This is a genomic window from Comamonas kerstersii (genome assembly GCF_008801935.1).
In the GTDB taxonomy this organism is placed as follows: domain Bacteria; phylum Pseudomonadota; class Gammaproteobacteria; order Burkholderiales; family Burkholderiaceae_C; genus Comamonas; species Comamonas kerstersii.
The window spans coordinates 227438-312400 of sequence record NZ_VZOT01000005.1 but is presented as its reverse complement, the minus strand read 5'-3'; the positions used below and the strand labels follow the sequence as shown (position 1 = coordinate 312400).

General features: G+C 61.6%; 81 protein-coding genes, 1 pseudogene and 1 riboswitch (1 of these 83 running past the window's edge). Of the genes and pseudogenes, 39 read left to right on the top strand and 43 right to left on the bottom strand.

Annotated elements, in window-relative coordinates; genetic code table 11:
- The 5 genes from F7P80_RS10260 to pdxY all read left to right on the top strand — a co-directional run.
- On the top strand, positions 1–758 hold a 758-nt coding region (locus F7P80_RS10260), incomplete at its 5' end, for an Asp-tRNA(Asn)/Glu-tRNA(Gln) amidotransferase subunit GatB (protein WP_487246628.1).
- A gap of 174 nt (positions 759–932) precedes the next feature.
- Positions 933–1670, top strand: a complete 738-nt coding sequence (locus tag F7P80_RS10255; RefSeq protein ID WP_151044524.1) for an excinuclease ABC subunit A — start codon at positions 933–935, stop codon at positions 1668–1670.
- 1630 nt (positions 1671–3300) lie between these two features.
- A complete protein-coding gene (locus tag F7P80_RS10250) occupies positions 3301–4338 on the top strand; it encodes a metal-dependent hydrolase (protein ID WP_151044522.1) in 1038 nt (345 codons plus the stop codon).
- 717 nt (positions 4339–5055) lie between these two features.
- On the top strand, positions 5056–5946 hold the full coding sequence (locus tag F7P80_RS10245) for a putative phage abortive infection protein (protein ID WP_151044520.1): 891 nt from the start codon (positions 5056–5058) through the stop codon (positions 5944–5946).
- 451 nt (positions 5947–6397) lie between these two features.
- Positions 6398–7261: a pyridoxal kinase PdxY gene (gene pdxY / locus F7P80_RS10240; protein WP_151044518.1), complete on the top strand. Its 864-nt coding sequence runs from the start codon at positions 6398–6400 to the stop codon at positions 7259–7261.
- 80 nt (positions 7262–7341) lie between these two features.
- Here pdxY and F7P80_RS10235 read toward each other — a convergent pair whose 3' ends face one another.
- A complete protein-coding gene (locus F7P80_RS10235; protein WP_151044516.1) occupies positions 7342–8262 on the bottom strand; it encodes an FtsZ/tubulin family protein in 921 nt (306 codons plus the stop codon).
- Between the two features lie 256 nt (positions 8263–8518).
- Here F7P80_RS10235 and F7P80_RS10230 point away from each other — a divergent pair, with 256 nt between their 5' ends.
- Positions 8519–9058 carry a GNAT family N-acetyltransferase gene (locus F7P80_RS10230; RefSeq protein WP_151044514.1) on the top strand — a complete coding sequence of 180 codons (540 nt, stop codon included), beginning with the start codon at positions 8519–8521 and terminating at the stop codon, positions 9056–9058.
- Between the two features lie 69 nt (positions 9059–9127).
- Here the strand turns inward: F7P80_RS10230 and F7P80_RS17465 are convergent.
- Positions 9128–9708: pseudogene (locus F7P80_RS17465) on the bottom strand (OPT/YSL family transporter).
- Positions 9709–9936: 228 nt separating this feature from the next.
- Here F7P80_RS17465 and F7P80_RS10220 point away from each other — a divergent pair.
- Positions 9937–10176: a hypothetical protein gene (locus F7P80_RS10220; RefSeq protein WP_054067973.1), complete on the top strand. Its 240-nt coding sequence runs from the start codon at positions 9937–9939 to the stop codon at positions 10174–10176.
- 87 nt (positions 10177–10263) lie between these two features.
- Here the strand turns inward: F7P80_RS10220 and F7P80_RS10215 are convergent, their stop codons facing one another.
- A complete protein-coding gene (locus F7P80_RS10215; protein ID WP_151044512.1) occupies positions 10264–10905 on the bottom strand; it encodes a DUF4124 domain-containing protein in 642 nt (213 codons plus the stop codon).
- Positions 10906–11025: 120 nt separating this feature from the next.
- Positions 11026–11724 carry an orotate phosphoribosyltransferase gene (gene pyrE / locus F7P80_RS10210; protein WP_054067971.1) on the bottom strand — a complete coding sequence of 233 codons (699 nt, stop codon included), beginning with the start codon at positions 11722–11724 and terminating at the stop codon, positions 11026–11028.
- Here pyrE and F7P80_RS10205 point away from each other — a divergent pair.
- On the top strand, positions 11723–12535 hold the full coding sequence (locus F7P80_RS10205; RefSeq protein ID WP_151044510.1) for an exodeoxyribonuclease III: 813 nt from the start codon (positions 11723–11725) through the stop codon (positions 12533–12535). The two genes, pyrE and F7P80_RS10205, sit on opposite strands and share 2 nt — an antisense overlap.
- Before the next feature lie 38 nt (positions 12536–12573).
- On the opposite strand, the gene F7P80_RS10200 is transcribed toward F7P80_RS10205, so the two are convergent.
- The 7 genes from F7P80_RS10200 to alr all read right to left on the bottom strand — a co-directional run bounded on the left by F7P80_RS10200 (position 12574) and on the right by alr (position 19153).
- Entirely contained in the window at positions 12574–13758 is a 1185-nt protein-coding gene (locus F7P80_RS10200) for an O-antigen ligase family protein (RefSeq protein WP_211372010.1), read from the bottom strand.
- Positions 13759–13826: 68 nt separating this feature from the next.
- A complete protein-coding gene (locus F7P80_RS10195; RefSeq protein WP_151044506.1) occupies positions 13827–14600 on the bottom strand; it encodes a glycosyltransferase family 2 protein in 774 nt (257 codons plus the stop codon).
- A 15-nt stretch (positions 14601–14615) separates the two neighbouring features.
- Positions 14616–15530: a glycosyltransferase family 2 protein gene (locus tag F7P80_RS10190; protein ID WP_054067967.1), complete on the bottom strand. Its 915-nt coding sequence runs from the start codon at positions 15528–15530 to the stop codon at positions 14616–14618.
- A 9-nt stretch (positions 15531–15539) separates the two neighbouring features.
- A complete protein-coding gene (locus tag F7P80_RS10185) occupies positions 15540–15749 on the bottom strand; it encodes a zinc-finger domain-containing protein (RefSeq protein WP_151044504.1) in 210 nt (69 codons plus the stop codon).
- Between the two features lie 116 nt (positions 15750–15865).
- A complete protein-coding gene (locus F7P80_RS10180) occupies positions 15866–16297 on the bottom strand; it encodes a glycerate kinase (protein WP_151044502.1) in 432 nt (143 codons plus the stop codon).
- 191 nt (positions 16298–16488) lie between these two features.
- Positions 16489–17874, bottom strand: coding sequence for a DNA repair protein RadA (radA, locus tag F7P80_RS10175; RefSeq protein ID WP_151044500.1), 1386 nt, complete (start codon positions 17872–17874; stop codon positions 16489–16491).
- A gap of 160 nt (positions 17875–18034) precedes the next feature.
- Positions 18035–19153 (bottom strand): alanine racemase, encoded by a 1119-nt coding sequence (gene alr / locus F7P80_RS10170; protein WP_151044498.1) that lies wholly within the window; start codon positions 19151–19153, stop codon positions 18035–18037.
- 238 nt (positions 19154–19391) lie between these two features.
- On the opposite strand from alr, the gene lplT reads away from it, so the two are divergent.
- Together lplT and F7P80_RS10160 are read left to right on the top strand one after the other, a co-directional pair.
- The gene (gene lplT / locus F7P80_RS10165) at positions 19392–20681 is read left to right on the top strand and encodes a lysophospholipid transporter LplT (RefSeq protein ID WP_077345374.1); all 1290 of its coding nucleotides are present in this window, start codon (positions 19392–19394) and stop codon (positions 20679–20681) included.
- A gap of 83 nt (positions 20682–20764) precedes the next feature.
- Complete coding sequence (locus tag F7P80_RS10160; protein WP_151044496.1) at positions 20765–21643, top strand: DMT family transporter; 879 nt, start codon at positions 20765–20767, stop codon at positions 21641–21643.
- 68 nt (positions 21644–21711) lie between these two features.
- Here F7P80_RS10160 and F7P80_RS16760 read toward each other — a convergent pair whose 3' ends face one another.
- Positions 21712–21873 carry a hypothetical protein gene (locus F7P80_RS16760; protein ID WP_170265360.1) on the bottom strand — a complete coding sequence of 54 codons (162 nt, stop codon included), beginning with the start codon at positions 21871–21873 and terminating at the stop codon, positions 21712–21714.
- Positions 21874–21954: 81 nt separating this feature from the next.
- The gene (locus F7P80_RS10155) at positions 21955–22845 is read right to left on the bottom strand and encodes a methyl-accepting chemotaxis protein (protein ID WP_151044494.1); all 891 of its coding nucleotides are present in this window, start codon (positions 22843–22845) and stop codon (positions 21955–21957) included.
- Positions 22846–23172: 327 nt separating this feature from the next.
- Between F7P80_RS10155 and F7P80_RS10150 the strand changes: the two genes are divergently transcribed.
- A complete protein-coding gene (locus F7P80_RS10150) occupies positions 23173–23664 on the top strand; it encodes a glutathione peroxidase (RefSeq protein ID WP_151044492.1) in 492 nt (163 codons plus the stop codon).
- 40 nt (positions 23665–23704) lie between these two features.
- Here F7P80_RS10150 and F7P80_RS10145 read toward each other — a convergent pair whose 3' ends face one another.
- The 6 genes from F7P80_RS10145 to F7P80_RS10120 all read right to left on the bottom strand — a co-directional run bounded on the left by F7P80_RS10145 (position 23705) and on the right by F7P80_RS10120 (position 29632).
- Positions 23705–24424 carry a ProQ/FinO family protein gene (locus F7P80_RS10145; RefSeq protein ID WP_054067960.1) on the bottom strand — a complete coding sequence of 240 codons (720 nt, stop codon included), beginning with the start codon at positions 24422–24424 and terminating at the stop codon, positions 23705–23707.
- Positions 24425–24555: 131 nt separating this feature from the next.
- A complete protein-coding gene (gene glcF, locus F7P80_RS10140; protein ID WP_054067959.1) occupies positions 24556–25806 on the bottom strand; it encodes a glycolate oxidase subunit GlcF in 1251 nt (416 codons plus the stop codon).
- Positions 25807–25826: 20 nt separating this feature from the next.
- Positions 25827–26591 (bottom strand): YoaK family protein, encoded by a 765-nt coding sequence (locus F7P80_RS10135; RefSeq protein ID WP_054067958.1) that lies wholly within the window; start codon positions 26589–26591, stop codon positions 25827–25829.
- 11 nt (positions 26592–26602) lie between these two features.
- Entirely contained in the window at positions 26603–27730 is a 1128-nt protein-coding gene (gene glcE / locus F7P80_RS10130; RefSeq protein WP_151044490.1) for a glycolate oxidase subunit GlcE, read from the bottom strand.
- A 184-nt stretch (positions 27731–27914) separates the two neighbouring features.
- Complete coding sequence (locus tag F7P80_RS10125) at positions 27915–29267, bottom strand: ammonium transporter (protein ID WP_151044488.1); 1353 nt, start codon at positions 29265–29267, stop codon at positions 27915–27917.
- A gap of 26 nt (positions 29268–29293) precedes the next feature.
- Positions 29294–29632 carry a P-II family nitrogen regulator gene (locus tag F7P80_RS10120; RefSeq protein ID WP_077345382.1) on the bottom strand — a complete coding sequence of 113 codons (339 nt, stop codon included), beginning with the start codon at positions 29630–29632 and terminating at the stop codon, positions 29294–29296.
- 209 nt (positions 29633–29841) lie between these two features.
- Here F7P80_RS10120 and F7P80_RS10115 point away from each other — a divergent pair, with 209 nt between their 5' ends.
- A complete protein-coding gene (locus F7P80_RS10115) occupies positions 29842–31326 on the top strand; it encodes a YifB family Mg chelatase-like AAA ATPase (protein ID WP_151044486.1) in 1485 nt (494 codons plus the stop codon).
- Here F7P80_RS10115 and F7P80_RS10110 read toward each other — a convergent pair.
- Positions 31314–32204 (bottom strand): LysR family transcriptional regulator, encoded by an 891-nt coding sequence (locus F7P80_RS10110; protein ID WP_151044484.1) that lies wholly within the window; start codon positions 32202–32204, stop codon positions 31314–31316. The two genes, F7P80_RS10115 and F7P80_RS10110, sit on opposite strands and share 13 nt — an antisense overlap.
- A 96-nt stretch (positions 32205–32300) precedes the next feature.
- Between F7P80_RS10110 and F7P80_RS10105 the strand changes: the two genes are divergently transcribed.
- A complete protein-coding gene (locus F7P80_RS10105; RefSeq protein ID WP_151044482.1) occupies positions 32301–33488 on the top strand; it encodes a YbfB/YjiJ family MFS transporter in 1188 nt (395 codons plus the stop codon).
- A 41-nt stretch (positions 33489–33529) separates the two neighbouring features.
- On the top strand, positions 33530–34129 hold the full coding sequence (locus tag F7P80_RS10100; RefSeq protein WP_054067984.1) for a glutathione S-transferase N-terminal domain-containing protein: 600 nt from the start codon (positions 33530–33532) through the stop codon (positions 34127–34129).
- 132 nt (positions 34130–34261) lie between these two features.
- On the opposite strand, the gene F7P80_RS10095 is transcribed toward F7P80_RS10100, so the two are convergent.
- The 4 genes from F7P80_RS10095 to F7P80_RS10080 all read right to left on the bottom strand — a co-directional run bounded on the left by F7P80_RS10095 (position 34262) and on the right by F7P80_RS10080 (position 38989).
- Complete coding sequence (locus F7P80_RS10095; protein WP_151044480.1) at positions 34262–34996, bottom strand: ABC transporter ATP-binding protein; 735 nt, start codon at positions 34994–34996, stop codon at positions 34262–34264.
- The gene (locus F7P80_RS10090; protein ID WP_151044478.1) at positions 34993–35757 is read right to left on the bottom strand and encodes an ABC transporter ATP-binding protein; all 765 of its coding nucleotides are present in this window, start codon (positions 35755–35757) and stop codon (positions 34993–34995) included. Before F7P80_RS10090 ends, F7P80_RS10095 begins: the two co-directional genes overlap by 4 nt.
- Positions 35754–37658, bottom strand: coding sequence for an ABC transporter permease (locus F7P80_RS10085; protein WP_151044476.1), 1905 nt, complete (start codon positions 37656–37658; stop codon positions 35754–35756). Before F7P80_RS10085 ends, F7P80_RS10090 begins: the two co-directional genes overlap by 4 nt.
- A 125-nt stretch (positions 37659–37783) precedes the next feature.
- Entirely contained in the window at positions 37784–38989 is a 1206-nt protein-coding gene (locus F7P80_RS10080) for an ABC transporter substrate-binding protein (protein ID WP_077345386.1), read from the bottom strand.
- A gap of 374 nt (positions 38990–39363) precedes the next feature.
- On the opposite strand from F7P80_RS10080, the gene F7P80_RS10075 reads away from it, so the two are divergent.
- Positions 39364–40137: a ferredoxin--NADP reductase gene (locus F7P80_RS10075; protein WP_054067949.1), complete on the top strand. Its 774-nt coding sequence runs from the start codon at positions 39364–39366 to the stop codon at positions 40135–40137.
- Positions 40138–40253: 116 nt separating this feature from the next.
- Positions 40254–40589: a YqcC family protein gene (locus tag F7P80_RS10070; RefSeq protein WP_054067983.1), complete on the top strand. Its 336-nt coding sequence runs from the start codon at positions 40254–40256 to the stop codon at positions 40587–40589.
- On the opposite strand, the gene F7P80_RS10065 is transcribed toward F7P80_RS10070, so the two are convergent.
- Positions 40586–41593 carry a YihY/virulence factor BrkB family protein gene (locus tag F7P80_RS10065; RefSeq protein ID WP_210606985.1) on the bottom strand — a complete coding sequence of 336 codons (1008 nt, stop codon included), beginning with the start codon at positions 41591–41593 and terminating at the stop codon, positions 40586–40588. The genes F7P80_RS10070 and F7P80_RS10065 overlap by 4 nt on opposite strands.
- 208 nt (positions 41594–41801) lie before the next feature.
- Between F7P80_RS10065 and F7P80_RS10060 the strand changes: the two genes are divergently transcribed.
- The 3 genes from F7P80_RS10060 to F7P80_RS10050 all read left to right on the top strand — a co-directional run bounded on the left by F7P80_RS10060 (position 41802) and on the right by F7P80_RS10050 (position 44864).
- Positions 41802–42713, top strand: a complete 912-nt coding sequence (locus F7P80_RS10060) for a DMT family transporter (protein ID WP_249041432.1) — start codon at positions 41802–41804, stop codon at positions 42711–42713.
- Between the two features lie 298 nt (positions 42714–43011).
- Complete coding sequence (locus F7P80_RS10055; RefSeq protein WP_151044472.1) at positions 43012–43992, top strand: Bug family tripartite tricarboxylate transporter substrate binding protein; 981 nt, start codon at positions 43012–43014, stop codon at positions 43990–43992.
- A 116-nt stretch (positions 43993–44108) separates the two neighbouring features.
- Positions 44109–44864: an SDR family NAD(P)-dependent oxidoreductase gene (locus F7P80_RS10050; protein ID WP_151044469.1), complete on the top strand. Its 756-nt coding sequence runs from the start codon at positions 44109–44111 to the stop codon at positions 44862–44864.
- A 184-nt stretch (positions 44865–45048) separates the two neighbouring features.
- On the opposite strand, the gene F7P80_RS10045 is transcribed toward F7P80_RS10050, so the two are convergent.
- Both F7P80_RS10045 and F7P80_RS10040 read right to left on the bottom strand, forming a co-directional pair.
- Entirely contained in the window at positions 45049–45744 is a 696-nt protein-coding gene (locus F7P80_RS10045; RefSeq protein ID WP_151044467.1) for an LrgB family protein, read from the bottom strand.
- 4 nt (positions 45745–45748) lie between these two features.
- A complete protein-coding gene (locus F7P80_RS10040) occupies positions 45749–46198 on the bottom strand; it encodes a CidA/LrgA family protein (protein ID WP_054067946.1) in 450 nt (149 codons plus the stop codon).
- Between the two features lie 77 nt (positions 46199–46275).
- Here F7P80_RS10040 and F7P80_RS10035 point away from each other — a divergent pair, with 77 nt between their 5' ends.
- A complete protein-coding gene (locus tag F7P80_RS10035) occupies positions 46276–47220 on the top strand; it encodes a LysR family transcriptional regulator (RefSeq protein WP_151044465.1) in 945 nt (314 codons plus the stop codon).
- Between the two features lie 396 nt (positions 47221–47616).
- Positions 47617–47796, top strand: a complete 180-nt coding sequence (locus tag F7P80_RS10030) for a hypothetical protein (RefSeq protein WP_151044463.1) — start codon at positions 47617–47619, stop codon at positions 47794–47796.
- Between the two features lie 107 nt (positions 47797–47903).
- Here F7P80_RS10030 and argE read toward each other — a convergent pair whose 3' ends face one another.
- Positions 47904–49064: an acetylornithine deacetylase gene (gene argE / locus F7P80_RS10025; protein ID WP_151044461.1), complete on the bottom strand. Its 1161-nt coding sequence runs from the start codon at positions 49062–49064 to the stop codon at positions 47904–47906.
- Positions 49065–49410: 346 nt separating this feature from the next.
- Here argE and F7P80_RS10020 point away from each other — a divergent pair, with 346 nt between their 5' ends.
- From F7P80_RS10020 to F7P80_RS10010, 3 genes are all read left to right on the top strand, one after another.
- Complete coding sequence (locus F7P80_RS10020; protein ID WP_151044459.1) at positions 49411–49902, top strand: copper resistance protein NlpE; 492 nt, start codon at positions 49411–49413, stop codon at positions 49900–49902.
- A gap of 155 nt (positions 49903–50057) precedes the next feature.
- Entirely contained in the window at positions 50058–50459 is a 402-nt protein-coding gene (locus F7P80_RS10015; RefSeq protein ID WP_151044457.1) for a hypothetical protein, read from the top strand.
- Between the two features lie 192 nt (positions 50460–50651).
- Positions 50652–51317 carry a HEPN domain-containing protein gene (locus tag F7P80_RS10010; RefSeq protein WP_170265359.1) on the top strand — a complete coding sequence of 222 codons (666 nt, stop codon included), beginning with the start codon at positions 50652–50654 and terminating at the stop codon, positions 51315–51317.
- Between the two features lie 9 nt (positions 51318–51326).
- Here F7P80_RS10010 and F7P80_RS10005 read toward each other — a convergent pair whose 3' ends face one another.
- The 5 genes from F7P80_RS10005 to F7P80_RS09985 form a co-directional block, all read right to left on the bottom strand.
- On the bottom strand, positions 51327–52676 hold the full coding sequence (locus tag F7P80_RS10005) for a type II toxin-antitoxin system HipA family toxin (protein WP_249041430.1): 1350 nt from the start codon (positions 52674–52676) through the stop codon (positions 51327–51329).
- A gap of 5 nt (positions 52677–52681) precedes the next feature.
- Positions 52682–52951, bottom strand: coding sequence for a helix-turn-helix domain-containing protein (locus tag F7P80_RS10000; RefSeq protein WP_151044455.1), 270 nt, complete (start codon positions 52949–52951; stop codon positions 52682–52684).
- A gap of 135 nt (positions 52952–53086) precedes the next feature.
- The gene (gene metH / locus F7P80_RS09995) at positions 53087–55819 is read right to left on the bottom strand and encodes a methionine synthase (protein WP_151044453.1); all 2733 of its coding nucleotides are present in this window, start codon (positions 55817–55819) and stop codon (positions 53087–53089) included.
- Between the two features lie 36 nt (positions 55820–55855).
- Positions 55856–55962, bottom strand: a riboswitch (S-adenosyl-L-homocysteine riboswitch).
- Positions 55963–56058: 96 nt separating this feature from the next.
- Entirely contained in the window at positions 56059–57468 is a 1410-nt protein-coding gene (locus F7P80_RS09990) for an FAD-binding oxidoreductase (protein ID WP_151044451.1), read from the bottom strand.
- A gap of 154 nt (positions 57469–57622) precedes the next feature.
- Positions 57623–57970: an EF-hand domain-containing protein gene (locus F7P80_RS09985; RefSeq protein ID WP_151044449.1), complete on the bottom strand. Its 348-nt coding sequence runs from the start codon at positions 57968–57970 to the stop codon at positions 57623–57625.
- Positions 57971–58136: 166 nt separating this feature from the next.
- On the opposite strand from F7P80_RS09985, the gene F7P80_RS09980 reads away from it, so the two are divergent.
- A complete protein-coding gene (locus tag F7P80_RS09980) occupies positions 58137–58712 on the top strand; it encodes a cob(I)yrinic acid a,c-diamide adenosyltransferase (RefSeq protein WP_151044447.1) in 576 nt (191 codons plus the stop codon).
- 149 nt (positions 58713–58861) lie between these two features.
- The gene (locus tag F7P80_RS09975) at positions 58862–59764 is read left to right on the top strand and encodes a LysR family transcriptional regulator (protein ID WP_054067931.1); all 903 of its coding nucleotides are present in this window, start codon (positions 58862–58864) and stop codon (positions 59762–59764) included.
- On the opposite strand, the gene F7P80_RS09970 is transcribed toward F7P80_RS09975, so the two are convergent.
- On the bottom strand, positions 59761–60987 hold the full coding sequence (locus tag F7P80_RS09970) for a D-amino acid dehydrogenase (RefSeq protein ID WP_151044445.1): 1227 nt from the start codon (positions 60985–60987) through the stop codon (positions 59761–59763). The two genes, F7P80_RS09975 and F7P80_RS09970, sit on opposite strands and share 4 nt — an antisense overlap.
- Before the next feature lie 271 nt (positions 60988–61258).
- Between F7P80_RS09970 and F7P80_RS09960 the strand changes: the two genes are divergently transcribed.
- Entirely contained in the window at positions 61259–62140 is an 882-nt protein-coding gene (locus F7P80_RS09960) for an amino acid ABC transporter substrate-binding protein (protein ID WP_151044441.1), read from the top strand.
- Positions 62141–62142: 2 nt separating this feature from the next.
- A complete protein-coding gene (locus tag F7P80_RS09955) occupies positions 62143–62904 on the top strand; it encodes an aspartate/glutamate racemase family protein (RefSeq protein ID WP_151044439.1) in 762 nt (253 codons plus the stop codon).
- Here F7P80_RS09955 and F7P80_RS09950 read toward each other — a convergent pair.
- Positions 62886–63332: a hotdog fold thioesterase gene (locus F7P80_RS09950; protein ID WP_151044437.1), complete on the bottom strand. Its 447-nt coding sequence runs from the start codon at positions 63330–63332 to the stop codon at positions 62886–62888. The genes F7P80_RS09955 and F7P80_RS09950 overlap by 19 nt on opposite strands.
- A 189-nt stretch (positions 63333–63521) precedes the next feature.
- Between F7P80_RS09950 and recQ the strand changes: the two genes are divergently transcribed.
- Positions 63522–65387: a DNA helicase RecQ gene (gene recQ / locus F7P80_RS09945; protein WP_151044435.1), complete on the top strand. Its 1866-nt coding sequence runs from the start codon at positions 63522–63524 to the stop codon at positions 65385–65387.
- A 173-nt stretch (positions 65388–65560) separates the two neighbouring features.
- Positions 65561–66760, top strand: coding sequence for a threonine ammonia-lyase (locus tag F7P80_RS09940; RefSeq protein WP_151044433.1), 1200 nt, complete (start codon positions 65561–65563; stop codon positions 66758–66760).
- 99 nt (positions 66761–66859) lie between these two features.
- Here F7P80_RS09940 and scpC read toward each other — a convergent pair whose 3' ends face one another.
- From scpC to ubiM, 3 genes are all read right to left on the bottom strand, one after another.
- A complete protein-coding gene (gene scpC / locus F7P80_RS09935; RefSeq protein ID WP_151044431.1) occupies positions 66860–68374 on the bottom strand; it encodes a succinyl-CoA:acetate CoA-transferase ScpC in 1515 nt (504 codons plus the stop codon).
- A gap of 370 nt (positions 68375–68744) precedes the next feature.
- Positions 68745–70040: a solute carrier family 23 protein gene (locus F7P80_RS09930; RefSeq protein ID WP_054067925.1), complete on the bottom strand. Its 1296-nt coding sequence runs from the start codon at positions 70038–70040 to the stop codon at positions 68745–68747.
- Between the two features lie 235 nt (positions 70041–70275).
- Positions 70276–71562, bottom strand: coding sequence for a 5-demethoxyubiquinol-8 5-hydroxylase UbiM (gene ubiM / locus F7P80_RS09925; protein ID WP_151044429.1), 1287 nt, complete (start codon positions 71560–71562; stop codon positions 70276–70278).
- Positions 71563–71794: 232 nt separating this feature from the next.
- Here ubiM and F7P80_RS09920 point away from each other — a divergent pair, with 232 nt between their 5' ends.
- The 4 genes from F7P80_RS09920 to minE all read left to right on the top strand — a co-directional run bounded on the left by F7P80_RS09920 (position 71795) and on the right by minE (position 75904).
- Positions 71795–73876 carry an acetoacetate--CoA ligase gene (locus F7P80_RS09920; protein ID WP_151044427.1) on the top strand — a complete coding sequence of 694 codons (2082 nt, stop codon included), beginning with the start codon at positions 71795–71797 and terminating at the stop codon, positions 73874–73876.
- 128 nt (positions 73877–74004) lie between these two features.
- Positions 74005–74763, top strand: a complete 759-nt coding sequence (gene minC / locus F7P80_RS09915) for a septum site-determining protein MinC (protein WP_054067922.1) — start codon at positions 74005–74007, stop codon at positions 74761–74763.
- A 58-nt stretch (positions 74764–74821) separates the two neighbouring features.
- Positions 74822–75634, top strand: a complete 813-nt coding sequence (gene minD / locus F7P80_RS09910; protein WP_077345397.1) for a septum site-determining protein MinD — start codon at positions 74822–74824, stop codon at positions 75632–75634.
- Positions 75635–75640: 6 nt separating this feature from the next.
- Entirely contained in the window at positions 75641–75904 is a 264-nt protein-coding gene (gene minE, locus F7P80_RS09905) for a cell division topological specificity factor MinE (protein WP_054067920.1), read from the top strand.
- Between the two features lie 87 nt (positions 75905–75991).
- On the opposite strand, the gene F7P80_RS09900 is transcribed toward minE, so the two are convergent.
- A complete protein-coding gene (locus F7P80_RS09900) occupies positions 75992–76498 on the bottom strand; it encodes a flavin reductase family protein (protein WP_114070970.1) in 507 nt (168 codons plus the stop codon).
- Between the two features lie 505 nt (positions 76499–77003).
- Here F7P80_RS09900 and F7P80_RS09895 point away from each other — a divergent pair.
- On the top strand, positions 77004–77300 hold the full coding sequence (locus F7P80_RS09895) for a plastocyanin/azurin family copper-binding protein (RefSeq protein WP_151044425.1): 297 nt from the start codon (positions 77004–77006) through the stop codon (positions 77298–77300).
- Positions 77301–77331: 31 nt separating this feature from the next.
- Positions 77332–77970: an MBL fold metallo-hydrolase gene (locus F7P80_RS09890; protein ID WP_054067918.1), complete on the top strand. Its 639-nt coding sequence runs from the start codon at positions 77332–77334 to the stop codon at positions 77968–77970.
- Between the two features lie 96 nt (positions 77971–78066).
- Here F7P80_RS09890 and F7P80_RS09885 read toward each other — a convergent pair whose 3' ends face one another.
- Positions 78067–78975 carry a DMT family transporter gene (locus F7P80_RS09885; protein WP_151044423.1) on the bottom strand — a complete coding sequence of 303 codons (909 nt, stop codon included), beginning with the start codon at positions 78973–78975 and terminating at the stop codon, positions 78067–78069.
- Positions 78976–79121: 146 nt separating this feature from the next.
- On the opposite strand from F7P80_RS09885, the gene F7P80_RS09880 reads away from it, so the two are divergent.
- The 3 genes from F7P80_RS09880 (at position 79122) to F7P80_RS09870 (ending at position 82589) form a co-directional block, all read left to right on the top strand.
- Positions 79122–80462: an AmpG family muropeptide MFS transporter gene (locus F7P80_RS09880; protein ID WP_151044421.1), complete on the top strand. Its 1341-nt coding sequence runs from the start codon at positions 79122–79124 to the stop codon at positions 80460–80462.
- Positions 80463–80616: 154 nt separating this feature from the next.
- On the top strand, positions 80617–81342 hold the full coding sequence (locus tag F7P80_RS09875) for a response regulator (RefSeq protein WP_151044419.1): 726 nt from the start codon (positions 80617–80619) through the stop codon (positions 81340–81342).
- A gap of 8 nt (positions 81343–81350) precedes the next feature.
- Positions 81351–82589 (top strand): ATP-binding protein, encoded by a 1239-nt coding sequence (locus F7P80_RS09870; RefSeq protein WP_054067914.1) that lies wholly within the window; start codon positions 81351–81353, stop codon positions 82587–82589.
- A gap of 76 nt (positions 82590–82665) precedes the next feature.
- On the opposite strand, the gene F7P80_RS09865 is transcribed toward F7P80_RS09870, so the two are convergent.
- The 3 genes from F7P80_RS09865 to F7P80_RS09855 form a co-directional block, all read right to left on the bottom strand.
- Positions 82666–83091, bottom strand: coding sequence for a universal stress protein (locus F7P80_RS09865; RefSeq protein WP_151044417.1), 426 nt, complete (start codon positions 83089–83091; stop codon positions 82666–82668).
- A gap of 210 nt (positions 83092–83301) precedes the next feature.
- Positions 83302–84138 carry a metallophosphoesterase gene (locus F7P80_RS09860; RefSeq protein ID WP_151044415.1) on the bottom strand — a complete coding sequence of 279 codons (837 nt, stop codon included), beginning with the start codon at positions 84136–84138 and terminating at the stop codon, positions 83302–83304.
- A gap of 38 nt (positions 84139–84176) precedes the next feature.
- On the bottom strand, positions 84177–84963 hold the 3' portion of the coding sequence (locus F7P80_RS09855; protein WP_151044413.1) for a LysR family transcriptional regulator. 179 nt of this gene lie beyond the right edge of the window; only the last 787 of its 966 coding nucleotides appear in the window; the start codon falls outside the window, past its right edge; its stop codon occupies positions 84177–84179.

The window sequence follows — 84963 nt, the reverse complement described above, 5'->3', positions numbered from 1 at the left end:
TCGAGCAGATCGAAGACGGCTACGAGATTCAGCAGGCCACCGTGCTGTTCAACCCCGACACGGGCGAAACCCGCGCCATGCGCACCAAGGAAGACGCGGCCGACTACCGCTACTTCCCCGACCCCGACCTGCCACCGCTGGTCGTGGCCGACAGCTGGGTGGAGCAGGTCAAGGCCGAAATGCCCGAGCTGCCCCGCCACATGGCGGCCCGCTTTGTGGAGCAGTACAGCCTGCCTGAGTACGATGCCACCACCCTGACCCAGTCGCAGGAAATGGCCGCCTACTTTGAGCGCACGGCCAAGGCCTGCGGTCAGGCCAAGCTGGCCTCCAACTGGGTGATGGGTGAAATCTCACGCCGCCTGAACACCGAAGAAATCGGTATGGACGCCGTGAAGGTCTCCAGCGACCAGCTGGCTGCTTTGATCCGCCGCATCTCGGACGGCACCATCTCCAACAACGCTGCCAAGCAGGTGTTTGAGGCGCTGTGGACGGGTGAAGGCAAGAACGCTGAAGCTGCGGATGCAGCCGCAGCGGTGGACGCCGTGATTGAAGCCAAGGGCCTCAAGCAGATGAACGACACCGGCGCGCTGGAGAAGATCATTGACGAAGTGATCGCCGCCAACCCCGGCAACGTCGAGCAGTACAAGGCTGGCAAGGACAAAGCCTTCAACGCCCTGGTCGGCCAGGTGATGAAGGCCTCCAAGGGCAAGGCCAACCCTGCCCAGGTGAACGAGCTGCTCAAGGCCAAGCTGGCCTGACACCCGCCTTCAAAGTCTTGTTACACGCGCGTTCCCCGGAACGCGTGTGCAGCACCAGATAATGCGCCAGGCCGCAGGTACACCCTACCTGCGGCCTTGTTGATTGCAGCGGGCTACCCGCCGGCTGCCTGCTTTCTGTTTCCTGGCCTGCGCCGCGCGCAGCAAAGTTTTTCTGTGATTTTTGCGAACGCTTCCCTCATCGAATCCGAAAAAGAACGCAACCTCTGCTCCAAGTTCTTTGCAGGCTACTTTTTCAACGAATTCACGGCCGGCTACTCCAAGCGCATCGCCCTGTTTAACCGCTACATCCAGGAAGCCTCGGGCCGCGACGATCTGCGCATTGAAGCGCCCAACGTCTCCTTCGACACGCACGCCTACCTGATGCACGAGCGCCTGCGCAGCAAGCTCTCGGACGTGCTGGTGTCTGACGCCGCACGCCAGGTGTTCCTGTTCATCGAAACCAAGTACCTGACGAACTGGACCTACGCCGCCGATGTGGCCAAGGGCCTGGAGCGCCTGCAGAAGGTGTTTGATGCCGAGAAAAAGCCCCACCTGGCAGATGCACACCACCACTACTTCATCCTCACCTCACGCCGCAAGGAAGAAGCCGCTGGCCGCCCCGTGCAGCACTACACGCCCGTGAACTCTCCGCTGTTTGCCTATGCGCCCGTGGCTCCGGCAACCCCTGCGACCACCGCCGCACCGGAAGCCGTGGAAGCCACCGAAGCCCCCGAAGGCGAAGCCAGCGCCGCACCTGCCAAGCCTGCGTTCACCAGCCTGCTGTACTGGGAAGACCTGGCGCAGATGTGCGACCGCTCCGAAGTGCGCCAGTACATGGAAGCGCGGCTGAAGCTGTGCATCAGCAGCAGCCGCAATCCGCACAAGTCTTCGTACTTCCTGCCCACGGCCTGAGGGGGCAGTGGATAAGTGGGCTGTCTGCGCACGGGCGGCCTGCTCGTGAAGAGTTCTTTTCTATTTTTATAGCTGGTAGCGCTTGCTGGATGGGCGCTAGTGGCTGATTTGGTTCTTGTTTTTGTATGTATCGCTGATGGCCGTTGATATCTGCTGCTGAGGGTGAAAAGTCCTTTTCGATGCGCGAGCCGGTTCCCTCCCCTGCTTGCGGGAGAGGGAGTTCAAGGCGCAGCGCTTGTGCTACCCCGCACGCCAGCTGCAAGACTGGCGTGCTTCCATATAAAAATTCAAATTTCCGGCGGCTGTTTGAACGGAGCGACGAAGGAGCGAAGTGAGTTTCGCCGGACAGGCCGCCTGCAAGGCTCGCCTTTTCTTTCCCCCATTTCTTTTGGCGACGCAAAAGAAATGGGGTCGGCTGTCGGGCCGAGACCCGACTCCCTCCCTGAAAGCAAGCACACCGCTTCAACAAGGAGCAGGCTGGCCCCCATCCCCGCCTTCCCCCAGTGGGGGAAGGAGATATATGCCCCCTCACCCCCACCCTCTCCCGCAAGCGGGAGAGGGAGTTCAAGGCGCAGCGCTTGTGCTACCCCGCACGCCAGCCGCAGGACTGGCGTGCTTCCATATAAAATTCAAATTTCCGGCGGCTGTTTGAACGGAGCGACGAAGGAGCGCAGTGAGTTTCGCCGGACAGGCCGCCTGCAGGCTCGCCTTTTCTTTCCCCCATTTCTTTTGGCGACGCAAAAGAAATGGGGTCGGCTGTCGGGCCGAGACCCGACCCCCTCCCTGAAAGCAAGCACACCGCTTCAACAAGGAGCAGGCTGGCCCCCATCCCCGCCTTCCCCCAGTGGGGGAAGGAGATATATGCCCCCTCACCCCCACCCTCTCCCGCAAGCGGGAGAGGGAGTTCAAGGCGCAGCGCTTGTGCTACCCCGCACGCCAGCCGCAGGACTGGCGTGCTTCCATATAAAAATTCAAATTTCCGGCGGCTGTTTGAACGGAGCGACGAAGGAGCGCAGTGAGTTTCGCAGGACAGGCCGCCTGCAGGCTCGCCTTTTCTTTCCCCCATTTCTTTTGGCGAGGCAAAAGAAATGGAGTCGGCTGTCGGGTCGAGACCCGACTCCCTCCCTCAAACCAAGCACACCGCACCAACAAGAAGCAAAGGCCCCCATCCCCTCCTTCCCCCAGCAGGGGAAGGAGACGCATGCCCCCTCACCCTCACCCTCTCCCGCAAGCGGGAGAGGGAGTTCAAGGCGCAGCGCTTGTGCTACCCCGCACGCCAGCCGCAGGACTGGCGTGCCTCCATATAAAAATTCAAATTTCCGGCGGCTGTCTGAACGGAGCGACGCAGGAGCGCAGTGAGTTTCGCCGGACAAGCCGCCTGCAGGCTCGCCTTTTCTTTCCCCCATTTCTTTTAGCGACGCAAAAGAAATGGGGTCGGCTGTCGGGCCGAGACCCGACTCCCTCCCTCAAACCAAGCACACCGCCAAACCAGCACACCAAGCCACAGCAAAGAAAAGAACTTTTCAAACAGCAGAGCAACTAACGCAGAATTGACGGGCGCAACCGGCCAAATTCGCCTCAAACACACCGCCTCCCGCAAAACCCTTTTCACTCCACCATCTCACAACACATGGACTCCCTCACCCAAGCCGTGCTCGGCGCCAGCGTGACCGTGGCCGTCATGGGCCGCCGTACCTCCTTTGGCAAAGCAGCCCTGATCGGCGCCATTGCAGGCACGCTGCCTGATCTGGACGTGGTGATCGACCATGGCGACGACTTGCTCAACATGGTGCGCCACCGGGCGGAGTCGCATTCGCTGTTCTTTCTAGCCCTGCTCTCCCCGCTGTTGGGCTGGCTCACCAACTGGTGGCTGCAACGCAAGGCTCCGCCGGGCACACCCGGGCATGCGGGGCGGTGGACGCTGGCGTGGCTGCTGGTGCTGATCACCCACGTGGGCATTGACGCCATGACCAGCTACGGCACGCAGTTCTTCCAGCCGTTTACCGACCATGCCTATGCCGTGGGCAGCATGTTCATCATTGACCCGCTCTACACCGTGCCGCTGATCGTGGGGCTGGTGTGGTCTGGCCTGCGGGCACGCAAGGGCAAGGCTTGGGGAGCGCCCAATGCCTGGGCACTGGTCTTGAGCTGTGTGTATCTGCTGTGGAGCGTGGCTGCGCAGCAGCATGTGCGCACGGTGGCGCACAAGTCGCTGGAGGCACAGGACATCCACAACGCGCAGCTGTGGGTGTATGCATCGCCCTTTAACACCGTGCTGTGGCGGGTGCTGGCGGTTACGCCCACGCACAGCCATGAAGGTTTCTACAGCCTGCTCGATCAAGACCCGCACATCCCCTTAACGGCCACCGAGCGCGGGCAGGCATACCTGGAGCGCTGGGCCGATGTGCCCCATGTACAGCGCATGCTGCGCTTTACGCAAGGCCCGGTGCGCATGGAGGTGGTGGACGGCCGCGTGCTGCTCACCGATCTGCGCATGGGGCAGGAGCCGCATTACAGCTTTGTGTTTGACCTGGGCACGCCCGAGGAGCTGGATGCAGGCAAGGTGGCGCAGGTGCGCCGCCTCAAAGCTACGCTGCGCGCAGACTTTGAAGGGCAAAGCCTGTGGCAGCGCCTGAAAGGCAAACCTGCACCTGCGGGCGGTGAGTGAGGCGGCCAGTGCCTGCGCCTCAGCGCCAAGCAGCACCTGCCACCCTCACCCTGCCCTCTCCCGCCAGAGGGAGAGGGAGAAACAACAAAATCCATAGCTACCAGCGCTTGCTGCATAAGCGCTAGAGGCATATTTCATTCAGAAAACCAGCGGCTGTAGCACAGCGCCTTTGCGGCCATTTTCCAACCAGGTTGGCCCCCATCCCCGCCTTCCCCCAGCGGGGGAAGGAGATACATGTCCCCTCACCCCCACCCTCTCCCGCAAGCGGGAGAGGGAGTTCAAGGCGCAGCGCTTGTGCTACCCCGCACGCCAGCGGCAAGACTGGCGTGCCCCCATATAAAAATTCAAATTTCCGGCGGCTGTTTGAACGGAGCGACGAAGGAGCGCAGTGAGTTTCGCCGGACAGCGTCGCAGACGCGCTTTTTGGTCTCCACCCACATTGCTTCGCAATATGAGTTTCGCCCCACGCAAGCGTGAAGGTTCCTTTTTGTCGCGCACAAAAAGGAACTCGGCTGTCGGGCCGAGACCCGACTCCCTCCCTCAAACCAAGCACACCGCTCAAACAAAAAGCAGGAAAGAGAGAGAATACAAAACTCATAGCTGCCAGCGCTCGCGGGCATAGATAAAAAGCAGGCCCACCAGACCTGCAGCATCGCTGTTCTCCTATAGCCATTCCATGCTGCAAGCCTTACAAACTGGAGCTTCGGGAGATACCACATGCGCTTGAACGCTTGGAAAGAAATTCACCTGCTGGAACTGATGGCCGTTTTTCTGCTGGCGTGTACGGTCTGGTTCTACCTCAAGACCTACTGGGATTTTGAGTCCAACTACCAGACCTGGCTGGAGACCGCCAACAACGGCGAGGGCATGAGCCGTGCCGAGGCGCTGGGTCTGTCGGGCGACTTTCTCGGCGGTGTGCTCAACCCGATTCTGAGTTTTTTCTCCTTCATTGCCCTGCTGTTCACCTTGCGGCTGCAGCGCCGTGAGCTGGCGGCCACCATGGAGGAGCTGAAAAAGTCCACCCTGGCGGCCGAGGCCAATGTGCGCCTGTTCACCGAGCAGATTGCGGCGCAGCGGCTCGACGCGTTTGAGAACACGTTCTTTTCGCTGCTCAAGCTGTTCAACTCCACGTTTGAAAAAATCAACGCGCCGCTGCTTGCCCAGCACGGGACGGCAGCTTCCACCCCTTTGCAGGCACTGATGGAGCAGGCCCACGCCCAACCCAGTCTGGAAGATGCGCGCAAGCTGCTGATGGCCGACCACAGCGAGATTGACCACTTCATCTCCGTGCTGTTTGAGATGCTGAAGTTCATCGACCAGAAGTTTCCCAAGGCGGGCCTGCACAAGGAGGACGCTGCGCAGGATGGCCACAGCGACCGCATGTTCTACGCCAACATCCTCAAGGCCATCATGAACCAGGATGCGTTTGAGGTGGTGGCCATGTACGCGGCCACGCACCAGACGCAAAGCCCGTACTACGCCTTCCGGCAGCTGATTGAAAAGTACGAACTGCTCGAGGAGCTGGACCTGCGTGCCGTGCACCGGCAGAAGTTTCTGGCCGGGTATGCGCATTACTTTGCGCAGCTCAAGCCGCCTGTGCCGCTGTAAACATCTTTTCAACGCGATCCCAGCCCTTGCGCCTGCACACAGCGACTGCACAGGCAAAGTGCTGCGCTGCATCTGCAGGCACGCTGGTGAGCGCACCATGGCATGAAAAGGACTTTTCAGACGCGGCTGCTGGCCGAGAGCGGCCAGACACGTCCTATTCATAAATCAGATATGTCTGCGCCTGGCTGTGGCTGCTGTACATGGTGTATCAGGACAGAAAGCAGATGCAGGCAAGCTGAGCACCTCTGCGACTGCTGCTCACAGGCCGAGCTCTTGCACGGCCTTTTGCTTTACGCTTTTGCTTTGGGGGAAGGCCGGATGCCTTGTTTTGTCTCACTACCGCCCGTCGCTTTTCAGTCCGGCCATGCGTTGCACGAATCGCAGCGCTACCATGCTCTCCCATTGCATTGAACAGCCCGGCCATGTGCCGGGCGACCTTCTTCCCTGAGCCATGAACATTCTTTCCATCCAGTCCCATGTTTCCTACGGCCACGTTGGCAATTCGGCAGCCGTGTTCCCGCTGCAGCGCCTCGGGCATGAGGTGTGGCCGGTGTACACCGTGAACTTCTCCAACCACACGGGCTATGGTCAGTGGGGGGGCTCACCCATTCCTGCCAGCGAGGTGACAGCCATCATCAGCGCCATGGAGCAGCGCGGCGCACTGGCGCAGGTGGATGTGGTGCTCAGCGGCTACCAGGGCGGCACCGACATTGCCGACGCCATTCTGGATGCCGTCGCACGCGTGAAGGCCGCCAACCCCAACGCCACCTACACCTGCGACCCGGTGATGGGCAATGCCAAGTCGGGCTGCTTTGTGAACCCTGCAATCCCCGAACTGCTGCGCGAGCGCGTGGTGCCCAAGGCCGATCTGGTGACACCCAACCAGTTCGAGCTGGGCTATCTGGCAGGCATGCAAGTGCAGACGCTGGAAGAAACACTCAAGGCCGTGGACGCCGTCATGGCCATGGGCCCCCGCGCCGTACTGGTGACCAGTGTGTTCCGCTCCGATGCAGCGCCCGGCACCATTGAGATGCTGGCAGCAGACGCCAATGGCGCATGGCTGGTCACAACCCCGCACCTGCCCTTCAAGGCCAATGGTTCCGGCGATGTGACCGCCGCGCTGTTTACCGCACACTACAGCCAGCACTTTGGCGCAATGGGCTCTGCCAAGCTGGCGCTGGAGCGCACCAAGGCCAGCATGTTTGAGCTGCTGACCCGCACCCACGAAAGCGGCCAGCGCGAGCTGCAGCTGGTGCAGGCCCAGGAGAGCTATGTGAACCCCAAGGTGCAATTTGCTGCACAGCAGGTGCGCTGATTCAGCTTCTGCGCATATAAAAACAATAGCTTCCAGCGCTTGTACACAAAGTGCTGGAAGCTATTTTTTATGGCAGCGTCTCAATACGAAATCAGCAAGGTGATGCCCAGCTCCGCTTCCAGGCGCTGGGAGTAACCGCTGCCATAGATAAAGTGCACATCGGGCAGCATCATGCTGCTGATGGTCTGCATGATTTCCCGCGCGTCGCTGAGCTTGAGCTGGCCATGTGCAGCATCCACCAGCACCAGTGCGGCACGTGCGCAGCGCAGTTCGGCCACGGTCATCAGGCGGCCCTGGGTGAGCTGCTCCAGCAGGTCCTGCGCCAGCCGTGGGCCGCGCTGCACGACGGCGTGGGCCATGTGGGAGTTGCGGCCACAGAGCGCGCTAAAAATGTCCTGCACATCCACATTGATGTGGCCGTATTCGTTGACGGCCTGCAGCAAGGTGTCACACACATGCTGCACATAGGGCGCGGGGTCATCCAGCGGGGCAAAGCGTGCGCCATCAATGAGCATGCTGGCATTGCACAGTTCATGCAGCTGGGCATGGGCATGCCGGGACTGCTGAATGACTTCTGCCCCCTGGTGCAGCCGTGCAGAAAGCACCACGGCCAGCACGTCTATGCCTGCGGCCTGCAGGCGGCGGGCCAGCGTCAGACTGGTAATGCGCGCAGCACGCGTGGAGGTATCCACCACCAGCCCTGTGCATTCGCTGAGGCTGGTGCGCAGCCAGGCCAGCACCTTGTCAGCCACGGCATCCGCACTGTCCTGCAGCGCAGCTGCGCTGTCTTCCACGGCATCCAGCGTCACCCAGCTCTGGCCCTGCTCGGTGGGCTGACCGGGTTCTGTGCTGACAAAGCACTGCGCCACCTGCATCTCGGAGTGCCATGTGCCCATGGCACGGCAGGCCGCCGGCCCCACGGCAATGCAGCGCGCCGCGACCTCCGGCAGTGAAGAAGACAGAGAAGGCATGGATGCCGGAGACAGCTGGATTTCTGCCATGAAACACCTTATGGATGATGCAGTCTGGGCTGCTGGATTAATTCAAAAATCATAGCTAGAAATCACAGTATGGCAAGAATCAACGCCAGATAGCCATCCTCTTCAGACAGGTGCTGCACGCTGCCGCTGCACCCAGTTGCCAGGCCAGTCATGTGCCAGAGGCCTCCCGCTGCACATCGGCCATCTTCCCTACGCCGGGCAGGCGCGCAGGCTGCCACAATGGCGCTTTGTCCGTTGTCTGGAAGAAAGGGCCGCCATGGAGCTGACATTGCTGCAAGCTGCGGATGCCGCCACTTTGCTGGCCTTTGAAACACAGCACCGCGATGCGTTTGAACGCTGGATGGATCCGCGCCCGGAGCCCTTCTACACCCCCGAAGGTTTTGCCCGCACCCTGCAGGCAGCCTTGCAGCAGCAATCCGCCGGGCTGGCATGGCACTACCTGATCTGGTGCAACGGCGTGCTGGCAGGCCGCATCAGCCTGACGCAGGTGCAGCGCAGCCATGTTGCACAGGCCACGCTGAGCTACCGCATTGCCCCTGAGTACGGCGGTCAGGGCCTGGCAACCGATGCCGTGGCAGCAGTCATGCAAAAAGCTTTTCATGTGCACCACCTGCAAAGGCTGACAGCGCCCGTGCGGCCACAGAACAAGGCGGCGGTGCAGGTGCTGCTGAAAAACGGTTTTCACCCCCACGGCCATGCCACCACCCAGCCGCAGCTGCACCGCCAGTGGCTGGACGTGCTGCACTACGAAGCCACGCTGCCAGTGCAGCGCGCTGTGCAGCAGGCGCACGCATAAAAAAGGGCTGCACCATGGTGCAGCCCTCGCATCTGCACGGCGTTATCCAACGCCGTGTGTATGCAAGGTTCAGGAACGCAATACGCGCTTGTAGAAGAAGGCAAAGAGGGCTGCAAATGCCACCAGGCCCAGCCACATGGCAGGCGCAAAGCCATGGCCTACCAGCGCCAGTGGCGCACCGCTGCCGCTAAAGCCAATCACGGCCGCCAGTGCCAGACCCATCAGGCTTTCACCCACGATCATGCCCGAAGCCAGCAGCAGGCCACGCTCTTGTGCCGCAGCCACCCAGTCCTTGCCATTGCGCTCGCCATAGCGGCGGATGGCACGCTGAATCAGCCAGCCCAGCAGAGCACCCAGCACCAGCACCAGCGTCATGCCAATGGTGGGGGCAGGTAGATGCCCAGACCCACGGCCAGTGGAGGCAGAGCACCCGTGCCGCGCTTGCGCAGCAGCACATCGGCCACGATGGCGGCCACGCCGACGGCGACGCCCAGACCCAGCATGTTCCAGTCCAGATTGCTCTTGAAGATGCCGTTGGCAATCTGTGTCATCTGGGTGGCCTGCGGTGCAGCCAACGCCTGCGATGCGTCCATGCCTTCACGGGGCAGTGCACCAGCAAAGCCGTAGGCGTTGTAGAGCAGCTCCAGCACAGGAGGAATCACCACGGCACCGACCACGCAGCCAGTGGTGCGCGAGGCCTGTCAGTGTTGTCACACAATGCAAGGTGCATGATCAGCAGGCCATGTCAGCCCAGACCGCATCCGCGTGTGGCCCGACATGGCAGCCACACGTGCAGCCAGCACCTCTTGTGCTGATGCGGCCATCCATGCCACATTCAGCGCTGTGACCGCCATCTGATGATTTTCAGGAGCCTTGCCATGACTGCTACTTCTGCCCCCATCAATCTCGACAAGTTGCGCAATGCCGTGCAAAAGTTTGGCAGCCACTCTTTCACCACCGTGCAAGTGGCACGCGACTATCAGGGTGACGAGCAACAACTCAGCGCCGCTGACACCCAGCACTTTGAAGCACTGCTGCGCCGCCATGCAGCCCTGCTGGGCATTGCACCGCAGGTATCGGGCACGGGCGGTGCTACGGTGTGGCAGGCACTCTCATAAAAATAGCTGCCAGCGCTTGAAAATGAAACACTTCAAAGATATTTATATTTGAAATCAAGCAAATACAAGCGCTAGCTGCTCACTTTTTTACTCAGACCCCGCACTGGCTGCAGCACGCTGGCGCCAGAGCATTTCCAGCCGCTGCAGCTCTTCGTCAAAACGTGCGTGTATACGGCGCTGGTCTGTTTCATAGGCAGCGATCTGCGCCTGCTGTGCAGCAATATCACGCTGCACATCCTGCAGGCGAGCTGTCAGGCGTGCAGGCGTCTTGGACGCGTCTTTGGCGTAGAACTCCAGTTCCTGCTGCAGTTCGCGCTCCTGCTGCTGCAGCTCCTCCAGCCGCTGGCGTGACATGGCCAGCAATGCCTCCAGCTGCTGCATGCCCTGGCGGCGCTGTGCGTCGTGGGCTGCACGGTCTGGGTAGCGCGCCAGCAGCACCTGATCGCGCCGCTGCTGCTCCTTGCGCTTTTCTTTTTCACGCTGCTGCGCCAACTGCTGCTGGCGGCGTACTTCAAGATGCTGCGCCATTTCGGCTTCCGTCATGGCTGGACCGATGCGCTGGCGCACCACGCCCGAGGGGCCCAGCACGCGCTGTTCGCGGTCCTGGCACTGGGGAATGAGGCGGTCGGACGTAATCCGCACGCCGGATGCATCAATGCAGGTGTAGATATTGCTGTCTGACGGAGGCTGTGCCCACAGCGGAGTACAGCACGCAGCACTCAACACCATTGCGAGCCTCAGATGTGTGGCCAATTTCATGGCTTGTCATAGTTGTGGTGTGCAGAGCCACTGACGGCCATATGGCAAAAGCGCTGCTGCGCCCCTGCCGCCCTCTCCCGTCAGAGACTCTTAATCATTGACTCCATAGCGCTGGCGATAGGCCAGCACGCGCTCATGGTGCTGCGCCATCTCTCCTTCGCCCCCTCGGGCCTCCAGGTAGGCCAGCAAGTCCGACAGATTGGCAATCGCGCAGACTTGCAGACCCAGCTGGTTGCGCACGTACTGCACGGCGCTGTGGTCCACATCCTTGCCATTCTCGGTGGCTTTCTCCTGGCGGTCCAGCGCAATCGCCACGGCGTGTGGCGTAGCCCCCGCAGCCTGGATCAAGGCAATGGATTCACGCGCTGCCGTGCCCGCGCTCATCACATCGTCAATGATGAGTACACGGCCCTGGATGGGCGCGCCGACCAGCGTGCCGCCCTCGCCATGGTCCTTGGCTTCCTTGCGGTTGTAGGCAAAGGGCACGTTCTTGCCCATGCGCGCCAGCTCCACCGCCACGGTAGCGGCCAGAGGGATGCCCTTGTAGGCTGGGCCAAAGACCATATCAAACTCCATGCCACTGGCCACAATGGCTTTTGCATAGAATTCAGCCAAACGTGCCATCTTGGCGCCGTCATCGAACAAGCCGGCATTGAAAAAATAAGGGCTCATACGCCCGGCCTTGGTCTTGAACTCCCCAAAACGCAATACGCCGGATTGCACGGCGAACTGCACAAATTCCTGCGCCAGTTGAGTGTTCTGTTCCTGCTGCGCGCCACTGATAGACATGGATGCTTCCCTTTTCAAATTGACCAGCCTCAACCTCAACGGCATTCGTTCTGCCGCTTCCAAGGGTGTGGAGGACTGGATCGCTGCGACCGGCCCGGATTGTATTTGCGTGCAAGAGGTCAAGGCCCAAGCTGCGGATATCGCCGACAAGTTTGACTCCCTGGCAGGCATGCCAGGCGTCTTCCATTTTGCGCAAAAGCGCGGCTACTCGGGCGTGGGCATCTACAGCCGCCACGAGCCCAGCGATGTGATTGCAGGCTTTGACCCTGAAGAGTTCGATGCCGAAGGACGATACGTGGAGGCGCGCTTTGATACGCCCACCCGCAAGTTCTCCATCATCAGCAGCTACTTTCCCAGCGGCTCCTCCGGCGAAGACCGCCAGGCCGCCAAGTTCCGCTTTCTGGCCAAGATGCACGCCCACTTGATGCGCCTGAAAGGCGAACGCGAGTTTGTGCTGTGCGGTGACATCAACATTGCCCACCGCAAGGAAGACCTGAAAAACTGGCGCAGCAACCAGAAGAACAGCGGCTTCACCCCCGAAGAACGCGCCTGGATGGACATGCTGCTGGCCGATAACGAAAACGGAGGCATCAAGGATGTCTACCGCTGCCTCAAGCCCGACACCACGGACGAGTGCTACACATGGTGGAGCAACCGCGGCCAGGCCTATGCAAACAACGTGGGCTGGCGCCTGGACTACCACCTCGCCACCCCAGCCATCGCTGCCCTGGCACGGGAGGAGTCCATCTACAAGGGCGAGAAATTCTCAGACCATGCGCCGATGACGGTGGGGTATGAGATGAAGCTGTAAAAGTAAAAAAGCCAAGTGCATGCACTTGGCTTTTTTATTTATGTGGGCTGCTGGCTGCTGCGGACTGACTGCAGGACAATCCCAGCACACGCCAAGCACGTCATCATCACAAAAAAGTGACTTTCCCGAGCGCTGAACAGCGATGCATTGATCAGACTGTTGACAGCAAACAGCGCCGAGAAGCACCATGCTATCCGACGCGGTGAATCTGGCATTTTGCGTGTCATCCAGATCGGAGACACCACAAAGAGCACGAACAAAGCAAGACCGAGGAGGCCGTGCTCCATCCAGAAAAACAGGTACTGGTTATGGGGGTGCCAGCGACCAAAGCCACACCACCCATCCGCAGTCACGTGCTCGCACCACTGTGAGTGATAGCTGCCGGTTCCCCAACCCTGCAAGGGCTTTTCCAGTGTCATCTGCAGCGTGTATTTCCAGAAGTTATACCGTCCGCCAATGCTGGTAATTTCCATGGAGTCGCTGTTTTCCAGCTCAGTCACAGCCTGCTCCACTCGATGCTGCACGCGCTCAGACGAGGCCAGACTCAGAGCAATCACACAGGCCACTACACCGATCGTCAGCCACTGCTTCCAGCCTCTGGCCCATTTCAAGGCATACATGCCCAATGCAACGATCAGCAGCAAATATCCCGTCCGCCCATTGGACAAATGGGTCACCACCAGCACCGCCAGCACAAAACTGGCGGCAAAAAATGCCTGCTCCATGCGATGGCTACTGGTCACCGCTTTTTCGAGCAGCAAGATGGCAAAAAACACCATCATGATGTTCTGTGTGATGTAGTCACCAATGACCGTATGGTCCTGCCCCCAGCCCAGATTCTGGGTGCTGGACCATGGAAGCTGGAAAAAAATATTGGCGTATGCTGAAACAAGAATAAAGCCCATGGCTGCCATAAAAGCATACACACAGCGCTGACGCCATTTTTCGTTCTGAAGCAACAGGATAAATACAGGCACCAGCAGCAATTTGGCGTATTTGCTGAAGTGCAATCTGACATCGTCCAAGGGGGCTGGTGTATAGGCCCACCCCAATAGCATCAATACATAGAGCCCCAACGCCGCAATCACCAAAGGACTGCGCAGCACATAGGCATATTCACGCAAAGACTTCCACGCGAACAGCCCCAGCACAAATGCCAAGGCCATGGAAACATAACCCAAGGCCATTGCCACTGGGAAGGCGAAATAAGCCAGCACCAGCACACTCAGTGCAGCAATCAAGCATTTGCTGTTGCTTTGCGGCGAAAAATCGTTATTTGAAATATGCATGGTTAACGTTTCTTAGTTTCCTGCAGCTGTGCTTGATCTGTTTCCAGAGCGACATAGCGAAAGAAACATTCCAGACCAACAAACAAGCTGATCAAAAATCCGGCTCTTCCACATAGAAATGCACGCCGGAAAAAATAAACACGAGAGAAATTGGCAATACCGGAAGCTAAACCTCGCAGCACACCACCGCGTTTCCCTTGGGCATGGCGCTTCATGGCTCCGAGCTGCACATACTGAGCCAGCTTGACCAGACTGCCGTAAATCGTTTCACGCGAATAATGGGGCAACCGATGGCTCAGTTGACGCTGTAGCACGCCCTCCCGAATCAGGCGTGCTCCCTCGTGAACCACCCCTTCGAAGCCCAGCAGCAATCTTCGAGGAAACAGGCGCATCACACCGCCACCGCCACTCATGCGCGCCAGTGACTGGCCATAGGCGATCTCTTCCCAGACGACTTCCCATACAGCATCCTGGTCTGCGTCCACCACGCCTCGAATTTCTGCTGCCAGTTCCGGCGTAAGTTGTTCGTCCGCATCCAGAAAGAAAATCCAGTCTCCATTCGCGTGCTGCAGTACACGGTTGCGCTGCACAGCAAAGCCTTGCCAGTCCGCATGAATGTAAACCTCTGCCCCCTTGGCTCTGGCGATATCCACGGTGGCGTCACTGCTGCCACTGTCCACCACAATGATTTGATCTGCGAATGCTGCACTATCAATGCATGCAGCAATACGCCGTTCCTCATTCATGGTGAGGATGCCAATGGTCAGTCTGGCCATCTTGATTCCGTTGAATTAGTACGTGGTGGAGGCGCTGCACAGCCCGCGAATGCGCCCCCACAGCCGCGCCAGGTGCTTGGGTGATGGTGCAAGCAAACGCAGGGCCAGCAGGGCCACGGCTCCACTCAAAGACTTCATGCGGTGCTTGCGCGCCGCCTGCGCCCCAGCATGCTTGGCTGTAAACAGCACTTTGGAGCGTGCATGGTGGTAACCGCGCCCGTATTCCACTCGCCAAGGGCGGGGCCCACGCACCGAACCACGGTTGGAGTGCGCCACATGCACGGCAGGCTGAAGCAGCACAGGCTTGTGCTCCTGCAGCAGGCGCAGGCACATGTCTTCGTCCTCGTAGTAGAGAAAAAATCGCTCATCAAACCAGCCGTCACGTGGCTGATTCGCCAGCCGCAGCAGCATGGCTGCGCCACAGGCATTGCCCACACAGCTCACACCCTCGGCCGCTGGTCCTCGGGATGACCACCAGTGGCGAATCCAGCCGTAGTTCAGCTGTGGGCGACCATCATTGCCGGTCAGCTGAGGCACCACAATCGCCGCATCTGGCCATTGCTGCGCCGTCTCCCACAGTGCCTGTGCATGCTCCGCACGCAGACCACAGTCGGGATTGATCATCAGGCAGAACGGCGTGGATGCAGCCGCAAAACCACGATTGTTGGCAAAACCAAAGCCTTGGTTCTCCGGCAAGGCAATGACCTGTGCCTGCGGCAGCTGACTGTGCACCTGCACCACGGTGTCATCGGCGCTGCCGTTGTCGACCACGATGACATGGGGCCAGCCCCTGAGCTGACGTGACAGATCCGGCACACAGTGCGCACTGTTGTAGGTGACGATCACTGCCGTGATCTGTGCCAAAGCAGGACAGCGCTCCAAAAGAGCGCTGTCCTGCAGTTCGTTCGTCGTCGCAATAGAGCTGGTCATGCAAATTACTCAATGCCCACCGGCAAACACTTCCCCGGCCTTGAGCTTATAGACCGTGCCGCAGTAGGGGCACTTGCCTTCGCCGTGGTGGGCCACATCGATATAGACCTTGGGGTGGCCATTCCACAGCTGCATGTCTGCCTTGGGGCTGGGGCAGTAGACGCCGCCTTGCTGGTTCAGGTCTTTGGCAGTCAGTTCGACGATGGCAGTGGTACTCATGGTGGGTGTCTCTCTCACAGGTGGAAGGCAGCCTGTGCGTGCAGGCTGCTTGCAGTTCAAATCTGAATAAAAAGCTGGCCCGGAGCCAGCCTTCCGTCTGTGAGGGATTCTAAAGCTTAGCTTGCCACCGTCGGTGACTGAGGAGCCTGGGTTTCAGATTTCTGCGGACGCACCAGCGTCCACTTGACCAGCCGACCGTTCACGAACTCGCAGGTCACGTGCGAATCCGTGCCATCGGTCCAGCGGTAGATCTCCGGGTCCTGCCCCTCTTCGGACAGGCGCTCACCCAGCGAGCGGGTCAGGGCCACCACATGCATCAGGTTGACCTTGGGCTTGAGCTTGGCGTTGAGCATCACGGCGCTGCCGACATAGCCGATGGGGCGCTCCGCCGCGCGGCGCATGACGGTCATCAGCCGCGTGAAGTGCAGCAGCAGCCACATGAGAATACCGCCGCCCACGGCGGCGACGCCCTTCCAGCCCAGCGAGTCATAGGCCAGGTACAGCAGGGCCAGCAGGCCCAGGGGGATCATTACGTTGCGCGCATTCATGCTGTCATTCTCTTATGGGAGGAGGCTGCCTGTTTTGTGGGCAGTGCGTATCCCACAGCCAGCCGGACTAAAAGCCGCTCACGCTGCCCAGTCAACCGCAGGTTGACGTTGGAGACGAGGCGCGAAGCCGCAGGCAGTACAACACGTACGACAAGGCTGAGCAACGACGTACCCAGGGTTGCGGAGCGAGTCTAATCCAGCCCACGCGCCACCTGCATGGCCTCATCCACACGCTCGACCGCATGGATGGTCAGCCCCGCAATCGGCTTCTTGGGTGCATTGGCCTTGGGCACGATGGCCACGGTAAAGCCGAGCTTGGCAGCTTCCTTGAGGCGGTCCTGCCCGCGCGGCGCAGGGCGTACTTCGCCTGCCAGACCCACTTCACCAAAGGCCACAAAGCCCCTGGGCAATGCCTTGCCGCGCAGGCTGGAGGTGATGGACAGCATCACCGCCAAGTCGGCCGCAGGCTCGCCAATGCGCACGCCGCCTACGGCGTTGACGAACACATCCTGATCCGCACAGGCCACGCCTGCATGGCGGTTGAGCACGGCCAGCAGCATGGCCAGGCGATCGCGGTCCAGACCCACAGACAGGCGGCGCGGCGCGGGGCCAGCGCTGTCCACCAGTGCCTGGATTTCCACCAGCAGCGGGCGCGTGCCTTCCAGCGTGACCATTACGCAGCTGCCAGGCACGGGCTCGGTGTGCTGACTCAGAAAGATGGCGCTGGGGTTGCTCACGCCTTTGAGGCCCTTTTCGGTCATGGCGAACACGCCGATTTCGTTCACCGCGCCAAAGCGGTTCTTGATGGCGCGGATCAGCCGGTGCGGGCTGTGCGTGTCGCCCTCGAAGTACAGCACGGTGTCCACCATATGCTCCAGCACACGGGGGCCGGCCAGTGCGCCTTCCTTGGTGACGTGGCCGACCAGAATCACCGTAATACCCGTGCTCTTGGCCATGCGCGTCAGATGCGCGGCGCATTCGCGCACCTGGGCCACCGAGCCGGGCGCGCTGCTGAGCTGGTCGGAGTACATGGTCTGGATGGAGTCAATCACCACCACCGCAGGCTGCACGGCGTCCACCGTGGCGAGGATTTTTTCCAGCTGAATTTCTGCCAGCAGGTTGACCAGGCTGCCATCAATGCCCAGCCGACGCGAGCGCAGCGCGACCTGAGAGCCGCTTTCTTCACCGGTCACATACAGCGTGGGCAAGCCTGCGCGCTGCAGCGCATCCATGGCCTGCAGCAGCAGCGTGGATTTGCCGATGCCGGGGTCGCCGCCAATGAGCACCACACCGCCTTCGACCACGCCGCCGCCAAGCACGCGGTCCAGCTCCTCAATACCGCTGGGCGTACGTGCCACATCCTGCGCATCAATGGCGTGCAACGGTGTGACGGGCTGGGCGTTAGCCATGCCCGCATAGCCCTGTGGTGCGCTGAGGCGGTTCTTGCCGCCAGACGCCGCCTCCGGCACGCTTTCGATCAGGCTGTTCCAGGCGCCGCAGCTGGGGCACTTGCCCAGCCAGCGCGGCGAGGTGCCGCCACATTCATTGCAGGTGTAGATGGTTTTCTCTTTGGCCATGGCATGACTATATCGGCGCAGCCTGGCTGGCTGCTGCGAGCACCTGCAATGGCCGTGGAGGCATCTATCAAAAGCAGAGCGCCTAGCGTTTGTATTGACTGGTTTTCAGATACAAAAGTATCTGAAAACCTTATCAATTCAGTGCAAGCAGCTCTCTTTTTTATTTGCGTGGCGTTGCTTCTTCGTCATTCACCATGGGCACGCGTGCTGCCACTGCACACATCAGCTCATAGCCCACAGTGCCTGCGGCGGCAGCCACTTCGTCGATCGACAGCATGGCGCCGGTCCTGGGCGACTTGCCCCACAGCACGACCTCGCTGCCCAGACCCGCGCCGGGCACGGGTGTGAGGTCCACGCACAGCATGTCCATGCTCACACGGCCCAGCAGACGCGTGCGCACACCGTTGACCAGCACCGGCGTGCCCGTGCCGCACAGGCGTGGATAGCCGTCGGCATAGCCGCAGGAGACCACGCCGATATGCATGGGTTCGGTGGCAGTAAAGGTGGAGCCATAGCCCACGGTGTCACCCGCCTGCAGCTGCTGCGTGCCAATCACCTGGGCGCTGAGCGTCATGGCGGGCTGCAGGTTCCATTGCTGCGCGGTGTGTGCAGGATAGTCGGGCGAGCTGCCAAACAGCACGATGCCGGGGCGCACCCAGTCGCCACGCAGGTGTTCGTCCGAGGCTTCCAGCAGCGATGCCGCGCTGTTGCACAGCGTGCGCTCGCCGGGCAGATCGTGCGTAGCACGCTCAAACACCGCACGCTGGTGGGCCGTGCCACGGGGACCATCGGCATCGCTGAAGTGGGTGATGAAGGAGATTTCCTCCACCTGCGTCAGCGCATTGAGGCGCGCATAGGCACTGCGAAAGCGCTCGGGCGTGAAGCCCAGGCGGTTCATGCCACTGTTCATCTTGAGGAACACGCGGTGTGGCACCTGGGTCTTGTGCGCAGCCAGCCAGTCGATCTGGCGGTCGCAGTGCACGGTGTGCCACAGGCCCAGGCGGGAGCACATCTCCAAATCGCGCGGCTCAAACACGCCTTCAATCAGCAGGATGGGGCCACGCCAGTCCATGGCGCGCAGGCGCTGTGCTTCCGCAATTTCCAGCACCGCAAAACCATCGGCGGCGCGCAGCCCGGCAAAGGCATGTTCCAGCCCGTGGCCGTAGGCATTGGCCTTGACCATGCACATCAGCTTGGCGTCCGGGGCCGCCTTGCGCACTTGCTCGAGGTTGTGACGTAACGCTTGAGGGTGGATGGTGGCAAGAATCGGACGGGGCATGTCAAAGCAATCAAAACGGGGCAAATGGCACATTCTGGCACTGCCAGCGCAGGATGTAAGCGAACTCCGCAGGCAATACTGCGTGCAGCATTGGCATACAGCCGCAAATCCGGAAGATGCATTCGGTTTATGAAAGTTCGGTCCGTACACCCCGTGATATAACCGACCGTCATTTTGCCAACAGTCCCATCTTGTCCACGCACTGGCCCTTGCTGCCGTGGACATGCCTCGAATTTTCATGAAGCGCGGTTTCTACACCATCATGTCGGCGCAGTTTTTCAGCTCGCTGGCCGATAACGCACTGTTTGTGACAGCGGTTGAACTGCTGCGCACCGGCGGTGCCCCAGATTGGCAAAGTGCCGCTCTGGTTCCCATGTTCGCGCTGTTTTACGTGCTGCTTGCGCCTTTTGTGGGTGCGTTTGCGGACGCGCTGCCCAAGGGGCGCGTCATGTTCATCAGCAATGCCATCAAGGTCGTGGGCTGTCTGCTCATGCTCTTTGGCCACCACCCGCTGCTGGCCTACGCCGTGGTGGGCCTGGGCGCGGCGGCCTACTCCCCCGCCAAGTACGGCATTCTGACGGAGCTGCTGCCCCCTTCCCAGCTGGTCAAGGCCAATGGCTGGATTGAGGGCCTGACCATCACCTCCATCATCCTGGGCGTGCTGCTCGGCGGTCAGCTGGTGGCACCCGCCATTGCCGGGCCACTGCTGGCTCTGGGCATTCCCGGCGTAGACAACGCCGCCGAAGCAGCCATTGGCGTGCTGATTTTTGTCTATGCACTGGCGGCCGCCTTCAACCTGCACATCCCCCGCACCGAGGCTGCCCTGATGCCGCTGCGCCAGAACCACAGCAAGGGGCTGGTGCGCAGCACCATGGCTTTGCTGCCCGACTTCTGGGACTGCAACCGCCGCCTGTGGAAGGACAAGCTGGGCCAGATCTCACTGTCCACCACCACCCTGTTCTGGGGCGTATCCGGCAATTTGCGCTACATCGTGCTGGCCTGGGCTGCGGTGGCCCTGGGCTACGGCACCACGCAGGCTTCTGCGCTGGTGGGCGTGGTCGCCATTGGCACGGCCGTGGGCGCCGTGCTGGCCTCCATGCGCATGCGCCTGCAGCACGCCACCCGTGTGATTCCCATGGGTATTGCCATGGGCCTGCTGGTGATCTGCATGAACTTCATCGGCCACCTGTGGATTGCCGTGCCATTTCTGATCGTGCTCGGCGGTCTGGGCGGCTATCTGGTCGTACCCATGAACGCACTGCTGCAGCACCGCGGCCACAGCCTCATGGGTGCCGGCCGCTCGATTGCCGTACAGAACTTCAATGAACAGGCCTGCATTCTGGGTCTGGGTCTGCTGTACAGCCTGGCCACCATGTGGGGCATGTCGGCCTATGGTGCCATCACCTGCTTTGGCCTGATGGTTGCAGCTACCATGTGGCTGATTGGCCGCTGGTACCGCTACAACTGCCGCCACCACGGCCATGAGGTACGACAGCTGCTGCAGATTGCGCGCCGCGACCACCACTAAGACTTGCCCATACCAGCCAGAACATCCACCATCTTTTCATAGCATCCGGCGCAGTCAATCTCTGCGCCGGAGCTGTTTTTGACATGCCATCAGCTCTGCCGTATCTCTGTCTGCTTTTCAACGCCATGGTCTGGGGCCTGGCCTGGTGGCCGTTTCAGACCATGCATGGGCAAGGTCTGGTTGCACCCTGGGCCACGAGCATGATTTACGGCCTGCTCTCCCTGGTCACCGTGCTGTGCATTCGCAGCAGCTGGCAGGGCTTTACCGCCCATCGCGTGCTGTGGCTGCTGGCGCTGTCTTCGGGGCTGACCAATGTGTCCTTCAACATGGCGGCCTCCACCGGCGATGTGGTGCGCGTCATTCTGCTGTTCTATCTCATGCCCGCCTGGACGGTCCTGCTGGCCTGGCGTTTTCTGGGCGAGCGCCCCACGGCAGCCGGTCTGCTGCGCCTGGTGCTGGCATTCAGCGGCATGGCACTGGTCATCGTGCCGCAAGGCGCTACCTGGCAAAGCCTGTCCGCAGGCATCGGTCTGCCCGAGTATCTGGCCATCTTTGGCGGCTTTTGCTTTGCCTGCACCAATGTGATCCTGCGCCGCAGCTTTCACACGCCCAGCATGTCGCGCGTGCTGGCCATGTTTGTAGGCTGCATGGTGGTCGGCCTGATCACTGCGGGTACAGGCTATGGCCTGGGCCAGTTTCCAGCCATTCCGGCACCGAATGCGGTGTGGATCAGCTGCCTGCTGGGCATGGCGGTGCTGGTGGCCGTGGGCTCTTGGGCGCTGCAGTTTGGGGCGGCGCGCGTGCCCACCAGCACCACCTCGCTGATCATGCTCTCGGAAGTGCTGTTTGCCAGCTGCTCGGCATGGCTGCTGGGCGCTACACAGCTGACGCCGCGCATGCTGCTGGGCGGCGTCTTCATCATTGGCGGCGCGCTGCTGGCGGTGCTGCAAAAGCAGCGTTAGGCCATCTACAGATACCACAAAGCCCGTGCAGTGGTACTGCACGGGCTTTGCGATGGCTGACTCCGTTTTTACTTGGCTGGTGCGGCTTCCTGCACCACAGGCGCAGCATCTGCTGCCTTGGTCTGATGGTTGGTATACAGGCCATAAGCCACTGCAGCCACCAGCATCACTGCCGACAGCACCAGCGCCAGACTGCCGCTTTCCAGAACCGATAACAATCCTCTGTGCATAAAGAGCTCCTGTATGGGTTGTACGCCGTACAGACAGCAAATCTAGCGCAGAAGCCTTGCCTGCTCAATGCTGGCTTGCCTTTACCGCAAGGCCAGTGTCAGTGTGCTGTTCTGCTCCAGATGGAAAGCCCCCATGAGGTCATGCAGGCGCGTAGCCTCGGCCTCCAGCTGAGCTGCTGCCGCCTCATCCACCAGCGCCATGTTCTGCTGGGTCACCTGCTCCATTTGCGTGGTGGACTGTGTCACGCTGGACAGGCCACGCGCCTGCTCCTGCGAGACGGAGGCGATGGACTGCATCAGGTCAGACACGCGCTGCACGGCCTGCACGATGTCCTGCATGGTGGCACCGGCCTGCTCCACATGCTGTGCGCCGTTGGACACACGGGCGTTGGACTCCTGAATCAGATCGCGAATCTCACGGGCCGCAGCACCGGAGCGCTGCGCGATCGACTGCATATGCTCCACCACCTGCGTCATCAGCTCTCCACCCTGGCGCGCCACATCGGTGGCATTGCTCGACAGGCTGCTGGCCATGTGTGCGGTTTCTGCGTTCTGCTGCACCGAGGTGGCCAGCTCTTCCATGCTGGAGGCCGAGTGCTCCAGCGCTGCCACCTCGGTCTCGGTGCGCTGCGCCAGATCCTGGTTGCCCCGTGCAATCGATCCAGCATTGGCATGAATGGCATTCACAGAGGTGCGTACATCACGGAACGCTGTGCGCAAACGCTCCAGAAAGCGGTTGAGCTGCTCACACATGCGGCCAATTTCTGCCTTGTCCGTCGTCTGCAGGCGCGTGGCCAGGTTCAGCTGTGCCTGCACACGCGCTGCCACGGACTGCAACTGTGCAGGCAGCTCATAGCGCTGCACGCGCTCCTGCTGGTCGGCACTGGTCAGGGCCGACTGCAGCAGCAGCACCACCATCAGCACGGTCACGCACAGCGCAAGAGCCGCCGCCAGAAAGAAGCGGCTGCGCAAAGACCACGACTGCCATACCCCCCCCCCGGCCAGGCACAGGACCTGCCGTCTGCATACTGCTTGTCCACCCCATAACCACCCCTCGTAGAACGTATCAATCTGTATCTACAAGGCATTCTAGGGAGACCCGGCGGCCAGCTGTCGCCTGTGTTTGCGGCATGAAGACTTCGCCAAATACGAGTAAATGCCAGGCCTTTGCAACAGCAAGAGTGAGCACCAACAAGCAGGCATTGACACCGCAATTTCTTGATACACATCAAGAAAGAACAGCCCCATTCCGCCTGTGCGACACTGCGCTTTTGTCGCTTTCCCAGAAAAGACGCCGCCATGCCCAGCTTCTACGATTTCCAGGGCACCTCCATCGACGGACAGACCGTGCCCCTGTCGCAATACCGTGGGCAGGTCGTGCTGGTGGTCAACACCGCCAGTGCCTGTGGCTTCACCCCGCAGCTGCAAGGCCTGCAGGAACTGCACACCCGCTATGCCCGTCAGGGGCTGGTGATTCTGGGCTTTCCCTGCAACCAGTTTGGCCAGCAGGACAAGGGCAGCAACAGCGAAATTGCCAGCTTCTGCCAGCGCAACTATGGTGTGGAGTTTGCAATGATGGCCAAGGTCGATGTCAACGGCAGCAGCGCCCATCCGCTGTTCACCTGGCTCAAGGCGCAAGCGCCGGGTGTGCTGGGCACGCAGATGATCAAGTGGAACTTCACCAAGTTTCTGGTCGGCCGCAGCGGCCAGGTGCTGCACCGCTACGCTCCTACCGACAAACCGCAAAGCATGGCTGCAGACATTGAAGCTGCACTGCAGCAGCAGGCATAAAAAAGGAGCCTTGCAGGCTCCTCTTCAGCATGCTTCTGGCTTATGCCGCACGCAGCTGCTTGGCACGCTGCAGCTGGCGAATCACCAGGCGTGCATCCATGCCATACATGTCGGCAAAGGCACGCACATCGCCCGAGCCGCTGGCCACATAGGCACGCTCCACAGCTTCGGCCTTGGCATCTTGCTCAGCCACTTCGTTCAGCGCTTCTTCCAGCGCCGTCTGGGTGGCCGCATCACGCACCTGCACCACAGCCATATAGGCTTCGCGGCTCAGGCCAGATCGCACAAAGGCCTGACCAATGCGGTGACGCAGCTTGGCCTGCAGATCTTCGCCATCGCGCGGCTTCTTGCGCTTGAACACCCCCACCACGGCGTGAAACACGTGCTCGGGCGCAATGGGCTCGACCTCATTGCCCTGCAGGTCATAACGCGCCGTGCCATTGGCCACGGCCAGCAGGTAGCGCGTAGAGCGTGTGTGGATGGCCAGCGCTTCCTTGAGCCCGGCCTTGTCCAGCACTTCGCCATGTGCGGCCAGCAGGTCCTGGTAGATGCCGCGCTTCAGGGGCAGTGCATTGGCGCCAAACAGCGCTGGATAGAGCTGCGCCAGCTGTGCCAGCACAGGGTGCACTTCACGTACGGGACGCGAAGCCGCAGGCGTTGCAGGCTTGCGAGGATGGCTGCCACGGCGCGGCTGACGACGCGTTGGCTCGGCAGCTGCAGGCGCAGCATGTTCAACGGAAGAGGACACAGTTTCGGTCATGGGCAGGACGCCATTGCAAAAATCAAACCCGCGATGATGCCAGCATTGCGGGCCAAGTGTGAAGCCCGGGCTCGTTCACACCATGCGCGGCATTGGCTCCGCACCCAGGCAAATGCAGGCAAAGCGCCTGTTCATGCGGCTTTGCGCAGCGCGTCATCCAGCACTTCCACCCAGTGGCGTACCGGGATATCCGTGCCACTTTGCAGGTGGACGATGCAGCCAATATTGGCCGAAAGAATCGCTGCAGGCTGTACCGCCACCTCCTGCAGCGCCCGTAGCTTGCGCTCGCGCAGCGTATGGGCTATCTCTGGCTGCAGGACCGAGTATGTGCCTGCCGAGCCACAGCACAGGTGCGACTCGGTGCGTGCAGTGACGAGCTGAAAGCCCAGCTGGCGCAGACCAGCCTCCACCGTGCCCTTGAGCTTTTGCCCATGCTGCAGCGTGCAGGGCGGGTGGTAGGCCATGGGCTGGCTGTCTACCTGCAATTTGCCCTCCAGCTGCTCGACCAGTTCAGGCAGCAGGGCTGGCAGCAGTTCGCTCAAGTCTCTGGTCAGCACGCTGATGCGTGCTGCCTTGTCTGCGTACGCAGGCTCATGGCGCAGGATGTGCGCCCAGTCCTTGATCATCACGCCACAGCCTGAGGCATTGCTCACAATGGCTTCCACCTCGCCCGCCTCCACCGCTGGCCACCAGGCATCGATATGGGCGCGGATCTGCACCTTGGCCCCGTCCTGGTCATTGAGGTGGAACTTCACCGCCCCACAGCACTGGCTGCCTTGCACCACCACGCTCTGGATGCCCACGGCATCAAGCACACGTGCTGTGGCGTAGTTGATATTGGGCAGCATGGCGGGCTGCACGCAACCCAGATGCAGCAGCACCTTGCGGGCGTGCTCGCGCGTGGGCCACACACCATGCTCCGTCTTTGGCGGCACCTTGGCGCGAATGTGCGCGGGCAGCAGGCTGCGCACCTGCTGGCCCAGCTTCATGGCTGGAGCAAACAGGGGCGATGTCAGGCCTTCTTTCAGGGCCCAGCGCTGAAGGCGTTCGCCCATGGGGCGCGGCACCTGTGCCTCCACCACTTTGCGACCAATGTCCACCAGATGCCCGTACTGCACACCGCTGGGGCAAGTGGATTCGCAGTTGCGGCAAGTCAGGCAGCGGTCCAGGTGCTGCTGCGTGGCACGCGTTGGTGCTGCGCCTTCCAGCACCTGCTTGATCAGGTAGATACGGCCACGCGGTCCGTCCAGCTCATCGCCCAGCGTCTGGTAGGTCGGGCAGGTAGCGGTGCAGAAGCCACAGTGCACACATTTGCGCAGAATGGCTTCGGCCTCCTGCCCTTCAGGCGTATCACGGTAAACCGGCGCGAGCTTAGTTTGCATGGGCTTGTCTCGTTATCGTTTTAGGTTGCACGGGAAGCAAAGTAATGCCGCAGCTTGCGGCCATCCGCCCACAGTGGCGGCAGGGAAACCAGCATCAGCAGCAAGGCCAGCGGCACCACACAGACAAAGCCCCATTGCTTGAAGCCCAGCGCCCCGGCAATACCGCCCACAAAAAACATGCCCAGCAGTCCGGAAAAAAGGCGTACTTTGGACCAGTTGGCCCGCACCTTCTGCTGCTGCACGCCTGCCAGCCGGTTCCAGAACAGCATCTTGCCCAGCTCAATGCCCAGATCCGTCACCACGCCCGTCATGTGCGTGGTGCGGATGGTGGCGTTGGACATCTTGGTCAGCGTGGCGTTCTGCACGCCCATCATGAAGGACAGCAGCAGCACCGTCATGGGCACGGCGAACAGCGTCTTCCAGTTCATGGTGACAGAGCCCACCAGACCGAAGAGCAGCATGAGCAAAGCCACCAGCAGCAGCGGCAGGGCATAGGTGCTGCGCAGGCCCAGCAGCCGCGCCCAGTTGACCAGCATGGCCGAGACCGCGGCCCCAGCGGTGAACGCCAGCAGCGCCCCCAGCGCGGCCAGCACCAGCGCGGTATTGCCCAGCACCAGATGGTCCGCCAGCATGGACATGAAACCCGTCATGTGCGAGGTGTACAGCTCCAGCACCGTAAAGCCCCCCGCATTGATGGCTCCGGCGTTGAACGCCATCAGATAGCCCAGCGCCCGGTTGGTGGAGCTGGTACGGTGAAAATCTGCCAGGTGACGCAACCTTCGCATAGCGGTCTATGTCACTCCACCGTTCGGCCGGGGTTGAAGATACCGGCAGGGTCAAATGCCTGTTTGAGCTGCGCATGGATGCGCTGCAGAGCTGCGTTTTGCACGTCAAATAGGGGCTCAGCGCTCATCTGGTCTGCAATTTCTGCTCTGAAAAGCGTTGCGCTCCCACCCACTGACTGCGCCCAAGCCTTGAGCTGCGGCCCCATGCTGCGCGGAGCATGCACCCAGCGCAGCGCCCCATGCCACTCCACCAGCGGCGGTGCAATCCCTGCTGGCAGGGGCTGCACGGGCGCCGTTGGCGGCACAGACAGGCGCCACAGGCAGTCGCCCAGCCGTGGCTGCTGAAACCAGGGCAGCTGCTGTTCGCGGCACGCTATCCAGTCGATAGCTGCCTGCGCAGATTCCATGCGCTCTCCACCCATTTTCTGGCATGCAGCTTCCACGGCTGCAGCAGCACCACGCAAGCGCACATACAGCATGCCTGCAGCGCCCTCTTCCAGCCAGCGGCTGGCGTTCAGTGGCAAGGGCTGGCCACCCCACTGGTTCAGGCGCTGCAGGGCATCGGCCTGGCTGATACCCGCAAAGCGCAGTGTGGCTTCGGCAGGCGCTACGGGCAGCACCTTGAGGCTGACTTCGGTGATCACCCCCAGCGTGCCCCAGCTGCCTGCCATCAGACGCGAGACGTCATAGCCCGCCACATTCTTCATCACGGTGCCGCCAAAGCGCAGCAGCTCTGCCTTGCCGTTGATGATCTCCACACCCAGCACAAAGTCACGCACCGCGCCCACGCTGGCACGTGCCGGGCCACTCCAGCCAGCGGCCACCATGCCGCCCACGGTTGCCACATCGCCTTGCGCCGTCGCAAAGTGTGGTGGCTCAAACGCCAGGCACTGACCACGCTCAGCCAGCGCTGCTTCCAGCGCATGCAAGGGTGTGCCTGCACGCACGGTGACCACCAGCTCACTCGGTTCATAGCTGACGATGCCTTGCAGCGCACGCATATCCAGCACATCGCCTTGCAGGCGCATGCCATGAAAGTCTTTGCTGCCGCCACCGCGAATCCGCAGGGGGGCAGCATCGCCAACAGCAGCGCGTACGCGCTCGAGCATCTGGTGAAGGGAGGAATCCATGGCGCTCAATCCTAGCCTTGTCTCTGGCAATTGGAGGGTGTGTGTCGTTGTGATTTTTTTGAATGGTACTTGTGAAAACCAAGCACGCCCTTCCATGTCGCACTACCTGACAGCAGTGTGCAGGCATAAAAAAAGCCGCCCCGAAGGGCGGCCACACTACACGTAGATGGGAACAGAGATTCCAGACCGTCTTTTAACGGTTGTAGGCAGATTCGCCGTGGGTGGTGATGTCCAGACCTTCGCGCTCTGCATCTTCGGAGACACGCAGACCCACCAGAATGTCGGCCACCTTGTAGCAGATGAAGGAGACCACACCGCACCAGACGATGGTGATGATCACGCTCTTGAACTGCACCCAGACTTGAGAGGCCATGTTGTAGCCCTCGGGCTCGACACCACCCAAGCTGGCAGCGCAGAACACACCGGTCAGGATGGCGCCCAGGATGCCGCCCACACCGTGCACGCCGAACACGTCGCACACGTCGTCCACCTTCAGCATGCGCTTCAGGCCAGACACACCCCACAGGCACAGAGGGCCAGCGATCAAACCCATGACGATGGAACCCATGGGGCCCACAAAGCCAGCTGCGGGAGTGATGGTCACCAGGCCGCCCACGGCACCGGAGACCACGCCCAGCATGGAAGCCTTGCCCTTGTGCAGGGTCTCAGCCACCATCCACGCCACAGCAGCAGCGCCCGTTGCCAGGATGGTGTTGATGAAGGCCAGACCAGCGCCGCCGTTGGCAGCTCCTGCGGAACCGGCGTTAAAGCCGAACCAGCCCACCCACAGCAGGGCACCACCGACCATGGTCAGGGTCAGGCTGTGTGGAGGCAGGGCCTCCTTGCCAAAGCCCAGGCGCTTGCCCACCATGTAGGCACCCACCAGACCGGCCACAGCGGCGTTGATGTGCACCACGGTACCACCGGCAAAGTCCAGCGCACCGTCTTCTGCCATCAGGCCACCGCCCCACACCATGTGGGCCATGGGGATGTAGCTGAAGGTGAACCACAGCACGGAGAAGATCATCACGGCCGAGAACTTGGTACGCTCTGCAAAGGCACCCACGATCAGCGCCACGGTAATGGCAGCAAAAGTGGACTGGAAGGCCACGAAGACGAACTCAGGAATCGTGCTCAGCGCAGACGATACGGTGTCAGGCGTGATGCCAGACAGGAACAGCTTGCTGAAGTCACCGTAGAACTTGCCTTCGCCACCGAAGGTCAGCGAGAAGCCGTAGACGGCCCACAGTACGGTGATCAGCGAGAAGATGGTGAACACCTGTGCCAGCACGGACAGCATGTTCTTGGAGCGCACCAGGCCGCCGTAGAACAGTGCCAGGCCGGGGATGATCATCAGAATCACCAGCATGGTGGAGGTCAGCATCCAGGCGGTGTCGCCGGAATCGATCGTGGCAGCAGCAGTTTCTACCGCCGAAGTCACCTGTGCAGCGGCCTCAACAACCGGTGCAGCTTCTTGGGCCAGAGCACCTGTGGCGGCGCCCAGCAGGCCCAGGCCAACAGACAGTGCAGGAAGCATTTTCTTCATGTCAGTCTCTCGCATAAATGGTTGCTTTACAGGGCGTCCTTGCCGGTTTCACCGGTGCGAATACGCACGACCTGTTCGAGGTCGAAAACAAAAATCTTGCCGTCGCCGATCTTTCCGGTGCGGGCCGCACCTTCGATGGCTTCGATCACCTGCTCCAGAATGGCGTCATCCACGGCGGCTTCCAGCTTCACCTTGGGCAGGAAATCCACCACGTACTCCGCGCCGCGATACAGCTCGGTATGGCCTTTCTGACGACCAAAGCCTTTCACTTCGGTCACTGTGATGCCCTGTACGCCAAGCTGCGAGAGTGCTTCGCGCACCTCGTCGAGCTTGAAGGGCTTGATGATGGCTGACACCATTTTCATGAGACGTTCCTCCGGGAAGCGGGCAGTTGTAAAAAGTGTTGTGACAAGCCCTTTAAGCAGGGAGCGTGCCAACCAGCGGACTTGCCTGTGCAGGCTGCGCCCAACACCATGAGGGCTGCCGTTTATCCCCAGTAACGCACCAAAGCAGTGCACCACGGATGTGCCAGCACGGCACCACCACCGCACCGATTTAGGGAGGAAAAGTCGCTATGTCTCTGGCGTGTGTACAAAGCCGCGCCTTGATGGGTCTGCAGGCCCCGCAGGTCACTGTGGAAGTGCATCTGGCCAATGGATTGCCAGCCCTCAACCTGGTCGGCCTGGCCGATCTGGAAGTGCGCGAAGCCCGAGAGCGCGTGCGCTGTGCGATTGCCAACAGCGGCCTGGAATACCCCGGCAACAAGCGCATCACGGTGAACCTGGCCCCCGCCGACCTACCCAAGGATTCCGGCCGCTTTGACCTGCCGATTGCGCTGGGCATCCTTGCCGCCAGCGGCCAGATTGATGCACGCAAGCTCCAGGGCTGGGAATTTGCCGGAGAGCTGTCGCTGTCCGGCGAGCTGCGCCCGGTGCGCGGCGCGCTGGCTACGGCACTGGCCATGGGCACGCAGGAACCACCGCTGCGCTTTGTGCTGCCCACGGAGAGTGCGCGCGAAGCCGCCTGGGCCACGCAGATCGAGGTCTATGGTGCACAGCATTTGCTCGATGTGGTGCAGCAATTGCTGCCAGACAGCGCAAGGGACGCACCACCGTCCACCGGCTGGCAACGTATGCAGCCGCAGGCTGCCCAGCATGTGCCGGACATGCTGGACATGGCCGATGTCAAAGGCCAGCTGCAGGCCCGACGCGCGCTGGAAATTGCCGCCGCTGGCGCGCACGGCCTGCTGCTGGTGGGCCCGCCGGGCAGTGGCAAATCCATGCTGGCGCAGCGCTTTGCCGGACTGCTGCCGCCCATGACGTCTACCGAAGCACTGGAGAGCGCAGCCATTGCCAGTCTGGGCGGACGCTTTGCCCCTGAGCGCTGGGGCCAGCGCCCCACGGGCAGCCCGCACCATACGGCCAGTGCCGTGGCACTGGTCGGGGGTGGCTCACCGCCCAAGCCTGGCGAGATTTCCTATGCCCACCACGGCGTGCTGTTTCTGGATGAGTTTCCCGAGTTCAGCCGCAGCGCACTCGAAGCCCTGCGCGAGCCGCTGGAGACCGGGCGCATCACCATTGCCCGTGCGGCCCACAGCACCACCTTCCCCGCCCGCTTTCAATTGATTGCGGCCATGAACCCCTGCCCCTGTGGCTTCTGGGGCAGCACGCAGCGCAGCTGCCGCTGCACGCCCGAGCAGGTGGCACGTTATCAGGCCAAGCTCAGCGGCCCATTGCTCGACCGCATTGATCTGCATGTGGAAGTGCCTGCCCTGCCGTCGCAGGAGCTGCTGGCCCAGACTGCGGGTGAACCCAGCGCCGCCATCCGCGCCCGGGTGCTGCAGGGCGAAGCGCTGGACCAGCATGTGCAGCTCGATGCCGCCGCCACCGAGCTGCTGCGCAAGGCGGCGGACAAACTGGGGTGGAGTGCCCGCGCCACCCACCGCGCGCTGCGTGTGGCGCGCACGATTGCGGATCTGGCAGGCAGTGAACGCATTGCCAGCGCCCATGTGGCCGAAGCCATGCAGTACCGCCGGGCACTGCTGCGTCAGACGGGCTGAAGTTCCGTCTGTACCAGCTTGCCCACCAGCGCATGCAGCTGCGGCGACCAGGCCACTTGCTCCGGCGCTACCAGCCAGGTATCAATCACGGCAATCTCGCTGCGCAGCGGCTGCGGAAGCTGCAGGCAATGCACGGCAAAGCGGGGCAGCTGGGTCTGCATCAGCGCATGCGGCATGAGCGCAAAGCCCATGCCTGCGGCCACGCAGCCCAGAATGGCGTCCAGCGAGCCCATCTCCATGATGCGTGCGCCCGTAATGCCCTGGCTGGCCAGCAGCAGCTCAATACGCTGGCGGTAGCTGCAGCTCTGGCGAAAGGCCAGAAACGGGGTGCGCAGCAGCACTTCCGGCGCAGGCAGCTGCTGCAGCGGCGTGCGGCTGACCAAGACCAGCTCCTCCTGAAACACCGCATGCGACCACCAGCGCGGGTGCGGCGGCTGGCCCGCTACAAAAGCGCAATCCAGCTGCCCCTGCTGCAGCTCCTCCAGCAAGGCGCCTGAGGGCCCGGTGCGCAGCTGCAAGTCAATGTCCGGGCAGTCCTGATACAGCTGCGCCAATACGCTGGGCAGGCGCAGGGCGGCCGTGCTTTCCATGGCCCCAATGCGCAGACGGCCCGACGGAGGCGCCTCCCCGGCAAACAGGGCACAGGCCACATCATGGGCTTGCAGCAGGCGTTGGGCATGCGGCAGCAGGGTGTGGCCTGCAGGCGTGAGCCGCACCGGCGTGCTGCTGCGCGCTATCAGCTGCACCTGCAGCTCGTCCTCAAGCTTTTTGATGTGGGCCGTGACATTGGACTGCACCGTGTGCAGGCGCTGGGCCGCCGCACCAAAACTGCCGGTGCTGCTGACGGCTTCAAAGATGCGCAGAGATTTGAGCTGCATGTTGATCACAAAACAAGATGATGAACTTCATTTTGAATCATTAGACATGATGCACACAAGGGCCTAATCTGCCAGCATTCACCATAGACCACCATCGTGATCCAGCGCTCTGAACTCCCTCTTTTTCTGACCGGCTTTCTCGCCACCCTCAGCGGCGTGGGCCTGGCCCGTTTTGCCTATACCGCCCTCATGCCGCAGATGGTGCTGGCGGGCTGGTTCAGCGGTGAGCAGGTGGCCTATCTGGGCGCTGCCAATCTGCTGGGCTATCTGATCGGGGCGCTGGCGGCTGCGCCGCTGGCCGATCGGCTGGGCGGCGTGCGCGCCTTGGTGCTGTGCTGGATCGCCGTGGCACTGAGCTTTGCGGCCTGCTGCATCGCCCAGCCCATGGCCGTGTTTTTTGTGTGGCGGCTGGTGTCCGGCATTGCCGGGGCTGCACTCATGGTGCTGGGGCCATCGATGGCCATGGCCGCCACACCGCAGCCACGCCGCGCAGCACTGGGCCCCATGATGTTTTCCGGCATTGGCGTGGGTGCCCTGCTCTCGGCCACGCTGGTGCCCAGCCTGGCGCAGCACAGCCTGAGCGCTGTATGGCTGGGCTTGGGTGCCATCTGCGTGCTGGCACTGTGGCTGGGCTGGCGCAGCGCCCGCGCACTGCCTGCCCCTGCGCCGATCACGGTAGTCCCCGGTGCTACGCCCAGCCCTGCACCCGTCGCCACGCTCTGGACGCTGCCGGTGGTGCTGGTGTTTCTGGCCTACACCACCGACGCATTTGGCTTTGTGCCCCACACCGTGTTCTGGGTGGACTATCTGGCGCGTGAGCTGCAGCTGGGCACGGCCTATGGCGCCACGCAATGGGCCTTTTTTGGCCTCGGTGCCGTGGTCGGGCCGCTGTGTGTGGGCTTTTGCGCCGCACGCTGGGGCTGGTGGCGCACCACCACCTGCGCTTATGTGCTCAAGATGCTGGCTATTGGCCTGCCGCTGCTGTGGGTCAGCTTTGCAGGCCATGCGCTTTCTGGCTTTGTCGTGGGAGCGCTCTCGCCTGGTATGGCGGCCATTACCTCGGGCTATCTGATGCAGCTGATTGGCCCTGCACAGCACAAGCGCATGTGGGGCTATGCCACGGCAGCGTTTGCACTGCTGCAGGCCACGGCGGGCTATCTGATGGCCTATGTCTATGCCAGCACGGGCAGCTACCGCAGCCTGTTTGTCATGGGCAGTGCGGCCCTGCTGCTGGGCGCGGTGCTGGTGGTTTTTTCCAGGCAAAAACGCCTGCAGCGCCCGTGAAATCTGCGCTGACTGCTTTTATTTTTTCTACGACTTTCACCATGCAACTCTTTCTGAACACCACATCTCCGTTTGCACGCGTTGCGCGTGTGGTCGCCCTGGAAAAAGGTCTGGCCGATCAGCTGGAGCTGGTCTGGTGCGACCCGTGGAACAACGACCCCGCCCTGCTCGCCCAGCACCCGCAGGCCCGCATTCCGGTGCTGGTCACGGACGATGGGCAGGCCATTGCCGAGTCGCTGCTGATTGCGCAGTATCTGGACCACATGGGCCGCGGCCCGCGCCTGATTCCGGCGCAGCACATCAGCCGCGTGCTGGCGCAGACCAGCGTGGCCTATGGCCTGATGGAAGCTGCGTTCAACATCGTGATTGCGCGCAAGTACGAAGGCGCAGCGGCCGACGCCAGCGTCATGGGCCAGCGCCGACTGGCGGCCATCACCCGCGCCCTCGCACAGCTTGAAAAGCAGCTTTCAGCACCTGCGGAGGCGCAGCTGACGCTCGACCAGATTGCCACCGCCGTTGCGCTGGCCTATGTGCAGTTTCGCCTGCCTGCCCTGCTGCCACAGGCCGACTACCCACAGCTGCACGCCTGGCTGCAAAGCGCCGAGCAGCGCGAGGCGCTGGCGCAGACCCGGTTTGCCTGATGGCGGAAAACTGCAAAAGCGTTTTCAATAAAAAGAGCGCTCAGCGCTTGTCTACATTGGTTTTCACATAGAAAACCATCGGAAATGCCGTACTGACAAGCGCTGGCTGCTTTGATTTTTGAAAAAGCGTTTTCACACGCCGAGGTACTGCTGGCGCACGGCCGCATTGCCTGCCAGCTCCTGCATGCTGCCGCTGTGCACAATCTGCCCCTTTTCCAGCACATAGGCGCGGTCAGCCACCACCTGCGCAAACGGCAGGTTTTGCTCACTCAGCAAAATGCCTATGCCCTGTGCCTTGAGCTGCAAAATCGTTTTCGCCATCTGCTCCACGATCAGCGGTGCCACGCCTTCCGAGGGTTCATCGAGCAGCACCACATAGGGCTGGCCCATCAGCGTGCGTGCCACGGTCAGCATCTGTTGCTCGCCGCCACTCATCTGCCCGCCGGGGCGTTGCGGCATTTCACCCAAGTTGGGAAACAACGAAAAAAGCTTTTCAGGTGTCCAGTGCGGCAGCGCTTCGCCGCTGGGCCAGCAGCGTGCTTTCTGGCGGCCGACTTTCAGGTTCTCCAGCACCGTCAACTCGGTGAAGATGCGCCGGTCTTCAGGCACATAGCCCAGCCCCAGACGCGCAATCTGGTACGGTGCTTTGCGGCTGATGTCGGCGCCCATGAAAAGCGCTTTTCCATCGCGGCGCTCGACCAGCCCGGCAATGGCCTTGAGCGTGGTGGATTTGCCTGCGCCATTGCGGCCCATCAGCGCCACAACCTCACCACGGCCCACACTGAGCGACACGCCATGCAGGATGTGCGCCGCCCCATACCAGGCGTTCAGGCCTTCGACCTGCAGCAGTGTTGGCGCGTTGCTCATAGGTTGTTCTCCAGCACCAGTCCAGTGCCCAAATACGCTTGCTGCACGCGTTCGTCATCACGCACCGCTTGCGGCGTGCCTTGTGCCAGCAACTGCCCGCGCACCAGCACGGCCACGCGGTCGGCCTGGCCAAACACCACGTCCATGCTGTGCTCGGTAAACAGCACGCCCATGCGGCGCTGCTGCGCCAGATCGCGCGTGAGCTGCATCAGCGCCACGCGCTCGCCCGGGGCCATGCCGGCCGTGGGCTCATCCATCAACAGCAGCTGCGGGTTGTGTGCCAGTGCCATGGCCAGCTCCACCCGTTTCACATCGCCATAGGCCAATTCGCTACACGCGCGGTCAGCCTGCGCCGCCATGCCCACTTGATCGAGCAACGCCAGCGCATCCGCACGGCGATGGGCACTGGCACGCGGCCACCACGCAAAGATGCGGCGGTCGTGTGAGAGCAGCGCCATCTGCACGTTTTCCACCACGGTGAGCGAGGCAAAGGTCTGCGCAATCTGAAAGGTGCGGCCCACGCCCTTGCGCCAGATGGCGCGCGGTGGCAGACCGGCGATGTTTTCGCCGTGCAGCAGCACCTGTCCGCAATCGGGTGTGAGCTGGCCGCCGACCATATTGAAGGTGGTGGATTTGCCTGCGCCGTTCGGCCCAATCAGGGCCAGCATTTCACCGGCTTGCAGCGTGAACGACACCTCACGCACGGCCTGCACGCCGCCAAAGGATTTGCAGATGTTCTGCACTTGCAGCAAGGCCGTCATGGCGCCACCTGCGCTTTCTTGTTGGAAGCCAGCAGCGCCTGCAACTGCTGCGCAAAGCCCGCAATGCCTTGCGGGAACAGCAGCACCAGCACCAACATAATCCCGCCCATCATGGCGCGCCAGTAATCGGTATTGCGGGCCACGGTGTCATGCAGCCAGGTAAAAGCCGCCGAGCCCACCACGGGGCCTGCCAGCGTCTGAATGCCGCCCAGCAGCACCATGACCAGGCCATCCACACTCTTGGTCACGCTCAACGCATCCGGCGCCACACTGCCTTTGGAAAACGCAAACAGCGCACCCGCCACACCGGCAAAGGCCGCGGCGATCACAAAGGCCGTCCATTGAATGCGGCGCACATCCAGCCCCATGGCATCGGCACGCAGGGCCGAATCACGCGCTGCACGCAGTGCATAACCGAGCGGTGAAAACAGCATGCGGCGCAGCAGGTAAATGCCACCTGCACACAGCGCCAAAGCCAGCCAGTAGAACGTAGAGCCATCCGCTGCCCACTCACTGGGCCATACGCCGGTCAAGCCATTGCTGCCACCCGTAAAACCATCCCACTGGAACACAATGGCCCATGTGATTTGCGCAAAGGCCAGCGTGAGCATGGTCAGATACACCCCACTCAGGCGCACGCAGAACCAGCCGTAGAGCAAGGCCCCTGCGGCGGCCGCCAGGGGGCCAAACAACAGCGCGGCTTCCATCGGCAAATCCAGCGCCCGCACCGCCAGCGCAGCGCCATAGGCACCGAGGCCAAAGTAGGCGGCGTGGCCAAAGGAATGCATGCCGCCGGGGCCGAGGATGAAGTGCAGGCTGGCCGCAAACAGCGCGGCAATCAGCATGTCGGTCAGCAGCACCGTGGCGTAGTTGTCGGCATCCAGCAGCAGTGGCAGCACCGCCATGGCGAGGATCAATACGAGCCACGCCACCCGGCCCTGCCGGGAGCTGCTGCGCAGCGGCTGCTCTGGCGCGCCCGCATGGCGTGCAGCAGCTTGCGGTTTGCCCATCAGACCCCAGGGCCGCCAGACCAGCACGGCGGCCATCACCAGAAACTCCACCACCAGCGTGAGCTTGGAAAAAGAGACTTCCACGCCTGCGATCTCCTGCACGCCCAGCCAGATGCACACGGCCTTGATTTCCGCAATCAAGAGCGCCGCAATAAAGGCACCCGGAATGCTGCCCATACCACCTACCACCACCACGACAAAGGCTGCGCCAATGGTGGTCATGTCCATCTCCAGACTGGCGGGTTCGCGCGGCAGCTGCAAGGCGCCTGCCAGGCCTGCGAGCAGCGCGCCCAGCGCAAACACGGCCGTGAACAGCCAGGCCTGGTTCACACCCAGTGCGCCCACCATTTCGCGGTCCTGCGTGGCGGCGCGCACCAGCGTGCCAAAGCGGGTGCGCGTCAGCAGCAGGTGCAGGCCCAGCAACACGAGTGGCCCCACGGCGATGAGCAGCAAGTCATAGGTAGGGAACTGGCGGCCCAGCAACTCCACCGAACCCTCCAAACCCGCTGCACGCGGGCCAAACAATTCTTCCGGGCCCCACAGCCACAGGGCGGCATCCTTGATCACCAGCACCAGCGCAAACGTGGCCAGCAGCTGAAACAGCTCCGGCGCTTTGTAGATGCGGCGCAGCAGGCCGATTTCCGTCAGCGCACCGAGTACGCCGCACACCAGTGGCGCGAGCAGCAGCGCAGGCCAGAAGCCGATGACGGGCTCCAGCATTTCCACGCTGGAAAAGGCCAGATACGCACCCAGCATGAAGAAGGAGCCATGCGCAAAGTTGATGATGCGCGTGACGCCAAAAATCAGAGACAGGCCCACGGACACCAGAAACAGTGACGAAGCACTGGCCAGTCCGTTGAGCAATTGGGCCAGCAGGCCAGAGGCACTCATTGCACGGTAGCTTTCAAAAACGTAGCTGCCAGCGCTTGATATTGCTTGTTTTCAAAACAAAAGTGCTCTGAAAACAAGTATTTATCAGCGCAAGCAGCTATTTTTTCTGTAGATCCTGAAGCCGCTTACTGCGCGCTCGCGGGGCGCAGTTTTTTCACGGCCTCATCGGAAGGCTGGTAGTCCTTGCCGTCGGCATAGTAGAAGTCCACCATCACGCCGCGCTTCATCTCCGGGCTGTAGGTGGTCTTACCCACATAGGCCCCCATGGTGGACTGGTTGTCCTGCGGGCGGTAGGTGATGGTGCCCCAGGGCGTATCCACGTTCAGGCCCTTGAAGGCTTTGATCAATGCCTCGGTGTCGGTACTGCCGGCCTTGGTGATGCCTGCGGCCAGCGACTGGATGGCGTTGTAACCCACGATGGTGCCCAGGCGTGGGTAGTCCTTGAACTTGGCCTGATAAGCCTTCAGAAAGGCATTGTGCTCGGGCGTATCAATGGCGTACCAGGGGTAGCCGGTGACGATCCAGCCCTCGGGCGCTTCCCGGCGCAGCGCGTCCAGATATTCCGGCTCGCCAGACAACAGCCCGACCACGGCGCGGTCCTTGAACAGGCCGCGTGTATTTCCTTCGCGCACAAACTTGCCCAGATCGACCGAGAACAGCACGTTAAAAATGGCATCCGGTTTGGCATCGGCCAGCGCTTGCACCACGGAACCGGCATCAATCTTGCCCAGCGGCGGTGCCTGCTCAGCCACAAATTCGATGTCGGGCTGCGCCTCCTTCATCAGCTTTTTGAAGGTGGCGACTGCCGACTGGCCGTACTCGTAGTTGGGGTAGACGATGGCCCAGCGCTTTTTGTTCAGCTTCTTGGCCTCTTCGACCAGCATGGCCGTCTGCATGTAGGTAGAGCCACGCAGGCGGTAGGTGTAGCGGTTGCCGTTCTCCCAGACCACCTTGTCGGTCAGCGTTTCCGAGGCCAGGAAGAAACGCTTTTTCTGCCCTGCGTAATCGGTCAGCGCCATGCCCACGTGCGACAGAAAACTGCCCGTGAGCACATCGATTTTTTCGCGCGTGTACAGCTCTTCCGCCGCACGCACGGCATCACCGGGATTGCCGTTGTCATCGCGCGTGACCAGCACCACGGGCTTGCCCAGCAGGCCGCCCTGGGCATTGATCTGCTCGACCGCCAGCTCCATGCCTTTTTTGTAGGGCTCCAGAAAAGCCGGCATGGCCTTGTAGCTGTTGATTTCACCAATCTTGAGCACATCCTGTGCCGACCAGGCAGGAGCGGCAGCCATCAGCGCCAGGGCAGGCCAAGTCCAACGCCATTGCATATGTCTTCCTCCACAGCGCTGGGATGGCGCTGATTATTAATACTCATTTTGAGTATATTTAAGCCAAAAAAATGCGCAGGGCTTGACTCCCTGCACGGCACGCATTCATTTATGCTAATTCCGAGCATTATTTGTTGTCAAGACACACAACCCTGCCGCTTCGTTAGGTGCTTATTACTAATCCATATCAAATCAAAGACCGCATCCTCACCCGTGGCGCCGCATTTCTCCGACAATAAGCGGTTGATTCGCATAAACGCCAGCCCGCTATACCCCCTCCTGCGCTGCATGCGCTGCTTCGGCGGGTTCGCCACCTGGCTTCAAAGCCCGGGCATGTCGTGCCCGTTTTTGCATCCTCTGTCATCTGTTTCATCATGAGTGCTTTCCTCGAAGAACGCGTCCTGTCCGTACACCACTGGACCGACCGCCTGTTTTCCTTCACCACCACCCGTGACACATCGCTGCGTTTTTCCAACGGCCACTTCACGATGATTGGCCTGAAGGTAGATGGCAAAAATCTGCTGCGCGCCTATTCGATTGCCAGCCCCAACTACGAAGAGCACCTGGAATTTCTGTCCATCAAGGTCGAAGACGGGCCGCTGACTTCGCGCCTGCAGCACATCCAGGTGGGCGACACCATCATCGTCGGCAAGAAGCCCACAGGCACGCTGCTGATCGACTACCTGCTGCCCGGCAAGAACCTGTACATGATCGGCACCGGCACAGGCCTGGCCCCCTGGCTGGCCGTAGCGCGCGACCCCGAAACCTACGAAAAGTTTGACAACGTAGTGGTCGTACACGGCGTGCGTGAAGTCAAGGAACTGGCGTACAAGGACATGTTCGAGAAGGACTTGTTCGAGCACGAATTCCTCGGCGAAATCGTCAAGGACAAGCTGCACTACTACCCCACGGTGACACGCGAGCCCTTCCGCAACCAGGGCCGTATCACCGACCTGATCAACAACGGCACCTTCCCCCAGTGCCTGGGCCTGCCCGCGCTCAACCCGGAAACCGACCGCGTCATGCTGTGCGGTAGCCCTGCCATGCTGGCTGAGCTGAAGGAAATGATGGAAAAGCGTGGCTTCAAGGAAGGCAACACCACCACCCCCGGCGACTTTGTGATCGAGCGCGCTTTCGTCGAAAAGTAAGCCGTTCACAGCGCCTGCACATCAGCCTGCCCATGTACTGCATCGGCAGGCTTTTTCATGCCCAGCGATGGGCGTTGCCCGGACAAGTTTTGCGCCTGCGCGCACAATCCCAAGCCATGAGTGATACCGCCCACACCTTGCGCCAGCTGCTGCTGCAGCTTGAAGCCGAAATGCGTACCGCCTCGCTATGGAGCGCCGTGCCGCCCTCCGAGCAGGCCATGGCATCGACCATGCCTTTCATGTACGACACCCTGCACATTGAAGAATGGCTGCAGTGGGTGTTTGTGCCACGCCTGCATGCACTGCTGGATGCCGACGCTGCCTTGCCCAGCAGCTGCAGCGTGCAGCCACTGGCCGAGCATGAATGGACGCATCGCATGCCCCAGGGCCAGCATGCCACAGTGCTGGAGCTGCTGGCACAGATTGATGCCACGCTGACCCAGAGCGCTTAAACCTCTGGCCACTGCCGTATGGGCCGAGAACCCACGCTCTGCGGCACCTGGGGCCGCCCAGCCGCCACGCTGTCTGCAGCCTCGCTCTCCGCCTTCGGCGAGTCGTCAGGCTCCGCTGCTGGCGGGCGCGCCTGCATTTCCAGCGCCTTGGCGCAGCTGGCAGACAGCAGCAGGATGGCCGAGGTGACATACATCCACATCAGCACCACCACCAGCGAGCCTGCGGCCCCATAGGCGGAGACCACCGCCGCCGTGGCCAGATACCAGGCCAGCGCCTGCTTGCTCAGCGTGAACAGCAGCGCCCCCACCACAGCGCCCACGGCCAGATAGCGCAAAGAGGGTTTCTGGCCGGAGCCAATGCGCATCAGACCCATGAACAGCAGCGCAATCACGCACATGGATACGCCTTCATTGAGCAGCCAGATCAGCTCGCCAGGCGGCTCCATTTGCAGCCAGTCCCCGGCCAGCTGCGTGAAAATCCGCAGCGCTGTGGACAGCACCATGGTCACCAGCAGCAAAAAGCCCAGCACCAGCACATAGAGCAGACCGCGCATACGCAGCGTGGCAAGCGCCCACCATTTTTTCTGTTCCTGCACGGTGGCAGGCTGGCCAATCTGCCAGAGCTTGTTGAAGGCCTGCTGCAGCTCTGCAAACACCCCTGTGGCACCTGAGACCAGCAACACAAAGGCTGCAATCGAAGCCAGTTTCCCCTGTGAGGGTGCCTGCGCACTGGCCAGCGCTGCCTCCACCACGCTGGCACCACGCTCACCCATCACGCTGCGCACCTGCGCAAGCAGGTTGTCTTCCACCACACTGCGGTCCATCCACCAGCCCAGCAGACCCACAATCAGCAGCAGCAGCGGCGACAGGCTCAGCAAGCCATAGAAGGTCATGGCAGCACTCATGCGCAGGCCATCGGCCTGCAGCCACAGCTGCACGGCTTGAATCAGAGGCCATACGGGCCGCAACAGAGGATGGGGAGCGACAGAAGAAGGAGCTTGCATGTCCGCCATTGTGGCGCGTCCCGCGCACCGCCGACTGTCAGCCCTCGCCCACCAGCGGCTGCCAGAAAAGCACCAGCGCCGCAGCTACCCTCCCGGACATCACATCCACCACGCGCAATCGCTTCTACAATCCGCCGCCGTGCGGTGCGCGGTGCACACGCATGAACGCCATCCTGGCGGATTTTTTGCAGAAAGTGGGCTGGCCCTTATGCCGTCCTCTCCCCTGGGCACAGCGCCCGCTTCCATGTCTCCCGCGCGTGCTGCGCTCGCAGGCATTGGCCTGACGGTCGTAGCCTGCGCCATGTTTGCCCTGCTCGACAGCGGCACCAAGTTCGCTGGGCAGGCACTGCCCATGCTGCTGGTGGTCTGGCTACGCTTCATGGCGCAGGCGCTGGTGACCACAGCCCTTGTGCTCCCGAAACATGGACTGGCAGCGCTGCGCACCGAGCACCCCAAGTTCCAGGTCAGCCGTGCGCTCAGCGGCGTCATGACCACGGTGTTTGCCTTCTTCTGCATTCAGACCATGCCGCTGGCCAACTTCACGGCCATCTGGTCGGCAGGCCCGCTGCTCATCGTCGTTGCCTCGGCCCTGCTGTTTGGTGAGAAAGTCAGCCCCGCACGCTGGGTGCTGCTGGTCATCGGACTGGTCGCCGTCATCACCATCGTGCGCCCGGAGAGCGATGGCATGTCGCTGGGCTGGGCTGCCCTCGCCCCAGTGGGTGTGCTGCTGTGCGGCACCACCTACCAGCTGCTGGGCAGCCGCCTCTCGCGCCTGGACCCTCTCACCACCACGCAGCTGTACACCACCTGGCTGCCCGTGATGGCAACAGCGCCGGTGATTCCATGGATCTGGCAATCCATCACCGACTGGCAGCTGTGGGCCGTCATTGCCATGATGGGTATCTGCAGCGGCGTAGGCCACCTGCTTCTGCTGCAGGCCTACCGCTACGCACTGCCTTCGGTGGTATCTCCCTTCCTCTACAGCCAGATTGGCTTTGCCATGCTGATGGGCTGGCTGTTCTTTGGCCAGGTGCCCGATGGTATTTCGCTGGCCGGTATGGGCGTCATCATGGCCTGCGGCCTGTGCAGCATCTGGATGAGTGTGCGCGGCCGCGGATGAGTGCCTTGCCGGACAGTTTCAGCACCCCCATGATGGGGTGCATCGCTGTTAGTGATGCCTGGCATTTTCTTGCGCGGTATTCCTGGTTTGCGCCATGCTTTTCCGCCAGCACAAAGGCCTGCGCAATGCATGTGTAGCGCCCGCCTTGCTGCTGCGCAACAGGCTGTTCCTGCCGAGACAAGCCCTGATAGGCGCAACGCATGGCCTGGGTTCTAATAGCGCCGCACTCTGGCACACAGAGTAGAGCGCAGAGGTACGGACAAGTACCCGTACCCACCAGTTTCGGACAAGGAGACATATGCAGCGCAGACAGTTCATGACCACAGCCGCAGCCGTATGCGGCGTTCTTGCAGCTCCACAATGGGCCAGCGCACAGACCGCCAAGGGGCCGCTGCGCATCATCGTGCCCTACACCGCAGGTGGCTCCATCGATGTGAGCGTGCGGCGCATTGCGGAGCGCCTGGAGCCGGTGCTTGGCACCATCCTGGTAGAAAACCGTCCCGGCGCAGGTGGCGGTATCGGCATGAATGCCATTGCACGCGCCCCCGCTGACGGTCTGACTGTGGGCATTGCAGCAGTCGCCACCAACGCCATCAATCCCTGGCTGTTCAAAAACCTGCCCTACGACGCCGAAAAAGACTTTGCGCCTATCACGCAGATGACACGCATCCCCAACCTGCTGGTGATGAATGCAGAGGTGGCCAAGCGCGAAGGCATTGAGACCTTTGACGACTTCATGGCCTACGCCAAGCGCAACTCCGGCAAGCTCAGCTACGGCAGTGGCGGCAATGGCAGCGCAGGCCATCTGGCTGGCGAAATCTTCAAGCGTGAGACAGGGCTGGACATCGTGCACGTGCCCTACAACGGCGGCGCGCCCTCCCAGCTGGCACTGCTGTCACAGCAGGTGGACTTCACGTTTGACAACCTCTCCAGTGCCGCTGCCAATATCCGCGCGGGCAAGCTCAAGCCACTGGCAGTCACCACACTGGAACGCAGCCAGCTGCTGCCTGAGCTGCCACCTGTGGCCGATGTGATTCCGGGCTTTGCCATTGACACATGGTGGGGCCTGGTGGCACCCGCAGGCACTCCGGCTGATGTGGTTGAAGCGCTCAATAAGCACTTTGTGCAGGCCCTGCACTCGCCGGAAGTCATGAAGACCTATGGCGACATGATGATGGACACTGTCACCAGCACACCGCAGGAGTTTGGCGAATTCATGGCCAAAGAGCGCGCACGCTATGAGCAGATTGTCAAAATCAGCGGTGCCTCGGTGGACTAAAGCCACGCTCGCGCACAGCAGCAGAGACCACTGGCCTGTGTGCCATGCACACAGGCTTTTTTGTGCGTGTGGCCCGCTTGGCACGCACACGCATCACCCGGTATTTCTAAATGGATATGCACCAATTTCTCGCACAGCAAACCGCTTTCATCACCGGCGCAGGCCAGGGCATCGGTCAAGCCGTGGCCGAAGGGCTGGCCGCCATGGGCGCGCATGTGATTGCCGCCGACATCCACGCCGACAAGGCCGAGCACACCGCCCAGCGCATCCGGGACGCTGGCGGCCAGGCACAGACCATGGCACTCGATGTAGCTGATGCAGCGGCCTGCCGCGCTGCTGCAGCGTCTGTGCAGCTGCCCGCAGGGCACCAGCTGCTGCTGGTCAATAACGCAGGCCTGCGCCCCAAGCATGCGTTTGACAGTGAAGACCGTGATGCCCAGTGGCAGCGCACCCTGTCCGTCAACCTGGATGGTGCGCGCAACACCATCCTGGCCTTTGAAGCCCTGCTGGCACAGACGCAAGGCTGTGTGGTCAACATCACCTCGCTGGCGGCCTCCCGCGCAGCGGCGCATTCGATTGCGTACTCCACCTCCAAAGCGGCGCTGGAGATGCTCACCAAAACCATGGCTCTGGAGCTGGCCCCCAAGGGCATTCGCGTCAACGCCATTGCTCCGGGCGTGATGCTCACCAGCATGACCGAGCAGACCCGCAAAGACCCCAAGCATGTGGAGTACATCCTGCGCCGCATTCCCATGAAGCGCTATGGCGAGCCCGCAGAAATTGCCGGCCCTGTGGCCTTTCTGGCATCCCCCATGGCGAGCTACATCACGGCCACGGTGCTCAATGTCGATGGTGGATATCTGGCAGTCTAGGGCGTGTTCACATCAACATTGGGTTCGCTGCCCCTGATTATGGAAATCACAAATGGGGTTGAAGGCTTGGGGCGGTCTGCGGTGTTGTGGTGGCTTGCAAGGCACTCGGCATTGCTGCGCCACCACGCCTAGCACCCCATCCCCAAGCCTTCAACGCGAATCTCAAGCTTTGTGTGCACACGCCCTAAAAGAACACCTGCCGCACAAACGGTGCGGCGATCACATTCAGCGCGCCCGCAATCATCATCACCAGCGACGCCACCACGGCCTGCACATCACCAAACTGGCGCGCCTTGGCCACGCCTGTGCCGTGGGCGGCGCCACCCAAAATAGCGCCTGTGGCCAGCTTGCTGCGCACATGGGGCAGCACGCGCAGCAGCACTTCACCCAGCAGCATGCCGGCAATACCGGTCATGACCACAAACAGCGCGGCCAGATCTGTGGGGCCACCCAGCACACGTTCTGCCTCAATGGCAAACGGTGTGGTGATGGAACGCACGGCCAGGCCTTTTTGCAGCGTTTCGTCCAGGCCAAAGGCATGGGCGAACCAGACCGTGGTGCTGATGGAGACGCAGCTGGCCACCAGCACGCCGGTGGTGATGGATAGCCAGTGCTTGCGCAGCATGGCGCGGTGTTCATACAGCGGCAGCGCAAAGGCCACAGTGGTGGGGCCCAGCAGCCAGGCCAGCCAGCGTGTCTGGGCCATGTACTGTGGATAGCTCACATGCGTGAGCAGCAGCAGAGCGATCAGTACCAGCGGCGTGACCAGAATCGGCATCAAAAACGGTGAGGGGTACTTGCGGTACAGCTGCTTGTTAATGGCATAGCAGACCACCGTCGCCAGCAGCGACAGCACGCCAATCGCTTCATTGCTGAGCATGGCTTCAGGCTCCACGCGAAGAACGGCGGCGTGCCAGCAACAGCTCCAGACGGTAGACACGGTCTACGGCCCAGGCTGTGGCCACCATCACACACAAGGTGCTGGAGATGATGACCGCCAGAATGCGCAGGCCCTGGTTCTGTATCAGCTCAGGGTATTCGGTGACCACCAGCACGGCAGGCACAAAAAACAGCAGCATTTCTGCCAGCAGCCAGTTGGTGCCGCCCTTGAGCCACTGCACCTTGATCACGCCGCTGAACAGGCCTGCAGCCAGCAGACCAAAGCCGATCAGGCCCGCAGGCATACTCCAGCCAAAGTGCTGGCGCAGCACGTCCATGCTGAGCCAGATGCAGCTGAGCACCACCACCTGCAGCACCACTTTGAACAGGTGCTGGAGGCTGAGCAGGCTGCGCTGCAGGGACAGGCTGGAGACGGACGCGATCAGGGATGACATGCTGCGCAGTCTAGGGTTTCTACTTAGATTCGTAAAATGAATAATTTCCATCATAGGCATTCCTAAAAGGCATCCCCATGGATTTACGCGCCCTGCGCTACTTTGTTGAAGTCGTGCGCACCAACAGCTTTACGCGTGCGGCAGAAAACGCCCACGTCACCCAGCCCACCATCAGCAAGATGGTCAGGCAGCTTGAAGACGAGCTGGGCGGCCCGCTGCTGCTGCGCGAAGGCCGTGGCGTGCAGCTCACGGATGCGGGCCAGGTGGTCTATGAACGCGGCCTGCAGGTGCTGGCGCAGGCGCAGCTGCTCAAGCAGGAAGTGGCCGAGGTGGACGGCATTGCGCGCGGTGAGCTCTCCGTGGGCATCATGCCCACCGCAGGCCACTACATGGCGCCGGTAATTGCCCTGTTCCAGCAGCGCTACCCGGGCGTGACGCTGAACGTGCAGGAGTCCGGCGCACGCATGCAGCGCCAGCTGGTGCTGGAAGGCAAGCTGGACATGGCACTGGGCCTGATTGATGCACCCGACCCGCAGCTGCAGACCTACACCATTGCCCACCAGAAAACACGCGTAGCCATGGCGCGCCACCGCATCAAAAACGAAACGCGACCCGTGCGCTGGAAAGAGCTGGAGGGCATGCCTTTTCTGCTCTACACCAGTGACTTCACCCTGCACGAAGCCGTGCTGCAGCAGTGCGCGGCAGCAGGATTTACGCCACAGGTCAGGCTGCAAAGCCGCTACTGGGATTTCATTGGTGATCTGGTCGCTGCCGACATTGGCATTGCCGTGATGTTTGAGCACGTGATTGCCAAGTACGACACGGCACGCGTAGCCAGCCGCCCACTGGTGGGGCCGTCCATGACCTGGGACGCCGTGCTGATGTGGCGCAGCGGCTACCGATCCCGCGCCGCACAAGCCTGGCTGGACTGCGTGCAGCAGGTCTACCCCTTCCCACTGCCCAGCGGCAGCCCTGTGCCTTGCATAAAAAATGGCGGCTCAAGCTTGATGCATCAGGCTTAAAGAAAGATTGGTGGCTGCGTACGCCGCTTAAGGTCTGTACTGACACGCATTGGCATACTGGGACATTAGGGCGTGTTCACATAAAGCTTGAGATTCGCGTTGAAGGCTTGGGGATGGGATGCTAGGCGCGGTGGCGCAGCAATGCCGAGCGCCTTGCAAGCTGCCGCAACAACGCAGACCGCCCCAAGCCTTCAACCCCATTTGTGAGCTCCATAATCAGGGGCAGCCACGACAAGGCCACCACTGCATTGTTGCCCGCCTTGCGCGGGTGCGCACCCGCGCTGCGCCGTGCGTCGCGCATTGCCAGCCTTGTCGTGGCTGCGCGAACCCAATGTTGATGTGAACACGCCCTAGACTTGTGTCATTCGTTTTCAGACGACATGACAAGGAGAGCTTATGTACACCGTTGCTGCTGTGTTGTGGATGCTGGGCATTCTGGGGCTGGCCTGGGGCGCTCTGTCCAACCAGACCATTGCGCTGCCTCAGCTGATCTTTCGCTATGGCGCTGGCTGCGCCCTGTTTGCGCTGGGCTGCGCTGCATTTCTCTATGCCTATCTGCAGCGGCCCATGGTCTGAAGCCCTGGCTGTTCAGGCTGCGAAGCAGCCTTTTTTATAAAAATATAGCTTCCAGCGCTTACCAGATAAGCGCTGGCAGCCAATTTGGCTGATATTTTCAGACCACCCTATAGCGACTGCGCCAGCTTGCGCAAAAAGCTTTCGCAACGCTGCAGCTGCGCAATCCCCACAAACTCATTGGCCTTGTGCGCCTCCGCAATCGCACCGGGCCCGCAGACCACGGTGGGAATGCCAGCAAGCTGGAACAGGCCTGCTTCCGTAGCATAGGCCACCTTGCGCTTTTCACGGTCGCCGGTGAGTGCCTGCACCAGCTGGCTGATGGCCTCCGTCTCTGCGGTATCAAACGATGGTGCGCCGGCGCAGGACTCAAACTCAATGCGTGCCTCGGCAAACTCCTGGCGCATGCGCGGCAGCAGCTCCTGCTGCACATAGGCCTCCACCTGGGCCTGGATGCTGCCTGGCGCAATCCCCGGCAGGTTGCGGAACTCGTAGGCAAATTCGCAGTACTCAGGGATGGTGTTCACCGCAATGCCACCGCTGATCTGGTTGGTAGTCATGGTGGTGTAGGGCACGTCAAAAAACTCGTCATACGGGCCATGGGCCTTGAAGCTGTCTGCCAGATCGCGGATGCGGCAAATCAGGCGCGCCGCGTATTCAATGGCATTGCTGCCACGGGGTGTGAGCGAGGAATGCGCAGCTTTGCCATGCACCCTGCAGCGCCACACATTGATGCCCTTGTGCGCCACCACGGGCTGCATGCTGGTGGGCTCGCCCACAATGCAGCCGTCAAAACGCTGGCCCTGCAGCCTGAGCTGCTCCAGCATGATGGGTGCGCCCACGCAGCCCACCTCTTCGTCATACGACAGCGCAAAGTGCAGCGGCTTGTTGCGCTCCATGGCCAGGAACTCCGGCACCATCGCCAGGCCTGCGGCAATAAAGCCTTTCATGTCACAGGTGCCACGGCCATAGAGCTTGCCGTCGATCTCGGTCAGCGCGAAGGGATCGGTGTTCCAGGTCTGGCCATCGACGGGCACCACATCGGTGTGGCCAGACAGCACGATGCCGCCCTGTGTGCTGCCATCCCGGGCAGGCAGGGTGGCGAACAGATTGGACTTGGCCCCGTCGGGCGACTTGAACAGCTGTGCCTGCACGCCCAGCGCTGCCAGCGCGTCACGCACATGCTCAATCAGATGCAGGTTGGAATTGCGGCTGGTGGTATCAAACGCCACCAAAGTTTGCAGCCATTCACGGGTGGTAGGTGTACTCATACGCTTGTCTTGCCAAAGGCCCGGCACGCAGGGCCAGGTAATGCGAAACAGTGTACGGTGCTGCAGCCGCCCTCAGCACCGTCAAAGCTTCTCAGTTTTGATAGCAGCCATGACTTTCCCCACGAGCCACAGGGAAAGTTGTGCTGCTTTACGCTTGTGGGGTTGCCACACACGTTTCAGCAGGCACATCACAGTGCCCTCAGGCATTGTGCATCTGCTGCACAGCGACTCTGCCGCCAGCCCTCTGTACGCCATGACCTACAAAATCTGACAGCGTCCAGCAATTGGCATGGCAGGCTCTATCGCTAGCATGATCCTCATTGCCACGCACCATTCACGCTCGCTTATGTCTTCATTGCTCCGCTGCTCCCCTGCTTCCAGCCTGGGCCTGCTCTCCCTGACTGCCGTGCTCAGCCTTGCTGGCTGCCAGGCCCCTCTGCCCACAGTGGATGCACCGCCCCCCAAGATGGAGCAGACATTCCAGCAAGTACCGGTGGGAGATTCCCCGGAAAACATGCTGGACTGGTCCGGTACCTACCAGGCTGTTCTGCCCCAGCGCGCCATCAGCGTGCAGCTGCGTGATGACCGCACCGCCGTCGTGCGTGAGCGCAGCCTGGACACCACGGGCGAGCCTGTGAACTTCACCTACCAGGGGCCTTTTCGCTTTGACCCGGCAGGCGGCAGCCTGATCACGCTGAGCGAATCCCCGGAAGCACAGCCCGTCTACCGCTTTTTTGTGGGGGAAAACTGGATCGAGCTGCGTGACCGCGCCAGCGGCGCACCTCTGCCCCAGGCACAGCACTACCGCCTGAAGAAAACCAGCCTGCCACCACAGTAAAAACAGGCTGGCACGCTCTGAAAAACACAGCGGCACAAGCCGCTGAGGCAGTGCTTGATCGCTACACTTACAGCTCTGCATTCACCCATTGTTACGAGCCAGGCAGGCGCAGCCCAGACCGTCCTGCCATCGTGTTTGCCGAGAGAAACTACACCATGCGATTGCCATATCTGGCAGCCTTTGCTTGTGCCTTTGCACTGTCCGCCTGCAGCGAAAAGTCGTCGCTGACCGATGCCCTGATGTTCCCGCCCGGCATCGACATTCAGTACCAGGGCCAGCCCGCCAAACTGTATGGTGATGCGCAATGTGCACAAGGGCAGCTTTCCGGGCACACCTGCCTGATCTTTGCACCCCACACGCCCTACGCCAATGGCTCCATCATCAGCGGTCCACACATCTACCAGGTCAAGCTCAAGGCCTTCCGTGACCCACATGATCCTTCGCTGTACCGCGTAGAAGATGAGCATGGCACACACATCCTGAGCACCACCGGCAGGCACAGCGAGCATGGCATCCTCGACGTGCGCCCTGCGGAGTACGCCCTACCGCGCCAATAAGCCGTGTACAGGCTACGGCCAGAAACACGACTGAGTGTTTTCTATATTTTTGGCCGCCAGCGCTGATGTAACGGGCGCTGGTAGCCAGCAAAACAAGAAAAGCGCGCGTTGCATATGCGCTAAGTCATTGCACGACTTGTTACAACCGCCCTATGCAGCCCCTCACAAAAACAGCCCCGGAGGGAGAGCACCATGCTGGCTGTACACGCCACACTCAAGAAACGCCATCGCGCCACGCGTGACGACATGCCGGAAGGGCTGAATCTGCGCATCCACCGCGCCCTGAGCTGGATCAAGCGCGCCGCCGTCTGTGAGCCCGATCCAGACGCTCGCTTTATCTTTCTGTGGATTGCTTTTAACGCTGCCTACGCGCAGGAAATTCCCAGTGCCCAGCGCCTGTCCGAGCAGTTCAGCTTCCAGCAGTTTCTGCACAAGCTCCACCAGCTCGACACCAGCAAGCAGCTCGACCATCTGGTGTGGGAAAAGTTCAGCGGCCCTATCCGCGTCCTGCTGGACAACCCCTATGTGTTTGAATCGTTCTGGGACTACCACCGCGGTCTGCTGACCGAAGCACAGTGGCAGGAGCGCTTTGCCAACGGCAAGCAGCGCGCACTCATTCTGCTGGCCAAGGGCAATACGCCCGAACTGCTGAGCCTGGTGCTGCAGCGCATCTACACCCTGCGCAACCAGCTGATCCACGGCGGCGCCACCTGGAACAGCAAGGTCAACCGCGCACAGGTGCAAGACTGCGCCCATCTGATGGGCAAGCTGGTGCCCGTCATCGTGGACATCATGATGTCCCACCCCATGGCGGTATGGGGGGAGGCTTGTTATCCGGTGATCAACGAATCTCGCTGAAAAGCCTCTTCATCCAGCTTCAAGCGGCACACCAGCGAGACGTTGCGCTGCCTGCTGCAGGCCTGCAAATATCGGCACAGATACTTGTTCCGGGAAATCGGTTGGCAGTTTTTTCTGCACAGCAGCAATGGCAATCGGCGTGTGTTCAACCACCTTGTTCAGCAATTCATCGATGCCATAGCCCTTGGGCGACTGGATGCCATAACGCAGTCCCAACTCAACCCAGTGGCGCCGGGTGATGGTATGCACCAGCCAATGTGGATTCTTGGTGCGCACTGCCATCGCCAACTTCACACGCTTGGGCTGCAGCTGATGTGCTGCCTTCCCCATATAGGGATACACAGAAATGACGTCGTACAACGGCGTCATCTCATAACGTCCCTCCGGCTTGATGAACAGGCTGAAATTCTTGGCATGCCCATCAATGGCCGCCAGCATCCAGAACAGCAACTGTGCCATGAAGAAGTGAAAACGATCGCGATCGCGCTCCACTGAACCATCGAGCAACTTCATGATGGCCTCCATACCGGGGCCACCGTCTGCTTCATACTTTTGCGCTGGCGATGTGCCTGTCGCTTGGCACATATCCTCCTGTGGCAAGCGCATCAGTCGCTCACCTTTCCACTCCCTCCGGTCGAAGCGTTTCACACTCAGCACTTTTTGGTCTTCAAAGCTGAGGATTTCACATTGAGCGACAGGCAGACCATAGGCAGCAAGGATCTGTGCACAGAGCCACTCATTCTCCACAGAATCGCTCATATCGACCTGATTGCCCCCTGTCACACCCAGCGCCGGCTTCAAGATGTGGGTGCTGGGTGTTGCTCCTTGCGGCAAACCCCATTGCCCTCTCCAGTACAGCAGCGCGGTCTTGTCCTGCGCCCCGGCAATGGAGAGACGAAAAGGAGCATGGTCATCGGCCTGTCTTCCCACCGGACCCGCTTGTGCAATGGAGCGGATATGTGCTGCTACCTGCGATGCATTGAGTGGCTCAAACACCAGCTGTTGTTCACCCGGAGGGGCTTCCCCTGCTGGCAAAATTTGCAAAGCACCCACGCAGTCACGCCCTACTTCGCGCAGCAGTGCATAGGTATCTGCAGTTTTCAGTTTGTAGCGGCGTGCCACGCGCTCTCTGACCTCTTGGTGATCAGGCAGCAAATTCTCAAAATAGAACCGTACGGACTCTCCCTTATGGGGAAGATTGCCCGGCGTAAACGGTAGCGACAAGGAAAGCGGCCGCCGAAGTTTGTTCTGCAGCCATTGCCTGTCGTACTGCAGTACATCAACCCCTGCCTCAATACTCCAGGTGCCGACTTTGTAGCCATTCATCCAAAGATCCAAGGCTTTGCTGGACTTGCGCATAGTGGCTACCACTCCGTATCGTTGCCCGAGGACTTATCGACTTCGGTACTCACTTCAGATTTCCGGCGCAGTACGACTTCCACCCCCAGAATATTCATGAGTTGTGTCAAACGCTGGGCACTGACTGCTTCTGCATTGCGCTCCAAGACAGAAACGGTTTGCTGCGTCACCCCAAGGCGCTGTGCCACATCCATTTGCGTCAGCTTGGCCTGCTTGCGAAAGGCCCTTAAAAGTGGTGAAAGCTGATCGGATGTGCGAACGACAAATTCATCCATAACTGCTCCTGCCGATACAGACCAAAAGCTGTATTTTGATAATACAAACTATATCTTGTATTTACAAAATACAAATGATGCAATGTAAAAAGGCCACGCATTGCGTGGCCTCGTGCGATACAGCAAGCGGTGCGATCAGCCCAGATTCGGTGCCAGATAACGACGCAACTCTTCCACATCCATGCCGCGGCGCTGGGCCATATCGGCCAGCTGGTCTTCGCCAATCTGGCCCACGTTGAAGTAGGTCGCTTCGGGGTTGCCGATATAGAAACCGCTCACGCTGGAGGCTGGGTTCATGGCCAGGCTCTCGGTCAGGCTCATGCCGATTTCTTCGGCCTGCAGCACCTTGAACAGGTCGATCTTGGCCGTGTGGTCGGGACAGGCAGGGTAGCCGGGCGCAGGGCGAATGCCCTTGTACTGCTCCTTGATGAGTTCCTCATTGCTGAGGTTCTCATCGGCTGCGTAACCCCACAAGTCCTTGCGCACGCGCTCATGCAGGCATTCTGCAAAAGCTTCGGCCAGGCGGTCGGCCAGGGCTTTGAACATGATGCCGGAGTAGTCGTCCAGCGCGGCTTCAAACTCCTTGTCCTTCTTCTCAGCGCCAATGCCCGCAGTCACGGCAAACATGCCTGCGTAGTCGGCCACGCCCACAGGCGCGACAAAGTCGGAGAGGCAACGGCTGGGGCGCATCACACCGTCTACCGCCTGCTTTTCGGTCTGCTGGCGCATGCCATACCAGGTGCTCAGCACCTGGGTGCGCGACTCGTCGGTGTAGAACACGATGTCATCACCCACACGGTTGGCAGGGAAGAGGCCCATCACACCATTGGCCTGCAGCCAGCGGCCTTCGATGATTTTCTTGAGCATGGCCTGCGCGTCTTCATAGACCTTGCGCGCCTGCTCGCCCACGACTTCGTCCTCAAGTATGGCGGGGAAGGGGCCAGCCAGATCCCAGGTCTGGAAGAAGGGGCCCCAGTCGATGTACTTGGCAATTTCTGCCAGATCAAAGTTCTTGAACACCTTGCGGCCAATGGCACGTGGCACCACGGGTGCGTGTTCGACCACTGCCGCATTGGCACGCGCTTTTTCCAGCGCCCACAGCGGCGTCTTCTTCTTGTTGGCGTGCTGGGTGCGCACCTTGTCGTAGTCGGCCTTGAGCTCTGCCAGATAGGCTTCCTTGCCGTCGCCCAGCAGGCTTTGCGCCACGCTGACCGAACGCGAGGCATCAGGCACGTAGACCACGGGGCCTTCGTACTTGGGCGCAATCTTCACGGCCGTGTGCACGCGCGAGCAGGTCGCGCCACCGATCAGCAGCGGGGTATTGCGGCTGCGGAAGCATTCGTCCTTCTGCATCTCGCCCGCCACATACTGCATTTCTTCGAGGCTGGGGGTAATCAGGCCCGACAAGCCGATGATGTCTGCCCCCACTTCCTTGGCCTTGGCCAGGATTTCATGGCAGGGCACCATCACGCCCATGTTGATGACTTCAAAGTTGTTGCACTGCAGGACCACGGTGACGATGTTCTTGCCAATGTCGTGCACGTCGCCCTTGACGGTGGCCATCACGATCTTGCCCTTGCTGGTCACATCCATACCAGCCGCTTCCTGCTGGCGCTTCTCTTCTTCGATGTAGGGCACCAGATGCGCCACCGCCTGCTTCATCACGCGGGCGGACTTCACCACCTGGGGCAGGAACATCTTGCCCGCGCCAAACAGATCGCCCACCACGTTCATGCCTGCCATGAGCGGGCCTTCAATCACGTGCAAGGGACGGCCACCCTTGGCCACAATCGCCTGGTAGGCCTCTTCCGTGTCTTCGGCGATGAAGTCGGTAATGCCATGCACCAGTGCGTGGGTCAGGCGCTCTTCCACGGTCTTGGGGTGCTCGGGCGTGCCGCGCCATTCCAGCTTCTTGCTGTCGTCCTTGGCATTGCCCTTGGCCTGATCGGCAATTTCCAGCAGGCGCTCGGCCGCGTCAGGGCGGCGGTTGAGCACCACGTCTTCCACACGCTCACGCAGCACAGGGTCCAGCTCGTCGTACACGCCGATCATGCCGGCGTTCACAATGCCCATATCCATGCCTGCCTTGATAGCGTGGTACAGGAACACGGTGTGGATGGCCTCGCGCACGGGGTCATTGCCACGGAAGGAGAAGGACACGTTGGACACTCCACCGGACACCTTGGCGCCGGGCAGGTTCTGCTTGATCCAGCGCACGGCCTCGATGAAGTCCACGCCGTAGTTGTTGTGCTCTTCAATGCCGGTGGCCACGGCAAAGATGTTGGGGTCGAAGATGATGTCTTCGGGCGCAAAGCCCACTTCGTCCACCAGGATACGGTAGGCGCGCTCGCAGATTTCAATCTTGCGCGCGAAGGTGTCGGCCTGGCCTTTTTCGTCAAAAGCCATGACCACGGCCGCAGCGCCATAGCGCTTGACGAGTTTGGCGTGCTTCTTGAACTCTTCGACGCCTTCCTTCATGGAGATCGAGTTCACGATGCCCTTGCCCTGCAGGCAGCGCAGACCGGCTTCGATCACTTCCCACTTGGAGGAGTCCACCATCACCGGCACCTTGGCGATATCGGGCTCAGAGGCAATCAGGTTCAGAAAGCGCACCATGGCAGCCTTGCTGTCCAGCATGGCTTCGTCCATGTTCACGTCAATGACCTGCGCGCCGTTTTCCACCTGCTGGCGCGCTACGGCCAGGGCTTCTTCGTACTGCTCATTCAGAATCAGACGCGCAAAGGCCTTGGAGCCTGTGACGTTGGTGCGTTCGCCCACGTTGACGAACAGCGAATCCTCTCCAATGGTCAGGGGCTCCAGGCCCGAAAGGCGCATGGGGGGAATAGCTTGAGGGGCGGCAGCAGACATTGCACTCACCTGTATCTAAAAAACAAAGGGGCCAGGGACAGGTGAGCGCCGTTGCAATGGGGGACGGCTGCACCCGGCGGTGCCAGCCGTTCACCCCAAGCCTGACAGCGAAAGCCTTCGCTGCTGCAGCGCTCCTTGGGGCGAAAAGCGTCAATTTTACGGTGCGTTGCCTGCAGCTGCGCCCTGCTCACACTATGCCTGTACACAGCAAGCACGCAGACAGACCGCCTCGCTTGCGCTCAGAGCGCAAAGATCTTGCCGGGGTTGAGGATGTTTTCTGGGTCCAGCGCCTGCTTGATGGCGCGCATCATGGCAATGGCCCCCTCTCCGCATTCCTCGCGCAAAAAGTCCTGCTTGTGGATGCCAATGCCGTGCTCGCCCGTGCAGGTGCCTTCCATGGCAATCGCACGGCGCACCAGCGCGTGGTTGAGCGCTTCGGCACGCTGGCGCTCGTCGTCGTTGTCAGGGTCGATCAGGTAGCCGAAGTGGAAGTTGCCATCGCCCACGTGGCCGACGAGAAAGAACGGAATGGCGCTGGCCCGCGCTTCTTCCATGGATTCCAGCAAACAGTCCGCCAGACGGCTGATGGGCACGCAGGTGTCGGTGGTGATGCTGCGGCAGCCGGGGCGGCTCTGGATGGCGGCAAAGTAGGCGTTGTGGCGTGCGGTAAACAGGCGTGTGCGCTCTTCGGGGGTGTCGGCCCACTCAAAACCCTGGGCGTCAAATTCTGCCGCAATGTCCTGCACCAGCTCGGCCTGTTCTTTCACGCCATTGGGGCTGCCGTGGAACTCCATCATCAGCGTAGGTGCTTCGCGCAGCGTGAGGTTGCTGTGCTTGTTGACCATGGCAATCGTGCCCGCATCCACCAGCTCCACACGTGCCATCGGCACACCCATCTGGATGGTCTGAATCACCGTGTGCACGGCGTCCGCTACGGTGTTGAAGGAGCAGACCGCAGCACTCACTGCCTCGGGCAAGGGGTACAGGCGCAGCGTGATTTCGGTGAAGATGCCCAGCGTGCCTTCGCTGCCCACCAGCAGACGGGTCAGGTCATAGCCCGCCGCGCTCTTTTTGGCGCGGTTGCCGGTGCGGATGATCTCACCGCTGGCCGTCACCACTTCCAGCGCCAGCACGTTCTCGCGCATGGTGCCGTAGCGCACGGCGTTCGTGCCGCTGGCGCGTGTGGCAGTCATGCCGCCTATGGAGGCATCAGCACCGGGGTCAATGGGGAAAAACAGGCCCTGATCCTTGATGGCATCGTTCAGGGCTTTGCGCAAAATGCCAGGCTGCACCGTCACGGTCATGTCTTCGGCATTCACGCGAATGATCTGGTTCATGCGCGAGACATCCAGGCTCACACCGCCCTGCACGGCCAGCAGATGGCCTTCCAGCGATGTGCCCGCGCCATAAGGGATGACTGGCACCTGGTGCTGGGCGGCCAGCTTGACGCAGTCCGCCACATCCTGTGTGCTGTGCGCATACACCACGGCCACAGGCGGTGGTGCCTCAATCGAGCCTTCATCGCGGCCATGCTGCTCGCGCACGGCCTGCGCGGTGGAGCACTGTGCGCCAAAGCGCGCCTGCAGGGCATCGACAAAGGCTGGAGGAATGGGGCGGGACAGCTGCGTGGGGTGGTGCAATGCGTTCATCTTCTGGCTCTCACAAGGAACGTCAAAGATTAGCACCCCATCCCTCGCATCCCCAGGCGCTGCACCCGTAAAAAGCTGTTGCTGCATTCGCCAAGCACGCAGCATGACGGGCTGCGTTCACGGCGACTGGCTGCAAATGCTGCAAGCGCAGCGCTTACTGATTGCTGCGCGCCCGCGCTGCGCTGAGGAACTCCTGCAGCGAGATTTTTCCATCCCCGTCCTGGTCCCACAGCTCAAACTGCTCCAGCACGGCGGGCAGGGATTTCGCTTCTTCGCGGCTCAGAAAGCCGTCGCCATCGACATCAACGCGCTGAAAAGTATTTTGCGCATTTTGCTGCGCATCATTCTGGCGGGGTACGCTGCGGCCCGTTTCTGCAGGGCCCAGAACCGCACCGGGTGCGGGCTGTGCCATCAGGGCTGTGGTGCCGCCCAGCGTCAGGCTGGCAAACAGCAGCATGCTGCGAACATCAAAGGCGTGCAATGTGCGGTGTGGATGTGCCATGGTGACTCTCCTTCAAATGCGTGAAACAGGCTTGCATTGCACCTGCTGCGCGTCGGCACGTCCATGCTTTTTGCCAGTTGTTTCCCTGCACAACATCTGCCTGCGCGATGTAACGCAAAATGCCCGTTTTACACGGCCCCGTTGCCGCAGACCACAAGGAGTTTCTATGGGCAACCGTCTGACACAAATCGCCACCCGCACCGGTGATGACGGCACCACCGGCCTGGGTGACAACACCCGCGTTTCCAAGAACAGCGCCCGTCCCCACGCCATGGGTGATGTGGACGAGCTGAACTCGCACATCGGCCTGCTGCTGTGCGAAGCACTGCCAGATGATGTGCGCGCCGTCCTCGTGGATGTGCAGCACCAGCTGTTCAATCTGGGCGGCGAAATTTCCGTGCCCGGCTACGAAATGCTCAAGGACGACGCCCTGCTGCGCCTGGACGAAGCCCTGGCCCACTACAACGCACAGCTGCCACGTCTGCTGGAATTCATCCTGCCCGCCGGCACCCGCGCTGCCTCGCAGGCCCATATCTGCCGCACCGTGGCACGCCGCGCCGAGCGCAGCGTGGTCGCCCTGCAGGAGTCTGAGCCCATGCGCGCAGCGCCCCGTCAGTATCTGAACCGCCTGTCCGACCTGATGTTCGTGCTGGCACGCGTGCTCAACCGCGTCGATGGCGGCGATGATGTCTACTGGAAGAGCGAACGCCTGGCCAAGATGCAGGACGAAGAGGCCAAGTAAAAAGCAGAGCTTCTTGCGCCTGATTTTTCTTGGTTTTGAGATGATTTCACAGTGAAATCAAGATATAACAAGCGCAAGCAGCTCCTTTTTTAGGTGCATTTCTTGCATGCAGGGAGGCTGCCCGCACCTCCCTGCCGGACCCCCATGCCATGCGCCTCAAACACATTGAAGTCTTTCATGCTGTGATGCAGACCGGCAGCGTCAGTGCCGCCGCACGGCTGCTGCACGTCACACAGCCTGCCGTCAGCCGCACGCTGCAGCATGCAGAACTGCAGCTGGGCTTTCCGCTGTTCGAGCGTGTGCGCGGACGCCTCACGCCCACCAACGAAGCCGCAGCCCTGTTCCCCCATGTCGAAAAGCTCTACGAGCAGCTCGGTGAAGTGCAGCGTCTGGCCGCCGGCCTGCGACACGGCGAAGTGACAGACCGACTGCAGGTGCTGACCGTGTTTGCACTCAGCCGCGAGGTAGTGCCCCACGCCGTCGCAGGGTTTCGCAAGCAGTACCCGAACGTGCATGTCACCGTGCAGGCGCTGCACACGCCACAGGTCGTCTCAGGTCTGCTGCTGCAGGAAGCCGATGTGGGTTTTGTGATCAGTGCGGGCCTGCTGCCTGCGCTGGAGCGCGAACCGCTGGCCGATGTGGACATGCACTGCCTCGTCCCCAAGGGCTTGATCGCACCCTCCAAGGTGCCCAGACATGGCATGCCCATCGAAGCACTGGCCGAACTGCCCGTCGTCGCGCTCGACGTGAAAGACCCGCTGGGCATGCGCATCAACCAGGCCTGCAGCGAACATGGGGTGGGCCTGTCGCCTGTAGTGACGGTGCAGACCTACCATGCGGCGCTGTCCATGGCCGAATACGGCCTGGGCGTCGCCATTGTGGATGGCTGCACAGCCTCCGCCGCCGACAGGCGCAAGGTCCATGTGCTGCCGCTGCTGCCACAGATCACGGTGACCGTCAGCGCACTGCACCTCGCACAGCACCCGCGCTCCGTGCTCGCACGCGCGATGACACAGGAGATGCGCAAGGCGCTACGCGAGCTGATCGGCTAGCACGCTGCGTCCAAGGCCTCCAGCAGTCGCTGTGCCGAGCCAAAGGCCAGCGTCAGCCCCAACGCCCCATGGCCCGTCTGCAACCACAGGTTCTGCGGCCCCCCAGGCATGCGGCCTGTGATGGGCAACCCCGTGGGCGTGGCCGGACGCATGCCGGTCCAGGGCTGCAGATCGTCCGGAATATCCAGCTGCGGAAACACCTGGTGCGTGGCCTCACGCAGACGCTCAATCCGGTCCAGATGCAGGGCGCGGTCGGCCCCGACGATTTCCACCATGCCCGCCACGCGCAGACGCTCGCCAATGCGCGCAAACACCACCTTGCGGCTGCTGTCGGTCACGCTCACGCGCGGCAGCTGCTCTGCCGCAGTACCGGCATCGAGGGTGAGGCTGTAGCCCTTGAGCGGATAGACCGGCAACCGCTTCACGCCCAGCTGGCGCGCGAGTGGCACACTTTCCCATCCCCCGGCGAGCACAAAGTGATCGGCCTGGTGCACACCCCGCGTGGTCTGCACGCCCGTGATGCGACTGCCCTGCGTCTGGAACTGCTGCACCTCACACCCCAGCAGCACTTGTGCACCACGTTGTCGCAGCAGAGCCAGCAGCGCCTCACACAGCTTGCGGCAGTCAATCGCGCATTCGCTGGGCGTATAGACCGCACCGGCAATCTGGGACACATAGTGCTGCAGCGCCGGCTCCAGGCGTGCCACTTCTGCCGCATCGACCATGTGCTGCTGAGGCCCGCCCAGCTGAGCCTGCAGCTGCAGCTGGCGCGCCGCACCATCGAGCCCCACCTGTGTGCTCTGCAGCACCAGCTTGCCGGGCGTGTGAAAGTCGCAGTTCAGCTGCTCGCGCTGCAGGGTCGCTTCGAGCGCAGCGCGGCTTTGCGCAGCCAGCGTCAACAGGCTTTGCGTGGTGGCGCGCGAGGAGGCAGCATTGCAGGCCCCCAGAAACTGCAGCAGCCAGGACCACTGGTGCGGGTCCAGCTGCCAGCGCATGTGCAGCGGTGAGGTTTTGTCGAGCAGCAGCTTGGGCAAACTGGCCCAGATGCCGGGATCAGCGAGAGGCTGCACATAGGCATAGCTCAGCTGCGCGCCATTGCCACCACTGGCACCCATAGCAGGTGCCTCGGCCCGCTCCACCAGGCTAACTTCATACCCGGCCTGCTGCAGCGCATACCCGCTGGCCAGACCGACGATGCCGGCTCCTATCACACATACATGCATTGGTGTTCTCCATCTGCCGTCACTGTAGAACTGCCAACGCCCCTGACGCATGGCATTTGTTTGCAGGGGTATGCCCGTGGTTTATGGGTAAACCCCATGTCCATAAACGGCGCACACCGCACCGCTTTTCAGCAAGCCACGCACCCTACTGGTGAAAACCTAGACAAGGCATAAAAAAATGGCATGGACGGACCTGTGATTGGCATCGCCACAGCCGAAATCTGCTTCCTACACTGGCCTCACCCCATCAGTTCTTTCGAAGGAGATGCACATGCAAGTCCGCACCACGGTTCTCTACGCAGCCCTGTCCCTAGCCTGTCTGGCCAGCGCCCATGCTGACACCTTGGACAAGGTGGCCCAAAGCGGCCAGATCACCTTGGCTTATCGCGAGTCTTCGGTGCCCTTCAGCTATCTGAACCAGAGCAAGCCAGCTGGAATTTCCGTGGACATCAGCAATGCCGTGGTGGAAGCGGTCAAGAAAGCCACGGGCAAAAACGACATCAAGGTCAACTGGCAGGCTGTCACGTCGCAGAACCGCATTCCGCTGCTGACCAATGGCACGATCGACCTCGAATGCGGCTCGACCACCAACAACACCACGCGCGGCAAGGATGTGGATTTCGCCATCAACCACTTCTACACCGGCACCCGCCTGTTGGTGAAGAAGAGCTCCGGCATCAAGAACTACAGCGACCTTAAGGGCAAAACCGTGGCCGTGACCTCGGGCACCACCAACTTGCAGGTCATGCGCAAGGCCAACGCCGAAAACAACTGGGGCATTGACATGGTCCACCCCAAGGACCACTCGGACGCTTTTCTGCTGCTGGAAAGCGACCGTGCCAGTGCATTTGCGATGGATGACATCCTGCTCTATGGCCTGATTGCCAATGCCAAGAATCCCGGCGACTACGAAGTCGTGGGCGATGCCCTACAGGTCGAGCCCTATGCCTGCATGCTGCGCAAAAACGATCCGAAGTTCAAGGCACTGGTCGATGGCGTGATCAGCGACATGATGAAGACCGGCCAGTTCACCCAGCTGTACGACAAGTGGTTCGTGCAGCCCATTCCTCCGTCCAACATGGCACTGAACCTGCCCATGTCGGAGCAGCTCAAGCAGAACCTGGTGGAGCTGAGCGACAAGCCCGCGTTCTGAGCATGACCAATGTGTTTCGCCGCCCACCGCGTGCAGTGGGCATTCTGGGAGGCATGGGCCCGGCCGCAGGCGCCGATTTTGTGCGCCTGTTTGTCGAGGCCTGTAGCAACCATCTGCGCGCTCATAATCACCCGGTCAATGATCAGGCTTTTCCCGAACACTGGCTGGTGCAGATGCCGGTGCCCGATCGCACCGAGGCACTGCGTACCAGTCCACAGGCGCCGCATGGACCAGCCCCCTACATGCTGCAAGGGGTTGGGCGACTGGCGGCACTGGGCGTATGCAGCGTGGCCGTGGCCTGCAATACCGCCCATGTCTGGCATGCACAGCTGCAGGCGCTGTTTCCGCAGCTGCGCATCCTGCACATTGCCGAAGAAACGGCCCGGCACCTGCAGCAGCAGGGTATGCAATGTGCCATCGTGCTGGCCACCGCAGGCACCTACCAGACGGGGCTGTACGACGCCGCACTGCTCTGCCACGGCATCAAAGCGCTGCAGCCTGATGCAGCGGGCATTACCCTGCTCATGCAAGGTATCTATGACGGCGTCAAGCGCGGTGATACCGCTCTGGCCATGCAATGCTTTGGGCAGGTGCTACAGGACATGCAAAGCCGCCACGGCACTGATATCCCTGTGCTCATGGCATGCACGGAAATTCCACTGGCCCTGCCACAGGCGCCGCAGGCGCAAGGCGCCCGGCTCATAGACCCTGCCTGGATCCTTGCCCAGGCGCTGGCAGCCCAGGCTTACACAGAGACCGTCTGATCCACTGCTTGCGGAGCCAGAATCGCCATGGTGATGCGCGAGACGCAGCTGGGCCGCCCTGCTTCGTCCACCATGTCGATCTGCCAGACCTGGGTGGTTTTGCCAATGTGCACGGGCCTGGCCGTGCCCGTCACCCAGCCGCTGCGCACCGCGCGCAGGTGATTGGCGTTGATGTCCAGCCCCACCGCCTTGTGCCCTTCAGGTGCGGCGTAGTAGGCCGCCATGGAGCCCAGGGTTTCCGCCAGCACCACGCTGACGCCACCGTGCAGCAGCCCAAAGGGCTGCCTGGTGCGGTGGTCTACGGGTACGCGGCCCGTCAGATAGTCCGGCCCCAGCTCCGTAATCTCAATCCCCAGATGCTGTACGGCCGTATCGGCGGCGCTTGCATTCAGCTGCGCCAGCGTCACAGGTTTACGCCAGATTGACATGTCATACCTCCAAAGCAACAGGGCAGCATGATGCAGCCAGTGGCGGACCCACGCTGTTGGCTCGGTGACAGCGGCAGGCCGCACCCCATACATCCTGCGCCGCACCTGGGACTTGGGGACTTGCGTGCCAGAACGCAGGCTTGCAGCGCACAATATGCGGTTTTCCCGCACCTGATCAGGAAGCTGCCTTTGTCCCCCGCCCACACCGTTTTGCAAGATGTTTTTGGCTACGAGGCCTTCCGTGGGCCGCAGCAGGCCATCATTGAGCATGTCGCAGCCGGTGGCGACGCCCTGGTGCTCATGCCCACAGGCGGCGGCAAAAGCCTGTGCTACCAGATTCCCGCCATCGTGCGCCAGCAGCAGGGCTATGGCGTGACCATTGTGGTCTCGCCCCTGATTGCCCTCATGCACGACCAGGTCGGTGCGCTGCATGAAGCCGGGGTCAAGGCCGCCTTTCTGAACTCCTCCCTCGACTGGGCACAGGCGCAGGATGTGGAGTGGCAGATGCAAAGCGGCCAGCTCACGCTGCTGTATGTGGCGCCTGAACGCCTGGTCACGCCGCGTTTTCTGGGGCTGCTGGACGACCTGCATGCCAACGGCCAGCTGAGCCTGTTTGCGATTGACGAGGCGCACTGCGTCAGCCAGTGGGGCCATGACTTCCGCCCTGAATACCACGCGCTTTCCGTGCTGCACGAGCGCTATGTGGGCGTGCCGCGCATTGCCCTGACGGCAACGGCAGACAGCCTCACCCGCGCTGACATCGTGGAACGGCTGCATCTGGAGCAGGCCGAGCAGTTCATCAGCAGCTTTGACCGGCCCAACATCCGCTACACCATCGTCGAGAAAAAAGACGTCACCAACCAGCTGCTGCGCTTCATCAAGCACGAGCACGAGGGCGATGCAGGCGTGGTCTATTGCCTCTCGCGCCGCCGCGTGGAGGAGCTGGCCAAGACACTGCAGGACAACGGCATTCACGCCCTGCCCTACCACGCGGGCCTGCCCTCCGATGTGCGCCAGCTGCACCAGAACCGTTTTCTGCGCGAAGAAGGGGTGGTGATGGTGGCCACCATTGCCTTTGGCATGGGCATTGACAAGCCCGATGTGCGCTTTGTGGCCCATGTGGACATGCCGCGCAACATCGAAGGCTACTACCAGGAAACCGGCCGTGCGGGCCGTGACGGCCTGCCTGCACATGCCTGGATGGCCTATGGCATCTCGGACGTGGTCAACCAGCGCCGCATGATTGACGAAGGCAATGCGGACGAGCAGTTCAAGGCCGTGCTGCGCGGCAAGCTCGACGCACTACTCACACTGGCCGAGGCCACAGACTGCCGCCGCGTGCGCCTGCTGCAGTACTTTGGTGAGCATTCCGAGCCCTGTGGTAATTGCGACAACTGCCTGCACCCGCCCGCCATCTGGGACGGCACAGACGCTGCGCGCAAGCTGTTGTCCACCATCTACCGCGTGCATGAGATGAGCCAGCTGACCTTTGGTGCAGGCCACATCATGGACGTAATGCGCGGCAAGGTGACGGACAAAGTCACGCAATACCTGCATGACAAGGTGTCCACCTTCGGCATTGGCAAGGATTACTCCGAGCAGCAGCTGCGCGCCGTGATGCGCCAGCTCCTGGCCACAGGTGCGCTGGGCCTGCACAAGGTGACCAGCGAAAACAGCGGCCATGTGTTTGACACGCTCACGCTCACCCCCCAGTCACGCGCCGTGCTGCGCGGCGATGTGCAGGTGCTGCTGCGCGAATCGGCCGCTGCCAGCCGCACGCGCTCTGCCAAGCGCAGCACGCCCACCAGTGCGGCTGCCATCCACCTGGGGCCGGATGCACAGGCACGCTTTATCAACCTCAAGGCCTGGCGTGCCGAAGTCGCCAAGGCACATGATCTGCCAGCCTACGTCATCTTCAACGACGCCACCCTGGTCGGCATTGCCGAGCGCAATCCGCAGACCCTGGCCGATCTGCAGGGCATCAGCGGCATTGGTGCGAAAAAGCTCGAAGCCTATGGCGAAGAAGTGCTGCGCGTGGTGCGTCTGAGCGCCTGAGCAGCTGCGCCAGAACTGAAAAAATGTAGCAGCTAGCGCTTGCTACAAGCGACTTTCAATGTGTTTTCTGCTTAATAAGCAGCAAATACGAGCGCTAGCTGCTCACAAAATTGAAAGAAATTTTCAGCACCCGCACTGCACGGCCGCACGCATTGCTTCAGAATGTGCAGACCATGCTGAGCTATTCCGATATCCAAGCCGCCTCCCAGCGCCTGCGTGATCATGTGTTGCGCACGCCCTGCGTGGAGTCCCAGACCCTGTCGCACATCGTGGGGGCACAGGTGTTTCTGAAGTTTGAGAACCTGCAGTTCACCGCCTCGTTCAAGGAGCGCGGTGCCTGCAACCGCCTGCAGCTGCTGACCACCGAAGAAAAGGCACGCGGCGTGATCGCCATGAGCGCGGGCAACCATGCCCAGGGCGTGGCCTACCACGCACAGCGCATGGGCATACGCGCCGTGATCGTGATGCCGCGCTTCACCCCCGGTGTGAAGGTGGAGCGCACACGCGGCTTTGGTGCCGAAGTGGTGCTGCATGGCGACACGCTGGAAGCAGCACGCCAGCACGCCTACGCGCTGGCTGAAGCGCAGAACCTGACCTTTGTGCACCCCTTTGATGACGAAGGCGTGGCCGCTGGACAGGGCACGCTGGCCATGGAAATGCTGGCGGACCAGCACGATCTGGATGTGCTCATCATGGGCATTGGCGGAGGTGGCCTGATTGCTGGTGTAGCCACTGCGGCCAAGGCGCTCAAGCCCGAGATTCACGTCGTGGGCGTGCAGACCGAGCGCTTTCCCTCCATGGTCAATGCCATCGAAGGCAAAGACCTGCCGATAGGCACTTCCACCATTGCCGAAGGCATTGCCGTGGCCACGGCGGGCCAGATCACGCGCGAGATCGTGCGCGAGCATGTGGACGAGTTGCTGCTGGTGGACGAAGGCGATATCGAGCAGGCCGTGCTCATGCTGCTGGAAATTGAAAAGACGCTGGTCGAAGGTGCAGGTGCTGCCGGGCTGGCGGCGCTGATTCGCCACAAAAACAAGTTCCAGGGCAAGAAGGTGGGCATTGTGCTGTCTGGCGGCAATATCGACCCGCTGCTGCTGGCCGCCATCATCGAGCGTGGCATGGCGCGCTCGGGCCGCCTGGCTCGCATCCGCGTCAGTGCGCGCGATGTGCCCGGCGTGCTGGCACGGATCACGGCCCTGGTGGCAGAGGCTGGGGCGAACATCGAAGAGGTGCACCACCAGCGCGCCTTCACCATGCTGGCCGCGCAGAACGTAGAGATCGACTTTGTGCTGCAGACCCGCAACCTGCAGCACGTGGAGCAGGTACTGCAGGTGCTGCGCGACGCTGGCATGCATGCCGAGCGGGTGTAGTTGCGGATTTAGTGACAGACAGCCCGGCACCAGCACACCGTGCTGGTGCCGGGCGATAAAAAAACGGGGCGCTTGCAGCGCCCCGTTTTTTTGCGTTTTTTAGATACGCATATCGCCGGTTTCGACGAATCGCTGGTGCCAGCTCAGCGCTTCCGTCAGGATGTGCGGCGTGTGCTGTGCACCCTTGGCGCGTGCACGGTCAAAGTAGTCGTTCAACTGGTCACGGTAGTCGGGGTGCGCACACTTGTCGATGATGACGCGTGCACGCTGCTTGGGGCTCAGACCACGCAGGTCAGCCAGACCCTGCTCGGTGACGATGATCTGTGTGTCGTGCTCGGTGTGGTCCACGTGCGAGCACATGGGCACGATGCAGCTGATCTTGCCGTCCTTGGCCACGGAAGGGGTCACAAAGAAGGACAGATAGCCATTGCGCGCAAAGTCGCCCGAGCCACCAATACCGTTCATCATGCCCGTGCCCATGACGTGGGTGGAGTTGATGTTGCCGTAGATGTCGGCCTCGATCATCGAGTTCATGGCAATGATGCCCAGACGGCGCACCAGTTCAGGGTGGTTGGAGATTTCCTGTGGACGCAGGATGATGCGCTCGCGGTAGAAGTCGATGTTGTCTTCAAACTCCTTGAAAGCACCGCTGGACAGCGAGATCGAGGTGGCCGAAGCACGGGTCATCTTGCCTGCGCGGATCAGTTCCAGCATGCCGTCCTGCAGCACTTCGGTAAAGCCCAGCAGGTTCTCGAACGGGCCATGCAACAGGCCTGCCAGCACGGCGTTGGCCACATTGCCCACACCCGACTGGATAGGCAGCATGTCCTTGGGCAGACGGCCCGTCTTCATCTCATGCGCGAGGAAGTCGATGATGGACGCAGCAATCGTGTTGGAGTTCGCATCCGGCGCGGCAAATACGTTGTCGCGGTCGCCCTTGTGCGTTTCCACAATGGCGATCACCTTGGAGGGGTCGACCTTCAGGTACTGCTCGCCAATGCGCTGGTCGGCCGTGGTCATGTGGATGGGCGTACGGCGGGGCGGGATGGCCGTGCCGTAGTAGATGTCGTGCATACCTTCCATCTTGGCGGGGAACTTGGTGTTCACCTCCAGAATGACCTTGTCCGCAATCTCCAGCCAGGTCTTGTTGTTGCCTACGGCGGTAGAGGGAATCAAGAGGCCATCGGGCGTAATGCCCAGCACTTCCACCACAGCCACATCCATGTGGCCCAGAAAGCCAAACCAGGCGTGCTGGGCAACGTGCGACAGGTGCATGTCGATGAAGTCGATCTCACCGGCGTTGATGGCCTTGCGTGCGGTCGGGTCGGTGTTGAAAGGCAGACGCTGGCCCAGCGCATGGGCTTCGGCCATCACGCCATCACACTCGGCAGCAGTGGACGCGCCGGTCCACACATTGATCTTGTAGGGCTTGCCCTGTGCATGCTCGGCCTTGGCCCGTTCAGCAATCGCCTGTGGCAATGCCTTGGGATAGCCTGCACCCGTGAAGCCGCTCATGCCGACGTTGACGCCGTGCGGAATCATGGCTGCAGCCTGTTCGGCCGACATGATGAGGTGGTGAAATTGGGGGTAGCGGACGCGGTCTGCCAGGCTCATCGAGGTGTTCTCCAACTTTGCATAAACAAGCCGCCCCATCGGGCCGGCTTTATCGGGACGGCCAACATGCACAGGGGGCTTTCACGCTCCTCGCTTGCCTGTTCGTGCAGGCTGTTGTTGTACTGGCGACATCTTGGTCGGCTCCCTATCTCCGGGGGAGATGGTATCAGCGTTAACCCTTGACCTAAGCATAGTGCGTAGTTCTGCGTAGGTCTCTAACCCATTGTCATTACTGGATTCGCGGCAGAGTAGCTACTAACGTCGCAAAAACCAGGGTAAACACCTAGATTTGCTGCACCGCAGCAATCCCATAAAAAAACCGACCTGCTAAGCAGGCCGGTTTTACACAGTGGTATCGAGCAGCAACTGCTTAGCTGCGCTTGGCGCGGCTGAGCAGGGCATAAAGAATGATGGCACCAAAGGTCGAGGTACCAATGCCGCCCAGTGCGAAATCGCCGAACTTCAGCGTGAATTCGCCCGTGCCCAGAATCAAGGTGATGGCGGCCACGATCAGGTTCTTGGTGTCGGAGAAGTCCACCTTGTTATCCACCCAGATCTTGGCTCCCGCAATGGCGATCAGACCGAACACCACGATGGACACGCCGCCCATCACGGGCAGCGGAATCGCCTGAATCAGCGCACCAAACTTGGGGCTGAAGCCCAGCAGCACGGCCAGCAGCGCCGCAAACAGGAACACGGCGGTGGAGTAGATGCGCGTGGCGGCCATCACGCCGATGTTTTCGGCATAGGTAGTCACGCCGGTGCCGCCGGCCGCACCGGAGACCATGGTGGCTACACCGTCACCGATGAAGGCACGGCCCATGTACTTGTCCAGGTTCTTGCCAGTCATGGCGGTCACGGCCTTGATGTGGCCCAGGTTCTCGGCCACCAGAATGATGACCACGGGCACGATCAGCAGCATGGCATTGGCGTTGAACACAGGGGCGTGCAGCGTAGGCAGGCCAAACCATGCGGCATTGGCAACGCCGCTCAGGTCCATGGGCTTGCCCAGACCCATGCCATTGGTCAGCACGGCATAGATGATGGAAGCGACGATCAGGCCCATCAGAATCAGCAGGCGCTGCAGCATGCCGCTGGTAAATACGGCCACCAGCGCCACGGACACGAAGGTCACGGCCTGCATCCAGGCATCAAAGTTGTTGGCCGCCATGTTCTTGACGGGAATGGCTGCCAGGTTCAGACCAATCACGGCCACCACCGCACCCGTCACGACGGGAGGCATGAAGCGCTCAATCCAGCCCGTACCAATGGCCTGCACCAGGAAGCCAATCAGGGTGTAGACCAGACCGCAGGCAATGATGCCGCCCAGCGCCAGGCCGATGTTGGCATTGGCACCATGGGTGGCCACATAGCCGGTGGCCACGTTCACCACGCCGATGAAGGCAAAAGAAGAGCCCAGATAGCTGGGCACCTTGCCGCCGGTGATGAGGAAGAAAATCAGCGTGCCGATGCCGCTCATCAGCACGGCCAGATTGGGGTCAAAGCCCATGAGGATGGGAGCCAGCACCGTCGAGCCGAACATGGCGACCACGTGCTGAATGCCCATCAGCCCCGTCTGGCCCCAGGGCAGACGCTCGTCAGGCCCGATCACACCGCCGTTTTTCAGCGCTGCGGGGGACTTTGCAGTCCAGGAAAACATTCCCATTTTTTTGCTCCGTAAAAATTGCTGGCGCGATGTTAGAAGCTTTCGACCGGGCACGGCATGTCCTCGCCAGGCATACGTGCTTGCATGTCAGCTAAACACAAGCAGACAGCGTGCCAGCGAGATTTTTGCTTAACTATATTTTTAGGAGCAGCTTGCGCTTGACTTTGCTTGCATTCAAAGCCCTAAGCCTTGAAAAGCAAGCAAAGTTCAGCGCTGGGCACTCTGTTTTTTGAAGTCAGCGCATGTTGCGCGAAAAAAACGGCAGCGCAGGCAGCTGGCCGCGGATGACGGACCAGGGGCTACGGCCCGTGAGCTGCGCCACGATGGCCGCCTTGACGGGCGGCATGTTGCGCGACAGGCCGATCACCGCCTGACGCACCAGCCGTGGCACGGGGCGCGCATCGGTGAACAGCTTCACCACGGTGTTCGTGCCCTGGAAGATGGGCCAGGCATGACGATGGTGGCCCTGGGCATAGGGCTCCAGCACTTCGGCGCGGCCCCAGTCCTGACCAGCACCATAGGCCGACACGATGCAGGCCGTCAGGCGCTCCACACCCGAAAGCCCCAGGTTGAAGCCATGTGCCGTGACTGGGTGCATACCGATGGCGGCATCACCCAGCAGCGCAAAGCGCGTGCCGCTGAAGCGGTGGGCATAGGTGGCCACCAGGGGGTAGATGTGGCGCTCACCCACCAGCTTCATGTCCCCCAGGCGGCCCTGAAAATGGTTGTGCACATGGGCCGCAAAGTCTTCGGGCGAGAGCTGCATGAGCTGCTGCGCATCGGCCGAATCCGTGGTCACCACCGCAGAGCACAGCAGCGCGCCAGTTTCAGGATCAGGCTGCAGCGGCAGGATGGCCAGGGTGCGGTCATAGCCAAAGCATTCATGGGCCTTGCCTTCATGCGGCACGGTGTGGCTGAGGCGGCAGACGATGACGCTGCGGCCAAAGTCCGTCATCTGCGCCCCCACGCCCAGCATGCGGCGCACGCTGGAAAAACGGCTATCTGCCGCAATCACCAGCGGCGCTTTGAGCGGTGCACCATCCACGCGCACGCCGTTGTCGTCCTGGGTGTAGTGAACTTCAGCATGGGAAGGCGTGACCGTCACCTGGGTCACGCGTGCACCGGTGATGATGTGCACGCCTTCGGTGGTGCTGGCCACTTCCCAGGCCGTGCGGCGCAGGGCATGGTTGGGCACGATGCGGCCCAGATAGTCTGCGCCACTGCCGTCAGAGACGATGTCCAGCGTGGAACGCAGGCCTACGGGGCCGTCATGCACGATGGCATCACGGATGGTGCCAATCTCATGGTCTTGCAGCCTGCCCCAGGTGCCCAGACGCTGCAGGATCTGCACGCTGGGATGGGTCAGCGCGATCTCGCGCCCATCGGGTGCGGGCTGGGCCAGCTGGGATTCGCCTTGCAGTTCCAGCACCGTGGCTTGCAAGCCCGCCTGGGCCAACGAAATGGCAAGCGACAGGCCGGCAGGACCTGCGCCCACAATAAGGACATCGGTGTTCATGGACATGTGTGCAATCACTGTGAAAGTAGGGCCTATTGTGGCCTGATCTACGGGCCTCGCTGCCTGTGCGGTCCGTGCATTGTCGGCCGGTTTGGCTTGGCCGTGGCTTGCATTGCATCAATGGCATGTCCTTGACACACCCTTTGTGCCCGTCAGCGGGCACGCGCCAGAACTTGCCGCTTGTCAATCCGGGGCGCTGGCATGGTGCACCACGGCGCGGCTCGCTAGGCTGGGATGCATGTCTGCCCCCACCCTGCCCCATACCCGCCGCACGCCGCTGATGCGCCACTACCAGCAATGGCTGGCCCAGCACTACGACCTGCACTTTGACAGCTATGACGCGCTCTGGCGCTGGTCCACCACCGATCTGGAAGCCTTCTGGCAAAGCATCTGGCGCTATTTCGATATCCAGTCGCCCACCCCGCACAGCGCGGCGCTGGGCCGCAACTGCATGCCCGGGGCGCAGTGGTTTCCGGGTGCACAGGTCAATTACGCGCAGCAGGTGCTGCGCCATGTGGAAGCGGCCGATGCCGCAGGCATGCCTGCAGTGATTGCAGACAACGAGCTGGGCGAAATCACCACACTGAGCTGGCCCGAGCTGCGCCGCCAGGTTGCCGCCCTGGCCCTGCACCTGCAGGCACAGGGCATTCGCCCGGGCGACCGGGTCGCAGCCTATCTGCCCAATATTCCCCAGGCCATGGTGGCCATGCTGGCCGTGGTCAGCATTGGCGCGGTGTGGAGCGTGTGCTCGCCCGACATGGGTACGGCAGCAGTGCTGGACCGCTTTGAGCAGATTGCACCCAAGGCATTGATTGCCGTGGATGGCGTCTACTACGCCGGCAAGCCCATGGACCGCAGCAGCATCGTGCAGGAGCTGCGCGCCAGGCTGCCCAGCCTGCAGCACTGCATCGTCCTGTCTACACGCTGGGCGCAGGCTCCGGTGCAGGGCGCTGCGGACTGGAGCACCCTCATGCAGCGTGACGATGCGCAGCTGCACAGCTTCACCCCCCTGTGGCTGCCCTTCGACCACCCGCTGTGGATTGTGTATTCCAGCGGCACCACCGGCCTGCCCAAGCCCATCGTGCATGGCCACGGCGGCATCATGCTGGTGGCCCTGACCATGAAGGCCCTGCACAGCGATGTGGGCTGCAGCTATGCGCCCGAGAGCTGGGGGGAACGCTTTCACTGGTACAGCTCTACCGGCTGGGTGATGTGGAACTCGCAGCTCGCAGGTCTTTTGGGCGGCACGACCTGTGTGATCTATGACGGCAGCCCAGGCGGCAGCAAGGAGCAGCCCGACTGGGGTGTGCTCTGGCGCTTTGCAGCGCGCCACGCAGTCACCAGCTTCGGCGCTGGCGCAGCCTTCTATGCCAACTGCATGAAGGCCGGGATAGAGCTGTCGCAGTGCGGCGATCTTTCGCGCATCACCAGCCTGGGCAGCACGGGCTCCCCCCTGTCGCCCGATGTGCAGCACTGGGGCATGCAGCAGTTCGCAGCCCTGGGCACACCTGACATCTGGTGGAACAACATCTCGGGCGGCACAGATTTCTGCGGAGCCTTCATCGGCGGCAACCGCGAGCTGCCCCAGTACCCCGGCGAGATGCAGTGCCGCATGCTGGGCGCAGCGGTCGAGGCCTGGGACGAGCAAGGCCGTCCGGTGATCGACGCCGTGGGCGAGCTGGTCTGCACGCAGCCCATACCCTCCATGCCGCTGTACTTCTGGGGCGATGCGGAAGGCAAACGCTACCTGTCCAGCTATTTCGACATGTACCCGCCCGGCCACGGCAGACAGCCCGGCGGCAGCGATGGCCCGGCAGACATGGGCGGCGTCTGGCGCCATGGCGACTGGCTGCGTATCTCTGCACATGGCGGCTGCACCATCTATGGCCGCAGTGATGCCACCATCAACCGCCACGGCCTGCGCATGGGCACCAGCGAGATCTACCGCGCTGTCGAAGCCCTACCTGAGGTGCTGGACAGCATGGTGGTGGACCTGGAGTACCTGGGCCGCGAGAGCTTCATGCCCATGTTTGTGGTGCTGCGCGACGGCCTGCAGCTGGACGATGCCCTGCGCGAGCAGCTGGCAGACGCCATTCGCACTGCGCTCTCGCCACGCTTTGTGCCGGATGAGATCGTGCAGGTGCCGGAGATCCCACGCACCCTCACGGGCAAGAAGCAGGAGCTGCCCATCAAGAAGCTGCTGCTGGGGCAGCCACTGGAAAAAGTGGTCAACAAGGACACCATGGCCAACCCGGCCAGCCTGCAGTGGTTTGTGGCCTATGCACAGCGCCATGCGGCCCGTCACACTGTCGCGGTATAAGCCAGACGCAGCGTACACGCTACAAGCTTTTGCAATGTGCGGCACTGTCTGGCTGGTGCCTGCAGGCGCGCGGGGTACACTTAGCGCGTTTTGCGTTGCGCCCTCTCCATCTAACCGCAATCCTTACCATGGCCGTTGACTCGTTGGGCACCGCCCGCTCCAGCTTTGACCTCAAAAGCGCCCAGCTGCCCGTAATGGCCGTCGCGGTGCGAGACACCCAAGTAAACGTGATTGCCCAGGACCTGGCCCAGCGCCTGGCCAATGATCCGGATTTTTTCGACAATGATCCCGTACTGATTGACCTGCAGCATGTGCAGGACAGCACGGACGCCATCGACTTCCCCAAGCTCATCAAACTGCTGAAAAAGCACCGCACCGTGCCCGTGGCCGTGTGCAATGGCTCGGCCGAGCAGATGGCCGCTGCCCATGCAGCGGGCCTGATGCCAGCGCCCGACGCCCACCCCGTGCGCACCAAGGAAGTCGTGCGTGAGGTGGAAGTCATCCGGGAAGTGCCTGTGGAAGTGATTCGAGAGGTGCCTGCGCCTGCTGCCAACGCCATGATCATTGACAAGCCCCTGCGCTCGGGCCAGCAGATCTACGCCAAGGGCTGTGATCTGGTGGTCATGGCCGTGGTGAGTTATGGTGCAGAAGTCATTGCCGACGGCAATGTCCATGTGTATGCCCCGCTGCGCGGCCGCGCTGTAGCGGGTGCGCGTGGCAATGCCAATGCCCGCATCTTCAGCACCTGCATGGAACCCCAGTTGCTGTCCATCGCTGGCAACTACCGTGCACTGGAAACCGATCTGCCCAAGGACATTGCAGGCAAGCCTGCACAGGCCCGGCTGGACGGCGAGAAATTGATCATTGAGCCTTTGCGTTTAGCATGAGCAGCATTCACCATTGAACCCACCCTCACAAGATTCTTCTCTAAGGAACCCAGCAAACATGGCCAAAATCGTCGTAGTGACTTCCGGAAAAGGTGGCGTAGGTAAGACCACCACCAGTGCAAGCTTTGCATCCGGCCTCGCCCTGCGCGGCCACAAGACAGCAGTGATCGATTTCGACGTCGGCCTGCGTAATCTGGACCTGATCATGGGCTGCGAGCGCCGCGTGGTCTATGACCTGATCAACGTGATCCACGGAGAAGCCAATCTGAACCAGGCGCTGATCAAGGACAAGCAGTGCGACAACCTGTTTGTGCTGGCCGCGTCGCAGACACGCGACAAGGAAGCCCTCACGCAGGAAGGCGTGAAGAAGGTGCTGGACGATCTGGCCGACATGGGTTTTGAGTTCATCATCTGCGACTCGCCCGCGGGTATTGAAAGCGGTGCGCTGCTGGCCATGCACTATGCTGACGAAGCACTGGTGACGACCAACCCCGAAGTCTCGTCCGTGCGCGACTCGGACCGCATTCTGGGCATGCTCAGCTCCAAGACCGACAAGGCCACCAAGGGCGAAAGCGTCAAGGAACACCTGCTGATCACGCGCTACAACCCCAACCGCGTGGAGGACGGCCAGATGCTGTCCATCCAGGACATTGAAGACATTCTGCGCATCCCGCTGATCGGCGTGATTCCCGAATCTGAAACCGTGCTGCAGGCCTCCAACCAGGGCATTCCTGCGATCCACATAGAAGGCTCGGACGTCTCTGAGGCATACAAGGATGTGGTGTCCCGCTTCCTGGGCGAAGACAAGCCCATGCGCTTTACCGAGGCCAACAAGCCCGGTTTCTTCAAACGCATCTTTGGCGGGAGGTAAGCCACGATGTCCCTGATTTCCATGCTCCTGGGCGAAAAGAAAAAATCCGCTTCCGTAGCCAAAGAACGCCTGCAAATCATTCTGGCGCGCGAGCGCATCGGTGGCTCCAGCGCACAGCCAGACTATCTGCCTGCCCTGCAGCGCGAGCTGATGGCGGTGGTGTCCAAGTACGTGTCCATCAATCCCGATGACATCAAGGTGCAACTTGAGCGTCAGGACAATCTGGAAGTGCTGGAAGTCAAGATCGAGCTGCCCGAAACCACGCGCTAAATCCCGGTCTTCACACCATTTCGCACAAAAAAACCGCAGTCCCGTTGCCGGGCTGCGGTTTTGTTTTTTGTGCCACCTTCTGGCGCCTCAGCGCATGACACCACGGTGGTAGAGCAAGGGCTCAGGGTGTGCCGCATGGTGGCAGGCCAGTACCTCACCCACCAGAATCAGATGATCGCCCTCGGCGTACTGGCTGCGTGCACGGCACTCGAAGGTGGCCAGTGCATCGTCGAGCAGCGGCACGCCCTGCGCATTCGCATGCCAGGCCACACCGGCAAAGCGGTCCACACCCCGGCGCGCGAACTGCAAGGCCAGTTCCTGGTGGTGGCTGGCCAGCACATGGATGGCATAGTGGCTGGCCTGTGCAAAGGCCGGGAAGCAACCTGCGTGCTTGCCCAGACTCCACAGCACCAGCGCAGGGTCCAGCGACACCGAGTTGAAGGAGCTGACCGTCATGCCCACGGGCTGACCCTGTGCATCTACCGTCGTCACCACGGTCACGCCCGTGGCGAACTGACCCAGCGCATTGCGGAAATCGCGTTCAGTGAAAGCAGGCTGGCACTCAGCAGCTGCAGCAGAAGTAGAAATAGACACAACAGCGCAATTAGAAAAGAGGAGCAATCATGCAAATACGCCGGTCATGGCAGGCGGTGCCACACGGACGCGAATGCTGCAAATGTTGCGAATCCTAACTGCAATGCGGCATTCCCCGTGACCTGTGTGTACTTGGGCGCAGACATGCAGTGCGCGCACTGCCCAGCGACGACATGGCAAGGCAAAACAATTTCATAGCATTTAGTGCTTGACTGATGGTGTTTTCACAATAAAAACTATGGGAAAACAATATATATCAAGCGCTACAAGCTATTAAAGTGAAAGCATTTCCAGCCCACACCCCTCGTAGATGTTGAGAGGTGTCAAACGCCGGATGCGCAGGCCCTGCTTCAATGGCGGGCGCAATCGCACACCGTCTCTGGACAGGTGCTCATCGCAGAAACAAGAGGGCCTGCAGCCCCCTGCCACAAGGACAACATAAGGAAGCATGCATCCATGAAACCAACACTGCGAATCCTGAGCCTGCTGGCTGGCTGCCTGCGGCATGGCAATGCCTGCGCTGGCGTCTGACTGCGCCATCACCATCGCCAGCGATGACAAGATGCAGTTCGACATCAAGAACGTGGTGGTGCCCAAAACCTGCCGCCAGTACACCATGACGCTCACGCACGTGGGCAAGATGAGCAAGGCCACCATGGGCCACAACCTCGTGCTCAGCACCACGGCCGATGCCAATGCCGTGGCGGCAGACGCACGGCGTCTTCAGTTGCAAGCCTGGTGCATGCCCCGGCTGCACCAGGCTTTTTGCCGGAGCGGGACTTGGGTGACAATGTCCGCCTGATTTCTGACACCCCAGCCCTACACATCGCCCCATGCTCCAGTACAAGACCATTCCCGTTACAGCGTTTCAGCAAAACTGCTCGCTGGTCTGGTGTGACCAGACGCAGGAAGCTGCCGTGATCGACCCCGGTGGAGATCTGGAAGCCATCGAGTGGGAAATTGACCGCCTGGGCCTGCAGCTCAAGGCCATCTGGGTCACGCATGCCCACATCGACCATGCGGGCGGCGTGGCCGATCTGGCAGACAAGTACCAGCTCGACATCATCGGCCCGCACGAGGGCGACCAGTTCTGGATTGACGGCCTGGCCCAGCAGGGTGCCATGTTCGGCTTTCCGCCTTCGCGCAGCTTTGTGCCCACACGCTGGCTGCACGATGGCGACACGGTGCAGATCGGCAAGGAAACCCTGCAGGTACGCCACTGCCCCGGCCATACGCCCGGCCATGTGGTGTTCCATGCGCCCCAGATTGAGCGCTGCTTTGTCGGCGATGTGCTGTTTGCAGGCAGCATTGGCCGCACCGACTTTCCCCAGGGCAACCACCAGCAGCTGATTGACTCCATCGTCCAGCGCCTGTGGCCCATGGGCGATGCCACCGTCTTCATTCCCGGCCATGGCCCGGAAAGCAGCTTTGGCCGTGAACGCAAGACCAATCCTTATGTGGGCAACACCTGAGGCCTGAAAAGGCCTTTGCAGTCTGCGTCACGCCACCCGTGCGTCAGACTGCCTGCACGCGCTGTTGCAGTGCACAGCTGCAAAGCGTTTTTCAGCTCAGGCGGCAGCAGCTTTGCGGCTGTCCCGCATTTCGCCACGCACCACCAGCCACAGGCCCAGCAACACCATTCCCAGCCCCACAAAGGCCAGCCAGCCCGGTTGCTCTCCCACCACCACAATGGACAGCACAAAGGCCGTAATGGGCTCAAACTTGCTCAGCGCCACGCTGGTGGCCGCAGACACGGTGCGCAGCCCGGTGGAAAAGCACAGATAGGACAGCCCTGTCGCCACCACGCCCAGATAGACCACCACGGCCCAGCTGCGGGCGCTGGCATCCGGCACGCCGCCCAGCCAGGCCGCAATTGGCAGCGACAGCAGGGCCGCCGTCAGAAACACCCAGGCGTTCACACGCGTCACACCGCTCTTGAGCACCAGCGGCTGGCTGATAACGGCATAGGCCCCGTAGGCCAGACCGGCCAGCAGGCACAGCAGCAGCCCGGGCAGTGAGCCGCTCATGTCACCGCCCTTGCCCTGGGTCATCACAAAGCCGCCCACCACACCAATGGCCGTGCCGAGCCACCACACCGCGCCCGGCAGGCGGCGCTGAATCACGGCCTGCAGCAGCCCTGCCCAGACGGGGCTGGAGCCCAGCGCCACGGCAGTGCCAAGCCCAATGCCGGTGAGCTTGAGCCCGGCAAAAAATGCCATGTTGTAGGTCAGCATGCACAGCGCACACAGCAGCATGCGCGGCCAGTCCATGGGCGCAGGGCGATGGCTGCTGTCCGTGCGCAGCAGGCGGCCCAGCAGCACAAAAAACAGCCCGGCCATGACCAGGCGCAGCGCTCCCACCCACAGCGGCGACATGCCTGCGGGCGCAAAACTCTGGGCCGTGCCTGTGGTGCCCCACAGCATGGCAGCGATCAGCACCAGCACCACGCCGTGCGCGGAAGAAGACGATTGCGACATGGCGGCATGCTATGCCAAAACCGTGCCGCTTTCTGTCGCGCAGCATGCACAGCGGCCTGCAGGTAACAGTGCGCAATCAAACACCGCAGCAGACCTGCAATCGCAGTGCTGCTGGTCATAATGGCTAAGGCTTTTTGTTGTGCACCATGTCTGAAGAATCTTCCGCAGCCACCGCTGCTTCCTCCCCCTCACGCCGCTCCTGGGCCGCGACCCTCAAGGTCTATGCCGAACCGGCCAGCCTGCGCATGCTGGTCCTGGGTTTTTCGGCCGGGCTTCCGCTGTTGCTGGTGCTGGGCACGCTCTCGTTCTGGCTGCGCGAAGCAGGCATCAACCGCACCACCATTGGCTATCTGAGCTGGGTGGCCCTGGCCTATGCCTTCAAGTGGATGTGGTCGCCGCTGGTGGACCGCATGCCGCTGCCGCTGCTCACGCGCGCACTGGGGCGCAGGCGCAGCTGGCTGCTGCTGTCGCAGTTGATGATCATGGGCGGGCTGGTTGGCATGGCGCTGAGCGACCCGCTCACGACCCTGAACCCCATCATCTGGTGCGCACTGGCTGTGGCCTTTGGCTCGGCCACGCAGGACATTGCGCTGGATGCCTTTCGCATTGAGTCGGCCGACACCGACCACCAGGCAGCGCTGGCGGCTACTTACCAGACTGGCTACCGGCTCGCCATGATCTGGGCCGGAGCCGGAGCCCTGTGGCTGGCTGCGCGCGTACAGGGCCAGGTCGAGGGCTATATGCAGCAGGCCTGGCAGGTCGCCTATCTGGTCATGGCCGCCAGCATGCTGGTCGGCATGGTGACGGTGCTGTGCTCGCGGGAGCCCAACCCCGCCCCCCTGCCCCCTTCCAAAGGTCTGATGGACTGGCTGCGCGGTGCGCTGGTGGCACCGTTTGCCGACTTTATCCGCCGCTACCGCTGGCAGGCCGCGCTGGTGCTGTCGTTGATTGCCGTGTATCGCATCAGCGATGTGGTCATGGGCATCATGGCCAACCCCTTCTATGTGGACATGGGCTTCAGCAAGGACGAGGTGGCCGCCGTCACCAAAGTGTTCGGCGTGGTCATGACCTTGCTCGGAGCCTTTGTGGGCGGTGCCATGGCCATGCGCTGGGGCGTGATGCGCGTGCTCATGCTGGGCGCGGTGCTGTCTGCCGCCAGCAATCTGCTGTTTGCCTGGCTGTCCACACGTGGCCATGATCTGACGGGGCTGACGCTGGTGGTCAGTGCCGACAACCTGGCCGGCGGCATTGCCTCGGCCGCCTTTATTGCCTATCTGTCCAGCCTCACCAATGTGCAGTACTCGGCCACGCAGTACGCGCTGTTCAGCTCCATGATGATGCTGGCCCCCAAGTGGCTGGCAGGCTTTTCCGGCCAGTTTGTGGATGCCTACGGCTATGTGCACTTTTTTGTAGGCACAGCCTGCCTGGGGCTGCCGGTGCTGGTGCTGGTGGCACTGGCCTCACGGGTCAAACAGAAAAACTCCTGAAAAAAGAGCGGCCAGCGCTTATCCAGCAATGGATTGAAAAACAAATTGCTTTCAAACCAAGCAGCATCAAGCGCTAGCAGCTCTCTTTTTTGTGGTTTCTCGCGCTTTACGCCGACTTTACGCAACAGACAAACAGCTTCTCTACACTGCCCCTATGAGCACACACAGCCTGTTAATGATTGAAGACGATGTGCGTCTGGCCGACATGGTCAGCGACTATCTGGGCAAGAACGGCCTGAGCGTCACACACTGCGCAGACGCCAGCTCGGGCCTGGCCCATCTGCAGGGCAGCAGTGCATTGCCGGATCTGCTGATCCTGGACCTCATGCTGCCCGACATGGACGGTCTGGACGTATGCCGCCGCCTGCGTGCCATGCCCGGTCCTGCGGCCCAGGTGCCGGTGCTGATGCTCACCGCCAAGGGCGACCCCATGGACCGCGTGATTGGCCTGGAAATTGGCGCGGACGACTACCTGCCCAAGCCCTTTGAACCGCGTGAACTGCTGGCACGCATCCGCGCCATCTTGCGCCGCAGAGGTGATGCAACTGCCGCCGCCGTGCCGGAAGCGGCCAATGTGCTGCGCTTTGGCAGCCTGGAAATTGACCGCGATGCACGCACCGTGAGCGTGGGCGGCCAGCCTGCCGAGCTGACCAGCTACCAGTTTGACCTGCTGGTCGCACTGGCCGAGCGCGCGGGCCGTGTGCTCACACGTGACCAGATCATGGAAGCCGTGCGCGGCCGTGAGCTGGAGGCCTTTGACCGCTCCATCGACGTGCACATGGGCCGCATCCGCGCTGCGATTGAGGCCGACCCCAAATCGCCCAAGCGCATCCTCACCGTGCGCGGTGTGGGCTATGTGTTTGCCAAGCAGCAGGACTGAAGCACGCCATGTTCAACGCATTCTCACAGCGCCTGTATCTGCGCATCTGGCTGGCCGTCGTAGGCGGCGTCGCCGTGCTGACGCTGATCGTGGCCTGGGCCTGGCGTGAAGCCGAGGAATACCGCATCCGCGATCAGGCATCGCCCACGGCCATGGCGCGTGAGATGCGCATTACCGATGGCTACGGTCAGCTGCTGTTCCAGGGGCCTTTTGAGCGCATTCGCAACCACGACAACGAAGTGCCGCGCTTTGCCATTGCCACAGCAGACGGCAAGATTTTTTACCTGGAAATGTCGCCCCGCCAGGGCAACAACGGCCGCCCCGGTGGACACCGCCCGCCCCGCAATGACGTCTGGGCCTTCTGGATGCAGCCGCCGTTCGGCTTTCTGTGGCTGCTGGGGCTGGTGGGCGTGGCGGTAGCCATCGGCGTGTTCCCCATCATTCGCCGCCTGCTCAAGCGCCTGGAAAACCTGCAGCGGGGCGTCAAGCGCTTTGGCGATGGCGATCTGACCGTGCGTGTGCCCACCGAAGGCAAGGATGAAGTGGCCGATCTGGCCCGCCAGTTCAATGCCGCCGCCAGCCGCATTGAGGAGCTGGTGCAGTCGCACAAGTCGCTGCTGGCCAATGCCTCGCACGAGCTGCGCTCGCCACTGGCACGCATTCGCATGGGGCTGGAGCTGATGGGGGACGATCCTTCCGTGACCAAGGCCAAGGCCGAGATCCAGCGCAACATCAACGAGCTGGACCAGCTGGTCGATGAGATCCTGCTGGCCAGCCGGCTGGAGCAGCCCGATGTGGACGTGGGCAGCACCGAAGCGGTCGACCTGATAGGTCTGGCCGCCGAAGAATGTGCCCGCGTGGATGCCGACCTGGAAGTGCGCGCCACCGAGGGTGTGGAAGTCAAGGCCATTGCCAAGCTGGTGCGCCGTGCTGTGCGCAATCTGCTGGAAAACGCACGCCGCTACAGCACGGGCGACATCCAGCTCATCCTCTCGCGCGAAGGTGATATGGCCGTGGTCCGCGTCGAGGACTTTGGCCCCGGCGTGCCCGAAAACCAGCGTGAGCGCATCTTTGAAAAGTTCTACCGTCTGCCCGGTGCCAGCGAGCGCTCCGGCGGTGTGGGACTGGGCCTGTCCCTGGTGCGCAGCATTGCGCAGCGCCACGGCGGCAGCGCGGTCTGCGAGGGCCGTCTGGACGGCCAGCCAGGCGCCAGCTTTGTGCTGCGTCTGCCGCTGATGCACCGCTGAGTCAGACTGCTTCCACCAACACAAAGGGCTGCCGAATGGCAGCCCTTTGTGTTGGTGTGGCGAATGCCGTGCGCGATCAGCGAATCAGCATCACAGGCACGGAGCAGTTGGCCAGCACCTGGGTAGAGACCGAGCCCATCACCAGCTTGCCCAGCGCGCCGTGGCCGTGGGTGCCCATGATGATCAGGTCGTACTTTTCGTTTTCGGCAATCTTGGCGATGGTCTCGCCAGCAGGGCCCACTTCGCTGCGGCACACAGGCGTGATGCTGTGCTGCGCCAGAAACTTCTGCACAGGCTCGAGCACCTTGGCAGATTCCTCAGCGTAGTACTCCTCCACCATTTCCTTGCTCAGCGCAGCACGGGCGCGGGGAGGCAGGGCAGGCTGCACCGTCAGCGCGGTGTATTCATGACGTCCGGCCGTAATCAGCTCTTCATGCGCAGCCAGATAGGCCAGCATTTTTTTGGTGAAAAGACTGCCGTCAACAGCAAGCAAGATTTTCATGAGATATCTCCAAGTGAATAAGCGCTGCACACACCACACAGCAAACCACCTTGTGGCGCCCGAGACAAAGCGCAAAGCCCAGGCAGTACAACACATGCAGGGGCAGAGCAGCAAGGATCAGGAGGGTGTGCGCTGGTCTAAGGACAAGCGTAGTCGCTGGCGTCTGTTGTGTCTTGACTTATGTCATGTTTTTAAGCGGCCCGCGCCACATCATACGGTGAGGCTTGTCGCGGGCTGGAAATACCGCTGTTCTCCTTTGCGTTCATAGCCCAATGGATTGGCGACGACCCTGCAGCGCCATGCGCCGCGCTCGGCATCCTCCCCCTGCACCACATAGTCGCTGGGTGCATGCAGGTGGCCGTGCAGCCACAGGTCGGCGCGGGGCAACAGCTCGTCCAGCGCGCTGCAAAAGCCTGCCGTGCCCGGCACCATGCCATAGCGTGGATCGCTGCTGCGCAGGCTGGGTGCAAAGTGCGTGACCACCACCGTTTTTCCGTCAAAAGGCTGGGCCAGCGCCTGGCGCAGCCAGTTCTGACAGCCCAGTGCCTGCTCACGCATGGGGGCAGCCAGAAACGGCTCGCCATGGCGTGTGCCTCCCGTCTTTTGCAGGTAGAAGTTGGCCGCGCGAAAAGACTTTTCCCGCAGGCGCAGCAAGCGGCTCATGTCGCCAGCCTGCACCTGCTCGTCCAGCAGAGCAATGGCGTCATAGTCCGTCCACAGGGTGGTGCCCACAAAGCGCACGCCGTGCAGCACCACGGTTTCGCGCTCCAGCCAGATGATGCCCAGCTCCTCGCAGACCCGGCGCAGCCGCGCATGGGCCGCGTCCCAGTCCTGCATGTCGTACTCATGGTTGCCCGGCACAAAAATCACCGGGCAGGGCCAGTTGGCAAACCGCTCCAGCCCAAAGTACTCGCCCTGCAGCAGACTGCCCGGCTGATAGGAGCCAATGTCTCCGGCCAGCACCAGTACATCGGCATCGGGGGCGGCCTGCGGCACAAAGTTGGGATGCACTTCCAGATGAAGATCAGAGAGCAATTGAAGTTTCATAGTCCACACCCCAAGGGCATCACCACAGCACGTGGCGCCTAGTGAGAAAAAGCTTTCAGCGTCGCCCGGTTCAGCGCCTGAAGCAGCCAGTCATAGGCTGCACGGTTGGGGCCGCGCTTGTGCCACAACGCATCCACGCGCACGGCAGGCACTTCCAGCGGCAGCGGGTGCACCTGCAGCAGGTGCTGGATGCCCGTGATCGGCACAAAGTGGCGCGGCAGCACGGTAATCAGGTCGGACTGGCTGACCACACGCGCAGCCGTGGTGTACTGGTTCACGGTCAGCGCAATATGCCGTTCACGCCCCAGCGCAGCCAGGGCTTCGTCGATAAAGCCATAGGCGCGGCCAGAAAAGCTCACCAGCAGGTGGCGAGCGGCGCAGTAATGCTCCAGCGTCAGCGGCGTCAGCGGCATCAGGGCCAGCGGGTGGCCCTTGCGCATCACGGCCACGTATTCGCCGTCATACAGCCGCCGGTGCTCATGCACCACCAGCGTGCCCGCCTGGGCGCGGGCGGTCAGATCGGTCAGCACGGCTGGGAAGTGGCCCACGGCCATGTCCGCCGTCTTGCTGTCCAGCATGCTGCGCGGGTCCCGCGTGGTCAGCGGCAGGACGCGCACGGTGAGCGCAGGCGCTTCCTGCTCGAGGATGGGCACGAGATTGGGCATCAGTGTGCTGGCGGTGGCGTCGGCCATGGCCAGCACCAGCGTCAGGCTGGCGGTGGCCGGGTCAAAGGCTTCAGGGGCCAGGCTCTGCTGCAGCGCACCCAGTGCTTCACGCACCACCGGCCACAGCACCATGGCGCGCGGCGTGGGCTGCACGCCATGG

Excerpts from the sequence above, each read along its gene's own strand:
- F7P80_RS10250 (WP_151044522.1), top strand. The coding sequence starts at position 3,301 with ATGGACTCCCTCACCCAAGCCGTGCTCGGCGCCAGCGTGACCGTGGCC.
- F7P80_RS10245 (WP_151044520.1), top strand. The coding sequence starts at position 5,056 with ATGCGCTTGAACGCTTGGAAAGAAATTCACCTGCTGGAACTGATGGCC.
- pdxY (WP_151044518.1), top strand. The coding sequence starts at position 6,398 with ATGAACATTCTTTCCATCCAGTCCCATGTTTCCTACGGCCACGTTGGC.
- F7P80_RS10235 (WP_151044516.1), bottom strand. The coding sequence starts at position 8,262 with ATGGCAGAAATCCAGCTGTCTCCGGCATCCATGCCTTCTCTGTCTTCT.
- F7P80_RS10230 (WP_151044514.1), top strand. The coding sequence starts at position 8,519 with ATGGAGCTGACATTGCTGCAAGCTGCGGATGCCGCCACTTTGCTGGCC.
- F7P80_RS10220 (WP_054067973.1), top strand. The coding sequence starts at position 9,937 with ATGACTGCTACTTCTGCCCCCATCAATCTCGACAAGTTGCGCAATGCC.
- F7P80_RS10215 (WP_151044512.1), bottom strand. The coding sequence starts at position 10,905 with ATGGTGTTGAGTGCTGCGTGCTGTACTCCGCTGTGGGCACAGCCTCCG.
- F7P80_RS10205 (WP_151044510.1), top strand. The coding sequence starts at position 11,723 with ATGGATGCTTCCCTTTTCAAATTGACCAGCCTCAACCTCAACGGCATT.
- pyrE (WP_054067971.1), bottom strand. The coding sequence starts at position 11,724 with ATGTCTATCAGTGGCGCGCAGCAGGAACAGAACACTCAACTGGCGCAG.
- F7P80_RS10195 (WP_151044506.1), bottom strand. The coding sequence starts at position 14,600 with ATGGCCAGACTGACCATTGGCATCCTCACCATGAATGAGGAACGGCGT.
- F7P80_RS10190 (WP_054067967.1), bottom strand. The coding sequence starts at position 15,530 with ATGACCAGCTCTATTGCGACGACGAACGAACTGCAGGACAGCGCTCTT.
- F7P80_RS10185 (WP_151044504.1), bottom strand. The coding sequence starts at position 15,749 with ATGAGTACCACTGCCATCGTCGAACTGACTGCCAAAGACCTGAACCAG.
- F7P80_RS10180 (WP_151044502.1), bottom strand. The coding sequence starts at position 16,297 with ATGAATGCGCGCAACGTAATGATCCCCCTGGGCCTGCTGGCCCTGCTG.
- radA (WP_151044500.1), bottom strand. The coding sequence starts at position 17,874 with ATGGCCAAAGAGAAAACCATCTACACCTGCAATGAATGTGGCGGCACC.
- alr (WP_151044498.1), bottom strand. The coding sequence starts at position 19,153 with ATGCCCCGTCCGATTCTTGCCACCATCCACCCTCAAGCGTTACGTCAC.
- lplT (WP_077345374.1), top strand. The coding sequence starts at position 19,392 with ATGAAGCGCGGTTTCTACACCATCATGTCGGCGCAGTTTTTCAGCTCG.
- F7P80_RS10160 (WP_151044496.1), top strand. The coding sequence starts at position 20,765 with ATGCCATCAGCTCTGCCGTATCTCTGTCTGCTTTTCAACGCCATGGTC.
- F7P80_RS16760 (WP_170265360.1), bottom strand. The coding sequence starts at position 21,873 with ATGCACAGAGGATTGTTATCGGTTCTGGAAAGCGGCAGTCTGGCGCTG.
- F7P80_RS10150 (WP_151044492.1), top strand. The coding sequence starts at position 23,173 with ATGCCCAGCTTCTACGATTTCCAGGGCACCTCCATCGACGGACAGACC.
- F7P80_RS10145 (WP_054067960.1), bottom strand. The coding sequence starts at position 24,424 with ATGACCGAAACTGTGTCCTCTTCCGTTGAACATGCTGCGCCTGCAGCT.
- glcF (WP_054067959.1), bottom strand. The coding sequence starts at position 25,806 with ATGCAAACTAAGCTCGCGCCGGTTTACCGTGATACGCCTGAAGGGCAG.
- F7P80_RS10135 (WP_054067958.1), bottom strand. The coding sequence starts at position 26,591 with ATGCGAAGGTTGCGTCACCTGGCAGATTTTCACCGTACCAGCTCCACC.
- F7P80_RS10125 (WP_151044488.1), bottom strand. The coding sequence starts at position 29,267 with ATGAAGAAAATGCTTCCTGCACTGTCTGTTGGCCTGGGCCTGCTGGGC.
- F7P80_RS10120 (WP_077345382.1), bottom strand. The coding sequence starts at position 29,632 with ATGAAAATGGTGTCAGCCATCATCAAGCCCTTCAAGCTCGACGAGGTG.
- F7P80_RS10115 (WP_151044486.1), top strand. The coding sequence starts at position 29,842 with ATGTCTCTGGCGTGTGTACAAAGCCGCGCCTTGATGGGTCTGCAGGCC.
- F7P80_RS10110 (WP_151044484.1), bottom strand. The coding sequence starts at position 32,204 with ATGCAGCTCAAATCTCTGCGCATCTTTGAAGCCGTCAGCAGCACCGGC.
- F7P80_RS10100 (WP_054067984.1), top strand. The coding sequence starts at position 33,530 with ATGCAACTCTTTCTGAACACCACATCTCCGTTTGCACGCGTTGCGCGT.
- F7P80_RS10095 (WP_151044480.1), bottom strand. The coding sequence starts at position 34,996 with ATGAGCAACGCGCCAACACTGCTGCAGGTCGAAGGCCTGAACGCCTGG.
- F7P80_RS10090 (WP_151044478.1), bottom strand. The coding sequence starts at position 35,757 with ATGACGGCCTTGCTGCAAGTGCAGAACATCTGCAAATCCTTTGGCGGC.
- F7P80_RS10085 (WP_151044476.1), bottom strand. The coding sequence starts at position 37,658 with ATGAGTGCCTCTGGCCTGCTGGCCCAATTGCTCAACGGACTGGCCAGT.
- F7P80_RS10080 (WP_077345386.1), bottom strand. The coding sequence starts at position 38,989 with ATGCAATGGCGTTGGACTTGGCCTGCCCTGGCGCTGATGGCTGCCGCT.
- F7P80_RS10075 (WP_054067949.1), top strand. The coding sequence starts at position 39,364 with ATGAGTGCTTTCCTCGAAGAACGCGTCCTGTCCGTACACCACTGGACC.
- F7P80_RS10070 (WP_054067983.1), top strand. The coding sequence starts at position 40,254 with ATGAGTGATACCGCCCACACCTTGCGCCAGCTGCTGCTGCAGCTTGAA.
- F7P80_RS10065 (WP_210606985.1), bottom strand. The coding sequence starts at position 41,593 with ATGCAAGCTCCTTCTTCTGTCGCTCCCCATCCTCTGTTGCGGCCCGTA.
- F7P80_RS10060 (WP_249041432.1), top strand. The coding sequence starts at position 41,802 with ATGCCGTCCTCTCCCCTGGGCACAGCGCCCGCTTCCATGTCTCCCGCG.
- F7P80_RS10055 (WP_151044472.1), top strand. The coding sequence starts at position 43,012 with ATGCAGCGCAGACAGTTCATGACCACAGCCGCAGCCGTATGCGGCGTT.
- F7P80_RS10050 (WP_151044469.1), top strand. The coding sequence starts at position 44,109 with ATGCACCAATTTCTCGCACAGCAAACCGCTTTCATCACCGGCGCAGGC.
- F7P80_RS10045 (WP_151044467.1), bottom strand. The coding sequence starts at position 45,744 with ATGCTCAGCAATGAAGCGATTGGCGTGCTGTCGCTGCTGGCGACGGTG.
- F7P80_RS10040 (WP_054067946.1), bottom strand. The coding sequence starts at position 46,198 with ATGTCATCCCTGATCGCGTCCGTCTCCAGCCTGTCCCTGCAGCGCAGC.
- F7P80_RS10035 (WP_151044465.1), top strand. The coding sequence starts at position 46,276 with ATGGATTTACGCGCCCTGCGCTACTTTGTTGAAGTCGTGCGCACCAAC.
- F7P80_RS10030 (WP_151044463.1), top strand. The coding sequence starts at position 47,617 with ATGTACACCGTTGCTGCTGTGTTGTGGATGCTGGGCATTCTGGGGCTG.
- argE (WP_151044461.1), bottom strand. The coding sequence starts at position 49,064 with ATGAGTACACCTACCACCCGTGAATGGCTGCAAACTTTGGTGGCGTTT.
- F7P80_RS10020 (WP_151044459.1), top strand. The coding sequence starts at position 49,411 with ATGTCTTCATTGCTCCGCTGCTCCCCTGCTTCCAGCCTGGGCCTGCTC.
- F7P80_RS10015 (WP_151044457.1), top strand. The coding sequence starts at position 50,058 with ATGCGATTGCCATATCTGGCAGCCTTTGCTTGTGCCTTTGCACTGTCC.
- F7P80_RS10010 (WP_170265359.1), top strand. The coding sequence starts at position 50,652 with ATGCTGGCTGTACACGCCACACTCAAGAAACGCCATCGCGCCACGCGT.
- F7P80_RS10005 (WP_249041430.1), bottom strand. The coding sequence starts at position 52,676 with ATGCGCAAGTCCAGCAAAGCCTTGGATCTTTGGATGAATGGCTACAAA.
- F7P80_RS10000 (WP_151044455.1), bottom strand. The coding sequence starts at position 52,951 with ATGGATGAATTTGTCGTTCGCACATCCGATCAGCTTTCACCACTTTTA.
- metH (WP_151044453.1), bottom strand. The coding sequence starts at position 55,819 with ATGTCTGCTGCCGCCCCTCAAGCTATTCCCCCCATGCGCCTTTCGGGC.
- F7P80_RS09990 (WP_151044451.1), bottom strand. The coding sequence starts at position 57,468 with ATGAACGCATTGCACCACCCCACGCAGCTGTCCCGCCCCATTCCTCCA.
- F7P80_RS09985 (WP_151044449.1), bottom strand. The coding sequence starts at position 57,970 with ATGGCACATCCACACCGCACATTGCACGCCTTTGATGTTCGCAGCATG.
- F7P80_RS09980 (WP_151044447.1), top strand. The coding sequence starts at position 58,137 with ATGGGCAACCGTCTGACACAAATCGCCACCCGCACCGGTGATGACGGC.
- F7P80_RS09975 (WP_054067931.1), top strand. The coding sequence starts at position 58,862 with ATGCGCCTCAAACACATTGAAGTCTTTCATGCTGTGATGCAGACCGGC.
- F7P80_RS09970 (WP_151044445.1), bottom strand. The coding sequence starts at position 60,987 with ATGCATGTATGTGTGATAGGAGCCGGCATCGTCGGTCTGGCCAGCGGG.
- F7P80_RS09960 (WP_151044441.1), top strand. The coding sequence starts at position 61,259 with ATGCAAGTCCGCACCACGGTTCTCTACGCAGCCCTGTCCCTAGCCTGT.
- F7P80_RS09955 (WP_151044439.1), top strand. The coding sequence starts at position 62,143 with ATGACCAATGTGTTTCGCCGCCCACCGCGTGCAGTGGGCATTCTGGGA.
- F7P80_RS09950 (WP_151044437.1), bottom strand. The coding sequence starts at position 63,332 with ATGTCAATCTGGCGTAAACCTGTGACGCTGGCGCAGCTGAATGCAAGC.
- F7P80_RS09940 (WP_151044433.1), top strand. The coding sequence starts at position 65,561 with ATGCTGAGCTATTCCGATATCCAAGCCGCCTCCCAGCGCCTGCGTGAT.
- scpC (WP_151044431.1), bottom strand. The coding sequence starts at position 68,374 with ATGAGCCTGGCAGACCGCGTCCGCTACCCCCAATTTCACCACCTCATC.
- F7P80_RS09930 (WP_054067925.1), bottom strand. The coding sequence starts at position 70,040 with ATGGGAATGTTTTCCTGGACTGCAAAGTCCCCCGCAGCGCTGAAAAAC.
- ubiM (WP_151044429.1), bottom strand. The coding sequence starts at position 71,562 with ATGTCCATGAACACCGATGTCCTTATTGTGGGCGCAGGTCCTGCCGGC.
- F7P80_RS09920 (WP_151044427.1), top strand. The coding sequence starts at position 71,795 with ATGTCTGCCCCCACCCTGCCCCATACCCGCCGCACGCCGCTGATGCGC.
- minC (WP_054067922.1), top strand. The coding sequence starts at position 74,005 with ATGGCCGTTGACTCGTTGGGCACCGCCCGCTCCAGCTTTGACCTCAAA.
- minD (WP_077345397.1), top strand. The coding sequence starts at position 74,822 with ATGGCCAAAATCGTCGTAGTGACTTCCGGAAAAGGTGGCGTAGGTAAG.
- minE (WP_054067920.1), top strand. The coding sequence starts at position 75,641 with ATGTCCCTGATTTCCATGCTCCTGGGCGAAAAGAAAAAATCCGCTTCC.
- F7P80_RS09895 (WP_151044425.1), top strand. The coding sequence starts at position 77,004 with ATGGCAATGCCTGCGCTGGCGTCTGACTGCGCCATCACCATCGCCAGC.
- F7P80_RS09890 (WP_054067918.1), top strand. The coding sequence starts at position 77,332 with ATGCTCCAGTACAAGACCATTCCCGTTACAGCGTTTCAGCAAAACTGC.
- F7P80_RS09885 (WP_151044423.1), bottom strand. The coding sequence starts at position 78,975 with ATGTCGCAATCGTCTTCTTCCGCGCACGGCGTGGTGCTGGTGCTGATC.
- F7P80_RS09880 (WP_151044421.1), top strand. The coding sequence starts at position 79,122 with ATGTCTGAAGAATCTTCCGCAGCCACCGCTGCTTCCTCCCCCTCACGC.
- F7P80_RS09875 (WP_151044419.1), top strand. The coding sequence starts at position 80,617 with ATGAGCACACACAGCCTGTTAATGATTGAAGACGATGTGCGTCTGGCC.
- F7P80_RS09870 (WP_054067914.1), top strand. The coding sequence starts at position 81,351 with ATGTTCAACGCATTCTCACAGCGCCTGTATCTGCGCATCTGGCTGGCC.
- F7P80_RS09865 (WP_151044417.1), bottom strand. The coding sequence starts at position 83,091 with ATGAAAATCTTGCTTGCTGTTGACGGCAGTCTTTTCACCAAAAAAATG.
- F7P80_RS09860 (WP_151044415.1), bottom strand. The coding sequence starts at position 84,138 with ATGAAACTTCAATTGCTCTCTGATCTTCATCTGGAAGTGCATCCCAAC.